This is a genomic window from Exiguobacterium acetylicum (genome assembly GCF_019890935.1).
Lineage (GTDB): Bacteria > Bacillota > Bacilli > Exiguobacteriales > Exiguobacteriaceae > Exiguobacterium_A > Exiguobacterium_A abrahamii.
In genome coordinates, this window is sequence record NZ_CP082333.1 from 1,473,039 (window position 1) to 1,585,800 (window position 112,762).

A 112,762-nucleotide genomic window follows, 5' to 3' on the forward strand; every position below is an offset into this window, starting at 1 on the left:
GAAAAGCATCGCTACCACCGCTCGGATCGACGCTTTTCTCAAGGCTGGATGCTTGAACGCGACGAAGATTGCACTGATCAGCGTGATGAAAAAGAATGCGTAGAATAATACCCACACCCACATGTCATTGGTTGGACCCACTTCGTTAACCTCCTTCTAACTTGTCAGCGAATTTTGCAATCAATAAGCATAACAAGATTAGTTGATAAAACTACTAGCATATTTTTCCACAAGAAACAATGGAGTTCCTTCTTCTGGTGGATGTAGTTTCATAGAGTTTTCATATTATTGACTCATGATTCAAAACGTCAAAAAAGGACAGAAGTTCAGAGAGACCTGATCTTCTATCCTTTATGTCAATATGAATAGTGGATTCAAAGTGTAATATCATTTAGTGACGTAGTGCATGATCGAAATCATCGTAAAGTCGGTCGTAAAGATCAACATATGTTTCCTTGAGCGACTTAATCGAAGTCGCATCGCCAATAACATCCACTACATCCGTCGACACATACAAAAGGAAAACCGAGTCATGGAAGACGATGTAAGCTGATGTGTACCCTCGATAGACATTTGTGCAATAGGAAATGATTTCATTGAGCTCAATATCTTTCACATGAGCATAGATGACACCTTTATGAGCTCCTTCATCTTCCACGATATACTCTTTCCAGTTTCGAATCGTAATCGACGATCCTACTCGTGCCTTTGCTGAATAACGACGAAAACGATGAATGTACGCAGCGACGAATAGAAGATGGATCGGTCTGTCTTTTTGAAAAATCGTCTGAAGAATTTCTTTCAACTGCGAGGCAGTTAGATCTTCCATTAAAAAGCGGATACGACGTTCTGGTGTTGACTGAAAATAGGGTGTTGGCTTCCTGATATCAAGCTCGATCTGGAACTGAGATAAATCAAGCATATAGAAGTCTCCTCATTCTATTAGCGTTTTGGTGACGAATAGGGAATGTGACGGATGAAGGCATCCAGCTGAATGTCGAAGTACGCTTCAAGATCGAATCGCAGTTGCCTTTCTAAATCAGACAAGCACGGCACTAAGATGTCGAGAGGAAAAACAGTGTTCATCCGTTCATCGCCCCAAATCGATTGAATCCTTCCTTGATCAGCAGAAGGGACCATCGATACGATTGCTCCTTCCTCATCATGATCAAACTCCACCGAATAATAATAAAAGACAGGAATACATGAAGGCTTCACCAGTCTTTTCCACCGATACAACGATTTATAAAACTCGAAGATGGCTAACGATGTTTCAAGATATAGTGCATGATTAATGATGATTTTGACATTTGCTTCAATCGACAGAATGGTGGGGATATCCCTTGCTGAAGCATTTGAAATAGCGTTCGGTGAATTTAAAAAATCATATGTACATCTGATTCGAGACATATTTATCACTCCGGTTCATGAATTGACATTAGCTGAATACTTTATTTCGTTGCCGAGACGGACGAATCCCTAGAGCAATCGAAGCCCCGATACAACTAAATAGACACCCGACGATTAAAGGAAGAGACAGCGTCGATTCACCGATCAATACGGAAGCAACACCGCCAATTAGCGGAAATAGTGCCACCATATAGCCGCTCTTCGCACCACCGATCCGTTCGACGAGTTTCAAATAAAACAGCCACGCAAGTAATGATGCGATCACGGTTAAATAGAGTAAGGCAGAAAGATAGGTGACGGTTGTCGGGACCGTAAGTGGTGTTCCTTGGAACCAGACGATGGCGCCCATCAGTAGACTCGCGACAGTGAATCCAATCGCGTTGGCATGAACCGGGTTGATTCGTTGCTTGGCGTTCCGCGCTGAACTGGCGTCACCTACTGACGTCAATAGCGTGCCGACTAGAGCAATCAAGACACCTTTTAAATCGGTCAGTCCATGGATGCTGCTTAGACTCGGAACGATCAGGACACCGACGCCGATGATACCAAAACATCCCCCAATCCAAACGCGCGCATGGAGGGTCTCTTTTAAAAACAAGCGCAGAGCGATCGGTGTCAGAATGACCTTGAGTGAGAAAATCAACGTCACGATGGCGGCAGAGCTTAACATCGTCGCGTAATAGAGGCATAAATAACTCAGAGCGAAGTTACAGATACCGAATACGACGATGAAAGGCATGTCCGACGCGGTAGGTTTGTTCGTTCGTTTAACGAATAACGCGAATAGAATGAAAAGAACAGCGGTCATCGCTAATCGATAGGTCAGTGATACTTCCAAGGCGACAGGTGTTCCTTGGATTTTGACAGCAATGAAGTTCAGTCCCCAGACGATCAAACAAAATAGATACATGAAATAAGTCATGGTTCGACTCCGTTCTAAATATGTCGTAATGTAACTTCCATGATTCAGTGTATCAGAGAAGTGTGGTATTCGGATTGCTGAAGTGACGTTCGTAATAATGAAATGGGACTGATTCAAAAGTCAGTCTCTACAAATATAAGGGTTGCAGAATGATGATCTGCTACCTTATCTCATGACAAAAAAATGACGCGTCACACGCCACCCCTACAGGAAAAACGCATTTATGCGTTGTCAGAGACGAACAAGACCCGCTTTCCTGCTCAAATGAAGCAGGAAAACTGGCTTGTGTCTCGCCTGAGGAAAGGACGTGAAAAGACGCGTCGTTCTTTTTTGAGTCAGCCTCTTGCGTAGAAAACAGGTTTAATTCGTTCGCTTCTGTAGATCGATTTTAACGGTGATTTTTTTACCAACTGCAGCCCCGTCCGCTAACAGTACATAGGTCGCTTTTTTGTCTGGCACGCGATAGACCAAATCTACTTGAGAGCGATACGGAGGATAATACTGAAAAGCATTGACCCATGCTTTTTCATTGTGATTGACGTAATCGATGGGCTCATAAGCATGTCCCTTCGCATCTTGAAGCGTGAAAGTGTTCGGTCTGTAGACCGCATAGCCGATGTCGCTCTCTCCTTTTTCATGTAGGATGACTGGCACCGTCACATAACGTTCATTCTTGAGTGTCGGTAAATCGAGCGACGCGGGTGGTGTCTGAATTAACCGATCCACATGGAAAGTACTCTGTTTATGGAGCGGATCACCTGGATAGGTTTGAACTAAGCCTTGTTTCATCAGCTTGTCGATGGTCGTCGCAGTTGACTTAGACGGTGCTTTTTCAGTTGGCTTTGAATCATTTTTCATATCGCGTAACTTACTTCCTGTCGTTTGGACAATCGGTACTTTTGACGTGACCGGAGTCGTCGATGTATCAGTATCCTCAGACGACGCGAAGAAGAAGAGGGTGACGACAGCAGCGAGTAAGACGCCACCCGTCGTTCCAAGGGCGATTTTAAAGCGACGCTCTGTCGCTTTCGAGTTGATGACCACACTCCCAATAGCAGCATTTGGTGTAATTCGTACGGCGCGTTGTGCAGGAAGCAATGCACCGAGGATACCAGTTAACATCGGGATCAATAACATCATACTTAAGAAGCCGAGTTCGCTGACCGGGAACTGATTGTAGACAAAGCCAATCATCCCTAGAGCGACGAGTAGACCGAGTATGCCGGCAAAGAGTCCGGTCATCATCCCTTCAATCAGGACGAGCGAGCGGATGTACCCATCTCGCCAACCGGTGGCTTTTAAGACGGCAAGTTGTGTTTTTCGTTCATTGACGTTCTGCCACATGATTTCTGTCGTTGTTAGAATGGCAATCATGAGTGCGACGCCCATCGCGACATAATGCATCGTTCCAACTTCAAGGGCGACGAATTCACCGAGCCACGTCGCATATAAGACACCTTTTAAGCGGAACGTGACGAACAGGAAGAAGATGAACAGGCTTGTAGGTAAGGCAATCGCGATGATCGACAGGAGCGTCCGTTGCCAATAGGTCGCGAGCTGGTTGATGCTCATGCCGACGATACCCCGAGCACGGACAATCCGGTGTCCTTTTGAAACTTCCCCCGACTTCATGCTCTCATAAGGACGAATTTTCCGAATGAGTGCCATCGGAACAAGTGTGCCGCCCCAGTAGATGAGAAGACCCACGAGACCAATCAGGATGATACGTCCGACTGAAGTCGCATGGTTCGTCGTCAACCAGAATGAGCCGAGAATCGCCCAAGAAATCAAGGTGACGAAACTTCCTAAAAGGGTTGCTTCAAAAAATAATAACTTCGAGAGTTGACGCGGGCGCCAACCGAGCGACAGTAAAATCGCGAATTCCTTTTTCCGAGCAAACAATAAAATGATGTTCGAACTAAAGACATACACTAAAGCAACCGCGATGACGCTTAAGATGACCCCGCTCATTCCGACCTTGGCTTCTTGGAAAATGGCCATCGAGGAGCCGAGCTTGATCCACGGCTGTTGCACCCAGCCGAGTGCCGATTCTCCTTTTAGACCAGGTAAGTAGGTTAAAGCGAGTTGCGGCGAGGAACCGAGCGTCACGTCTGTGATTAGTCCTGTCTTATCTTCGATTTCTTGCGCGACCGCGTGGAGTTTCTTTTCGCTCTCTGCATTCATCGTCTCGACACCTTTGACATTGACGCGAATGACAGAGATTGCTTTTTTGCCTCGTAACTTGAAGGCGGCATCCAGTGTTGTCAGCATCGAAGGCGGTTTTGTCAGGAAGTCATAGGCATCGTTCGTCGGTTTGACATCACGTGGTGGATTAACTGGACGATCCTTCTTATCCATGACCCACTGAGCCTTCGCTGGGAAGTAGGTCTCCATTGGTAGTTCCGTTAACGGATCTTTTGAAATGTCTAGCTTTTTCGGATCAAAGACGCCAATGTAATTAAAACGCATTTTAGGCATGTTATTAATGTCTGTTCCAAATAGACGTGCTTCACGGTACATCGTCCGTTTGGCGAGTAGGCTATCGTTTGTGACTTCATGTGGTTTGACCTGGTAACTGAACGGCCACCGGGACGGATAGGGACTAGCGACGCTTTGATAGGAAATCGGTGATGGTTTGAGTGCTAGCCAATTAAAGCTTCCGGGTGGCTCTTCTGGAACCGTATTTTTTAGAATGTCATTCACTAATGTCTTCTGCGTATCCGAAGTCGTGACTTTATATGTTTTTTTATCCGATAAAGGTAACGTGTTCAGGTACTTGTAGCCACCTTTTTGAATAACTTGCTCCATCGTCGTATTGATCGAATCGTTCTGTAAGGGGAGATCAACTTTTTCATATTTATATGTCCGGAAGGCATCAACGTACTCGCGCTGATTTAATAAGATCGGGATTTGATAGACGTCACTCCCCATGTCAACGGGACTGTCATCCGTTTTAAAATAGCGGCTGTATGTAGCGGATTTAGTCGATTGATCCAGTCCGACCATTTTCGCCTCGGCTTCCGGATCAATTCCAGCGAGCATCGTCGCACTACCATAAGCGAATAATGGTTGTTCTCCGAGTTCTAATAAAGACACGCCTTTCACACGTGTCCCGCTTGGAGGCTCCCAACCGGCAGCGAGGAAGGAAGTCGTCGTATCTTTTTCCATCTTCAGACCGGTATTTTGGGAGTCGGTGATCGTCAGTTTATAGATGCCGGGATCGGTGATCGTGTGGGTACCGACGTTCGCATCGATATAACTATTTCCGATCATCGCAATCGGGGCAGCGACTTCGACGTCCGTAATTTTTTTGATTGTCTCATATTGTTTACGCGTGATGCCGCCGTCAAGACCACTTGTATAGTTTGGTTCAAGCAACTTCAAATCTTCCGTCACACTTCGGCTGTCTTTCGGACGAACGACAATATCGTAGGACGATCCCCAACGTTTTTGAAGTTCGTCGACGACTGTTCCATTATTGGCTTGTGTCGTCCCAATCAGATAACTCAGTCCGGTACTGACGATCAGGACACCGACGAGAAGGAGAATGAATCGTTCTTTGTTCCGCCACCAAGAGTTCCAGATGAATCTAAGCATTGATGATGACCTCCTTTTTTAAGTCGAGTTGGTATGTAAGACGATCGTGCGGTTTACTCTTCATGAATTCATACTTTAGGTGTAAGAAAGATCAGATTGTTTATCAGAATCTGCTCTTAAGTGAAATCTGACCAAACAACCATATATTTCATTATAAATCCAATACTTTACTATTGAAACCTTTAATAAATCCTTGGAGTTCAAATAATTAAGTATGAGTCATTTGTATATCCTGTAGTTGTAAAGCAAAAAATAAGCCCATCATCTAGCTTGATGATGGACCGAGATAGCAAAAGGTCATAATTTGATTTTAACGGTGTAGAGAAAACCGGTGAAGCCTGTTTTTACGTTCATGACGAAGGTGTTTTCTGTCTTTGGTACCACATAGATGACATCAATTTTAGAGTGTAAGGGAGCGTAGTAACCTAAGCTTTCTGAATAGGCTTTTTTGTTTAGGTTAATCGTCTCTTCTGGCGTGTAGCTTTTCTTGTGACGATCAATCAATGGGAAAGAAGATGGTTTATAGTCAATATAAGAGTCAGCCGAATCTTCACCCTTTACCTGCATCTCAAGTCTGACGGATACGGCTTGTTTATCTTTCGGAAGATCCTTAAGTGAAACACGTTTCGCCGAACTGACCATGAATCCACGTTCTTTCATTAACTTTTTATCGCCAGTATAAGTCTGAAGACGACCTTTATTCATCAGTTCTTCGATGGCGTCTGTATTTGTTTTCTTCGACTGTTTCTTTTGAATCGGTTCACTTGCTTGATCTTGTAACTTTTGTCCGGTTGTCACGACAGTTGGTTCAGCTTTCGGTTGAACGGTCGTCGTAGTCGTCTCTTCTGCCGCAAAGAAGAACAAACTCGCTACACCTGCGACTAATACGGTACCGATTGAACCGAGGGCGATCTTAAATTGACGCTCAGTCGCTTTTTGGTTCGAGACGACACTACCGATTGCAGCGTTCGGGGTGATTCGAACAGCCCGTTGAGCCGGTAAGAGGGCACCGAGAACACCCGTCACCATCGGAATCAGTAACATGATGCTTAAAAAACCAAGTTCACCTGTTGGGAACTGATTGTAGACAAAACCAATCATCGCAAGGGCAATCAGTAAGCCGATGATTCCGGCGAACAGTCCCGTCATCAATCCTTCACTTAAGACGAGCGTCCGGATTTGACCATTGCGCCACCCGGTTGCTTTTAAGACAGCGAGCTGACTTTTTCGTTCGTTGACATTTTGCCACATGATCTCCGTCGTCGTTAGGATAGCGATGAGTAAAGCAACGCCCATCGCAACGTAATGCATCGTGCCGACTTCAAGGGCAACGTATTCACCGAGCCACGTCGCATACAAGACGCCTTTCAAGCGGAAGGTGATGAACAAGAAAAAGATGAACAAACTCGTCGGTAAGGCAATCGCGATCGTCGAAAGGATCGTCCGTTGCCAGTAGGTTGCGAGCTGATTGATGCTCATCCCAAGGACACTTTGTGCCCGGACGAACCGCCGTCCTTTGGAGACTTCACCAGAGCGCATGCTCTCAAACGGTTGAATCCGTCGGATGAGTGTCATCGGAACGAGCGTACCGCCCCAATAAATCAACAGACCAGCGAGTCCAATCAAGATGATTCGTGATAAGGCAATCGGGTGATCCGCCGTCAGCCAGAACGAACCGAGGATTGTCCAAGAAATCAAGGCAACGAGGGTGCCGAGTAGTGTCGCTTCAAGGAACAGTAATTTTGAGAGCTGACGTGGTCGCCAACCGAGCGAGAGTAAAATCGCAAATTCCTTCTTGCGGGCATAGAGTAAGATGATGTTTGAACTAAAAACATAGACGAGCGCAACAGCAATGACACTTGCGATGATACCGCTCATCCCGACTTTTGCTTCTTGGAAGATCGCCATCGACGAACCGAGTTTGATCCAAGGTTGTTGGACCCATCCGAGTGCCGATTCGCCCTTTAATCCAGGCAAGTAGGTTAAGGCGAGCTGCGGCGAGGAGCCGAGTGTGACATCCGTGATCAGACCGGTCTTATCCTCGATCTCTTGAGCGACAGCTTTCAACTTTTTCTCACTTGTCGCGTTCATCGTTTCGACACCTTTGACGTTGACACGGATAGCGGAGATGGCTTTGTCACCACGTAACTTAAAGGCGGCATCAAGCGTCGTCAGAATCGATGGTGGTTTCGTCAAGAAGTCATACGGGTCGTTCGTCGGTTTGACGTCGCGAACCGGATTGACTGGCTTTTCATTCTTATCCATGACCCATTGGGCTTTTGCTGGGAAATAGGTCTCCATCGGCAGTTCCGTCAACGGATCCTTCGAGATGTTTAATTTTTTCGGATCGAAGACACCGATGAAGTTCAAACGCATCTTGGGAACGGCATCCATGTTGATGGAGGTATCACCAAAGGATCGTACTTTTCGATACATCGATCGTTTTGAGATCAGGACGTTCTCCGAGATCTCTTGAGGTGTTACTTGATAAGTAAATGGCCAGCGTTTCGCGAAAGGACTAGCAATCGTTTGATACTCGACAGATGATGGCTTTAGAGATAACCATTCAAAGCTTCCCGGGGGTCTCTCCGGAAATTTATCTTGCAAAATATTCTCCACGAGTTGCTTATTAGCTTGTTGAGTCGACACTCGATATTCCTTCGAATCATCTACTGGTAGTGTCTTGAGATAGGATTCACCACCTTTTTTCATGATTCCTCGTACCGTATCGACCATCGAGTCATTGATGATTGGGAGATCAACTTTCTCGTAGCGATAGGTCCGCGTCGCATTGACATACTCCTTACTGTTCAAAATCAATGGGATACCCCATACGTCATCTCCATAATCGTCCACGACATCATCCTTCGTGAAATAGCGGCTATGCGTTTCCTTTAGTGTCGCCTTATCAAGTCCGACAAGCTTTGCTTCTGCTTCCGGATCGATTCCGGCAAGCATCGTCGAACTGCCGTAACCGATGATAGGATGTTCTCCTAACGCTTGTGGACTGATATCACGGTTCAATCCATCACTTTCTGGAGGGAACCAGCCTGCACCGACAAAAGAAGTTGTTGTCTCTTTTTCTTTCTTTAAACCGGTATCTTGCGTGTCTTGAATCGTAATCTTATAGATGCCTTGATCTTTGAAATTGTACGTCTCTGATTCAGCATAGGTATTATAATTGCCAATCATCGCGATAGGGGCGGCGACTTCGACGTCAGCAATCTGCTTGATTGTCTCGTATTGTTTGCGGGTGATCCCACCGTCGAGTCCACTCATGTAGTTCGGCTCGAGTAGGTTCAAGTTTTCCGTCACACTCCGACTGCCTTGCGGTCGAACGACGATATCGTACGATGAGCCCCAGCGTTTTTGCAGTTCATCGACGACCGTTCCATTATTGGCCTGTGTCGTCCCGATCAAATAACTGAGTCCGGTACTGACGATCAGGACGCCGACGAGGAGCAGGATAAAGCGTTCCTTGTTGCGCCACCAGGAATTCCAGATGAAAGAGAGCATATGTACCTCCTTTGTTGATTTCTTATGATGAAGTAAAAGTCATTAAAGTGGAAAACAACCGGCAATAGGACTTTAACGCCGGTTGTTTTATGACATTGCTAAGCTGTTCGATCGATTATTAATTCTTAGCATCGACTTCGATTTTGACGGTCGTCGGTTTGGCGATTGCTTCGCTTGTCGCGAAGAGGACGTACGTGTTTTTATCACGCGGTACACGGAATACAAGGTCGACACGAGAAACGGAAGGAGCAAAGTAGCGATAGCCATCCTTCCAAACATCTGGATTCCGGTTCTCATAATCGACAGCTTCGTATACTTTCCCGTTCGAATCTTCTAGGGTAAATGTGTTCGGTCTATAGACAGCAGGTCCACCTTCTACGTTACTATCCCTGTAGTTTTCTAAAATAACCGGTACAGTGACATATTGTTCGTCATCGAGAGTTGGCAATTTCAACTCTTTTGGTGGTGATAGGAGAAGTTTATCAACGCGGAAAATATTTCTCTTCGCTTTCGGGTCTCCTGGATAGGTTTGAACGACTCCACGCTCCATTAGTTGATCGAGCTTGCTCGAATTGACTTTCTTCGGAGAGGAAGACTTCTTTTTTGTCTCCTTTATATCTGCGAGTTTCGTACCTGTCGTCTTGATTGTCGGTACGGCAGTCTGTGCTGATTTTGTTGGTGTCGGTCCTTCCTCTGTCGTAGCAAAGAAGAACAGGGAAGCGACACCAACGACAAGGGCACCACCAACTGCGGACAATGCGAGTCGGAAGCGTCGTTCCGTCGCTTTCGTATTCGTTGCGACACTTCCAATCGCAGCATTCGGCGTAATACTGACAGCGCGTTGTGCCGGTAAAAGGGCACCAAGAACACCTGTCACCATCGGAATCAACAGCATGACACTCAAGAAACCAAGCTCACCTGTTGGGAACTGGTTATAGACGAAGCCGATCATCGCAAGGGCAATGAGCAAACCGATGATTCCGGCGAAGAGTCCCGTCATCAATCCTTCACTTAAGACGAGCGTCCGGATTTGACCATTCCGCCAGCCGGTTGCTTTTAAGACAGCGAGCTGACTCTTCCGCTCGTTGACGTTTTGCCACATGATCTCCGTCGTCGTCAAGATGGCGATGAGTAAAGCGACACCCATCGCAACATAATGCATCGTACCGACTTCAAGGGCAACGTATTCACCGAGCCATGTCGCATACAGGACACCTTTCAAGCGGAACGTAATGAACAGGAAGAAGATGAACAGACTCGTCGGTAAGGCAATCGCGATCGTCGAGAGGAGCGTCCGTTGCCAATACGTTGCAAGTTGGTTGATGCTCATCCCAAGGACACTTTGTGCCCGGACGAAGCGACGACCTTTTGAGACTTCACCAGAACGCATACTTTCGAATGGTTGTATCCGGCGGATGAGCGTCATCGGGACGAGCGTACCGCCCCAGTAAATCAACAGTCCGGCGAGTCCGATCAAAAGGATGCGCGTAAGCGCGATCGGGTGATCCGTCGTTAGCCAGAACGAACCAAGGATCGTCCAAGAAATCAAGGCGACGAGTGTACCGAGTAGTGTCGCTTCTAGAAACAGTAATTTCGAGAGCTGACGCGGACGCCAACCGAGCGAGAGTAAGATCGCGAATTCTTTCTTGCGGGCATAGAGTAAGATGATATTTGAACTAAAGACATAAACGAGTGCAACGGCAATGACGCTTAAAATAATACCGCTCATGCCGACCTTTGCTTCCTGGAAAATTGCCATTGATGAACCGAGTTTGATCCAAGGTTGCTGGATCCAGCCGAGTGCTGATTCTCCTTTTAATCCAGGGAGGTATGTCAGCGCAAGTTGTGGCGAGGAACCAAGCGTGACGTCGGTGATGAGGCCGGTCTTATCCTCGATCTCTTGAGCGACAGTTTTCAACTTTTTCTCGCTTTTCGCGTTCATCGTTTCAACACCTTTGACGTTGACACGGATGACAGAAATCGCTTTATCACCACGTAACTTAAAGGCGGCGTCAAGCGTCGTCAGCATCGACGGTGGTTTCGTCAGGAAGTCATACGGATCATTTGCCGGTTTAACTTCCTGCGCTGGATTCACGGGGCGATCGTTCTTATCCATTACCCATTGAGCTTTCGCTGGAAAATAAGTTTCCATCGGTAGTTCCGTCAACGGATCCTTCGAGATGTTCAATTTTTTCGGATCAAAGACACCGATATAGTTTAAGCGCATCTTTGGTCTATCCTTCATTTCTGCTCCGAATTCTCGAGCCTTTCGATACATGGAACGTGTACCGAGTAGGGATTCCTCCGCTACTTTTTGGGGTTCCACCTGATAACTGAACGGCCAACGAGTCGGATAAGGACTGGCAAGTGTCTTATAAGAGACAGCTGACGGCTTCAAGTAGATCCAAGTGAAACTACCAGGAGGACCTGTCGGAACCGTATTGCTCAAAATTTGTTTGACCAGTTTGTCCGTGGCTTGTCCTGTCGTGAAGCGATAGTCTGTAGGATCTGAGACTGGAAGGGTCTTCAGATAAGATTCACCGCCCTTTTTCATGATCTGTTTCACCGTCGCATCCATCGAGTCGTCAACGACAGGGAAATCAACTTTTTCATAACGAAGGGTTTGATAGGCATCAACATATTCGCGGTTGCTGAGGAGAATCGGAATTTCGCTGACATCGTCTCCTAAGTCAACAACCTTATCGTCATTCGTAAAATAGCGACTGTGCTTCGCTTGTTTCGTGGACTGATCGAGACCCACGAGTTTTGCTTCTGCTTCCGGATCGATTCCGGCAAGCATCGTCGCGCTTCCATACTCAGGGAGTGGCTGCTCGCCTAACGGTTGAAGAGAAATGTCACGGTTCATGCCATCGTTTCCTGATGGGTTCCATCCTGCTGCTAAAAACTGTGAATATGAATCCTTTTCAAGTTGCAAACCCATATCTTGAAAGTCTGTGATCGTCAACTTATATACGCCTTGTTCTTTAAAATTATAAGTACCTACTTGAGTGTCTGTATAATGATTCCCAATCATCGCGATAGGTGCTGCGACTTCGACGTCAGCAATCTGCTTGATCGTCTCGTACTGCTTACGGGTGATCCCACCGTCGAGCCCACTCATGTAGTTCGGCTCAAGCAGATTCAAGTCTTCCGTCACGCTCCGACTGCCTTGCGGACGGACGACGATATCGTACGACGATCCCCAGCGTTTTTGTAGTTCATCAACGACGGTTCCGTTGTTGGCTTGTGTCGTCCCGATCAAGTAACTGAGTCCGGTACTGACGATCAGGACACCGACGAGCAGCAGGATGAACCGCTCCTTGTTGCGCCACCAGGAATTCCAGATGAAAGAAAGCATTGATGAAGACCTCCTTTGTTAAGCCGAGTAGTTATGTATAAAGATCGTACGATTTTCTCTGTATGAATCTAGGTGTAAGAAAGCTAACATCATTCGTCGGAATCTGAATTAAGAACTATTTATTTCGTTAAAAATGCAATTGTTTTTCTATAAAACTCTCGTGAGTTCTTAAAAACTCAAGTAAGACATGAGTCATTTGATAATTCGGTAGTCGTGAAGTAAGAAATTGACCCATCATCTAGATTGTTGATGGGTCAATTTATCAAAAGGTCATAATGTGATTTTAACGGTGTAGATATAACCGGTAAATCCGCCGTATGCGTTCATCACGAAGGTGCTCTCAGTTTTTGGAACGATGTAGAGGACATCGATTTTTGAGTGCAAAGGAGCGTGGTACCCTAAGTTGTCTGAGTAGGCTTTTTTATTGTGATTGATTGTTTTTTCAGGGGTATAACTTTTCTTCCGACTATCTATCAATGGGAACGTAAATGGTTTGTAGTCGATGTAAGAATCGGCTGTAGCTTCACCTTCTACTTGTAATTCAAGCGTGACAGAAACGGCTTGTTTAGATGATGGTAAATCAGGAAGTTGAACTCGTTTAGCAGAACTAACCTTGAATCCATGGTACTTCATTACATTAGGATCACCTGGATAAGTTTGCTTCCCACCTTCAGCCATCAATTTTTCGATGACATCTGTATTCGTTTTTTTTGATTGCTTCTTTTGTCCGGTCTTTGCGGTAGTTGATGCAGCATTCACAGCATCGACTTCGATTTTGACGGTCGTTGGTTTGGCAATGGCCTCGCTTGTCGCAAAGAGGACATACGTATTTTTGTCACGCGGAACACGGAACACGAGGTCAACCCTTGAAGCTAAAGGTGCAAAGTAGCGATAACCATCCTTCCAAGCGTCTGGGTTACGGTTCTCGTAATCAACCACCTCGTATTTTTTTCCATTCGTATCTTCTAGGGTGAAAAGATTCGGTTTATACGAAGCGTAGCCTACTCCAGATTGGTCCTTGTAGTTCTCTAAAAGGACTGGCACCGTGACATATTGTTCGTCATCGAGAGTTGGTAATTTCAATTCTTTTGGAGGAGTCGGAAGTAGTTTTCCAACCTTGAACACCTGTTTCTTAACATTTGGATCTCCTGGATAGGTTTGAACGACTCCACGGTCCATTAGTTGATTGAGCTTGCTCGAATTGACTTTCTTCGAAGTGGTCGCTTTCTTTTTCGTGTCTTTTACATCTGCCAATTTCGTTCCTGTCGTCTTGACTGTTGGTGTTGCTGTTTGTATAGGTTTCGTAGACGCAGGTCCTTCTTCTGTCGTAGCAAAGAAGAACAGGGAAGCGACACCAACGACAAGGGCACCACCAACTGCGGATAGGGCGAGTCGGAAACGTCGTTCCGTCGCTTTCGTATTCGTTGCGACACTTCCGATCGCAGCATTTGGCGTAATACTGACGGCCCGTTGTGCCGGTAAAAGGGCACCAAGAACACCTGTCACCATCGGAATCAACAACATGACACTCAAGAAACCAAGCTCACCTGTTGGGAACTGGTTATAGACGAAGCCGATCATCGCAAGTGCGATCAGTAAACCGATGATTCCAGCGAACAGTCCCGTCATCAATCCTTCACTTAAGACAAGCGTCCGGATTTGTCCGTTCCGCCAGCCGGTTGCTTTTAAGACAGCGAGCTGACTTTTTCGTTCGTTGACGTTTTGCCACATGATCTCCGTCGTCGTCAGGATGGCGATGAGTAAAGCAACGCCCATCGCAACGTAATGCATCGTACCGACTTCAAGGGCAACGTATTCACCGAGCCATGTCGCGTACAGGACACCTTTCAAGCGGAAGGTGATGAACAGGAAGAAGATGAACAGACTTGTCGGCAAGGCGATTGCGATCGTCGAGAGGATCGTCCGTTGCCAATACGTCGCGAGCTGGTTGATGCTCATCCCAAGGACACTTTGTGCCCGAACGAAGCGACGACCTTTGGAGACTTCGCCGGAACGCATACTTTCGAATGGTTGAATCCGGCGGATAAGCGTCATCGGGACGAGCGTACCGCCCCAGTAAATCAACAGTCCGGCAAGTCCAATCAAGATGATCCGTGATAAGGCAATCGGATGATCCGTCGTTAGCCAGAACGAACCGAGGATCGTCCAAGAGATCAAGGCGACGAGTGTGCCGAGTAGTGTCGCTTCCAGGAACAGAAGCTTCGAGAGCTGACGTGGACGCCAACCGAGCGACAGTAAGATCGCGAATTCCTTCTTGCGGGCATAGAGTAAGATGATGTTTGAACTAAAGACATAGACGAGCGCAACAGCGATGACACTGGCAATGATACCGCTCATTCCGACCTTCGCTTCCTGGAAGATGGCCATCGACGAACCGAGTTTGATCCACGGTTGCTGGATCCAACCGAGTGCCGATTCACCTTTTAATCCAGGGAGGTATGTCAGCGCGAGCTGTGGCGAGGAGCCGAGCGTGACGTCGGTGATTAAACCGGTCTTGTCCTCGATCTCTTGAGCAACAGCTTTTAACTTCTTCTCACTCGTCGCGTTCATCGTCTCGACACCTTTAACATTGACACGAATGGCGGAGATGGCTTTCTCACCACGTAACTTAAAGGCGGCGTCAAGCGTCGTCAGCATCGATGGTGGTTTCGTCAAGAAGTCATATGGATCGTTCGTCGGTTTGACGTCGCGAACTGGATTGACCGGTTTTTCGTTCTTATCCATGACCCATTGGGCTTTCGCCGGGAAGTAGGTCTCCATCGGTAGTTCCGTCAATGGGTCCTTCGAGATGTTCAATTTTTTCGGATCAAAGACACCAATATAGTTCAAATGCATTTTCGGTACTTTGTCTAGGTTACCCGTACCGTCACCGAAAATACGCGCTTTTCGGTACATCGATCGTTTCGAAATCAAAACTTCTTTTGCGACCTCTTGAGGTGTTACTTGATAGGTGAACGGCCAACGTTTGGCAAAGGGACTAGCAATCGTTTGATACTCGACAGATGATGGTTTTAAATACATCCAGTCAAAGCCACCATCTGCATTTTCTGGGACCTTATCTTCGAGAATATTCTTAATAAGTTGTTTTGATGCTTGCTCTGTCGAAATATAGTATTCTTTCGTATCTTTGAGAGGGAGTGTCTTGAGATAAGATTCGCCACCTTTTTTCATGATACTGCGCACCGTTTCAACCATTGAATCTTTGACGAGTGGGATATCGACTTTCTCGTAGCGATAGGTCCGCGAAGCATTGACGTACTCTTGACTGTTCATGATTAATGGGATGTCCCAGACACCGTCACCATAATCGTTGACGATATCTTCTTTCGTAAAATATCGACTATGCGTAGCCTTTTTGGTTGCTTGATCGAGTCCAACGAGTTGTGCTTCTGCTTCCGGATCAATCCCGGCAAGCATCACTGCGCTCCCGTAACCGATGATGGGAAACTCGCCTAGTTCTTGCGGTGAAATATCTCGATTCAATCCGTCACTCTCAGGAGGGGACCATCCTGCTCCGGCAAAGAACGACATAGATTCTGTTTCTTTTTTTAGTCCAGTATCTTGCATATCTTTATATGAAATCTTATAAATGCCTGGTTCCTTGAAGTTGTAGGTATCCTTCACAGCATCCGTATAATAGTTCCCGATCATCGCAATTGGTGCTGCGACTTCGACGTCGGCAATCTGCTTGATCGTCTCATATTGTTTGCGGGTGATCCCGCCGTCGAGCCCACTCATGTAGTTCGGTTCGAGCAGGTTCAAGTCTTCTGTCACGCTCCGGCTGCCTTCCGGACGAACGACGATATCGTACGATGAGCCCCAGCGTTTTTGCAGTTCATCGACGACCGTTCCGTTGTTGGCTTGTGTCGTACCGATCAAGTAACTTAGTCCGGTACTGACGATCAGGACGCCGACGAGGAGCAAGATGAACCGCTCCTTGTTGCGCCACCAGGAATTCCAAATGAATTTAAGCATTGACAAGACCTCGATTCCTTTCAATGATTGGACGATCCATGTCAAGTTCCTCCTAGTGTTTAAATTATTGTTTCGTCAGATCGATTTTGACGGTCGTTGGTTTGGGAAAGGCTGGATCAGAAGCGAACAGAACGAATCGCTTCTGATCGATTGGTACTTGATAAACCAACTCCACTCGTGACTTGTACGGTGCGAAATATTGAAACCCGTTTTTCCAGGCTTTCTCATTGCGATTCACATAATCGACCGGTTCATAATCGGTTCCTTGCAAGTCTGTCAAGGCATACCGACTGGGACGATAAGTGATGAATCCTCCCATATCATCCCCTGTATCTTGCGTGACACCAAGCCTCATCAATGTTTTTAATTGTCGGGGTCGTCTTTTGAGAGGGAAGTAGCGGATGTATTCGCTTTTTTGATATCGGCTAGCGTGATCTTAACGGTCGTCGTTTTTTCAACGGCCTCATCTTTTGCAAGCAAGACGAACACCTTTTGGTCAACCGGTACTTGGTAAACAAGATCGACCCATGATTTTTTCGAATTGATGTATTGGAATGCATTTACCCAAGCCGTTTTATCGTGATTGACATAATCGACGGGAGTGAACTCTTTTCCGTCAAGAGCAATCAAAGAGAAGGTTTGTGGTCGATATGACGAAAACGAATCTGCAGCTAATTCATCCCGGTTATGAAGGAAAACTGGAATCGTCACGAAACGATATCCTGACTTCTCCTTGAGCTTTAACTCTTTTGGTGTTGAAACGAGCTTTTTAACAGAGAAGTCATAATTCTTCGCCGCCGGGTCACCCGGATACGTCTGAATAGCGCCTGCGTTCATCAATTGCTCCAGTGCCGTGTTGTCTGCGGCAGTATGTTTCTTATCGTCAGGATCTTGAGCGAGATTTTTTAATTTTTGTCCGGTCGTTTGTACTTTTGGTGTCGTTATTTCTTTTTGAGCCGTTCTCGTTTCAGGTGCAGCGAGGAGGAATAAACTCGTCGTCCCGATGACGAGCGTAGCAGCCATGCTACCGAGTGCCCATTTGAAGCGACGTTCGGTCAATTGTTGATTATCGTTTACGCCACCGATGGCTGCATTCGGTGTGATCCGCACAGCACGCTGGGCAGGAAGCAAGGCACCAAACACACCAGTCGTTACCGGAATCAGGAGCATAAGACTTAAGAAACCGAGTTCACTGGTTGGGAACTGATTATAGACGAAGCCAATCATTCCTAAGGCAACTAGTAGACCGACGATTCCAGCGAAGAGTCCGGTCATCACACCCTCGCTTAAGACGAGAAGTCGGATTTGACCGTTGCGCCAGCCTGTCGCTTTAAGGACAGCGAGTTGATTCTTTCGTTCATTGACGTTTTGCCACATGATCTCGGTCGTCGTCAGGATGGCGATGAGTAAGGCGACGCCCATTGCGACATAATGCATCGTACCGACTTCGAGCGCGACGTATTCACCGAGCCAGGTTGCATATAAGACGCCTTTCAATCGGAACGTGATGAACAAGAAGAAGATGAACAAGCTTGTCGGTAAGGCAATTGCGATGATGGACAGAAGCGTGCGTTGCCAGTAAGTCGCGAGTTGGTTGATGCTCATTCCAATAACACTTTGTGCCCGGACGAAACGACGTCCTTTTGAGACTTCGCCAGAGCGCATGCTTTCAAATGGTTGAATGCGTCTGATGAGTAACGTCGGAACAATCGTACCGCCCCAGTAGATCAAAAGCCCGGACAATCCGATCAAGATGATGCGTCCGAGGGAAATCGGGTGATCCGCTGTTATCCAAAATGATCCGAGAATCACCCAGGCGATGAGTGCGACCAGCGTTCCAAGAAGTGTCGCTTCTAGGAAGAGGAGTCTCGATAGCTGCCGTGGACGCCATCCGAGCGCGAGTAAAATCGCGAATTCTTTTTTTCGAGCATAGAGCAAGATGATGTTCGAACTGAAGACGTAGACGAGCGCGACAGCGATGACGCTCGCGATGATGCCACTCATTCCGACTTTCGCCTCTTGGAAAATTGCGATCGATGACCCGAGTTTGATCCACGGCTGCTGGACCCAACCGAGTGCCGATTCTCCTTTTAGACCAGGTAAATACGTCAAGGCGAGTTGCGGGGAAGAACCGAGTGTGACGTCCGTGATTAAACCGGTCTTATCCTCGATTTCTTGTGCGACAGCTTGCAATTTTTTCTCACTTGTTGCGTTCATCGTCTCGACCCCTTTGACGTTGACGCGAATCGCAGAAATTGCTTTATCCCCGCGTAACTTAAAGGCAGCATCGAGTGTCGTCAGCATCGATGGTGGTTTCGTCAGGAAGTCATAGGAGTCGTTGGCGGGCTTGACGTCACGGACTGGATTGACCGGACGATCGTTTTGATCCATGACCCACTGCGCTTTTGCCGGGAAGTAGGTCTCCATCGGAAGTTCAGTCAACGGATCCTTTGAAACATCGAGCTTCCGTGGGTTAAAGACACCGATATAGTTGAGATGGACTTGTTTCCATCCTTTAAAGCCACCTTCGAATTCACGTGCTTCGCGATACATGCTTCGTTTGAAGAGCAAGGATTCCTTGGCGACTTCTTTTGGTTGGACTTGGTAGGTAAAGGGCCAACGGGAACCATACGGACTTTTAATCGTTTTGTATTCAACGGGTGAAGGTTTCAAAGTAATGGAAGACAGTGAATCACTATTGTTCGCCTCGCCTGTTGACAAGGTGTTTTTAAGGATACCGTCCACCAACTTTTTTTGGACGTCTTGAGTCGTGATCGAATAAGAGGTAGGCTCTCCTACTGGTAGTTTACTCAGGTATGCTTTCCCACCTTTTTGTTCAATCTTTTGGACCATGTCTGCAACGCCTGTTGCAGTGAACGGAAGCTCTACCTTTTCATATGTATAGGTGCGCATCGCATCGACGTATTCGCGAGAGTTCAATAGAATCGGAATCTGCGTCGCTTGATCACCGTACGAAGCGGGAAGATCCGTTTCGCTGAAGAAACGGCTATACGTTCCGGTAGTGGTCGCTTTTTTCAAACCGACGAGCTGGTCTTCAGCAGCAGGATCGATTCCGGCAATCATGACTTCTGAGCCGTAGTCATAGAGGGGTTGTTCACCAAGTTTTAAAGGGGAGACGCCTGTGCGCGTTGCATCACCCATTGGTTCCCAGCCAGCAGCAAGAAACGTTGTCATGGTATAAGATTCGTTTTTGAGTCCCGTATTTTGAGAATCCTTGATTTTCAAGCGGTAAATTCCTTCTTCTTGAATCGTATGGGTACCGACGCTACTCGATGTCGATGTATAACCAATCATCGCGATTGGTGCTGCGACCTCGACATCAGCAATCTGCTTGATCGTCTCGTACTGCTTGCGGGTGATCCCGCCGTCGAGTCCACTCATATAGTTCGGTTCGAGCAGGTTCAAGTCTTCCGTCACACTCCGGCTGCCTTCCGGACGGACGACGATATCATACGATGAGCCCCAGCGTTTTTGCAGTTCATCAACGACCGTTCCGTTGTTAGCTTGCGTCGTACCGATCAAGTAACTCAGTCCGGTACTGACGATCAGGACGCCGACGAGGAGCAAGATGAACCGCTCCTTGTTACGCCACCAGGAATTCCAGATGAATCTCAGCATGTACTATCCCTCGCTTTCGTTTGATTTGAAGAAAATGGTGTAATGTGACCTCCTTATCACTTATGTACATATCCATATATTTCTTTTTATTTTTCCATTATATACAAATAATAGTGAATTGACTAAAAAATCTGTTAATTAGGTATGTTCGTTTTTAATCGATTAGAAAAAGCACCTCACGAAGGAGGTGCTACATCAGCAGTGATTCTTTTAAGCATAGAATGGGCTACATTTACGCATGATGATTTCGTCGAACGAACGCCCTTCATAGAATACAGCATCAGGAATCGTTTCTACGATGTCAAAGCCAACTTTTTTATACGAAGCGACGGCTCGCTCATTATGCGAAAACACTTCAAGTTCAAGGTGATGAAGTCGAAGTTCCTCGAAACAAAACCGGATGATACACGCGATCGCTTCTGTCCCGTATCCTTGACCGGTCCAGGGGAGGGCACGCATCGAAATACGAAAGCCCGCTTGTTTCAACTCTGCCTCAATGTCTAAAATGGAACACTCACCAATCATTTCACCAGAATTCAAACAGATAGCGAAATCGAAGCGCGATGGATCAGCTTGAATCGATAGAATATGCTGTTCAATCTGTTCGAGCGAAAACGTTGCCGACGTACCAGTCAAATAACGTAATGTCTCATCCTGGGTTTGTTCGAATAAGACGTGTGCATCGGTCACGTCAAGCGGACGGAGGAAAATTCGTTTTGCGGTCAGGTTCATGAATACCTTCCTTTCTCATGACGAAAGCTTGATCGTTTCGTCCGTTTCCGTCGTAAAATGATGACGCTTCGTTCGATCCTGGACGATCCAAACGATCCATCCACCGATGAACAGAAAGCTGACTGCAGCGACGGTATACGTCAAGCGGATTGAGGTCTCAGCATAGAAACCAATTAACGCCGTCAAAAGAATGACACCAGCTGACTGGACGACGTGGATACTACTAAGGAATCGTCCCATCGTCTCGACCGGAATGTGCGTTTGAGCGAACGTCATGAAGCCGGTGTTCGCAAACGCAAGGGCGAACGTCAGCAAGAAAAAGCCGATTGCTGCCGTCAGGAACGATGTCGCTGTGGCAAAGATCACATAACCGATCGGTGTCATCAGTGCTCCGAATTGAATCAAGAAGCGGAGCGACAAGCGATGCGTGAAGATCGCATTGACGGCAGAACCACAGATGGTGCCGATTCCAGCGATACTGACGAGAAATCCATACGTGCTCTCATCCAGTTGCAGAACGATCGTCGCAAACGAGGCTTCGAGCGAATCGAGTCCGCTCATCAGGACGATCATCAGCGCATAGAAGGCGTAGACGAGGGTGACGTAGCGCCGCGTCCTTGCAAACTGAAGCGTCTCTTTCCAGTCCGCAAGAATCACTTGGAGTGAGAAGGACGTCGCTGGAGTCTCTGCCTGACGGACGTCGGGCAAGACGGACAGTAAGGCAGCAGAACACAACAACGCTCCCGCATTCAGGATGATCGCTGTTTCTGGGGAACCAATCAAAAATAAGAATCCAGCAATCGACGGTCCGAGAATAAAGCCGGCTGATTGAATAAAGTTCTTCAACGCATTGAACCGTTGACGACTCGTCTCCGGGACGAGCTTCGTCATGTAGATCAATGACGATGTCTCAAACAGTGTGTTGCCAATGTTCAGGATAAAGACGAGTGCGTAAAGGACAAACAAAGAGTCAATCAGTGTCAGTGAAAAGACGAGCGCGGCACGCCCGACGTCAAGCATGACGAGCAAGCGACGTTGATTGATCCGATCGACGACACTACCGGACCAGAGACTCGTCAACAGCGCGGAGATCGGCAATAAAATATAGAGAACGGAGACGGCGAACGCTGATCCCGTTCGTTCGAGGACAATTAAATTCAAGGCGATGAAGTAGACCCAAGCGCCGATGTTCGAGACACCGACACCAAGTAATAGCAATCCAGGGTATTTCCAATTCGACATCCGACACACTCCTTTTTATTGTTTTTTAAGCCAACAAAAAAATCCCACCTCCAAGACGTTGGTCTTGGGGACGAGACTATGCGTGTCGTGGTGCCACCCCTGTTCGCGAAACCGTCACCGGTACCGCCTTCATCGGTACGACCGTTCAAGAACGGCAAATACCTGAGCTCGATAACGGGAGCACCCGTCACGATATCCCCGATTCGGTTCCACCGTGCTGCTCAGAGGCTTGGTTCGGTCAATGGCTGATGCTCCTTTCCACCAATCGGAGCTCTCTAGGAAAAGCCGAGATGACGTACTGTTCTCTTCGACGCGTTTAGATCATGTAATTTTTACCATCCTATCATGAGTTTCCTGAACCTGTAAATAAGAATATGAAATGAATCAGTTGACAACGGAAAGAAAAGGATTGTAAATTAGGAGCATGAATTTAAATGTTTAAACGTTTAAACGGAGGCGCTATGAGAAAAAACGAACAGGATGTACAAGCTCTAGACGCAGCAGTAGGGTATTTTCAAGATGCAATTCCGATCTTTCAAGTCTTATCGGATGTCAATCGTCAAGCGATCATCATTGAATTGGCACGGTACGATCGTTTGAACGTCAGTCAATTGGATGAAAAAATTTCGTTATCTCGACCAGCGATTTCGCATCACCTGAAAGTATTGCGGGCAGCAGGAATCGTCGCTTCTGAGAAAGTCGGTACGGAGAACTACTATTATCTGACTTTACAAGAAGCGGTCAACGTCTTGAAAACATTGACGGCAGCCATTGAAGAAGATTGTATCCTACGCTGAACGAGGCTCTTTTCTCACACATGAGAAGAGAGTTTGATTTTACACTAAATGTTTAAATGTTTAAACGAAAGAACATAATGAAAGTGAGCGATGAATGATGCAACATCCAACCATGGTTTTACAAGATCAAGCCGTAACCGAAGAAGTTTATAGTGGGAAACGTGCATTCTTTGATGCAGGGAAAACGAAGACGATCGATTTCCGGCTACGTCAGCTCGAACGGCTGGAACAGTTAGTCCGATCGAACGAAGAACGGATTCTCGTAGCATTAGCAAAGGATTTAGGAAAACCGACATTTGAAGCCTACACGTCAGAAATCGGCGTGCTCTATCAAGAGCTGCGTGAAGCGAAAAAACAATTGGCTCGCTGGATGGAGCCGAAGCGAGTCGCAACACCACTCGTCCTGCAGCCGTCAAAGAGCTTCATCCGACACGATCCGCTCGGTGTCGTCTTGATCATCGGACCATGGAATTACCCGTTCCAGCTGTTGCTTGCACCCGTCATCGGCGCAATCGCAGCCGGAAATTGCATCGTCTTGAAACCGTCGGATTTGACACCGCATACGTCGGGCTTGATTGCAGAGCTCATCGCAGCGACTTTCGATCCAGACTATATCAGTGTCGTCCTCGGTGATGGGGCAGTCGTTGGTGACCAATTACTCGACCGATTCCGCTTCGACCATGTCTTCTTTACGGGAAGCCCCGGTGTCGGACGACATATCGCCGTGAAGACGGCTGAGAAATTGGTTCCGACGACACTTGAGCTTGGCGGGAAGAGTCCTGTCATCGTCGATAAGAGTGCCAATCTCCAAGTAACAGCGAAACGGATCGTCTGGTCGAAATTCTTCAATGCCGGTCAAACGTGTGTCTGTCCGGATTATCTGCTCGTTGAAGAGACAGTCAAGGAGGCGTTGATCCAGTTGCTAAAAACAGAAATCAGACGTGCTTTTGGAGCGGATCCACAATTGAGTGAAAGTTATGGACGCATCATCAATGAGCGCCGCGTACACGCTCTGCAACGTCTGATGCAACAAGGCACGATCGTTCACGGAGGACGAATCGATTTAGCGGATCGCTACGTGGAGCCAACGTTGCTTGACGCTGTATCGCTTGAGGACGACATCATGCATGAAGAAATCTTCGGTCCGTTACTTCCGATCGTATCGTTCAGCTCACCGGAACAAGCTGTCTCGATCATTCGTCGCAATCGTTATCCACTCGCCTTATATCTCTATACGGAATCATCGGAGATGGAATCCTACTTCTTGGAGCACGTCGAGTTCGGAGGAGGATGTATCAACAATGGCATGGTGCATCTGATGAACGCTGAACTGCCGTTTGGTGGAGTCGGTGGTAGCGGGATGGGGGCGTATCACGGCAGACACACCTTTGAGACGTTCTCGCATGCGAAGAGCATCGTCAAAACGTCGACGAAACTAGATCCATCGTTACGCTACGCGCCGTACACGTCGAAAAAAATGACCATCGCAAAACGTTATTTTGCACGCTAAGTCAAACTACAAAGGAGAATTCACAATGAAACAAAAGAAAACGATCGTCATCACAGGAGCATCTAGCGGAATCGGTCGGGCAACCGTCGAACGGTTCAGTCAGGAAGGATGGCATGTCGCAGCGACGATGCGAAAGCCGGAGACGTCAAGCGACCTCGCCTCGTTACCAGGCGTTCGCTTGTATGCACTGGATGTCACGGACGAGAGGAGCATTCGTCTAGCCTTTGAAGCCATCACGAACGATTTCGGTACGATCGACGTCCTTTTGAACAATGCAGGGTACGGTGCGGTCGGGATCTTCGAGGAGGCGACAGCGGAGCAAATCAAACGTCAATTCGATACGAACGTCTTCGGCGTCATGAACGTGACGCGTCAGGCATTGCCACTCTTTCGAAAACAACGAAAGGGGAAGATCGTGACTGTGACATCCGTCGGGGGACAAGTCACGTTTCCGATCTATAGCCTGTACCACAGCTCGAAATGGGCTGTCGAAGGATTCATGGAATCGTTGCATTATGAGCTTGCTCCGCTCGGGATCGCCGTCAAACTGATCGAACCAGGACCGATCAAGACCGACTTCTACGGACGGTCGCAAGATCTCGTGCAAACGAATATCGTGGATTATGCCGACTATATGAAAACGGCGCTCAAAAATTCGAACGCAGCAGGAGAAGAAGCTGAAGGACCGGAAGTCGTCGCCGATGCGATTCACCGTGCTGTGATGGATGACTCGAAAAAGATGCGATATCCCGTCGGCAAGAATGCAGCGAACTTAATTCGATTGAAACGATTCTTGCCGCACACGGTCTTTTTCCGAATCGTCCGTCGTGTCATCGAAAAAGCATGATTAGTCGAGACTGACGCAAAAAGAATGCGGTAAGGGTGGCAGATCATCATTCTGCCATCCTTATTTTTATAGAGACTAACTTTTGAATCAGCCTCGTTAACCGATTGATCCGTTGACAAGCGATCGGTCGCTTCATATAGTTTAGTTAACTTAACTATAAGGGAAGGGAGTCTGATTCATGGCAGTGCTGAGGAATCAACGCTTTGTCTTCATGTGGTTGTCCGGTATGACATTAACGCTCGGTTTTGCAATCTTCTTCTTGAGTGTGTCGTGGTTGACGATTGATGTCTTGCGACAGCCTGCCTTGCTTGGTCTGATATTAACAGCCGTGTCGTTGCCCCGGGTCATCATGATGGTGTTTGGTGGCGTGTTCGCCGATCGATTCCAGAAGAGCCGTCTTCTCTTTTGGACGAATCTTGGACAGGCGTTCTTGATGCTTGGTGTCGTGCTCTTACATTACGCTGATGCGTACTCGGTTGGGACACTCTTGTTGATTTCTGTCGTGTTTGGCATTTTGGATGGCATGTCTTATCCTGCTTTATCGTCCTTGTTGCCGTCTCTCGTTCCTGCGTCGCAATTACAGCGGGCGAATTCCTTATTTCAAGGATCACTCGAATTGATGTTCGTCATCGGTCCGTTTCTCGCAGGACTCTTGCTGACGCAAGGGGGATTTGGACTGAGCTTCGGGACAGCGATGATCTTAATCTTTATTGCAGCCGTACTGGTCTTACCGCGGCTGATTCGCGATCCTATTCCGGATACCTCCGTCCTCTCGATTCGTCAGGTCTTACACGACTTACGCGAAGGAATTCGGTATGTCAAAGAGACGCCAGTCTTACGTGCTGGTACGTTGTCGATTGCCATCGTCAATCTATTCGTCATGGGACCGTTGATCATGAGCATCCCGATTCTCGTCGGCGCAGCGAAAGGGTCAGCGGCGGATCTCAGTCTCATCGAAGGTGGCCTTGCTGTCGGGACATTTGTTGCCAGTGTCGTCGTGTTGTTTCTAAGGTCGATTCATCGCGGTCGGTTCGTCTTTCGTACGCTGTTTTTGACGTTAGGTGCTTTCTTGCTGTACACCCAGGTGACATCGATTCCGTTACTTGCTTTCACGGCGGCGATGAGTGGATTTTTGTTGATGCTCGTTTATCTGCCGACCGTGACGATTTTACAGGAGCGGAGTGATCCGGATAAGATCGGACGCGTCATGAGCATCATGGCGCTTGCCGCTTCCGGTCTAGAACCGATTGCGTTCGCGGTCTTATCGCTGTTAGTCGCGATCGAAATTCCAATTCAGTTTCTGCTGATTGCGTTCGCTGTGATTGGTGTCATCTGTGGTCTGTTACTCTATCGCAGAAGTCGAGATTTTCGGAACATTTCATGACAGGAGGAAAACAATGGAAGGATCTAAAAAACAGGACATCTTGACGATGTATCGGCGTATCGATGAACTAGATCTTCAGCTGGCGAAGTTTTTCGCAGCGTTGAATCCGTTTGCTTTGAGTCAACAACAGGAACAGCTACTGCTATTGTTCAAACGAAAAGACTCCTGGACGTCGACGGAAATCGCACGAACGATGGGAATCTCGAAGAGTGCGGTCAGTCAAGTACTGAAGATCTTGGAAGAACGTACATTCGTCAAGCGTCAGAAGAATCCAGCAAACTTAAGGGAAAGTTTCATCCATCTCGATACAAATGGGGTAGCCTACTTGCGAACGATGGATGAGATCGAAGAGCAATTGGCGGAGGAGATGACGACATTGCTCGACGAAGTGGAACTAGATATCATCAATCGTTCCCTTGTGCGCATGATTGATCGATTTCAGGAACTCGATCGATCGTAAGTAAACGGATTTTCATAATCAGAACGAATCAAATGGGAAAATCCTGGAACGACTCGTATGATACGCTAAGTAAATAAGTGATTCAGAAACACCTTTTATATTGATTCACTGAAAGGAGAATGACAGTGAAATTCTTTATACTTAGCGTATTGCCACTACTTGTCGTACTCAGCACGCCACTCTTCTCGATGACGGAGCAAATCTCACAAACGCTTTACTTTTTGGTAGTGTTCTTATTGACATGTCTGTCGGCGATGATGCTCGTTGAGCGACAACGTTTTTTCAAGCGTCTGAATACAGTACGACCGCTATACGGGATCGTGATCGGAATTCTTGGGCTTGCTAGTTTTGTTGGGATACTGATTTGGCTCTCGCCAGTCTTGTTGCAGACTGGTCTTGGAGGTCGTATCCTGACGTTCATATTGATGTATCTTGGAATCTTGATTCTTGGTTTCATCACCGGTTGTTTCTTCGAAGGCATCACGCGCCAGCCGAAGGATCAATTGATTCGCCCAGTCTTTCTGTTCATTGGGACAGGGTATGCTATCTTGACTGTCTTTGGCATTTTGCAACTTTATCACCAAGCAGGATGAAATAACCCCCTTGACGTCATCGTACGTCAAGGGGGTTATTGTTTTACTGCACTTTCAATAAGAATCCGAATTGTCCGTCTCCTTGTTCCCAGCGCGAGTTTAGTTCGTACGCATAGAGGCCAGGTTCTGTCGGGGCGTTGAACTGATCTTTTTTCAAAGCGATAGGGGATTCCTGTTTTTGATCGTCCCACTGTGATAGTTTTACGCTTTTAAGATCACCGGATAATTCGACACGGACGGGAGCTCCAGCAGAGACGGTAACTGGCGTTTTCCCTTTTGCTAGGTCAAGACCGTCACGGTACGTCTTATCGACACATTGACTACGGAGCAAGCTATCCCAGCAATAAGACCCCTGGACGGTCGGAACATCCTTTCCTTTTGCCTCGATTTCGGGATTCGGTGGCGCACCACGGAACGGTTCGAAAACGATGACGCAAACGACGAGGATCAGTAGGACGGCTAATGTTAGACCACGTTTCATGAGACACCCCCGATGGATTTTCTTTATTTTACCAAAATAAATCGAGATAAGCTGAGGTGTCTTTGAAAAAAAGGATATTCATTTCTTGAATTTCGAAATACTTCCGTTCCCCATTAATTTTTAGAAAACAGCTGCAATCGTTTGTTCAACAACTCCGCGACATAAATCGTTCCATCCGAACCGACCGCGATGTCGTGTGCAATCCGGAGTTGTCCCGCTTCTTTGCCCCACGCACCGAATCGTTTCTCAATCTTTCCTTGTTTGTTCAAGATGACGATTTGGCTTTGCGCGTTCTTTTTTTGTCCATTAAGATAGTTTCCACCATCAGCGACGTAGACTTTACCGTTCGCACCGACTTCGATCCCGTACGGTCGACCGAGTTCTTTTGACGACCACGTATCGATGTGTTTGCCATTTCGATTAAAGACTTGAACCCGGGCGTTTTCCCGGTCCGCCACATAGAGATTCATCTCATCGTCACTACTGATCCCATGCGGCAGATTGAACTGTCCGTCTTGTTTGCCGAGTTCATTGACTTCCCATTTGACTGTTCCTTTTGGATCAAACATGACGATGCGACTATTCCGGTAGCCGTCAGATACGGCGAACGAGCCATCCTTGAAAACGGTGACGTCTGTCGGACGAGCGAACGTCTTTTCATCCAGCTGTAGCGGGATGCTTGGCAAGACGTTTCGGATGCGCAGACCGACTTCCGTGAACGGACCATATGCGTTTCCAAACGTTTGCAAGACTTTACCGGACGCATCGAGCTTGAAGACTTGGTTCAAACTGATGTCGGTAATCCAGATATTGTTTTGATCATCGACTTCGAGACCGTGCGGTGACTTGAACAGCCCTGCGCCTAACCGCTTCTTCACCTGCATCGTCTTTCCGTCGAGCACGATCAATGTCGGTTCTGTGATGTAGGTGTCATCGCCGTATGAATTACTACCCCGGTGTAAATAGTAGACGTCACCGTTCGGAGCAACAGCGACGCCGCTCGCTTCCCCGGCAATCGAACGATCGCGCGTTTCTAGTGGCCAAGCAACCTGACCGCGATACGTCGTATCCTTTGGGATGGGTGAATAGTTGTCTTTCACGACGGGATCTGCGCCACCTCTTGACCAGGAAATACCCAGTACCGTGATGGTTGCTAATGTCCCTATAAAGATTAATCGTTTTTTCATACATTGTTCCTCCAGACGTGAATTCGTCTCCATATTATATCTAGATATTAAACGAGGACGAATCGTTCTATAGAAGGAGACAGCGGGTTACGGAAGCAGGATATTAAAATCAGGATGAAGGGGTAAAGAAGAGAGATATCATATGAGGGAAAGAAAGTGAGGCAAAAACATGAAGGCAGTCACCGTAACGGGGCATGGCGGGCTTGAGCAGCTCGCCTATATCGATCAAGAGACACCACAACCGAAACAAGGCGAGGTACTGATTGAAATCAAAGCTTGTGCCTTGAACAATACAGAAATTTGGATGCGGGAAGGCGCCTATGGTGCAGAGAGTGAATCCGGCTGGAAAGCAGAAGGGGTGCAGTTCCCCCGGATTCCCGGTTCAGACATCAGCGGACGAATCGTCGCGGTCGGAGACGGTGTCGCCGAGACGGAAATCGGACGCGACGTCGTCTTGTTCCCGTTCACGGCGAGTGGAGAAATTGCTGACGAACAAAGTGCCGAGGACTTATCATTCATCGGTTCCGAGTATGACGGCGGATACGCGGAGTATGTCTGCTGGCCGCTCGAACTCTGTTACGACATGCCGCTTGCTTCCTATACGGACAGTGCGGTCTTCTCGGTCAGTGGATTGACGGCGTGGCACATGGTCGAACAACTCGACTTACAACAAGGACAGACGGTTCTCGTAACAGGTGCCAGTGGCGGTGTCGGTTCACTCAACGTCCAGATTGCGAAACGTGTCTTCGGTGCCCGTGTCGTCGCACTCGTCGGTGATTTGAAGCTGACGGATCAATTGCAAAAACTCGGGGCGGACTTGGTCGTTTCCTACCGTGAGCCGGACTGGGATCAGCAGGTCATGCAAGAAGTCGGTCCGGTCGATGCGATTCTCGACGTCGTCGGCGATGCGGTGGTCAAACAAGGACTGGATCTGCTGAAGCGCGGCGGAACGTACTGTATTTCCGGATCGTCCGGGGGGCAGGTGACGTCGCTTGATTTTCGGACGCTTTATTTAAAACATATCCGTCTACAAGGATCCGTCCTTGGCAATCGCCATGATTATGAGAAATTACTCGAGGCGGTTCGGACGCAGACGATTCAGCCGGTCATCGACCGGACGTTCCCGCTCGCTGAAGCGCGACAAGCCCAAGCGTACTTCAAACAAGCTGGCAAATTCGGCAAGGTCATCTTGCTACCATAAGTGAAACCGAACAAAACGAGCTATCCTCTTCCTGTGATGGAAAGGGTAGCTCGTTGTCGTATCGTTAACGGTTAGGCAAGATGTAAAAAAAGGTGACGGTCGAGCTGACAGGTGTCTCTTCCGTATAATCAACCAATTCCTCCTGAGATTGATGAATCGTATACCGGTTGCCCGGAAAGAGTTCCGTTACCCAGGTCGGAACGTGTGAAGCGAGAGGGAACGACTGAATCCGCTCAAGTGGGAATGGGGTTCCGTCTGGATTCGTCGTGTGGACATGTAGTGCGTCTTGTGAAGCATCCTCAAGAACAATCGTTATGTAAAGCTGATGTTCAATCTGTTTTTCCGTTAGTTTTTGTTGCATGTCCTGCATAGCGCTCAACGCGATCCGAAGATGTGCTTTACGAATGCGCAGACTCGCGTTGCCATGTCCGGAAAAGTCAGGGTGCTCGTGCCAGTCGTTAAACCAAACGTCTGGATCAATATAGGCTGGAGAAGAAAAACTGTTGAATTCCAGTTCGAGATTTTTAAAATAACGGCGTTTACCGCGGAATTTTTTCATGAGCGATATACCTTTCGTTAAAGGGATTTTTTTATTTTTCATACGGGAAATAAGACGAAGACACTAAAAATGGGTAAATAAAAACCAATGACTTGAATGGCATGACACGTTTTTAAGTGACGAACTGATCGCGCGGACGTTCCCGGTGTCGTAATCGCCACCGCCTTGTTGACACTGGTCTATACGATCGATTACGCCATTATGAATCAGAACATGACCTACGCGCTCGGTGCAGATATCTGTTTCTGATCAACTGTAGTTTTATTTTGATCGCGACGTTGCTCGGTGTCAAATAGCTCCTACGGACGGATTAAAGTTTACAGATCCAGTCATCAATACGAATCGATTATTTCCTGATCTCTGACTTGAATCAACTTGATCCTGACCAACTAGAGAAATTGTTCAATGAACGTGTGCCGTGATGACGGAACTGAGGAGGAGAGAGCATGCTGGCGTTCTTTATCTTGATCCGAAATTTTTTTCATGTCATTCGTATCTTATTCAAGCAAGAAGAACAGAAGGCATTGATGATCATGGTTGGGGCACTTTTCTTGATTGGGACTGTCTTTTATCACAATGTCGAACAGTTCAGTATTCTGGACGCCTTTTATTTCTCCGTCATGACGCTCGCGACGGTCGGATACGGGGATCTCGTCCCACAGACAGCGTTCGGTAAATTGTTTTCGATCGTGTACGTCATGCTTGGCGTCGGTGTTCTCAGTGCCGTCATCGTGAACGTCAATATGGCATTAAAACAATATCACCGGGAGAAGAAAAAGAAAGAAGAGCAGAAATGAAATCAGATTTGACGCTTTTCTTGCAATGATCCGCGGAGCAATCGTCGGGTTCTGTATAGAGGAACTTCTAACGAAACATTTTGGAAATCCTCTCTCATTATCCGATAAATAAATTTATGACTTACTAAATTATTCGTTATTTGTCTTATGGATTGAATGAATCTATACTTTTTAAGAAGACCCAGCAAAAGGAGAAACTATATGATTGATTTTGAATGGTATCGCAGTTTCATTCACGTTTACCAACAGCGTTCCGTCTCGGCAGCGGCAAGAATTCGTTTTTTGACGCAACCGGCGGTCAGCCAGCATATCGCGGCACTAGAAGCAGAACTAGAGACGTCCTTGTTCATCCGTGCGCCACGGCAAATGATTTCGACGGACGCGGGAACAGCCCTCTATACACAAGTCGTCGGATTGATTGATCGGCTCGAGGAGTTATCGCTTGAGATGAAGTACGAAGCAGGGGAACAACCTCGTCCGGTCTTGAAGTTCGGGGGACCGACGGAATTCGTCACGCATGGGATCGTACCGAAGCTACCGCTCGACGTCGCACAGTTCACGGTAGTCTTTGATTTGACGGTTCCCTTGTTGCAACGCTTGCTTGCGAATGAGCTCGACTTCATCATCGCAACGAAGCGGATCGATGAACCGGGTGTCCAGTACGTCCCGATCGCTGACGAACGCTTTCATTTGATCGCCCCGATCAGCTACGAAGTTCCGGAAGCGGATCTAAAGGAATGGATGGACCGTCAGCGTTGGATCAGTTACGGACTCGAGCTGCCGATCATTCGTCGGTACTATCAGACGCAGTTCGGAGAACGACCTGGGATCCGTCCGGAAATGATCTTACCGAACGTCGATGCGATACTAAAAGCGATCGAAGCAGGACACGGGATCAGCGTCTTGCCCGATTATCTCGTCGAGGCAGCGGTCAGTGCTGGACGGGTACAACGGATTGCGCCGGAACGATTCGCGACGAATCAGTTATACGTCGCCTATCGAACGGACTCGCGTCATGATCCGGTTTTGCAACAGGTGATTAAGGCGTTAGGTTGAATTAAGTTAAAAAAGTCCAATCCACAAGCAAATTCTTGAGGATTGGACTTTTTTGTATGAAATATACATTACTTCGATACGTCACTTAAGAACGTCAATGCACGATCAGCGACGAGATGGACACTGTCTGCTCGATAGGCTTGATAGTGCGGTGAGGCGACATGCTGATCGAAGGCGTCTTGGTCACGCCATTGTTCATAAAAGTAGAAGACGTTCGGAGCATCGATAGCGCGATGTGCCTGATACGTCAGACACCCTGCTTCTGCACGCGAAGGGGCGATCACACCTTCGATGATGGAAGCGAGCTGTTCGCCTTGATTCGGATGCGCTTCGATCCGGGCAATCAGTTGAATCATCGATAGAACCTCCTATGAAAAGAGATCCTTCATCCAAAGGATCCCTTGTTTCGATTAGTTAAGTGTATTGATGACGGCTTTTGCGACCGCAATCGTAGATTGTGGATTTTGACCCGTGACAAGGTTTCCGTCGACTTGGACGTTTTCCGTGAAGTTGTCAGCCGTGATGATGTTCGCACCAAGTTCACGAAGACGTGTCTCAAGCAAGAATGGCATGTAGACGTCAAGGCCTGTCGCGCGTTCTTCTTCATCCGTGAACGTTGCGATCGTCTTTCCAGCGACGAGTGGTGTTCCGTCTGAGAGTGTCGCACTGACGAGTCCAGCGGGTCCGTGGCAGACCGCAGCGACCGTCTTGTTCGCTTCAAACAATGTCCGAAGGGCGTTGTTCAAAGCATCACTTTGTGGCAAGTCGAACATCGTACCGTGTCCACCTGGCATGAAGATTGCATCGAATGCCGAGAAATCCTGGATTGCTTTTAAATCAAGTGTCTCTTTCAAGAGTGGAGCTGTCGCTTGAATCTCAGCTGGGACTTCGTCTTCAAGGCTTCGTGCGTCGATTGGTGATTCGCCGCCGTTCGGGCTTGCGACCGTTACCGTATATCCTGCGTTCTTGAATTCGATGTAAGCTTCCGCAAACTCAGACAACCAAAGTCCTGTTGCGTGACCTTCCTTCATTTCTTTCGCGTTCGTGACGACCATTAAGATGTGTTTACTCATGATGTGTTCCTCCTTTTTCGTTTGCCGATTGGCTACGTGATTAGAATACGCCCGCTTGAATCAAAAAACAAATTAATAAAAATGAGCTTATCGATAAATAAATTTATACGTAAAATAACCAGATGATTAGCACCATCTGGTTGATCATGTTTCGGACGAGGGACGTAAAAGTGTCGTCCAATAATAGATCCCCTGAAAGAGAATTAAAAGTAAGGATAGGAGCACCACGAGTAGCAACAAGAAGGGAGAGAAAATGAAGAAACTACCTACGAGTAAAAATGTCAGCAAGAGACGGAGTTGGAGAAAACGTCTCGTCATTCGAACAGACACGGTATCTTTTTGCCCGGTCAATCCGATACCACCGGTCGTCCAAATAAACAGCAGGGTCGCACTGAAAAAGAGCAGAACAGCATCCGGATCAGTTGCGATATAACCTGAAAAAGCGCTACGGACGAGCAATAAAGATATCACGATACCAAGGTTCCACATGCCCCACCAATAGACGTGCCAGGCGGTCGGATGATACAGCCGGTAGATGACTTGATCGTAGTAGATCCAAAAACAGCAGACGAGATAGAGGAAGAGTAAGAACGGGTACAATAAACCTTCTCCTGTTGCCAGCAAGTCGATCACGCCAAGGACACCTTCTCCGAGGACAAGCATCGTGAACAAGCCGAACCGTTCAGGCAAGTGATTGCGTGTCAACTCGGGAAGTTGTTCGTGAGCACGTAACGTCCACAGCGTCTGAAATAACTCAATGAGTAAAGCAAGCAGGACGAGCGGTAAAAATGCAACCCAATAACTGAATGTGACGAGGAGCATCGCGGTGCCATGTCCGAGCAACAAAATACGGAAGGTTCTTCTTTGTGCCTCTTCCGTCATTCGGACAGTACCCCACATGAATAAGAGCCAAAGACGAGAGAGGATAAAGCTTAGGACGAACCAGCCGACATGTCCTTCGACGACATGGTGAACAGAGTAAGCGAACAAGCCAATCGGTATCATCAAGGCGATCAAGAGAAGACGATGGCGGCTTGTATTTTCCTCATAGCGATCGGAATAGAACGTCGTACTCCGCCAGACGATCCAAGGTGCGATGAAAAATACCAAGAAGAGTAGAAGCGTCGACATGATGCCTTCGGATAGATGCGCTTCAACGAAATGAATCGCTTCGACGAGAGAAGCGATGAAAACGAGATCAAAGAACAGTTCAATCCACGACGCCTGTCGGTGCCCAGTCGTCGTATGAATCGTTGGTCGTGACCATTCGTGCATGTTCAGACCTCCTTATGCTTCAAGCAATTCGATGACACGCATTGCGACTTCCTGTCCCGATTCTTGCTGTTGCCCGGTGATGAGATGTCCATCGACGACTGAAAACGATGTCCACGGGGAGGCGGAGACGAACACCGCACCAAGACGCTTCGCTTCCTCCTCGATGCGAAACGGCATGACACGCATGCCTGCTGCTTGATCAGCTAAATCTTCTTCCGCGTTCGTAAAGCCGGTCATGCGTTTGTTTTCGACGAACGGGCGCGCGCCATCATTTAGATAAAGTAATAGACTCGTACCGTGACATAGTGCCGCTGATGGTTTTCCTGCACCATAAAAGGCGAGAAAGGCTTCATGGAGCGAAGTGGCTTGTTCAAACGTAAACATCGGGGCTTGACCACCAGCGACGAGAATGGCATCAAATCCTGTGAGGTCCAGATCATCGATGCGCGGTGTCGCTGACAGGCGTGTCAAAAATTCAAGGTTATCCCGATACGACAGTGAGAGCTGATCATGAGCAGAGTATCCGCTTGGATCAGTAGGATCACTGAGTGCATCCCAATCAACTTTACCGCCATCTGGACTGGCAATCGTCACGTGATACCCGTGTTTTTGAAACATTTCCAGCGGATGGGTCAACTCTGATAACCAAAACCCGACCGGCCATTGTGTTGTCGATGAGACGGTTGGATTCGAAACGACGATTAAGATCGTTTTCATGAAAAAATCCTCCTGTTCGTGGTGTGATGGATGACTTAATGTCATCGTATCAAACACGTTCAGAAGGACAAGTACGCACATTAAGGTGAGTGGGATGCTTTATACTGCATCCCCCATTGTTGTAAGGCACGTAGAATCGGCTCGAGGTCACGTCCCTGATCCGTCAGACCGTATTCGACGTGCGGTGGGTTTTCCTGAAAGTCATGACGGAAGATGAATCGTTCTTCTTCAAGCACTTTTAATGTATCCGATAAAACTTTATGGCTGATGCCGGGAACGAGACGTTTCAATTCACCATACCGACGATTTTTTAAGAACAGTTGCCATAAGACTAACACTTTCCACTTGCCCATCAAGACGTTCATGCTGAGCTGGACCGGACAGTCGAATTCACGCGTCTGATAGAGAAAACGTGCCATAAGTGACCTCACTTTCGTGTTGGAACAAGAAGTGTCCGGTCAATGAGTGATGTGGTTGCCTCTGCTAATGCTTCATCGGATAAGGTGCGGACGCCGGACAAAATGTACGGGGGTAAAAACGTCATCCCCGTCAAATTCGCCATCGCTTGAAACGGTGTCGTCAATTGATCAAACGTGAAGCGATTTAAACCCGACGGCTGGTAAGCTTCCGCTGGACCGCCCGTTGAAAAAGCGAGTAACAGTTCCTTCCCATGCAATCGTGTACCAGCTTGACCATAAGCCCAGCCGTAAGCAAGTACCTCGTCTTGCCATAGTTTCAGTAAAGCGGGGCTGCTATACCAAAAGAACGGAAACTGGAGTACGATCCGGTCGTGTGCCATCAATAACTCCTGTTCCCGTTTTACATCAATCTTAAAATCGGGATAGGCGGCGTACAAATCATGAACCATCACGTTTTCTTGCTGTTGAAACGCGTGCATCCACGTTCGATTGATACGAGAATTTGTTAGATCCGGATGGGCGACGATAACGAGTGTCTTCATTGTTGTTCCTCCTTGTAAATGCGTTCGATAGCTCGCTCTTGACGAAGCTCATGTAAGGCTTGCGCGATATGCTGTGGTGCAAAGTAGGTTCCTTCTTTGACGAAACCGGCGATCGTCAACGTTCCGACATGGATCGATTGTTCCTTCAACTCGTCATGCAAGCTATACGCTAGATTTCGGAGTGCCGCTTTACCGAGCGATAAAGAAGCGACGTCGGCAACAGGTGAGAGCGCAAGTCCACCACCTGTCAGCAGGATCGATGCGTCAGGTGATAAGTACGGGAGTGCTGCATTGACGCTGTTGAGTGCACCGATGACATTGACTTCGAAGTCCGCGCGTAGATTTTCTGCGCGCAACACTGTTGGGCGACCTGGCGTGTTAGCTAGCGCATTATATAGCAGGACATCAATCGAGCCATGAATCCGTTTAATGACTTTAAATTGCGCCGCAAGCGAGACAGTAGTTCGTACATCCGCGACATGAGCGGTCGCATCGTATCCTTGATCTGTCAGGCGAGTGACGAGTGATTGAAGACGTTGTTCATCCCGCGCCATCAGTGCGACGTGATAGCCGTCCTGTGCGAAACGAAGTGCCGTATGATATCCGATTCCGGGACCGGCGCCAATGATTACTATGGTTTGTTGTGTAGTCATGAAAACACTCCTTGATAGTTGTATATACAAACGTTAGGGCAAAAAAACTCAAGCACGCTCAAGTTTTTCATTTGCATCCCGAAGCGATTTGCTCAGTTGTTTACTCTCGTCCTTGCCAAGAATCGCCGCATAATCAGCGAATAACTGCTTCAACGATTGACGAAACGAGCCGTAAACTTCTTCCCCCTCTGTCGTCAAGCGGACGTGAGATTGTTTCCCGCGTGATTCACGATGAATCCAACCGAGTGCTTCCAGTTTATCTAAGAACCGTGTGCTTGTTGAGGGAGCGAGTGATAAGCGCTGACTTAATTCCTTTTGTGTGATGTCCGGATGGAAATGGACGACGAGCATCATGTAGTAATAGGAGGGTGCGAGCTCACCGTCGATAGCTTGATCAGCCAATTTGGCGATATTACGGGCAAAGCGGCTCGACGTGAAATAGAGACAATACGTCAATAAATCCTCCTCTTCCTGAATCAATGACATGAATCATGCTCCTTCCTTAACGTTTGTATATACAACTTAAAACGATAAAAGCAGGATGTCAAGAGAGACATCCTGCTCAGGTAGTCGATTCACTTTAAGACAGGTTGGAACGTCGTACTCCGCGTAGCGACGATCACACTAGCAAGACTTGCGACTGTTCCAAGGACAGCGACAATGATCGTCGAGGATCCGTTCGGAATCAAGAAGCCGACGGGAATCAGTCCGACGAAACTGAAGACGATTAAGGATTGATAGACGACATTGATGATCTTCAGGACAGGATGTTCGAAAAATGATAGGACGAGCGGTGGTAAGAATAAGAAGATGATTAGTCCGATCGCGAGGTAAACCGATAACGGCTCTTCAAACGAAATGGTGTTTCCAGTTGAGTGGCGTGCAGCGACAAGGGTAGCGACGATCGCGACGCATAAGGTCACACAAACGAACGTTAACCGTTTTAACATATGAACCCCTCCTTTTTACTCTAATTCCATAATAAACCATTTTTCAAATGGAAAACAATCTTTTTCCGGACGTCCAGTAGTGACGAATCGCTTCGATGATGACGTCAGGGCGATCCCAGTGTAATAGATGTCCTGTCTCCGGGACGAAATGGACCGTCGCTTGCGTCATCTCATGTAATCGGTTCGTCGCCTGCTGACGGATGGGTGCTTGATCCGTCGGTAACGTTGCGACGTACAACTGAATGTCCGCTGGTGGAACGTCCGGGAGGAAATCAAGAACATCCTCGTGGTGCAGCGCACGTACGATCGCAGCAGCCGTCTCTCCTCGAGCATGCCAGTGGAATCGTCCTTCCTCCATCCGAAGAAGATCGACTCCGGCTTGATCAAGGGAGGGGGAGCGACGGGCGTTTGGGGCATAAACGGCAATGTCCAAAAATTCGTCCCATGTTGAAACGGAATCCTCGAAATCTTGTTCATAAAAGGCGACTTCTTCCTCTACAGAACGACCGTAAAGTCGTTTACTATGATAGCCGCCGTCAATCAGGATCGTGCCGAGCACACGATCCGCATGTTCAATCAAATAATAGAGCGAGAGTACACTGCCCCACGAGTGCGACAAGGCATAGAACCGCTTGATATCAAGGATGTGTAAGACTTCATCGATCCAGTCCGTAAAGGGTTTCATGCGATAGTGTAGAGGGTCTGAGAAAGCTGGTGTTTTGCCGTGACCGGGTAAATCCATCGCAATCAGACGGAATTCGTCCGCGAGCGCTTCAGCGATTTCGATGAAGCTGAGACTCGTACTGCCGAGTCCATGGAAGCAGACGATCGTCGGAAGCTGTTCGTTTCCCCATTCCGTAATATGAACGGATTGTTGCTGACAGGTGATTGTATAACGTTTCATTTGCCGTCTCCTTTTTTTCTTTTACTGTACCATGAGGAGAATGTTGGGAATTGAAAAATAAGGAAACTTTTTGTAAGGAGTAGCGTAGAGTAAGATGACACGTCATTTACATAGAGGAGAATTCATATGGAAACCATCATCACGATGCTCTTAACAGCCGTTACCTTATATGGACTCGGTGTCCTTGTCACGAAAGTAAAAGAACGCTTGCGTTAATCAAAAATATGTCCGAAGGAGTCCGTCATGTTTCCAATCGTAAAACAAGAATTCACGAGCAGCTTCAAAAGCATCAAAGCGATTCTATTGATTCTTTTTCTGACGATCACGTCCGTCTTCACAGCATCGTATTTGACGAGGCATCCGGAACTGCTTGCTGGCGTTAATCAACCGTCTGCCTATACTTCAAGCATTAAGTTCTTCATCCTGTTCTTCGGTTTTCTGTTCGTGGCTGCGTTATCACATGACATCATCAATCGTGAAATCGAGACGCGGACGATTCGTTTACTGGTCACGAAGACGTCGCGTCTGCGAATCGTTTTGGAGAAGTTTCTCGGATCATTGTTATTCTGGTGCGCGACGCTTACGATCAATTTCCTGATTGTCTCGCTCTACGCGCAGCAATGGTTCTGGATCGATTATCTGACGGTTCTGATCGTCATCCTATACATCACCAGTTTCAACATCTTTTTATCTACAATGATTGCGAAGCCTGGTTTGACGATGTTTCTCGGTATATTTCTCGGGATTGTCGTCCCGATCATCGGTCTCTGGTCAGCGTTCTCGGAAAAATGGTATCTGGTACCGTTTCAATACATCTTGCCGTACCACGCTGTCATCATGTCTGGAACATTATTACTGTTACCTGTTTTATGGAGTGGATTGTTTTTGACGATCTCCTATCTCACGTTAAAGCGAAAGGATTTGTAACATGAAAGCGATTGAAGTAAAAGGGTTGAAGAAATCGTTCGGTGCGAAGGAAGTCTTACGAGAGGTGAATTTGACGGTCGAACGAGGAGAAATCTTTGGTTTTTTAGGTCGTAATGGTGCTGGGAAATCGACGTTCATTCAAATTATGACCGGGATCACACAAGCGACAGGCGGAACTGTCGCACTTCTCGGTGAACCCGCTGATCGACTGGATGCCATCAAACAACGGATCGGAGTCATGCCGGATACATCGAATCTGTATCATGATATGACGGCACGTGCGTTTCTTAACTACATGGCAGGATTATCAGGAGTTCGCATCACGAAGCGAGAAATTGGACGATTGCTTGAACAAGTCGGATTAAGCGGAACGGAGCGACAAAAGATCGGGAGCTTCTCGTTCGGGATGAAGAAAAAAATCAGTATCGCACAAGCGCTCACCGGAAATCCGGAATTACTTTTTTTAGATGAACCGACGTCCGGTCTTGATCCAGAATCGGCGATTGAGATCCAGCGATTGTTGCTTGCATTAAAAGTGGACGAAAAAACGATCTTCTTGACCTCGCATAACTTGAATGAGATCGAAAAGATGTGTGATCGTGTCGCCATTATGACGGAGGGAAGAATCGTCCGCTGTGGAACCGTTGCGTCCTTACAAGAAGCAATGAGGCAGGAGATTCAAATCCGTATTCGGACTGTTCCGCGATTAGAGCCATCGCATCTGCCAGCATACGCTCGACTTTTGTCGCAAACCGATGATTGTACACGGCTTGATTTATCAACGGAAGAGGATATTCCAGAGTTACTCGTCATGCTTGCGAAACAAGACGTCAAAGTCTACGAGGTGCAGATCGAACGTCAATCATTAGAAGAGATTTTCTTAGCGGTCTGACCGACTATCCTCTGATTCCGTCTCCGGAACATCTTCGAGTAAAAGACGACCCCCGTCATTCCACTGACCGTACATCTGATTCCGTTTCGTTTTTTCAATCAACGTCTGCAGACGTTTTTCATAGAGAACGGGATCCTTGCGTACACTTTGAATCGTATCGATCCGGATGCGTCGATAGAGCTCCGGGAAGTCATTAAACTGTTCATAGACGACCGGGTCTTCTTGTAGACGTGTCTGGATGGCGTCATCAATGACGAACGCATCAGCGCGCATGTCTGGTAGAACCTGTCGTCCGGACGGTTGCATCAAGCCGAGACGTTCCAAGCGACGGACTCGTTCCTTGTTCAGTTCGGTCCAGTTGCTGTTCTTTCGACGTGGGGTGAACCGTTGCGCCAGTTCACCGTCTTCGGTCTTCTTTGCAATGCCATCAATCCAGCCGAAGCAAAGTGCCTCTTCGACGGCATCGAGATAAAGTAACCCATCTCCGGCTTGTTTTCGACTGAGAATCACCCAGCAGAAGGTCGCGTGATCTGCGTGGTTCGTCAGCCACTGTCGAAAGCCATCGCGATCGGTAAAGCGTAAGACATTCGTGATTTCCACGTTCGTTCCTCCATTTCAGATAGCAGTGCCCCCTTCACGTCACGCGAGGGGGGCACTTTTTTCTTTAACGTAACGGGTCATGATGAAAGACACAATTCCGACCACTCTTCTTCGCTTGATAGAGGGCAGCGTCTGCCTGCTGGATCGTCTGCAGAAAATTATGGGTCTCAGACGGTTGATGCGTTTGGCGGGACACCCCAATCGATAACGTCACTTGCAGCGGTTCCGTCGCTGATAACTCATACGTCCGTTTGGCACTGGCTTCACAGATTTGTTCCGCGAGTCGACGCGTCTCCGGCAACGAATGCTCCGGCAACAGCATCATGAACTCTTCACCGCCGAATCGTCCGAGCACACAAGTTGGGGGACAATATGATGCAAGCAAAGAGCTGATTTGCCGTAAAATATGATCGCCGCGGTCATGACCGTAAGTATCATTGACCTGTTTGAAATGGTCGACATCGATGATCATGATTGAAAAGTCTGTCTGTTGGGATTTGTACCGTTGGACGGTCTCTTCTAGACGACGTCGATTATCAAGCCCTGTCAATGTATCCGTCAAAGCAAGACGCCGATGCATCCGGACTTGATTGAAGTGCCAGCGGACTTGATGCAAGATGCTGTGCAAGAGGAAACCGGCGCAACCATTCCCGATGAGAAAGATCGTCATCGCTGTCACGTCATTCGGTTGAACATGTTGAACGTATGGTAAACAGAGAATGAGTGCAATCGTGAAGATGACCGGAAACGAGATGAATCGATCCGGTGCTTCATTTTGTAAGTACAAGACAACGATGCTGACGATCAGATACGTACCGATCAGCCAATAGGCATGAGCGGAATCAAAAACGAACGTTTGAAGAGAAGCGAAGACGAGGGTCGTGATGAAGCCGCTACTGATGCCTCCATAAATGAAAGCGATGACGATTAAGGTAATCGACAAATCGAAACGGAATCCCTCATAGGTGATGGCGTTATGGATGACCCAGTAGCCGGCACCTGTCGCAAGAATCAGTACTAACAGATTTTTCTTCAGCCAGCTGTCGAGCGTGTTTCGAAACTGAAATCGCTTAAAAAAGAACAGGGAGATGAGCACGAAGAAAAAGGTCAGAGCGACGTTGAGGATAAGATGGTTCAGCGTATTCCACATGTTCGTGTTCCTCTCAAATGAGTTCTGAAAAATAACTACAACAAAATGTTTCATTCAGTGAATATTTATTCTATACAACCAACGATACCCTAAAGATGTATAAAAGTATCATGATTTCCGTATCTTTTAAAAAAGAAGAACTTCTCATCTAGTTCAATAATACTCTGAGATTTTCTCACGTGACGACTCGACTAGGTAGTCAAGCGAGACGAAATTGCGAATGTACGCATACGAGCCGATTTCTTCGAGGGGTAACCCTAATTTTTTTGCATGATGACTGCGTTCATCCTCTTCCGATTGGAGCATCTCAAATCCAGCTGCTTGCATCCGCTCCCCATCGAATTCGAGCGTAACGACATCTCCATCCTGCCAATCATTTTTTAATTGATGAAAGTGCGTTTGATACGCTGCGCTTGGAGGATCGACTTCAAAGGCGATCCATCCTGTTGGTGCATCGATTTGGAATGTCGGTGACAATCCACCGCGTGTCACGATTGATTTCATGTGATGCCGATGTGTCATATGGCGTAATAGCATGGTCAGACCACTCCTTTTTTTCTATTATTACGCGACCGCGTCAGAATATCGAGAAAAATTTTCAAAAGAGATGGAAGAATCTTGGATTTTTCTGGTATACTACGTTTTCAGAAAGCGTTTGCACAAAAAGGGGGAGAATACATGCAACCATATGCCATTGAGGCAACAGGACTGACGAAACATTATCAAATCCTCCAACGGGAACCGGGACTGCGCGGGGCGATCAAAGCACTCTTTCGCAGGACATACCGGATGAAAGAGGCGGTCAAAGCGATTGATTTGACGATTGAAGCTGGAGAACGTGTCGGCTACATCGGTTTCAACGGTGCCGGGAAATCAACGACGATCAAGATGCTCGCTGGAGTCTTACGTCCGGACGCGGGGAACGTCCGGGTATTCGGACTTGATCCACATGCCGACCGCGTCAAGAACGCGTCACAAATCGGAGCCGTCTTCGGTCAGCGGACACAACTGTTCTGGGACATTCCGGTCCAAGAATCGTTTGAGCTGTTGAAGGAAATCTATCAAGTGCCGACGTCCGAGTTTGCCGAGACGCTCGCGTGGTTTCGGGAGAAGCTCGATCTCGCACCGCTCCTAGACGTACCAGTCCGGCAACTGTCGCTCGGACAAAAGATGCGCTGCGAACTAGCCGCAGCCTTCCTGCATCGACCAAAAGTCGTCTATCTCGACGAACCAACGATTGGGCTTGATATCGAGATCAAGGAGACGATCCGTCACTTCATCCGCGAGATGAGTGATCGCTGGGGAACGACCGTCATCTTGACGACGCACGACATGCAGGACATCGAGGAAGTCTGTGACCGGGTGATCGTCCTCGACGACGGCAAAATCATCTATGACGATACGATCGATCAGTTGAAGGCATCGTTCAGTCACGAGCGGACACTTCGAATCACGCTCGAAGAACCGGTGCCGTTCGTTTTACCGACGGCGTTGATCAATCGTGTGATCGTGTTTGAGACGAATGAACAAACGTATGAGCTCGCCTTCGACGACCGAGAACTGTCAAGCGGTCAAGTCATCAAGGAAATCGTTTCGCTGTACGCCGTTCGGGACGTCTCCGTGTCCGTCCCGAAGATGGAGACGTTAATCCGCAAGCTCTACCGAGCGGGGATCAGTGCATGAGAATCCGTAAATATACCGCGTTGATGCGGTCCCAAATCAAGGTTGATCTCGCCTACACGGCCTGGTACTGGGCAAGCATGTTCAGCGTGACGATGCGCTTGTTCATTCTCTATTTCTTCTGGCAAGCCGTGTATGCCAATAAGACCGATGTCTCCGGTATCTCACTGTCGACGATGCTGACGTATGCGGTGCTTGCGACGATGATCGATCAGTTCCGCGGGGGTGCCGGACGCGATCTCGCCCGGATGATCAAACAAGGGGCGATCGCAATCGAGTTGCTCCGTCCGTATCACTTGCTCGATAAGTTACTCGCCCAAGACATCGGCTCAAAAGTCTCGGTCTTGTTCCGCTCGATCCTGCCACTCGTCCTCGTCTCGATCTTGTTCATCGGCGTGGATCGACCACAGTCATGGCTGGCTGGCATTGCCTTCGTCGGTAGTGTCCTTTGTGCCGTGTTGCTTGCGACATTGATTGATCTGCTCGTCGGCATCTTCGCGTTCTATACCGTCAATATTTGGGGACTATCCGTCTTACAAGACGCCGTCATCACGATCATGTCCGGTGCAATCGTCCCGTTGACGCTGTTCCCGGACTGGTTTCAGACGATCAGTCTGTACTTACCGTTCGCTTCACTCGTCTACGTCCCGGTTGCGATCTATACGGGAGAGATTGGCGCAAGCGGCATCTTGCAAGCGTTACTGATTCAAATCGGATGGTTGATCGGATTCTTCGTCATCTTGCGAATCACGTTCGCGCTCGCGATCCGGAAAGTGACGGTGTTCGGCGGATGAAACGATACATAAAACTCTACTGGCTATATGCCAAAAGTCATTTTAAGGTCATGATGGAATACCGAATTGATTTCCTGATCGGTGTCTTGTCGGTCTTCGGTCAACAGTTCGCCTCACTCTTTTTCCTGTCGGTCGTCTTTCAGCATATCGAGATGCTAAACGGTTGGGACTTTTACGAGATTCTATTCATTTACGGGATCGCCTTTTTAGGACGAGCCTTACATCATATCTTCTTTGATAACCTTTGGACGATCGGCTGGCAGTACATCCGGACCGGGAATCTGGATCGGTTGTTGATGCGCCCCGTCAATCCGTTGTTTCAAATCATCGCTGAGCGCGTCCAACAAGACGGATTCTGTCAACTGTTGATTGGTGGTGGGGTGCTCTATGTTGCTTCCAATCACCTCGACATGATCTGGAGCTTCGGTGATGTCTTGATGCTGATCGTACTTGTTCTTTCGAGCGGATTGCTCTATATCGCGATCAATCTGTTTTTTGCGACGTTCTCGTTTTGGATGGTCGACAGTTTACCGATCGTCTCAGCAGTTTTCAGTTTGAGTGATTTTGCTCGTTATCCGATGACGATCTACTCGAAGGTGTTGATGTTCGTCTTGACTTACATCATCCCCTTCGGCTTTACTGCCTTCTACCCGGCGATGTATTTCTTTGACGGAAGAGGCTATAGCGTAATGGCTGTTGCGACACCGCTTGTCGCGATCATCGCCTGTTTGATCGCTTATCGTTTCTGGTTGTTCGGACTGAAGGCATTTGCGAGTACGGGATCATGAAATAAGAAGAACCTTGAAGTGTTGCGACGCTTCAAGGTTCTTTTTGGATGTTTTTATCAGCTCGTTCGTAAAGATTTTGCATAGTTGAAAGATCAGCGATGTCAACTGTGTACAGCAATGGATGATGGTTAAAAATCAGGTTAAGAAAAATAATCCGTTCCCTTGATTCCTGAAAAAGGAAATTTTAAGTATCTCGATTTTGTATAATGAAGAGGGAAGACGGAAGGAATATAAACATTATTCAAAGGAGGAGTGTAGTGAGATGAGAGTCGTAAGAGTAGACCGATTGGTAGTGGCATTGAGCATCTTTAGTGGACTTCTCGTATCCTTGGGTCGCTCGACGCAAGTGTATCCGCAATCAAGCAGCGGCAATGGTAATCTAGGGCTTATACCGCTCCTGCTACTCCTATTGATTTTTCCATTTGGCATCAGTCTCGTGGTGCAATGGATTAGAGCAGCGCGGTTACGTTTTTTATCCCTAATCGGTTTATCGATCTGTACGATGATCTATCTTGTGTGTGGCATCTTCTATCAAGTCGAGCAATTCAGCCAGTATCAAGTTTTCGTTAAACAACAAGTTAGGGCGGAGAATGGAACGATCGATGAAAGTTACTTAACAAGTATTACGTCGGTACCTTCGCCCTATATGAACAGTCAGTTCTTTAACAGCAATACTTTCTTGATTTACTGGGCAAGCATCTTATTAGTGGCAAGCTTGATTGCATGGTGGACTCGAAATAAATCGTTATTGCCGGATTCAGATAAAAGGAATACGTTCCCATTTGAACAATGAAAGAGTCCTTCTCTCTACTGTGCTTTCAGAAGAGAGAAGGACTCTTTTGTTATAACGATTATGCGCATTTAAAAGTGATCGCTTTGCATCTTATGGAGCAATTGGTCGAACGTCTCGTGGTCCTTTGATGTAAAGGCACGGAAATAACGATCATCAATCTCTTCGATTTCGGGAGCTGATGTTTGAATCAGCGCTGCACCATCTTCCGTCAAGAGAATCCGTTTTTCCCGGTTGATTCGTTTTCGGATGACGAGGTGTTCCGCGAGCAACTTCTTGACCGTTTGCGAAATGGCACCGCTTGAGAGTTCGAGCGTGCGTTCAAGTGATTTTTGTGTCGCACTCTCTTGATGATACAGGGTCATCAATAAATCGAATTGGGATTTTGAGAGCCCTTTTGGTTTCAGTACATCGTTGACTTCTTTCGAATAACGAGAATGGATTCGCTGAATGGCGTTCCAGTGTTGCATTGAAGTTTCGAATGTGAAGGTCATGATTTTTCCTCCTCTTCTGTCACGCAGGATTGAGCTTATCGAAGAAACGGATTAATTCTTCCTGTTGTCGAGCCGTCAAAGCAGCGAATTGTTCTTGTTGAAAACGTTCGTAGGCGGGCAACACTTCTTGCAGAATGGCTGCTCCTTTTTCCGTCAATAGCAGATAGTTCGTCTTCCATTTGCGTTTTCGGGTGATGAGTTGCCGATCAAATAAACGTTTGATTCCGTGTGAAATCGTGCCATCGGTCACTTGGATCCGTTCCGCGATTTCCTTCTGGCTCGTGCATGAGGTCGTTTGTAGGCAACGCAATACTTCAAGATTCGTATGGGAGAGATCCCATTGTTTCAAGAAAGCATTGACGCGCTTGATTTGTTGATTATGATACGTCGAAATCGTATGCCAGCATGTCATGGGATATGTCTCTGTCATTGTTGTCATGGGGAACCTCTTAAATGTAGAATGTACTGCTGATGAATTACTTTTACCATACCATATTAAAAATATGTAGTGCTACTAGTTTGAACGCAAACCCATCACTTCCCATCATTGCCTAAGAACTATACAAAAAAAGACCTGAACGTGTCAGGTCGTTTCAGGAAGGAATCCCATTTGAGAGCGTGAGATAGGAATCCGTTAACTGGAATCCATATTTCGTAAAACATTGATCGGAGACGCGTCCTTGTAAGGTGATCTTCGAATAATCGCCACGAATCGCGTAATGGGTATACTTTTTTTCGATGTCATGAATCAACGACTCAAGTAACAGACCACGCTCGCCGAGTCCTTCTTCCCGAACGTTGATTTCAAGTAAACAGAATGTACCGTATTCGGTGAGGGACGTGCGCTCCGTTCGTTCATGAAGCACAGTTAAGAACGAACGTTTTGAGATGAGGGATCGACTATTGGGTGGTTCAAGAATCGTGACGTAATAACTGAGTGCCGGGGGACGCACGTTACGCGTGACTTCAACGACTTGACGTTGATTGTTGTACGCGAGACCAACGAATTGTTCCTGCGGATGATGCGGCAGGGTCAGTCCTTCTTGCTCACAAACGGTTTGCCACTCGGCTTCTGGAATCCAGACAGCCTCTTCGGTTTTCGCTAAAGCTTTAAAGAACTTCACGTTGAACGGATGACCTCCTATAGGTATGTAAAATGACTATCCCCATCATGCATGATGGCTAGACAAAAAACGAGTTACAATCTGACGACAAATGGTCTTCCTTTGCTATAAGTATACCGTGAAATTTCGTTTTGAAACAGACTACAGCTGAATCAATCGACTGTCTATACTGAATGTATCCAGTCAGGAGGCGAGCGTATGAAACCAGTCGAAGGTCCGTTTTTCCATGGCACGAAAGCCACGTTGCGAATCGGTGACGAATTGAAACCAGGGCACGCGTCGAATTTTCGTGAACGACCGCTCCAGCACGTCTATTTCACGGCAACACTTGATGCAGCGAAGTGGGGCGCGGAGCTCGCGCAATCTGACGCTGCGGAGCATATCTACCTCGTCGAACCACTCGGAGCGTATGAGGATGATCCGAACTTGACGAACAAACGGTTCCCAGGTAATCCGACTCGGTCGTATCGTTCGACGGAGCCCGTGAAGATCATCGCTGAACTCGGAACGTGGGAACGGCATACGGATGAAGAGATTGAGACGATGAAAGCATCCCTGCAGCGGTTACGCGCAGAAGGGAAGGATACGATCATCGACTAAACGAACGGGGGAGAAGACTTGCCTGTATATGATTTTAAATCGATCCAACCGACGAACGTGAACGTCATTGATCAATTATTGGTCAATCACTTACATGCCATCCGCCTGAATCAACAGGATGAGCGATGGATCAAAATCCTCGAAGATCCGTTCGTTCCACCCATTGAAACGATCGTTGGCGTCTATTGTATTTACCGAAAATCAATTCTTTATCTGTTGCAAGGTAGGATAGCCTCCATCGAATCGTATGACTTTCAGAATGCATCTGTGAAAGACAAACTCCTGACAGCAGAAAGCGTCGAAGGAGTGCTTGATATGGCGACATTCGTCGTCATCGCATCAGAAGACGACACCTATATGTCTCACTACTTCATCGGTGGTGATGCAGAGAAACTCAATTCGATCTTAAACGTATGCTTCGGTCATCCGAATTTAATTGACGATCGATCGACGGAACGTTTCATCAAACGCTTCGAGCAGGATGTTTTGATCTTTGAAAAGATGGGATTCATGAAATTACTTCGAAATGAATAGAGAAACGAATTGAATTGAATGTAAGATAAGCACTACCACGGATTCTTTTTGACAGAATGTACTGCAAGGTGAAGATAGAATGGTACAATATGTAAAAAGGGGGTCGTTTATATGTCTCGCTTCAAACAAGAAAAGAAACAAGCACTCGATCATCTCCGCGATGGTGTCGATCAAGGTCTCGGTAGTGCCGTGCCACGTGGGCAAAACGACGGGATGCGTGGTCTTGAGATGCTCGCGGTGCTTGTCGTCCTCGGTGGAGGATATCTACTGTATCAATGGTTTTTCTAAAGCAAGAAGCATCGCTCCTCATGAGGACGATGCTTCTTTTTGTTCGATTTCACTGACGATATCATCCAGTGTGACGTGAGCGAGTACCTTCTCAAGCGCAGATTGCGCAAGCTCGAAGATGGGTGTGACCGTCGATTGTATGTTTCGTCCGACCGGACAATCTGGATTCGGTGCAGCATGGACGCCGAACAGTTCCTTATCCGGCACGACAGCAACGGCGTGATAGACGTCAAGCAGCGTAATCTTAGACAACGGGCGGGCGAGTCGCGCACCGGCGACACCCGGACGGACCTCGATCAAATCAGCTTTTTTCAACATGCTCATGATTTTACGGATGACGACCGGATTCGTATTGACGCTGCCAGCAATCAAGTCGGATGTCATCTTCTCGTCGGTTGCGATCAACGAGAGAATATGGATGCCGACGGAAAAACGAGTACTGATGGCCAACGGATGACCCTCCTTCTTAAAAACATTGTTCTCTCATTATACGCTGTATCGTTCATTTGGCAAGAAACGGGGAATAGGAACAACACTGTTGACAAACAAAGATATTGTAACTATATTGGTTACATGTAATCATTTTAGTTACATATAAAAAGGAGGAATCATCATGAACATCGGAATCATTGGCGCAACAGGAAAAGCAGGGCAGTTGATTTTACAAGAAGCAATCAAACGTGGACATGACGTCAAGGCAATCGTCCGTAACGCGGCAAAAGTGACGGCAGACGTCACGATTCTCGAGCGCGATGTACTCGCACTGACAAAAGACGATCTGAACGGATTTGACGCCATCATCAACGCGTTTAATGCAGCACCGGGTGAGGAGACGAAGCATATCGAAGTCGGGCGTCATTTAATCAACGTGTTAGCAGGAAGTAAGACACGACTATTCGTTGTCGGTGGTGCGGGAAGCCTATTCGTTGATGCCGAGCATACAGTACGCGTCATGGAAACACCGGATTTCCCAAAAGCGTATTATCCGACAGCCTCGAACATGGGAAAAAACTTGATCGAACTGCAAGGGCAACACGACGTGACGTGGACGTATCTCAGCCCCGCTGGATTCTTTGATCCAAGCGGTCAACGCACAGGAACGTATACAGTCGGCGGCGAGCAGATGATCCTAAACGCAAAAGGGGAAAGCTACATCAGTTACGCGGATTACGCCATCGCGGTAGTCGATGAGCTAGAAAACGCGCAATATCTCAACGAGCGGTTCTCGGTCGTTGGCGAACAAGGGTGATGGTGTCAGACCGACTTACGTAGTCGGTCTTTTTTAGTGGGCGGAGTGAGAGATACGGCGGAGGACGGATGGCATAATAGCATGGTTTGTTTAATATGAGAATAGAAACGACTAAAGGAGTATAAAATCATGATGCGACGAGTTTTTAGTATCATCAGTCTGTTAGCTGTCTTGATCGTCTGTACGACATCGACGCAACCGTCTCGGTTCGAACGTTCGAAACCGGTCGCGACGATCGAGGATCATTACGAGGGACAAATCAATTGGCCGAGTGAAAGTGATCCGTTGCTGGAGCTTAACGCTAAACCGTAATCTACATATTGCCGACCAAAGCCCGTCTCCTTGAAGAAGACGGGCTTTTTGGTAACGTTAAATGACAGTCATTGCGTTCAAGAAGACGAACAAGAACGTAATGCCGCTCGTCAAAATCAAAAAGGGGAGGACGATCAGTAATTCAAGATGCGGACGAACGCCATGGTAGAACAGAAAGAACAGTGACAAACAGGCGGTCGTGATCGTCAGCGCAAGTGAGGCAATCAATTCATGAAGGGGTTCAACGAACGGAATGAGGGACGATCCCGTGATCGTGTCGAAGGCGAAACCGAAGGACAAAAAAATGAGTAAGTACAAAAGTGATTTTTGACGAAACATGCGGCATGTCTCCTTTTCTGAACGATACATTCAGTATAATGCCTAGCTTGTCATTCTTACCTAACAAAAATGTAAGAATGTGGCTGAATTTAAACAACCTGGTCTTCTTTATATAATAACGTCAAACGTGTCATCATAAAGTAGAGGAAAGCGGCGCTACTCGCGATTGTCTGAAAATAGAGCGGTTGAAACAAAGCATTGAAAACGATTAATAAGATGCCACCAATAAGTAAGGCGATGCCTTGATTCAGGAAGAGATGTGATGCAAAAGAAAGTGGACGCGTTCGGAAGCCGAAGTAACGAATCGCGTCAGTCAGGATGCCGCCGACTGTGATGACAATCATAAACGACAGCAATGTCTCAAAAACACCTGAATAATACCCAGCGTCCGTCTCGAGCATAAGGCGAGGTGACGATGGGAGATGTTGATACAGCATTAAAAAAATCCAGTTAGTCATCAGTAGTCGAAATGACAGACGGATCATGGTGTTCCTCCTTCCCGGTTTTCATGACGATGAATAGGCGGGTGACCATCAAATATAAAAAGGCAGCGACTACGTTTCCGGTGAAAAATACCGCAGGAAGCGAAGTGAACAAAATGAACGCGCCAGCAAACACGAAGACCGTGCCTTGATGAACGAGGAGATGTGTCGTCCACGGTAGCGAACGCTTCGTGAAACGGACAGCTAACAGCATGTCAGCCATCGCGATGCTGCTGAAGAACAGAAGCATGACAGCGTCTAACTGTTCATTGACCAACTGCTCCGCATAAGACAGAAACGGAATCATCATCGTCATCGATCCAAACAAATGGAGAAACAAAAAGAAGCTGAGGACGGTCCGACCGAGCCACCCGAACAGATAGGGGAGGAATGACGGATACTTCCGTGCCGACTCGGAGACGATAAGATACATCAACGCTACACCAGAACAGAATACGATCGGAACGAGCGAAAACGAATGCGGCTGCACAAGTAGATAGAGGACGATGCTTGCGAACAACGCGACGACTTGATTGAGAATGAACCGTTGTGTGAGTGAAATAGTCGAACGGAATAACAGGCGTGGAAGCCCTTCTGTTAAGAGTGCACCAATCAGGATGAGAGGACCGGCAAACAGTAGACCAATCAGGAAGAAGTCGGTGAAGGACGTGCCGTAGATTGCTGGATCCCCCATCTCAAGCCCAGCAATCAGTGCGTACAAGAAAGCAAACAATATCGCAGAAACGAAACTGCTCTTTACGATAGACAACATGAGATAAGTCCTTTCCAGCTGACGTTCAAAATAGTTTGTACCAATAAAGTGTCAGATTGATGTGTGGATTGGCGAATTGTTTTAGGCTATCGACACCGCCAAGCACGAAGCCTTCTCGCGCGTAAAACCGGCAAGCTATCAGATTATCGTCCTGTGCTTCAAGGGACAGACCAACCAACTCACGTTGCTGTGCCCACTTCTTCGCAGCGGCAAGCAGTTGGTGTCCGACGCCTAGTTTACGAAACGTTTGTTTAACGGCGATGTTCTCGATGTAAGCGAAACGGTTCCAATCACGTACGAGACGGATCTGTCCAATACAAGAAGTGCCGGAGAAGGCGAGTAGGACGATACGATCTTTATGATCAATATAAGTAGACCAATCGAGACGGTCGTCCGGGAAATGGGTCTCGGTAGCTGTTTCATAAAGTTCTTCCGTGTAGGACCAAGTGGTACCGGAGAACTGCGGAACAATACGTCCGATGATTGGGAACGGTTCGTTGGCATCATTAACGAATGGAATACTTTCGGTCGAGAGCGGGCAAATCGTCAGCTGTTTTGTCTCTTTCATCGTCATCCTCCTTCTATCCTTAAAAATATACTTCACTCTCTTCATCATCTCCTAAATGCTGAGAACTGTCACGAGGAGAGATAAGAGAACAGGTCAATTTTAGCTAAAAACGGGTTTTAATTTTTCTAAAAAAGGAATTGCATGAACAGGAACGAATACATAGTCAGAAGACGATGAAACAGTACAGAGAGACAGCAGTAGAGGACGTGACAACATGAACATGGATACGGTCAACCAGTATCTCGATGCCTATGGATATGGCGTTATTTTCATCTTTTTATTTTTTGGCATCGTCGGGATTCCGGCACCGGAAGAATCACTACTCGTCCTGATTGGAATCTTAAGTGGTCAGAACGAAGAACGTTTGATTTATTCGATCTTAACGGCATACGCTGGGACGTTCGTCGGTATGTTGACGGCATATGGCGCGGGCCGCTTCTTTGGACCGACTGTCTTACGATACGGTCGGTTCATCGGATTGACGAGGGAGCGCTGGGAGCGGGTGTCGAACGGCTACATGGGACGGATTAATCGGACGATTATCGCCGGTCTTTATATCCCGGGCGTGCGGCAAATCAATCCGTATTTTGCGGGGATGAAGCGGATTCCGTTCGGTCGGTATTTCTGGGTGTCGGCACTTGGTTCTGCGCTATGGGTCGTTCCTTTCGTCTTACTCGGTCACTTTGCCGGAAAGACGTTTCATATCAAGCCGGAAGTCGTACCGTATTTCGGACTTGCCTTACTCGTATTGTTCCTGCTTGGAGTACTCGTCAAATGGCTCAAGCGTAAACGGCTCGAAAAACGCGTCGTTTCAGGGAAAAACCAAGCGGGAAAAGAAGACTAAGCGATACTTCTTTTTAAAGGATTTTTGCGGATAGTTTGAAGGAGTGGACATACGATGCAAAAAATAGTGATCTTTCCTTTTTTAAGGATGCGATCCGGTCATCATCTCGTCGCGGAAGCCATCGCTGAACGATTGCAGGGACCAGATGTTGAAGTCAAGGAAGTAGAGTTACTCAGTACGATCAGCCCGTTCGCAGAATGGGTGACATCGAAATTTTATCTGAACTGGATCCGACATTTCTCAAACGGTTATAGTCGTTTTTACCATCGGCATATTGCCGGGCGTTCGAGTAACGCGCGTTCGACCGGATGGACGTCGCATTATTTCCAACAGCAGATGTTACGAATCATCCGAACGGAACAACCGGATGTCATCATCTGTACGCATGCGTTTCCGTCCTATCTCTTGAATCAATTGAAGGAACGAAACCTTTGTGATGTACCCGTCATCAATGCCTATACCGATCTATTCGTCAGTCGCGTCTGGGGAAAGACGCATATCGAGTACCACTTGTTACCGAATCGTGAGGCGAGGCGGGAATTACACGCGCACCATGCTGTACCAGAAGAGCGGTTGTTCGTGACGGGAATTCCTGTCCATCCAGCCATTTCTGGTGGTTCGATCATTCGTTCGACGCAGTCGCGCAAACAAATTCTGGTTGCTGGCGGAAACGGTGGACTCGGTCAACTCGAGACGTTGCTGACGCAAATCGAACAGTGTGAGGAAGCCGATTTTCATGTCTTGTGCGGGAACAATCAGACGCTTTATAAACGGTTAGCCACTCGACGTCATCCACATATCCATCCACTCGCCTATATCGATTCAAGAGATGAGATGAATCAATTGTACGAACGGATGGATGCGATCGTCACGAAGCCGGGTGGCGTGACGGTTAGCGAAGCGTTCGAAAAACGTGTACCGCTGTTCATTCAACACGTCCTACCGGGGCAAGAAGAGATCAATCGCACATATTTGATGGAGAAAGGGCTTGCGTTCTCCTTTAATCAAACGGATTCACTCGCGGACGTCATCCGTCGGACGCTTGAGAACCCGGACGTCATGCATGCTTGGCAACAAGCGGTCATGCAGTATCAAAATGATCGTGTCATGGCCGATCAGCGATTTTTCGCAGAACGAATTGCGGGTTGCCTGCAAGATCGTCGTCAAAAAGCAAATGGATAATAAGGGAGTTAGTTTACATGCGTTCACGTCTTGTCACAGCGGGAGTTCTCGCGACACTTGCCTATACGGTCGTTCCGTATATGGCGTCACGCGTCTTTGGATGGCGCGTTACGAAATCACTGGACTCACGATTCGTCGCCTTGACGTTCGATGACGGTCCAGATCCTGTCTATACGGCAGAACTACTGGATCTCTTACAACAAGAAGGCATTCACGCGACGTTTTTCGTCGTAGGTCATAAAGCAGAAGCACATCCGGACCTCATTCGCCGGATCCACGAAGAAGGACATCAACTCGGGATTCACAATTATATCCATCGTCCGAACTGGTCGATGCGACCGTCGACAGTCCGTTCAGGCATCGAGCGGACGGCTACAATCATTGAACGGATCACGGGCGAACGTCCGACGGTCTATCGTCCACCGTGGGGCGCACTCAATGCTGGGGATGTCCTCTGTCCTCCTTCTTACAACATGATTCTCTGGTCGAAGATGGCAGAGGACTGGAAGTTAGAGGGCGGAAAGGCGAAAATCAAACGGCTGCTATCAAATGTGTCAGAAGGAGACATCATCTTGCTCCACGATAACGGGGATACGTTCGGTGCAGATCCACAAGCACCCGTGCAGACGATCGCGGCGCTGAAAGAACTCTTGCCGGAGTGGAAAGCACGTGGTTTACAGTTTCGTCGAATCGATCAAGCGTAAAGAAAGAGGACTTACCGGTTTCATGGTAAGTCCTCTTTTGCATGGATGAAGCATTGCGTGATATGTCGTCCTCCGATGATAGGGGATCTGTTTTTGCATCACCCAGCGCAGTCTACTCAATAATCGAATGGGTATGATAAAGATTAAGAACGGACCGGTTCGCGGTCTTGCGTCGTCATCGCTGCCTCAGCATCGACCTCGTACAGAATGACACGGTTCCGCCCTTGTTCCTTAGCGGCATATAACGCTTCGTCGGCAAGAATATTCATCCGCTGAGCAGCGACGTGTTTCCCATGGGCGATGCCAACGGACGCTGTGATCGAGATGGCGGGAAAGCCGTCGAGCTGAAAGCGCGTGTTCGCGATCCGCTCCCGGATTCGGTTGGCGACCTTCGCGACTTTCGACGGCGTCAAATCATAGACGAGGACCATGAATTCCTCTCCCCCGATGCGCGCCGTGATATCATGCGGACGCGTTTCTTCCTGTAAGATCCGTGCGAACTGTTGTAAGACGAGATCCCCGTTCGCATGCCCGTATGTATCGTTGACATGCTTGAAGTGGTCGATGTCGAGTGCGAGCACATTGTAGACCCGTCCTTCTTCTTCGAGCAACGCCGTCCGATCGTCCCAAACACGGCGATTGTACAGTCCCGTCAAGTGATCGAGTTCCGCTGATTGTTTATAGCGCTGTACTTGTTCGTTGAGCAACTGAAAATCAATCGTCAACAGACTCGATAACAGCCCGACCGCCAGTCCGATCGTCCATGTCGAAGCGAGCAAACGAAGAGCGGCGTCACTAAAGCCGAGATTGATCGAGACGGCAATCGAGATCATGAACAACGCCCAGACGTTCATGATGAGATTTTGCAGGAATGGTCGGTGGAGCAACCGTTTATGGATGAAGTACATCCCGGAGCTGATGCCAAGGACTGCAAGAAACGCGACGACCGCTTGTGGTGTCCAGCCGAAATAGAACCGGGAGCAGCCGATGATTAGCGTTGCGATGATCAGGGGCGAGCGGACGCCATAAAAAGCGAGCAGGACGAGCGGTAAATGACGCAAATCCATCCGTAACGACTCGTTGACGGCGATCCCCTTGAACATCAATAGCACCCCGAGCAGCCCGGTCGCGAGACCGACGATGAGGGATTTCAAGCTACTTGACGCAAGACGCTGACTATAGATGATTTTGGCGATCAAATAAAAGCCGGTGAAGGCGATGCAAGCATTCAATAACAACTCGGCAATGAACATCGGTTCCACATCCTTGAGTATGATACTTTCACGATAGCAGTTTGTTAAAGGATGTCAACGAGAGAGTCTCAAAATTTTAAAGATTCAGGTAAAGACTTGCTCAAACAAATTTATTTGGTAAAATTAGAGAGCTTTAGGGAAGGAGTGGGATGAGAATGGAACTGAAGCATGTCACGATAGAAGCGCGAAAATTTGATGGACGTCCGCACTATTCATGGGACGGCTATGTCCTTGAACAGACGGAAAACTATCTGCTCGTCGCGAATACGCCCGGGCGGACTCTTTTACATCATCGTCGCGAAGCGGTTTATACATACGACAATTATAGTCTCGAATTCTATCCGCTTGATGCGGATTTTACGGTCGGTCTCGATTTAGAGCGGACGGGAGAGGTGACGTACTACTGTAACATTTGCTTACCGCCGGTTCTTCAAGGAAATAGCTTATCGTTCATTGATCTGGATCTCGATCTCGTTCATCGTGACGGCGTGTGGACGGTCGTCGACGAGGACGAATTTTTAGAGAACCAACAATTGTACGACTATCCGCCTGATGTGATTGAACGAGCCCGTGCATCGTTACTGAATCTACAAGAACGAATCGCGCAGCAACAGTTTCCGTTTGACGGCTTTTTGGATCCATTCATCCCGACCGTCCTGCAGATGAAGAGAAGGGGGAATGACACATGAAGACGATTCGTTGCCACCGGGCATTTGGTGTCTATGGATTATTGATGAAGGAGGATGCCTTACTCGTCATCGACAAGAATGGTGGACCGTATATCAATCGCTATGACTTACCAGGGGGAAGCCTCGAAGAAGGAGAGACGCTCGCTACGGCGATGCGCCGGGAATTCACGGAAGAGACAGGGCTCGAAGTGGCACTCGAACGACAGATCGGCGTCGCGGACTTCAAGCTTCCGTGGGATTGGCGCGAGTTCGACGAAGTCCATCACATCGCCGTCTTTTATCTCGTCCGACAGACGGGTGGAACGCTGAGTATCCCCGAACAATTCGTCGGACAAGACTCACTCGGTGCGCGCTGGGTCAAGGCGAGTGACGTCTCGATTGATAACGCGTCTCCGCTCGTACTCGAAGCGTTTCGCTGGATCGAGGAACAGCAACTCGATCTCGAGGCACGACACTTTTCGAATTGGGACGTCTTAAAATGAACAGGAGCGCTCTTCGTTAATGGAGAGCGCTTTTTTATGTCTGCAATGTCATAAAGACGAATCGTCAGGAGTGTTGGTCAAACCAAGCAGCATCATCTGATTGGTTCGCATGTATTTTTTTCGAACAATCCTCGACCTCTTCCTGTCATATTTCCTAGAAAGGAGGAATCACCATGCAAGTCCCATATCTCCCGGTTCCCCATACGCTCTTAAGGAGCGGGACGGCATTTGCGTCCGTCCATGAAAAGATGATCTATCTGATCCTTGAAAGCTTCAGTGGTCAGGATGGTCAAGCATTCCCGTCCTATCAGACGATCGCCGACGCTGTTCCGTGCAGTAAATCGACGGTTAAGTCATGTATCCAGTCCTTGATCGCAAGCGGTCGGATCGAGAAAGTCGAACGGTTCACGAAACACGGAGGACAGACCTCGAATGCTTACCGTGTCCTGCCCCGTGTCGACACACCGTCCCCGTCGAGTCAGGAGGCGACTGCTCCCAAGGTTTCTGCTGCCTCCGAAGAAGAAGTCTTGAAGAATACGACTTTAAAAAAGGAGCTGGTGCAGCAGTACGAAACGAATCTCGGCAAGGCGACACCACGAATCGAGCAGGAATTGCTACAGCTGGCAACAGACCATCCGATCGAGCACATTCGGTATGCGATCGAAGAAGCGGCGCGAGCGAACAGTCGTCATTTTGGTTACATCGAGCAAGTCGTCAAGCGTCTTGCGACTGGATTACCAGTTGAACGGCGGAAACGAATAATCAAACGTTCAAGAAGAGACACTTCATTATTTCAATTACCGAATTGGATAGAACAAGAAAAAGCAGCGCAACGAGCGTATGAAGCACACCAGAAGAAGAAACAGAGCATACCTGACGACGCCGAAATTGCTGAACTATTACAAGCACTGACAAGGGAGGGAGCCTGATGCAACTGGAAGAATTACTCCGACGTGCCAATCAAAAACTATCCGTTCCTGGCATGCATCCGTCTGTCGTCGGGATCACGCGTGACGTGATACGAGAGCTTTATCCGCATGGGATCAAGCTCGGTATAGCGCAAAGCTTTCGGAGCATCGCGGAACAGGATGCGTTGTATGCAAAAGGACGGACGACGCCAGGACCCATCGTGACGCAAGCCCGCGGCGGACAATCAAACCATAACTTCGGTGTCGCAATCGACGTCTTTCTCTATCAGGATGGGGCGTTGTTCCTTTCTCCGCCAGATGCGCGACTCCGACGAATCGTTCGCGCGATGAAACGACGCGGAATGGACTGGGGAGGCGATTGGTCTCGTTTTCCAGACTACCCACACTTTGAACTGTACGATCATGTCAGTCTAGCGCGCCATCACGTGCCAAAACAAGGTCACTATCTCCGGGAAAAAATCCAAGCACCGGAACTCGTCCGAGCCCTTGAAAAACGCTTGGGTCTTGTGGTGACAGGAATCTTTGATGCCCGATTGACGCACGCCGTTCGAACGTTCCAACAGACATGTCGTCTAGTCGCTGACGGAATCGTTGGTCCGCAAACATGGCGTCGTCTCTTTCCGGTGTCACCATGATTCGATTTCAGGCGTGGATCCGTCTCTTGATTCCGCTCTATGTTTTTCTTGAGTTACTCTTACCGACGCTCGGTTTTACAGCATTGCCAGTGTCGGCAAGTGACGTCGAGCGATTCGTGACGGGTCTAGTCGGACTAGTTGGTCTACTCGTCGCTTGGTGGAAGAACAATGACGTGACTGAGCGGGCACTGAGACGAAGGCAGGCACAGGAACAGTTGGAAAACACATCCTTGACCGATTAAGAAAGCTGGAAGCGTTTGGAATGTGTCGGCAACGGGCATTATTTCATACAAACGACTAACAGTTTGATTTCAAGACACCGATAGAAGGGATAGACTTTAGTCAATTAGAAAGAGAAAGAAAGGTCGGTCTTTTTGTGAAATGGTCAACGTTGCAGCGCTATTTGTTTTTGGCACTCTGTGCGCTATTGTTTACAAGCGTTTGGAGCTATCAAGCTTTCCTGAAAATCGAACGAGAGAATGCACGCATCTTAAACGAGGCGATTCCGATCTCGACGGAAGCAGCGGAGTTGTTTCCGGCGTTACTAAATCTTGAACTGGTCGTTCGCAGTTACATCCTCTCACCGAACGAGGCGGATCTAGCCCAGTATGATCGGACGATTGATCGGCTTGATCAAACGGTCAAGCGACTCAATCAACTCGATGAGAATCATCCGATCATGCGAAAGCTCGTCCGAACGGAAGCGATTCCCCGGATCGAGACAGCTATCCGATTTTATGATGCCCAACTGGCACTCGTTCGAAACGGGGATCAAGCAGCCGCTGAGGCAAAGCGTTATCAAGGAATGCAATATATCGAGACATTTCGTCCGATCGATGCCCGTCTACGGACGGACGTCAACCGAATCATCGCCGAAGCAACGAATCGTTCCGAGCAAGCATCGAGTGCTGCGAAATGGGTCATCGTCGTTGTCGCAAGCATTGCCGTTCTTGTCTTAATTGCCTTCATCCAGACGTTTCGGATGGAACGCAGTAAACAAGCCTTGATTCATCGTTCGCTTCACGACGCCTTGACCGGCATCCCGAATCGACGGGCGTTCGATGAACGATTGGAGCAACTTCTCGAAGAAGCCAAACAACACCAGACACCACTCTCCCTGATTTTGATCGATGTCGATGCCTTTAAGTCGTATAATGATACGTATGGTCATTTAAAAGGGGATGAATGTTTAAAAGAAGTCGCCCGCGTCTTGAAGCGTCAAGCACGGCATGGACAAGTCGCACGGTACGGTGGAGAGGAATTCACAGTCTTGTTGCCGCGTGGAGCAGAAGAAACCCGGCGCATTGCAGAACGCATCCGACAGGACATTCTCGATTTGAATATCGTACATGAACGCTATGAACCACTTTGCCGGGTCAGTGTCAGTCTTGGCTTGACGTCGCTTGTACCCGGAGCAGAAACGACAGAAAAAGAGGTGATCGACCAAGCCGATCAAGCGTTATATCGGGCGAAAGAGAATGGTCGGAACCAAATCGGTGACATGGCAGGGTAATGCATAATCAGATGGGAATGAAGAATGCTGATACAGGTAGGATTTGTTTTTGAAAAAACGCAAGATATGGAACACGCTGCTCGAACGGTCTTGGATGCATTTCATTCAGACATAAGATGTCTCGGATACAGTTACGCGACGGATATTGATGGATCACACTGGGGCGAGGAAAAGGGTCTTCCGAAAGACTGGCGTCCATTACTGAATCATCATTACGGGAATGCCTCGCTCGTCTTCTTAGCGTATCATGGTTTAATAACAGTACCGGTTCGAATGACGATTGAAAAAGAGCCTGACTGTTTTGGTTTTCGATTCGGTTTTCAAGAAGAGAAGTTAATTCCGTTGACGACCGACCAGCAAGAATTGATGTTCATGGAGGACATGCAAAGGATTGCTGACAGGTCAAGCGCTCTGTATGCCTTTTGTGATTTTGATGCGGAAATCGAGCATGCGATAACAGAACGGGAACACATCAATCGAGAATATGCGATCGTCTACTGGTCCAAGGAGCAAACTTATTTAAAGAATGCATGGAAAATCGATGGTTTTACAGACCGATGAATACAAAAATACCCCGCGTGAGAATTTGCTTCTCATACGGGGTATTTTAAAATTCATTGTAAGATGACGCAATACGAACGATCGGAAATGAGAGGTGCCGATATGATGTAGACCGTTTTGACGGGAACACCCCCGACACGTGCATCAAGTTGTTTAAGCTGGGACCGAATCTTGCGGCTTAAGCCATAGCGTGTTTCAGTACTGAGTTCATCGACATCTTCTTGGACGTGCAAGAGAAGTTGGAACGGTTCAAGTGAAAAGATTGAAAAATCACAGGAAATCCGCGGATCCTCGAATTTTTCATTCAATTCCTTCTTGATGTAATAGGCTTCTTGTGCACTGATCATCTTCTCTCACCTCACTCTCCTGGTTGAACGACTTTTTCTCTACTATAGTCTATATTACCCAGTTTTCTGGCAACTAATCGTCTGATTTTGAAAAATAGTCAATCCAAATCTTAAAAACACTTGAAACCTTCTTTCAAGACGTTATCCTTACTGATTTCAATAAAAAAACCGCCAAGCTTCATTGAGCAGGGCGGAAGAATTCAAGAGATCGATGACTGGACTTGGCATTTTCGAAGGTACTGCTCCATCGCTTGAACGAAGAAGGTCAATTGATGCGTCGAGATGACAGGCACCTTCCCGTATCGCACTTCGAAGTAGAGCGGATCAACAGGAGAAGGGAACGCAATTCGGTCGAACCATTCCGTTACCGTCTCGTGGGTCCGGCGTTGTAAGGACAGCGGCAATTGTGCATTAAAGTGAGCGAGTTGTTTTCGAATCGAGTCAGCAGGCAGGTCTTTTGTCTCATAAATAAAAATCGGGAAGCGTGGCGGAAGCACATACCCTGATGGATCGATACGAGGTCGACGCAACCACTGGAGATAATGCCAGAAAAACCAGCTACAAAACAGGAGAATGAGACATAGTATGAGAAGATAAGGAGGTGTCGTCACCGAAGAATCGAACCCTGTCCGGAACCATGGAGCTGGTGGATCGGCTTCGCTCATCGTGACCGTGCTCTCGCCATAAGACGTTCCTTCTTCGATCGTATCGAAGATCGATTCCTTTGGACCGCAACGGTCGACGCAATAGGTATTCGTTGCTGGATCGATTTGTCCAAGCAGTGACGTATAGAGCGACGGGACAAATTGTTGCACGGTAAGTAGTAGTAGACAGACAAGTGGAATAAGAAGCAATAAGCGAGTGCGAAGCGTTTGCACGATAGGGACACCTCCTTTGACGAGTACGTTTAACAGACTTTCGCTACACAGTATAGCAAAAGTGGAGAGGGAATATTTTGATTTTTTCAAAAAATAGTCATTGATTTAGAAGGGAATGAACGATATGGATTTACGATCGAGTTACCAAGAAACGACGAAACGTTTAGATGGACATGGGAATCGGACGGTCGGCGTGTTACAAGAAGCGCTCCAAACTGTATCGGCTGATCAACCAAGTGATATTTATGGTAACGGCGAGTTAATCAAGACGTTCGAGCGCAAGATGATAGACTTACTCGGGCACGACGATGCAGTCTTTTTCCCGAGTGGCACGATGGCGCAACAGATTGCGTTACGTATCTGGTCGGATGAACAGAACAATCGTAAGGTCGCTTATCACCCGCTCTGTCATCTCGAAATCCACGAACAGGACGGTTTAAAAAAATTGCACGAGATCGAACCAGTACTAGTCGGAGAAGCCGATCGATTGATGACGATAGACGACGTCAAAGCTTTACCGGACGTCAGTTGTTTGTTACTCGAACTACCACAACGCGAACTCGGCGGATTGCTTCCGTCGCGTGAAGAACTCGAAATGATCTGTGCGTATGCCCGTGATCGAGGAATCCGTCTTCACTTGGACGGTGCCCGTTTACTTGAGGTCTTACCGTATTATGAGGCAGAAGCAAAGGACATCGCGCAACTGTTTGACAGTGTCTATATCTCTTTTTATAAGGGACTCGGCGGCGTCGCAGGAGCAATCTTAGCTGGACCAGAACCGTTTTGCCAAGAGGCACGAATCTGGAAACGTCGCTACGGCGGTGACTTGATCAGTCTATATCCGTATATTCTGTCTGCCGATTTTTATTATGAACAACGAAAAGACCGCATGGCAGAATACCATGCAGCCGCGAAGGAGCTTGCGAGCAGATTGAATGCGATCTCAGGCATCTCGACTCGTCCCAAAGAGCCAGTCTCGAACATGTTTCATCTCTACTTCAAGGCAGAAAAAGCAGTCGTCGAAGAAAAATTGATTGAAATCCAGTCGCACGGAAAAGTTGGTATCGCTGGTTATCTCGTTGAGAAAGATAGTGGCTGCGCGATGGAAGTCAACATCGGCGATAGTTTTCTTACGTTGACGCCTGACGAACGTGAAACGGTCTACCGTCAATTGACGGAGGCGTTCTTAGAGGATTGAACAACATCAGGAGCGGGAATCGTAGGATGAAGGCGACGATAAGTGTCGACTTTTTCTGCGATCATTCGCTCCGTTTCTTGTAATGCTGCTAGTTGTGCTAAGACGTTCGCATGGTGGGCTTCAAGCAATGCGAGCCGTTCTTGCGTCGTATCCTGCTCGCCGTGAGCAAGAAACAGCGTCACGTAAGAACGGATTTGCTCGATCGGCATATGCGTTTCGCGCAAGCGAAGAACGAACCGAAGCCACGTCACATCTTGGTCGTCGTATCGACGTTGACCGTTCTGACGCTTCGGAAACAGTAGCCCTTCTTTCTCGTAATAGCGAATCGTATGGGCACTCGTATCGGTCAATCGACTGATTTCAGAAATCGTATACATACATCTCACCTTTCTGCTTGACTTAGAGTTCACTCTAAGGATTAGACTCTCACTATACCAAATCGAAAAGGGGATATGCTACATGAAGTACACGGTCATTACAGGAGCAAGTTCAGGAATTGGATATGAGACGGCAAAACTACTCGCAGGAAAAGGGAAATCACTCGTTCTCGTCGCGCGACGGACGTCAGAACTCGAAAAACTTCGGGATGAAGTCAAACAAATCTCATCAGATAGTGATGTCATCCTCAAGTCGGTCGATCTCGCAGATAACCAAAATGTCCATGATTTATATGAGGGACTAAAGGAACTCGACATCGAGACGTGGATCAACAATGCCGGATTCGGCGATTTTGATCTCGTCCAGGACATTGAGCTCGGGAAAATCGAGAAAATGCTTCGCTTGAACATCGAGGCGCTGACGATTCTATCGAGTCTGTTCGTCCGCGATCATCATGACGTTGAAGGAACGACACTCGTCAATATCTCGTCAGCAGGTGGCTACCGGATCGTTCCGAACGCGGTCACGTATTGCGCGACGAAGTTCTATGTCAGTGCCTATACGGAAGGGCTAGCGCAAGAACTGCAAAAAGGCGGGGCAAAACTCCGGGCGAAAGTGCTCGCACCAGCTGCGACTGAGACAGAGTTTGCGGATCGTTCGCGCGGCGAAGCAGGATTCGACTACAGCAAGAACGTTAAAAAATACCATACGGCAGCTGAGATGGCAGGCTTCCTGCATCAGTTGATCGAAAGTGACGCGATCGTCGGCATCGTCGACGGTGAGACGTATAAGTTTGAATTGCGTGGTCCGTTGTTCAACTACGCAGGATAAAATAGAACAAGGTCCCTTTTTCGAATGAGAAAGGGACCTTGCTTATGTAATCATGATCGATACGAATTTCAAGAATGAATCAAAAAAGGACATCCATCATTTATTTTTTAAAGAGTTTTTTTGCTAATTTCCATACGACATAGACGACTGCGCCAATGATCAGAAGATTCATCAAGGCACCAAAAATCATGAATTGTCCCACGAGTTAACCACCTTTACATACTTATTTTGGAGCGATGAGCATCCTATTTACGTTTTCGTTTGAAGAACCTCAAACTGATAAAAAATAACGCCATCAGCACGATAGCGATGTTCACGGCTAACGTTAATCGCTCATTTTCAATCACTCGACCATTCAAGAGATTCAAGATGATAACAAGCAACATAAATGACAATAAAAAGTATTTTATGGATTTTTTTATCATGAATGACTTCCTTTTTTTGTGTTATTGTATTAGTTTAAACATATCTAGTTTTTAAAACAAGGGGAATGGAATCTGGAAATACGATATTTTTCTTACTTCTACTCGGGAGTGATGATATGAAACGAATTTATGTATGGATTACGATAGTGATGATTCTAGGAGTGGGCATCATCGGTGCTTCAGCCTTTAAGGTGTTTTATTATGATGAAAAACAAGAGGTCACTCAGGAAATCGATCATTATTTGAAGCAACAGAAGTATATGACATATGTGAAGAACAAGGAAATTCGATACGATACGAGCACGGGTGAATTCATTGCACGGGTCGTGTTCCAAGATGAACCGGAAAATGAATATGAGATTTATCGATCGGGATCTCATCGCTTTAAAGTCACGGGATTCAAACACGGCGAACAAATTACGAACAAACAAGAAGGACGGTATATTTCAGAGTATTGACAAAAAGTAGTCAAGAATGGAAGTGAGGTGACAAAATGAAAAACATGATCTTTTTAGGAAGCGTCGTTGCGCTACTCATGGTACTCTTTTCACTTCATTACGGATTTCACGTAATCAGTGATACAACGCTTAAAATATCTTTATTGGCTTCTCTGATCGTTGTATTGATCGCGCGGAACAAATGGAAGATTTCGTTTTAATGGGAGATTGAATCGGATGACAAAAGATTGTTTGGAGGAAAAGATAAGTGAACGTCAGTGAATTTTTTGACTGGAAAATCAACTTAGATGATGAACTGTATGCTGTCATTGATGAGAAGGCGAGAAAAATGGTAGTGATGGGGGACTTCATCGAACTGACTGCGGTCTTGTGGTTGGATCGAAATGATGTCCTTCAGTTAAAGCCGACATGGGATTGTGTCATATCCATCGATGATGCTACAAAACAAATTACGATTCGCTCGGCAGAATCACTGAACATGAAAGAAGAATGTTAAGAGGTACATAAATCGAGTCCATTCGTGCGATCGCTGAATGGGCTCGATTGTTATTTAAAGTACGATGTCTACTTCAATTCATGTTGAACGGAGCCAGTCACTTCAACATGATGCTGGTCGTATACAGTCGTCAGTACATGATCTTCGACGATTTCATAGTTGTATGTATAGTCTGGTTCATTCGTGTATTTGATTTCCAGCACGTATCTTCCGGTCTTCGACTCAAAGACCGTTTCCTTCTTTGAAATATCTTGGTCGTATCCTGATTCAACTAACATTCGTTCAATCTTGATTTCGGTCATCGTTTTAGAAACGAAGAGGTAAGTCGGATAGGCAGCTATCAAGATGACGAGAACGATAAGTGTATAGATGAGTGGACGTACTTCTTTTTTCATACAATCACATCCGTTCCGATGAAATGAATAGAGAAGCTAGGTATTCTATATTGAAGATGAGGAGAGATATGTAATGGGAAAAAACAAAGACGAGATACCGTACTATATGAGGAACGTTCCGTTCTTCTTCCTAACGGCACTCCTCGCACCCGTCGCGGTACTACTTGTACTGCTCAATTGGGATAAGCTCTCTACACAAATGAGAAATAACCATCTAACGTTTTCAATCCTAATGACCCTGTTATACATCTCAAAAATACTGCCTGACGGCCTATTTAAAATCATATTCGCAGTGTTTACGTGGACGTTGATTCTTTTCGTGACATACATCTACTTCGGTGGCGGTAGAAAAGGAGGGAAATCATGAGTAAGTATCATTTATCGAGCATTCGGTTAGTTCTCATTGTCGTCATCACATCGTCAATCTTGTATTTTGGATTCGATTGGGAACTCGGGTATGGCATCATTTTCTTAATAGTAACAGTAGGGTATACCATATATCTCAACTTCAAATCAGCCCAAAGCGAAAAGGCTGAAGCAGAGACGAAGAACGATTGATTTCATTTGAAGTCCATCGTTCTGTTTAAATATGACCCCACCGAACTAAATCTTCAAGGTAATCACAATACGATTCCGATTATTATCTTTTTCACCGCCACACTGGAATTCACCTGCTTTTACACAAATAGACCGTTGGACGAGTGACGAGTCCAATGGTCTATTTGTGTTATTTGTCGTCCTGTAGAACACATTTCATCGCCTTAGAACATTTTATATCCCATTCGTCTCGCCTCGATGAAAGCAGCAGCAAGAAAGGCGAAGACCCCCCAAAGAATCCATGCTGCACCACGTCCGACGAATAAAGGATCTGTTCCATACAGCGATGTGCCCCACGTTAGAACGATTCCGTCTAAGAACGTCGCCACTAACAGTCCGAGACTGACACCCGGCACTATCTGTTCAGCACTTAAACGAGCAACTTTTTTTATGATGATGACGGAAATCCACGAGACTGGTAAACCGATCAGGAAGGCAATCACGTTTCCAGCGTTTTCGAACATACCGATTCCAGATCCAAATCTGACTGACAGGGCACCGACGAACCAGAATGCTACACCGAGTACGACCAAGATGATAACTTGTCCTTTCGAAAATAGAGGGGGCTTATCATGTGTCATTTATATTTCCTCCTTAAATATGTAGTGTTTACTACATAAATAAATGTAGCATCTACTACGCTTTTTGACAATGTCATGATGTAACGTTTTTAACTGTCACAAAATTTTTATAGAAGTGATTTCGTTTTCGCGAAAATCAACTTGGATAATCGCCATTTCAGCTATAAAAAAGGTCAATCGATGACGATAGATAGGTACAGATTGTTCTTGTATAAAACTGTCATAGAACATGAATGATACATAGAAGGAGTTAATGACAATATGAATGAAACCTTACCGAGACCATTACGCTCTCCAGCAATTTTGTCGAGCCTGGAAGCAAACGTCGCGATGATCTATTTTGATCGCCAACGACGTGTCGTCGACGTCAATGACTTGTTTGCGAAAACGATGAAGTATAAACGGGACGAGATGATTGGCTTACAGCACCATACGTTTTGTACACCAGAATTCGCGAACAGCCGTGAGTATCAAGACTTTTGGACACGCCTGTTTTCGGGCTTCAGTACAGCGGATAAAATCAAACGAGTCGATGCCCGGGGCGACATCTTGTGGCTTGAAGCAACCTACATGCCGATCTTTGAGGGAGAAGAAGTCGTCGGCGTCGTCAAGATCGCGAGTAACATCACGGACCGGATTGACCGGGTACAAGGATATGCAAAAAGCTTCCAGACGCTTGCTGAGGGATTGAATTTGCAATCGGTTCATGGATCGAAAGAGGGCAACCAGCTTCAAGAGACGATGACTACGATCGCGAGTGAAACGGCAGAAAACCAACAGACGTTCGAAACGCTGTATGACCAAGCCATCGAGATCACAAAGATTGCTGATACGATCAAGGAGATTGCTGCCCGGACGAACCTGTTGTCACTGAACGCGGCAATCGAAGCGGCACGGGCTGGAGAACACGGTAAAGGCTTCACCGTCGTTGCCAGTGAAGTCAAAAACTTATCGGATTTAGTCGGCAGTGCAGTTGTCGAAGTACGCACGAATACGGAAACGATGAACCGTCAAATCATGGCGATGATGAAAAAGATTGAAGCGTCCCATCTCGAAGTTGCGTCGAGCCTTGCGACGGTAAAAGAAACGATGCAACGCTTTACCGCAATCGAAGAGGTCGCACGACAACTCGAGCAGCAAACCGAGGATTTTCGGTCGTTTATTTAAAAAAAGATATGGAAAAAGCGATGGCAGTGGGTCATCGTTTTTTTTGTTTAGTCAGATGAGTCGTTTTGGAAGAGTAAAGGCGTGGGATATAACAGATGAGCCCGTTGACCACAGAACGGAGGCACGTTATAATTCAAATAGACGTTTGAATGTAAGGTAAAAGGAGGCAACGTCATGGCACATGATCATCATCACCACCATCATCATACCGACAATAAAAAGGTACTAGGCCTGTCGTTCCTAATCATCACCGCGTTCATGATCGTCGAGGTCATCGGCGGAATTTGGACGAACAGTCTCGCGTTGTTATCGGACGCTGGGCACATGTTAAGTGATTCGATTTCACTTGCGATCGCCCTGTTAGCCTTTCAGTTCTCGAGTCAAGCACCGGATGCGAATAAGACGTTCGGTTCAAAACGCTTTGAAATCTTAGCCGCCATCATAAATGGTGTGACGCTGATCGTCATCGCTCTCTATATTTTCATTGAAGCCATCCAGCGCTTCATCAATCCACCCGCTGTCGCAACGACCGGGATGCTGATCATCAGTGTCCTCGGGTTGCTCGTCAACATTCTCGTTGCTTGGATCATGACACGCGGCGGAGGGCATGAGCACAACCTCAACATGCGTGGTGCCTATCTGCACGTCTTAAGCGATATGCTTGGATCGGTCGGTGCGATTGCAGCTGCTCTTCTCATCATGTTCTTCGGTTGGGGATGGGCGGATCCCTTGGCGAGTATCATCGTCGCGATCCTCGTCTTACGGAGCGGCTATTACGTGACGAAGGCATCCGTTCACGTCCTGATGGAAGGAACGCCGAGTGACGTCGACATCGATGAGATCGTTTCTACCATTCAGACAAACGAAGCCGTCCTCGGGCTGCATGATCTACACATCTGGTCGATCACGAGTGGGTATAACGCATTATCGTGTCACGTCGTCGTCAAGGACGACATGACTGTCCGGGAGTCAGAGTCGATTCGCGAACAAATTGATCACGATTTGAAACACGTCGGGATTAACCATGCAACGATCCAGGTCGAGACGGATCAGCATGCTCACGGAAATACGTTGTATTGTGACGGCAAACACGAATCGCATACGCATTAAAAAAAACGAGCACGCGTCCCAGTCGGACGGGTGCTCGTTTGCTTATGCTCAAATGATCGGCACCGTTGGTAGAAACAGCGTCGCGAACAGACTGATACTCAAGAACATCGAGTATCCGAAAAAGGTCGTTTTGGCATTTCCAGCCGCTCGGTTACCTAAGTACATGAATAAGACGATGGATAAGAACGTCAAACCCGTCAATACGGACGAGTGGTGTTGATCCGGCGAAGGAGCAAGCGACTGGACAAGATGCGCGAGACCAAGCGGCAGGACGATCAAAAGAAAGTAGTAGCCTAGACGTGCCTCGGATGGGACGTCGACCTGTTCCTGTTCGGTTTCATAGTCATAACGCGTTTGCGTTTTCATGGATCTTCACCTCCCTATGCGTTTTAGTATAGCGAATGAACATGTCGGCTCTGTTACAGACGGGTAAGAATGCCTTAACAGACGATGACGATGTGATGACGAAAAAAGAATGGGCAGCAATTGAGAAAAATTGTAAGATGAACAAGAAGTCGTTTTAGGAAAGGGATAAAACATCATGTCACGTGCGTTTCGTTTTATGTATGTCTCGGATTTGTTATCGACCATCGGGACGAGTTTCGTCTATATCGCGATCTACTGGGTAAGTGCGGAACAGATCAGTGCTTCCGGTGTCGCCTTGCTTGCGACCGGTGTCTTTTTGATTCGTTTTCTCGTCTCAACGTTCGTCGGACCGTGGATCGACCGGTTCGTCAGTGCATCGTTGTATCAAACATCATTACTCATTCGCTTGCTGGCGCTTGGGATCACGTTAGCGGGAATCGGACTGACGGACATCGTCTTGCCATGGTTACTCGGCTTACTCGTCGTGCAGACGATTCTGCAAATCATTGGTGGCAATGCCGTCTTCACATGGGTCGTTGATTTAGTCGAAGATGACCAATTGCCGCAAGCGAATGCGTATCTTGCTACGATTGAGCGGATCGGTACGCTGAGCGGATTTTTACTCGGTGGGATGATGATCGCCCATTTCTCGATCGCGAGCATCTTATGGCTTGATCTTGGTCTACATCTCGTCTCCTGGTTACTCGTTCGACATATGTCAGGGCAAGTTGCAGAAGGTGTACGTCAAGGGTCGTACCGCGAAGCGTTGCTCGAAGGGATTGGTCACGTCGTGCGTGACGGTCGCTTAAAATGGATCCTTGGTTGTGCAATCCTTGCAAACTGGATGATCACACCGATGAATACCTTACTTGCGCCATATGCCAAGGATGTCTTGTTGGGAAATGCCCAGACATTTTCTGCACTCGAGCTGGCGACGGTGATCGGGGGAATCGCGATGTCGCTCCTTTACGGAAAATGGGTCGCCTCCGTACGACAGGATAAGCTGTTTCGTTTTGCCGTCGTCTTGCAAGGTCTCGCGATTGCGATCGTCGCCTATGTCTCATCCGTCCCAGTGGCTGTTGGTGGTTTCGTCTTGCTCGGGATGGCGCTGACGTTATTCGGGATTCCATTTGCGACTTTGTTGCAGCGCTCGACGCCTGCGCATTTGCTCGGCCGGGTCCGGACGGCGATGGTCGCAGCATCAACGGCGTGTTCCGCGCTCTGTTACGGTCTGTCGTCGTACTTGACGTCGTTCTTCAGTATCTCATTCGTTTTCCTGTTCTTTGCCTTAAGTGGACTTGTGATGACCAGTATCTGGTTGCTCCTTCATCGTACCGTTTCCTTTGCTGAAGAACGACAGGACAAGGTCGGATGAAATATCCGCCTTGAGGTGGAGGTAAGCGGTTTCGCACTCTTATACACTAGAGATAGAAATGAACGATGAGGAGTGGAGTCGATGGAGAGTTTATGGGTCACAGCGTTATTGTTTTTGATTCCGATCAGTGGGATGACGGTCTTTTTGAATGTACTATGGCGTCGAATGGCAACGGAAGGCGTTTCGGAGTAAGGATGAACAAATAGAACGCGTCTGCTCACCGATGTTAGATCGGACAGCGGACGTTTTTTATTGAGGCATAAATGGTCGTAGAAGAATGACCTCAGATTCGTTAAATCAATACTTCCTGTGTAAACTGAAGTAGCAAGCGGTTTTATGATGTTGAGATTGAATATAAGGGGGAAGCATCAACATGAAAGCAATCATTACAGGTATGAACGGTACGGTAGCACCCGTCGTTGCGGATGTCTTAGCAAAGCACGACATCGAGACAGTTGCCTGGGACCGAACGAAAGTCTCGACGACTGACGAATCGGCGATGCGCACGTTTTTAGAAACGGAACGACCAGATTATTTCTTACATATCGGGATGGGGTCCGTCAGTTGGACGGAAGCGCTCGTCCGCTTGTGCCAAGAATATGCGATTCCGTTCTTCTTCACGAGTACGGTGTCTGTCTTCTCAGACGACGTGCCGGCACCAATCGACAAGGACGCTGTTCCAGACGCAACCGACGAGTATGGTGCCTATAAGATTGCTTGCGAACAAGCGATTCAAGCACTCGATCCACAAGCGAAGATCGTCCGGATCGGCTGGCAAATCGGGACGGAAGCTGGTTCGAACAACATGGTCGATTTCTTTACGAACGAGATGAAACAGCACGGCGTCATTCGAGCGAGTCAAAACTGGTATCCGTCGAGTTCGGTGCTTGAAGATACGGCAGAAGCGCTCGTTACGATTTTACTTGAACAGGAAGCAGGTCTCTATCAGTTGAACGGCAACGAGCGTTATTCGATGTACGACTTAGCGCGTGCCTTGAATACGCTTCACGCAAAAAACTGGACGATCGAACCGGTCGATGAACCACGCCGCGATAACCGAATGGCGACGGACATCGTCTTGGTCCGTCCATTGTCGGAACGATTGCCCCTCTAATCAAACATCCCGCTCTCCTTGACACGTGTCAAAGAGAGCGGGATGTTTTTTATTGTGCAACTGGAGTTTCTGCTGCAAAAGCAAGCGTTGGTCCAAAGATTTCGTAATGCAGTTTGTCGGGTGACGCAGTGAAGTGTTCGATCACATATTGAATCATTGCTTCCGGACCACAGACGTATGTCGAATCCGTGATACCTGCGATAACGTCTTTCGGCAGGCGACCCGCTTGATCCATTGCCTGGTGTTCTGCGTAACGAATGACGCGTGCGCCACGTTGCTCAAGCAAGGCAAGTTGCTCGTTAAATGGACGATGGCGTTCGTCTTGGACAGCGTGATGTAACGTGACCTGTCGACCAGCAGCTAACGCTTTGTCAGCCATCGCAAGCATCGGTGTGATCCCGATCCCACCGGCAATCAGCACGACGGGTTCGTCTGACGCATCGAGTGTAAAAGCACCCGCCGGCGCACTAATGAACACCGTGTCACCGACTTGCGCTGCATGTAAATAGTCCGAGACGATGCCTTCTCGTTTGACACCAATCGTATATGTTTCCATGTTCGATGCCGTCGTCAGACTGTATTGACGATTGTGCCATAAGCCATCTTTGTCTTGAATCCGCACCGTGATGTATTGCCCGGCTCGATAAGCGGGGAGTGGACCGTCCGTGCGGAAGGTCAAGGCGCGAATCCCATCTGCTTGTTCCTCGACATCCGAAATCTCGACTGTCTGATATCCGGAAAAACCTTTCGCTTGTTCATCCTGTGCGTAAAGTTCGGCTTCAAGCGTGATGAACAGATTGGCAATCTCTCCGTATGCTTCTCCCCACGCGTGCAAGATGTCTGGCGTTGCGGCTTCTCCTAAGACATCTTGCATCGCTCCAAGCAATTCGTGCCCGACGATGGGATACATCTCCGGTTTAATTTGTAGACTGCGGTGCTTATGGAGCACGGGTAATAAGACCGGTTTTAACGTCTCGAGTCGATCGATGTGAGCAGCAGCGGCATACACGGCGGTTGCGAGTGCTTGCGATTGGCGGTCGCTCCGTTGATTCGATTGATTGAAGACGTGTTTCAGTTCCGGATGAGCTTGAAACAAGCGCTGATAAAAAACTTTCGTGATCGCGGCACCGTGCGACGCAAGGACGGGAACAGTCGATTGAACGATTTGAATGGTAGAGGTTGATAACATAAGACCACTTCCTTTTCACTAAGTAATAAAGACAGTCTTAGTATTTCGCAGCCTCACTTTTAATACAACATTTAAAATACTAGATTAAAGAATATCGTGCGTTTTGTCACAAGCAGGTCAAGATTTCGTCAACGATTCGTCACGATTGGTTGGAAATCCAGAGCTTCGAGAAATCAAAGTAACCGAAAGAGTCGATCGTGATGTTTTGCAATTCGATCGGATACGGAATCAGTCGTGTATCGTGATAGAACGGGATGAAATACGATTCGTCGATCAAGTAACGCTCGATCGATTGGTGGATCGGAAGCCAGTCTTCGAACGGTGTCGCATCATATTGTTCGATCAATTTCAACATCTCTGGCATCTGCTGAAACAGTCGGATCGGTGGTGAGAACGTGTTCGTCATGAACTGATAAAAGGCGTACTGGATATTTCGCTCGAACACTTCGGCATGGATGGCGAGATCAATCGTATCGTAAGCGTGAAAATCCGTGATGCTCTCTTCAAAGCCGACCTCGACGAACTCGTACGGAATCCCGTCTTGATCAAATCGCTGACAGAGCCAGCGTGTCACCTTGTCCGTAAAATCAGTCAGCTTGATTCGGATCGGTTGCGTGAACAAAACGGCAGGACCATCCGGGACAGTATACGGTTGACTATAGGACTCAAGAAAACCACAGTCGTTCGGTTGTGCCCGTTCATGGAAGTCGTGAATGCCACCACGAACTTCCGCGACGAGCCGGTGGATATAATGTCGCGCGGCTTTTGATTCAAACGGACCACCGGCGCGTGGATGGAGCAAAACGAGACCAAACCCGGATTGCGTTGCGATCGTATCAATCGGACTGGAGTCAGATGCCGATGTCCGGTAGACCGGGTCATATTGCTCCGGCATCTGGATGAACTCAATCCGGTCGAGCAGGGCACGGATGCCAAAGTAATTCGGGAACGCTGTCAGAACGGTTTTCTTGTCGTCATGTTGCGTCAGTTGGAACGGTCCTGTCCCAATGCCATCCTTGATGATGCTCGTATGTATCGAGGCAAGTTGCGGCAAAATTGAACTCCGGCGCTGATCGAGTGTGAGATCGACCCGGTACGGACCGTTCGAGACGATTTGTTTCACGTGCCGGTAGGAATAGGCGTAAGCCGGATATTTGATCAAAGCACGCAGACTCTTCGTCACTTCCTTACTCGTCAGGAGCGAGCCGTCATGAAAGCGGACGTCCTTCCGTAAGAAGAGGCTGAGCGTCGTTCCGTTCCAAATATAATGATGGGCGAGTTCACCTTGGATGTTGCCGTCGACATCGATCGTAAACAGCCGGTTGAAGACGTTCTGGACGAGGTGGGCACTATGGATATCCGCTGCTTCTAACGGGTGGGTCGTTAAGAAATTCCGTTTTCGCGGAATCAATAACGCATCAGACGTTGTCTGTGTATAGCCGAATTTTCGTTCGAGTTGCCGCATGAAGCGTCCTGCTTGCGCTGGCGACCAGTCCCATGTCAGTTCCTCCGTCACCGATTCGATCGAGTCACGGTCGATCCGCTCGAGCATACGTTTCGCATATTCCCGTTCAACGTGACGCAACCAGACGAGTTCACTTAAGTTGCCTCGTCCGCGACCACTCGTGTAACCAATCCAACCGTCTTCCTGCCATTTATTGAGATATCGTTTCGTTTGTTTAGGACTGAGATGGATGGCGTCGGCAAGCGTCGCAATCGAGTAGTGTCCATTTCGGCAAGTCTTCCATAACATAAAAAGATAAGCATCCATCGTCCTTCTCCTCCTTAAAAGGGGACATCTTTTTTTAATGACGTCCATTTTTCCTCTGTCTTGTCTTGTTTATGATACAGGTAGAGAATGGAAGGTGACAATATGAAATGGAAAGAAATACCGAAACCAATTAAAGTACGTCTCATCACATCGTTTTTCAACCGGGCTGTCTCGTTCTCCATCATGCCGTTCATGGCCCTCTTGTTTGTCCGGGCATTCAACGAAGTCATCGCCGGTGCATTTTTGATCGCGATGGTCTTCGTCAGCTTCATCACGAATCTACTCGGCGGATATCTTGCCGACCGCTTTTCCCGCAAACGTCTGCTCGTCACGACTTCTGCGCTCACAGCGCTGACGTTCATCACGATGACGATCTCATTGACACTCGACTGGATGTTGTTGTTCATGGTCATCTACGCTGTCTTCTCGGTGACGAGTAATCTTGGTCGGCCGGCAATGAGCGCAATCATCATCGATGCAACGACGAAAGAGAACCGCCAAGCGGTTTATGCGCTCGACTACTGGTTGATCAATCTCTCGATCGCCATCGGTACGGCGCTCGGGGGCTGGCTCTATGTCAGTAACCAATTGCTGTTGTTCTGGATCTTGAGCTTCACGTCGTCCGTTTTACCAATTGCATACTTCCTGTTTCTTGACGACACACCACGGACATGGCAACGTCAAAAACTTCGTGGTGTCCTCACGGATATTTTCACGAGCTATCAACTCGCTTGGCGGGACCGTCCGTTCGTTAAGGTTGTCTTCGGTTCGATGTGTATCTTAGCGGCTGAGTTTTCGATGGGCAGTTATGTCGCCGTCCGACTCGCCGATTCGTTTGAACCGTTATCATTTGCCGGGTGGTCGATCAACGGGGTTCGAATGATGAGTATCATCAACATCGAAAATACGTTACTCGTCGTCACGTTGACGTTCATCGTCCAGCGACTAGCGAAGCGCTTGTCTCCGCGCCGGACGCTCGCTGCGGGTCTCATGCTGTACACGATCGGTTATGTTGTCGTGACGAGTGCCAACAGCATGACGGCACTGATGGTCTTCATCTTCATCGCAACGATTGGCGAGTTGCTCTACTCCCCGGTCTTGAACACACAAAAAGCGAATATGATGCCAGCCGATCAACGTGGGGCGTACTCAGCATTCGCCGGGACGTCGTTTGCTGGAGCGGACTTACTTTCCCGGTCGACGATTCTCGTCGGGACCTTCTTGATTCCGTCGATGATGAGTGTATACCTTGGATTGATCCTCTTGACGGGCTTTGGATTAGTCTATACGAGTCTGTTCGTGAAGGAATCGGTCGAACGAGAGCGAAACGTATCTTAATAAGGGGGAATACAGATGAACTTACCAGATACTATCGAAACGCCACGGCACCTGTTACGCCGTTGGCAAGAAAACGATGCAGCCGCATTGTATGCTTACGCCAAGGATCCAACTGTCGGACCAAAAGCAGGCTGGGCGCCGCACGCGTCACTTGACGAAAGCCAAGAAGTGATCGGCATTTTCCAAGCGTCACCTGGCGAGTATGCCGTTACCGATAAGGAGACGGGAGCAGTCATCGGGAGCTTCGGATTTCACTTCAATCGTCGGCCGGACGATTCGATCACCCATGACCGTCAAGTCGAGATCGGCTATGTCCTCGCACCTGATTACTGGGGAGAAGGGCGGATGCCGGAAATCGTTGAAGCAATACTTAATTTCATCTTCCGGGAACTACCAATCGATATCGTTTGGTGTGGTCACTTTGATTTCAATGACCAATCACGCCGTGTCGTTGAAAAACTTGGGTTTACGCCTGTTCTTGACCGACCATTCGTCTTAGAACGAATCGACGGACGGACCGTGACGAGCCATGTCTACAACTGGACGCGTGAGCGGTATGAGGCAGAGAAGGGAATACAGAATAAATAATATACAAAAACGACCTCAGCGATGGGGTCGTTTGAGCGAGAAAAAGATTCTTCACAAAAGAAGAGTCTTTTTTTGTGCATGACGCGTGTGAGATCTTAGCGAAACAATAGCTATTTCTTTTTACGAATCATCGACCTTAACCTATACTGATATAGCCTAGAAAAATTTATGTGCTTTAAAATTGGAGGATGAGAGTAGAGATGGAAAACTTCCCGACGATTCGAATGAGAAGAAATCGAAAGGACGACTGGAACCGTCGTTTAGTCGCGCAACATGAGGTGACTGTGAATGATCTAATTTGGCCAATCTTCGTTAAGGAGGAGAGTGGTGTTGAGGAAATCGATGCGATGCCAGGTCAATTCCGAGTCGGTTTAGATAGCGTCGTACAACATGTGAAGGAAGCAGTAGAACTCGGAATTCCGGCAATAGCATTATTCCCAGTCGTTCCAGAGCATAAGAAGGACGCAATGGGTACGGAAGCATTGAATCCCCATAATGTCATTTGCCAGGCAACGAAGCTTCTCAAGGAAGCATATCCGAATGTCGGTTTAATCGGGGATGTCGCTTTAGATCCATACACGACTCATGGTCATGATGGGATAGTCATTGATGGATACGTCGATAATGACGAGAGTGTACGAGTGCTCGTACAACAAGCATTAATTTTAGCGAAGGCTGGAATTGATGTCATTGCACCTTCTGATATGATGGATGGTCGTATACATGCGATTCGAACTGCGTTAGATAACGAAAACCTCTACAATACTAGAATCATGTCATATGCGGCAAAATATGCTTCAGGATACTACGGTCCATTTCGTGATGCCTTAAATTCAAGTAAGCATCTCAAAGGGGATAAAAAAACATATCAAATGGATCCAGCCAACTCTGATGAAGCCTTGCGAGAAGTCGAATTAGATATCAAAGAAGGGGCAGATATGATCATGGTGAAACCAGGTCTCCCTTATTTAGATATCGTTCAACGTGTCAAATCGACATTTTCTGTTCCGACATTTGCTTATCAGGTGAGTGGGGAGTATTCAATGATGATGGCATCATTTGAAAAAGGATGGCTCGACCCCGATGTAGTGATTCTCGAAACACTCCTAGCTTTCAAACGCGGCGGATGTGACGGTATTCTCACTTATTTTGCATTGGATGCTGCTCGGAAGTTACAAGCTCGAAATAAATAAATCAATAGGATTCGAAACAAACGGTCTACCTTATCTAAAAGGTAGACCGTTTGTTTCGAATGGAAGGTATCGTAGGGCTGTCCATTGCTTTAAGTAATCCCTTGTAGAAGTAATCAATTTGTCTGAGTCTGTTTGGATTCACGGATGAAAACAATGGTGATCGTAATGGCAGCAACAGCATATCCGACGAGTCCGGATGTCAATTCAGACCAATTAAATACAGAACGGAGAATGATTTGGGGAGCGAAATAGACGAACACTGCAATCGGTAAAATCCATGTCTTCGTCTTCCATGCCGTGATTAGAATCCAGGCAATTAGAAGGGCGCCAATTAACCACCCGACGCTTGGAGATAAAGTGATTTTGGGCGAATCAATGAGTCCGTTGACGATCAATAGTCCAATGATCAGGAGAATATGAACACTTCCATGAATACCATAACGCATGATGCGAGGGCGAGCGCCAGCACGTAATGCGTCTTGACGGAATAAAAACGCCAGGGTCGTCAAATAAACAGCGCTTATCAGTAGGAAGCCACCAACTAGCAAGATACTGAATGTTGTTGTTCCATTCAGCAGGTTTTGGAGATAGAGAAAACTCGATGCACCGAGAAAGACTTGCATGACGATCCAAAATGCTTCTATCGGATCGAACGCCATCTCTTTCGAAATCGACTGGATGTAGTCAGCCGGACTGTCACCCGTGATCGCGCGAACCGATTTGCCATCCGCTTCCGCTTCAATCAGATGGTCTTCGAGTTCCAGGACGATCTCGTTCGTCGCTTGTTCATTTTTTCCCGAAGCAAGCAGGTAGACCTTCAAGTCTTCCAAAAATCGGGTTGATTCCGTTGATAGGGTCATCTCAATCATCCTCCTTTAAAATACTTTCAACACTTGTCGAAAGGTGTTGCCATCTTTCCTTGAATGCGGTGAGTTCTTCTGCACCGCTCGTCGTGATCGAATAATACTTCCGTTTTGGACCGGACGGAGAGACGCGTGAAGTCGCTTCGATCCAGCCCAGTTTTTGCATCCGGATCAATAAGGGATAGATTGTTCCTTCGCTGATGTCAGCGAAACCGTATGCTTTCAGTTTCGTCGCCAGTTCGTAGCCATAAATCTCTTCTTCCGCGATCAGTGCAAGTAAACAACCGTCGAGAATCCCCTTTAACATTTGCGTCGATGACATCCGCATCATCCTTTCGCTACTTGGTATTACAAGGTAATGATATACTAAGCTATTTTGTATTGCAAGGTAGCAGGAGGAAAAAGATTCATTTCCCTGAAAAAAAGGTAAACAAATCATAAAGTAGATACGTCGCTTGTTTAGAAAAGGGAGGTATTGATCGTGGATAAGCGGAATACTGTCGTCTCGGCGACCGTCGTCTTCATCATCATGGGTATCGTCATGGCTGTCTCTGCGTTTGGTTTCGGCATTCGTTACGGTGATCCGGAGTTGTTACGTATCGCGATCTTCGGTGAAGTCGCAACAGCGATTTTTCTCGTCTGGTACATTCGTCGTCATGCCACGTTTGCTGCTGTTGGGTTTTCGAAATTGCAGTCGCGGGGTCTAATCTGGTACATTCCGTTACTGCTGATCGTTCTCGTTCAAGTCGGATTGATCGTCAATGCGTTGTTCACGTCCTCGATATCATCATCGGCACTCCAACTTGTCGGAATCGTCTTCCTGACGACCTTATTCGTCGGTTTCAATGAGGAAGTCTTGTTTCGCGGCATCATCTTACGCTATCTCAAACCGAACGAACATCCGTATCGTGCCGTCCTCATCAGTGCGCTTCTGTTCTCATCTTTCCACTTGCTTAATTTAATCGCCTTGATTCCACCGGCAGCGATGTTATTCCAACTTGCGAACACATTCGTCTTTGGTGTGTTCTTAGCGATCATCGCACTGAAGCTGAATAACCTCTGGCCATTAATCATTTTTCATGCGTTGTGGGATTTCGCGAGCATCGCTGCGGATGTCGTGAATGTTAATTTAGGAATTACGGTTCTTTTGGCGCAAGTCTATCTTCTCGTTGCGATCGTCATTCAATTAATCTTGTTGAAACGACATGATCTCAGCCATCTGAATGGACCGATGAATCCACGTAACGTTTGAATAGTTGACTCTCCGTTTTTTGACGGGGAGTTTTTATATGGAATAAAGGTAGTATCAATGATTAATATGTAATATATTACTTATATGAAACCTACAGATGATCTAGCCATTACACGACTTCCTCTTAGTGAGGAAGTGTATCGACGTTTACAGCATCACATCATCACCTTACGCCTCGCCCCAGGTGAGAAGGTGAACGATCAAGCGCTCGCGGAAATGTTCGGAGTCAGCCGAACACCGGTCCGAGAAGCCTTGAAACGACTCGAAGAGGAAGGATTGATTTTTGCGAAACGGGGCTCGCGGACGATCGTGACGGAGCTTGATGCTGAACAAGCACAGCAAACCTATCCGATCATCGCGACGCTGCACGGACTAGCAGCGCGTCTAGCGGGACCACTCTTGACAGAAGACGACTTAACGGAGCTTCAGACGATTCACCAACAGTTCACGATGGCAATCGATCAACAGGAGACGGAGACGGCGCTGACGCTAGACGATGCCTTTCACGATGTCTTCGTGTTGCGCAGTCAGAACGCTCAGCTACGGGAAACGATTCGCCGATTGACGCCGCTGATCCGCCGGCTCGAATACGCCCAGTTCGATCGACTCGGTCGTCAATCGATTGCCGATCATGCGGCGATTTTGATTGCATGTCAACAACGGGATGTCGAGCAGCTCGTCCAGGCGACGGAACATAACTGGAACGGGCTCGGACGTTTACTCGTCTCGACACTAAAGGAGGAGCGCTGATGCGACCAATCATTTATGGGATCTTGGCGGCGATGTTCTTTGCCGTCACCTTCATCTTGAATCAATCGATGCAAGGAGCAGGGGGGCACTGGATCTACAGTGCGTCGCTTCGATTCTTCTTGATGTTGCCGTTCTTCGTCGTCATCGTCTTGATGCGTCGGGGAATTGGTCGCGTCTTACAGGCACTGCGAGCAGATATCGGATTTTGGTTACTGTACGGAACGATCGGTTTCGGACTGTTTTACGGTAGTATTTGTCTTGCTGCCGATCATGCGCCAGGCTGGCTGATTGCCGGAACGTGGCAATTGACGATCCTAGCCGGACCGCTGCTTGCGCCCTTGTTCAAGCAACGGATTCCGTGGTCGGCTCTCAAGTATTCCGTCTTGATCGTCCTTGGCGTCGTCGTCATGCAGTTATCCGTCGCAGTAAGTCTATCGCTACAATCCTTACTGTTCGGTGCCTTGCCGGTGCTCGTCGCTGCGATTGCCTATCCGCTTGGTAACCGGAAGATGATGGAACGGTATGGGAATGAGCTCGATGTCTTTGAGCGGATCCTTGGAATGACGATCGCGAGTCTACCGTTTTGGATTGTGCTCTCCGTAATTGCTTACATACAAGTCGGATTACCAAGTGTCAGTCAAGTGACCCAGTCCGGCTTCGTCGCCTTATTCTCAGGCGTCATCGCGACATCGCTCTTCTTCTACGCGACGTCACTCGTCCGGACGGAACCGGTCCGGTTAGCCGCGATCGAGGCGACTCAGTCGTTTGAGATCGTCTTCACCGTTATCGGGGAGATTTTGTTTCTCCATGCAGCACTACCGACTGGACTCGCGACATTCGGGATCATCCTCGTCATGCTCGGGATGACGTTGCATAGCCTGAATCAGGCGGAGCGGACGGTCGTCCGTCCTGCGAAACGAAAAATCAATTGAGAAAGTAGGCTGTCAGATGGTTTTAACAGGTACACTCGTCAATACCGTCCTGATCATCATTGGGACGTTGCTCGGATTGATGTTCCACCGGATTCCGGAACGGATGAAGGAGACGGTCTTGCAAGCGATTGGTCTAGCCGTCGTCGTGCTCGGGATCCAGATGGGGATGAAAAGCACGAACTTCTTGATCGTCATCGGTAGTCTCGTTCTCGGAGGTGCGATCGGAGAATGGTTCCGCCTCGATGAGAAGCTCGATCGGATGGGGGCATGGCTCGAACGTAAAATCAGTCGCGGTCGACCATCGAATATCGCCGAAGGCTTCGTTACCGCGACGTTGATTTTCGTCATTGGAGCGATGGGTGTCCTCGGTGCGCTCGACGGTGGACTGCGTCAGGATCACGACGTCCTCTATACGAAGGGATTGATTGACGGCTTCACGGCGCTTGTCCTCAGTTCAACGCTCGGAATCGGCGTCATGTTCTCGGCGATTCCTGTCTTCCTCTATCAGGGGGCGATTGCACTGAGTGCCGTTGCGATCACGAAGTTCATTCCCGACGCCGCGCTGCAAGAATTCATCTTGGAGATGACGGCGACCGGTGGAGTGATGATTGCAGCGATCGGTCTCAATCTCGCCGGAATCACGAAAATCCGTGTCGCGAACTTGTTACCGGGCATCGTCATCGTCGCTGTCATCGTGACGGGCTTACATCTATTCTAACGAAACATCCCCGCCTGTCCGAAAGGACGAGCGGGGATGTTGTATTATGTCTCAATCAATTCATGTGTCTCGTATGCCGTGATTGTATGGCCATCATAATGAAAGTCATGCAGTAAAGGGTGCTCGGTCGACAGAGCAATCGGTAGGTAGTGCCGGAGGTTGCTGATGACACCCATGTTATCGTCGCCTAAAATCCAGTCGAGTGATTTCCAATCGAGGATTCCTTCAACTGTCATGACCGGTGTTGGAAACGGACGATCTTCTAAATCAGCCAGGTAGAGGTACATGCCAGAAGTCTCTTTCCCATGTAAGCGGACGATGCCTTTCGATGTCACTGAGGTGAGCGGGATGCCTGTCTCTTCAAACGTCTCGCGGATGACGGCGGCTTCCGGTGTCTCGCCCGGTTCGATCTTACCACCGACACCATTCCACATGCCCATCGCCGGACGTTTTTGCCGATTGACGAGTAAAAAGTGGTCTGCGTGGCGGATTAAACAAAGTGTATAACGATCCATGATTTACGACTCCCGTCCTAAAAAGTGTGTGTTGTACAGCATCTCTAATTGGGCGGGACCTGCGACCGGTAACTCGGTCGTCGTCGTTTCTTCAATCCGTAACGTCCGCTCAGTCAACGTCTTTTGTCCGGTTGGCGTCCGCATCGCGACGAGGCGACCTTTATTGAACGGCGAAGCGTCGCTCTGCTGGATGATCTGTTCCATCTTCGATAAGTCATCTGTTGTAATGGACGTCTCGCGGTCGAACCGGTATCCAGTCACAAACTCTGCTTGTCCCGTTCGCTTCATCTCAAGTATGTCATTATTGATGATCCGGTAACTGCCGCTCGCGGAATGAACGGTCTCCCCATTCAACGGAACAGGGACGAGCGGTAAATTAACGCCGAAGCCGGTATCGAGCAAGTGTGTTTCATTCCAAATGATCGCGACATGGGTCGGTCCGGTCGCTGACCAGGCGTCCGACTTCGTATCGTAAACAGTCGCTTGAACGAGCCGAACGGGACAATTCAGTTCCTGCAGGACCCGGTGCAGCAGTCCATTCAAGTCATAACAGACACCACCGCGTCGCTCTGTCAGAAACGTTTCGATGAAGCGCTCGTCGCTAAACGGACGGATGCGCTTCTCAAGGACGGTCGTATTCTCGAACGGTAACTGGTAGGCGAAGGCTTCGAGTAAGTCAGGTAATTGATCAAACGTGATTGCATCGAGCTGAAACTCAATTCGCTGTTCTAAGTCTTTCATCCAATCCATCTCTGGTCCCTCCTTTGTTCACTACCTGATTATCCCATATTCCTTCAGAAAATGTGGATTTCAGTCTATATTATCTGAAAATAAGGATTTCCCTTTTGTTCAATGGAAATCTTTGATATGCTGAGACAGGATTAATTAAGAATGATTCTCAATGTCGAATCACGAATTAAAGGAGGTCTCACCATGAGACGGAAAACTTGGATGACAGCGTTGACGCTCCTCGTGTTGAGCAGTTTGATGCTTGCAGCTTGTTCAGGTCAAGCAGAGCAATCGAACGAAAAGACGCGGACGATCACGCACGAAGCAGGAAAAACGAAAGTACCGGAAAAGCCGAAGAAAGTCGTCGCGCTCGAATTCTCGTTCGTCGATGCATTAGATGAACTCGGCATCACACCGGTCGGGATCGCACAAGAAAACAAGACGGATGTTTCTGGATTACTCGGAAAAGACATCTCGTTCACGGAAGTCGGTACACGCCAACAACCAAACCTTGAAGTGATCAGTTCCTTGCAACCGGATTTGATCATCGGCGACTTCAACCGTCATAAAGGAATTTACAAGCAATTGCAAGAAATCGCACCGACGATCATCTTGAAGAGTCGCAATGCGACGTATGAAGAGAACATCGATTCGTTCAAGACGATTGCGGAAGCGGTCGGCAAAACGAAACAGATGGACGATCGCCTTGCCCTGCATGAAGAGCGCTTGCAGGCAGCGAAGAAGAAGGTTGATCCAAAAGATGACCGGAAAGTCATGGTCGGTGTCTTCCGCGCCGATTCACTGACAGCACACGGTGAGACGTCGTTTGACGGTGAGTTGCTCGAGAAGATCGGTATCGAGAATGCCGTTACGAAAACAGCGGAACCGACTGTGACGATCACGTTAGAGCAGATGGTCAAGTGGGATCCGGACGTCATCTTCATGGCGGAAGCTGATCCGAAGTTACTGAAAGAGTGGAAGGATAATCCGCTCTGGAATCAGATCACAGCGGTCAAAAACGGAGAAGTCTATGAAGTCAATCGTGACCTCTGGACACGTTACCGCGGTCTGGACGCTGCTGAACAAATCGTTGACGAAGCAATTCAATTGCTCAAACAGAAATAACGAACGACAAAAGCCGGAGCAATCTGGCTTTTCGTCTTAGAAAGGGGAAAGATCCGGTGCAGCGGAAACGTCTGATTTTCGTACTTATCTTACTCAGTGGCTTGGCCGTTTATAGTAGCTTGTTCTTTGGTATCACACAGATGAATCCGGTCCACTTAGTGCAGGAGTGGATCAGCGGCACGACCTCTAAAGCGGGACTCGTCCTGACGAATCTGCGCTTGCCGCGTCTCTTGCTCGGATTGTTGCTCGGAGCAAACCTTGCCGTCGCTGGAGCGATCATGCAAGCTGTGACGCGGAACCCGCTCGCTTCACCACAAGTCTTTGGGGTCAATGCCGGTGCGTCGTTTCTCGTCGTCTTAAGCCTGCTCATCTTTCCGTCACTCGGGACGGCGAACTTGCTTTACTTCGCTTTTGTTGGTGCCTTACTTGGTGGCGTGCTCGTCTTTTCGTTCGCTTCGATTCGCGGGATGACGGCGTTAAAACTTGCCCTCGTCGGGATGGCAATCCATCTCTTGTTGACGTCGCTAACGAAAGGCTTGATTTTGTTCAACGACCGGATCACGAACGTCTTGTACTGGTTGTCTGGTTCGCTCAGTGATGCAAGCTGGCTCGAGCTCCGGATCGTCTTACCATGGTCGCTTGTCGGTTTGATTCTTGCGGCAAGTCTCGCGAAGTCGCTCGCCGTTTTCCAACTCGGGCAAGACGTCGCGGTCGGACTCGGACAAAAAGTGACGCGGATCCGTCTGCTTGCCGGCATCAGTGTCGTGTTACTCGCAGGCGTGACGGTTGCCGTTGCCGGAGCAATTGGCTTCATCGGTCTGATGGTGCCGCATATCACACGTCGACTCGTTGGCGAGGACTACCGAATCGTCTTACCCGTCTCTGCCGTCATCGGTGGTCTGTTGTTGACGTACGCCGATGTCCTGGCGCGCTTCATTGCCTATCCGTATGAATCACCAGTCGGCATCGTGACGTCATTGCTCGGGGCACCTTTCTTCCTTATCTTGGCACGTCGCCAGATGAAAGGGGGATTACGATGAGAGAGATGCGTCGGATTCTACTTGTCGCAGTAATCGTTTTCGTCACAAGCTTCGCCTTATTGTCGGTCGGTTCGATTCAGTTATCGTTAACGGAACTCTGGCAGTCGTTCTTTGGTGGAAAGGATGCTTTCATCGTCCAAAATTACCGTCTGCCGCGAACGGTCCTCGCCTTTTTAGCAGGAGCGAGTTTCGCTCTTGCCGGGGTCATCTTACAAAGCGTCATCCGTAATCCATTGATCTCACCGGACGTAATTGGGGTGACGAACGGAGCGTCTCTGTTCGCTGTTTTGACGATTGCCCTCGTGCCGGATGGTCCGCTCTTGTTGACACCGATCGCCGCCTTCATCGGAGCAGCACTCGTCATGCTGGCGTTGATGATGCTTGAGCGGGGAGGAAACGTCTCCCGCAGTTCGTTTGCGTTACTTGGTATCGCCGTTAGTGCGATCTGTGCTTCCGGAACAGAATACCTGTTGATTAAATTTCCACTTCAGACGAACGATTCACTCGTCTGGCTTGCTGGCAGTCTGTTCGGGAAAGGCTGGCAGCAGGTGTTGATCTTAGCGCCGGTGCTCGTCGTGATTGGTGCGATCCTCTTCTATCGACACCGTCAACTCGATGTCTTATCACTTAGTGAGGAAGTCAGCATTGGTCTCGGTTTACCGATTCAGCGGACGCGGCACGTCTTCTTGGCGCTCGCTGTTGTCCTAGCCGGTATTGCCGTCGCAACAGTCGGTGCAATCGGCTTCATCGGTTTGATTGCTCCACATATGGCACGCCGTCTTGTCGGACATAAACACCTCGCCGTCTTACCGATGGCGCTGTTACTCGGCGGCGGATTACTCGTCGTCGCTGATGCGCTCGGTCGCGGGATTCATCCGCCGCTTGAAGTGCCAGCCGGATTGATCACGGCGATCATCGGTGTACCGTACTTCCTGTATCTCTTACGGAGAGAGAAGGCGGCTTGAACAAGTTATTTAAAAAAAGACTCTCGGAAACCGAGGACAAGTGTGCAGCATCTGTCTTTCGGTCAGAGAGTCTTTTTTTGTGTTAGTCGAGTTCTTGAAGCGTAATCATTCGATCATGTCGATTCGCGACATCTAGGTCATGCGTAACTGTGATGATTGTCGTCTGGACTGTTTGATTCAAGTCAAAGAGTAGATTCATGATCTTTTCTTTATTCTCGGTATCTAAAGAAGCAGTAGGTTCGTCTGCTAAGATGATATCAGGTTTCATGATTACGGCTCTTGCGAAGACGGCTCGTGAGCGTTGACCACCCGAACATTCATGTGGTTTCTTCTTTAAGATTGAAGCGATCCCAATGCGATGCACGACTTCCTTTACGTACGCAAGCGTCGTTGGGTCTTTCTCTAAATTAGCATATAAGAGAGGTAACTTAATATTATCTTCAATAGTCAACGAAGGGATCAAAGCGGATTCTTGGAGGACGAATCCGATTTTTTGATTTCGCCATGTGGCCAATTGTTTTGTGGTCAAGTCAGCCGTAGATGAATCGAAAAGTGTATAGGTGCCTTCATAGTGCGTATCAAGTAGTCCGAGTATATTCAGTAAAGATGTTTTGCCCACGCCGGACGGACCGACGATCGCCAGTTTTTCACCGGATTGAACCGTCAAGGTGAAGTTTTTCAGTATTGAAAAGTTCGATTTCGGAAACGTCTTCTGTTGAATTTCAAGATGAATGCAATTACTCATTCTAACACTCCTATTGAGATTGGAATCTGCTTTATTTTTTTCATCGTCAGTTCGACGATGATCGTACCGATGACGATATCGATCACAAGAACTGCTGCTAAAGCAACCCAATCGATATCGATCAAACCGAGGAATCCGTACGTGACGAAAGCGGACTCTTTGGTCGTCCAAAATAGATGACGGCTATAAGCGACTGAAGACATTAAGACGACTAGGTTGATGAAAAATAGAATTGCGAAGTAACGATAGAACAATTTTCGGAGAGTGGCGTAACTCAGTCCGACGAGTAGATGAATCGTAATATCCTTGATCATCAGGCGAACACTGACGAAGCTGATCCAAATGCTTAACAGGAGAACAAGGAATAGCAACGCGACAGATAGCAGACTCATGAGCATCAGCGAACTGCTGTAGTATTCCTTAAAAAATGCATAGTTGTCTTGTTGTGTATAGAAATTGAATGTCATACCTGTATTTTGATGAATAAGTGTTCTTAGCTGGTTCATTTTTTTCTCGGATGAATCGAGCAGTACGAGATCCATCAAAGCATTGACGTGGAGGTCAAGACCGGCATTTTGAATAAACGCTGAATCAACGGGAACAAACACTGCAAAGTTATAGTAATGCTTCGAATTCGGAGCATAGAAGCTAGACCGATAGATATTTTTCTTTAATATGCCTTGCACATGTAACAGGACAGGTTTGTTCGTAACGGGATTGATCGTTTGGATCGTAGAACCGAGAGAATACGATTCCGCTAGACCGGGACCAATCAAGACAGGTAAGTGATCTTGTTTCCTTGTCTCCTCAAATTGGAGAGGTTTTCCTTTAGATAATGGAAAATCTCTTAACTGATAAGCGGCTTCGTTTATGTAGTTGAATTGAACTTCCATGTCCTGCTTATTCTTTAATGGAACGACGAACCCATCCGAATGGAGAACGTAGTCGAAATTTTGATCTAAGTATTGATAAATTTTTTGAGTATCTTCGATGTCGATGCTGTCAAAGTCGGGATTACTATCAGGATCTAAGTTCGCTACGAAAGCGTTTCGATCATGTAAGGCGGTCATTTCTTGATATCCCTGATATGTACTGATGATTGAACGAACGGTAGAGAATGTCAGGTAATTCGCTGCAAAAAGCAAAATAACCATACCGAATACGAGAAGCCATCTTTTTAAGAAGATATTCCTGAAGAAATAACGGAAAAGTTTCATTTTTGATTCACCCAACTTGTGAATAGAATGATGTAGAAGACAAAGATAAAAACGAGTAACAGGCTACTTGTGATGTGTACCTGCAAAGACATATGAAGAACGAGTGAAAACATGAAGCAACAGCATAAAATGAGTAAATGGTGGAGCATATAGCGGAAGGCGATTTGTTGTCTAGTGTCTCCAACAAGAATACGACACAAGATTTCAATTTTTCGTTGTCTTACAAATTGATACTGAAAAATCAATACGAGTAATGTCGAGAACACAATCACGATCAGTTTGACATCTAAGATATTTTCAATGAAGGATTTAAATACCGGATAACGTTCCAAGTTTAACGTTTGTGCGATTGACAATGCTGTATTGATAGAAAAACAAATGATGTAGAGGAGACTCAGCTCCACGTAGTCTCTTCGTCGAAATAAAGAATGTTTCATCGAATACTCCTTCATTATGATAATTGGAATTTAATTTTATCATATATTGACAATTATTTAAAAAAAGGTAACGATTTTCACCTGTTCTTCGATGAGTAAGAGGACGCTAAGAAAATGAAACACCCCTTCATTTCGTTGTGAAATGAGGGGGTAATGGATTGAAAAGGTTATTTAGTGAGGGTATCAAGCGGTACGTTTTTCCATACCTAAATTCAAGAAGATCTCTTCCAACGACGCTTCCTCAACTTCGAGTCGATACACGTTAACGTGTTGCGAGACGAGGTAGCTATTGATCGTAGCAATATCGTGTTCACTTTGGACGATGAACGTCGAGTGAGTAGAGGAGACGTTGACGTCTTTCGCAAGTGTCGACAACTTGGTCTGCAGATGTTGTTGTGTATCATTATCGAGCGGTGCATGTTTTACGTGAACGGTGATGTTCTTCTCATGTTGTTCCCGTAACTCCTCCATCGTGCCTTGCGTCTGAATCGTTCCGTCCTGCATGATCGCAATCTCCGTACACAGTTTTTCGACCTCGTCTAAGTTATGAGACGTTAAGAAAATCGTCGTTCCGTCTGCTGCGATCTTGCGAATCAACGTATGAATCCCGAGAATCGAGTTGGCATCAACGCCAGACGTCGGTTCATCTAAAAACAGGATTTCCGGTCGATTAATCAGGGCTTGGGCGATCCCGAGCTTTTTTTTCATCCCGAACGAGTAGTTCTTCGTTTTTACATCGATGGCGTCTTCGAGTTGGACATCACGGAGGAGTTGCTTTAACTCGTCCGTCGTCGTCTTCAGACCGAGGACTTTGCTGAAATACTTCAAGTGATCGAGCGCCGTGAAGTTTTCGTAAAAGGTCGAGTAATCCGGCAGGACGCCGATTCGAGTTCGGACGTCCTTCAAGGAATCGTTCGGTGCTCCGAGTAACTCGAACGTTCCGGATGTCGGACGGACAAGACCTGTGATCATGTTGATGAATGTTGATTTACCGGCGCCATTTTGACCAAGGAAGCCGAAGATGGCCCCTTGTTTGATTTCGAGATTCAACTGGTTGACGACGGTCTTATTGCCGTACTGTTTCGTTAGATTGGTTGCGCGAAGGGCTAGCATCATAAATCTCTCCTTTTAAAGATCATCAAGCTCGCGATGACGAAGACGGCGATATGGATCAAGACAAGATACGTGTATGCAGTGTTTTCTTGCGTATAGTAATAATAGGGCGTCAAGTAAGACAACGTATCAACGATGACATTCTTCGAAATAAGACTCCACATCCCAATGACCGGAAGCGCGATCGAGATGAAGATACCGACGAACATCGTCATTGCAGAGCTGTTGACGACTGTCGAAAGAAACAGCGACAGACCGATGAAGTAAGAGACGAAGATGATGCTTTGGATCAAATCGACGATCGAGAACGATTTTGAAAACGGAACGATCAACAAGAGGGCAACTGTCAGACAGAGGACCCAGAACGAAACGTTGCCTAAAAACTTTCCGAAAATGATGTTCTCACGAGATGTTTTCGTCGCAAGAAAACGAATCGTCTTCGATTCAATCTCTTTGTTGACGCTACTATGAGAAATACTCGTCACGAATAAAGGAGATGCTAAGAACAGAAGCAGCATCAAACCGATGATATAGGCATTGTCACCTAGACCGAGATCACTGAGTTGTCCTTTGAACTGGCTGACGAGTTTAGCAGAACCAATCGTCACACCGAACAAGACGGCGATGATCAGGATGGCTCGAATACTTTGGAAAAGCGATTTAAATTCTCGAAGTGTAATCGCGAACATACCGACACACCTTTCTGTTTGAGTTTAGTATTGTCGTGCTATCTTTTTATTCTTCGTGACGTTAGTGATACCGGCAATCAAATAAGCGATTGAACCAAAGACACCGGCGAGTAATGTGAAGATCCCACCGAGAATTGCAGTAATGATCAACATCTTTCCTGCTGAACCGTTTTTGCGAATCCGGACGATCGAGACGATTCCACCTATCGTACATAAGAGAGAGACGGCACCAAGGTACAAGAAGAATTGTTGGAAGGATGTGAGGATTTGGGTAGACGTGACATCCGTAATGTTCTCATCCTGGATGAATTGATCGACCAACTCCTTCATGCCAGCGTGATCCGCAATCGATCCAGACAATAGAAACCCACCTAAACATAATGATCCAAACAAGACGATACCGATGACAGCAAATATGTATTCCGTTGTTCTTTTCAAGTAAAACACTCCTTTTCCTTATTTTTCCGATTTGACAATCCTAAACTACCATGACTCGAATCACTATGACAAGCGAAATAATGAATATATTTTAATTATTTATTGGTTAAATGTTTAATTAATATCAAAAATACTTTAACTTTATTTAAGTGAATGCTATTATGGTGACATGGGAGGGAAATGGTAAATGAAAAAAGATGATGTTCCAGATTGGGTTTTATCTCTAGAATTGGAAGAGATGGAATTCGTTAAAAAATTCATCGTAAGCTCGGGTTCTTTGAAAGAACTGGCGAAACATTATGATGTCTCCTATCCCACAGTCCGGATTCGCGTCGATCGGATCATTCAGAAAATCGAAGTGAATGAGAAAATCGAGAATGAACCGTTCATCGCATACATTAAACAAATGGCTATCGAAGACCGGATCACGATTGAAGATGCCAAAAAAATCATCGAAAAATATCGACTTGAGAGGGGTAACAATCAATGAACTTTTTCATTTCTGCTCTAATTATCAGTATCTGTTTAGGAATACAGTATTTCTTATCAAGCCGTCACAATCCGTATCTCGGTATCATCATGCCAATCATTTTAGTGATTTTCCTGACATGGCGTTACTTTGATGGTAGATACAATAGTTTTTTAGCCTATGTATTGATTTTAGGAGTCGGCATGATTTCACTGTGGGAACAATGGTCGCGTGGTCGAAAGAAGCTTAAAGAGAATCAAGAAAAAGAACTAGAACGGATGCGCGTCCACGATACATTGTGAGTTACAACCATACATAGCGTTTTTTAGAGAAAAATGAGAGTCGCCTCGGTTTCGATGATGAAACCGAGGCGACTCTCATTTATGTGATCCGGGCTAGATTCATATTACGTCATTTTAATCGAGTTCAATCTTCACTGTCGTATCCTTTGGAAACGCATCATCCGCAGCAAAGAGAACGAATACCTTCTGGTCATCAGGAACTTGATAGACTAAATCAACGGTTGACTTATATGGTGAGAGATACTGATAACTGTTTCTGAATGCTTTCTTATTATGATTGACGTAATCAACGGTTTCATATTCTTTTCCGTCGAGCGACGTCAATGTAAAGGTGCCGGGTCGGTAAATAGCATAAGCGCCTTTTACTCTATTGTCGGGATCGTACATGACAACAGGAACCGTAACGAACCGATAACCGCTCTTTTCCTTTAGATCGAGTTCTTTCGGTGTTGGAATGAGTGATTTAGCATAGAACAGTTCAGAGGTGGCTTCCGGATCGCCCGGATACGTTTGGATGACTCCTTTTTTCATCAGTTTTTTTAGTGCTGTTTGATCACCTGTTTTCTTGTCAGCAGATGTTTTTGGATCAGTGGTCAAATCCTTTAATTTTTGTCCGCTCGTCTGTTGCTGAGGAGCACTCTGTGTTGTAGTCGTCGAGGATTCCGTTGAGGCGAACAAGAATAGGCTTGCCACTCCGATACACAAGGAAGCGGCGATGGATCCAAGTGCCCATTTGAAACGCCGTTCTGTCGCTTGCGTATTTTCGACGATACTGCCGAGTGCAGCATTTGGTGTAATCCGGACGGCACGCTCGGCAGGGAGCAAGGCACCTAACAGACCCGTGATCACTGGAATCAAGAGCATGATGCTGAGGAAAGCAAGCTCTTGGACCGGGAATTGCCCGTAAACGAAGCCGATCATCCCAAGTGCTGTCAGAAGACCAATCACGCCAGCACATAGTCCTGTCATCATGCCTTCACTTAGCACGAGTAAACGAACTTGACCGTCTTGCCAGCCCGTTGCTTTAAGGACAGCAAGCTGATTCTTGCGTTCATTGACGTTTTGCCACATGATTTCTGTCGTCGTCAGGATGGCAATCAGTAAAGCGACACCCATCGCGACGTAATGCATCGTCCCGACTTCAAGCGCGACATATTCGCCGAGCCACGTTGCGTACAAGACGCCTTTCAGTCGGAACGTGATGAAGAGGAAGAAGATGAACAGACTCGTCGGTAAGGCGATCGCAATGACCGAAAGCAATGTCCGTTGCCAGTAGGTGACGAGCTGATTGATGCTCATCCCGAGGGCGCTACGCGCACGAACGAAACGGCGACCTTTTGAGACTTCACCGGAACGCATGCTTTCGTACGGTTTGATCCGACGGATGAGCGTCATCGGCACGAGCGTTCCACCCCAGTAAATAAGTAAACCAGCAAGACCAATCAATAAAATTCGACCGATCGCAATCGGGTTGTCCGTCGTGACCCAGAAAGAACCGAGAATCGTCCAGGCAATCAAGACGACGAGTGTCCCGAGCAATGTGGCCTCGAGGAACAATAGTTTCGACAGCTGACGCGGGCGCCAACCAAGTGATAGTAAAATCGCGAATTCTTTCTTTCGTGCATACAGCAGGATGATGTTCGAGCTGAAGACATAGACGAGCGCGACAGCGATGACACTGGCGATGATGCCGCTCATCCCGATTTTTGCTTCCTGGAAGATCGCAATCGACGAGCCGAGCTTGATCCACGGTTGTTGAACCCAGCCGAGCGCTGATTCGTCTTTTAGACCCGGTAAATAGGTCAAGGCGAGCTGCGGTGACGAGCCGAGGGTCACGTCCGTGATTAGACCTGTCTTCTGTTCGATTTCTGTCGCCACCTGTTGGAGCTTTTTCTCGCTAGCAGCATTCATCGTCTCGACACCTTTGACGTTGACGCGGATGGCAGAAATCGCTTTGGCACCACGAATTTTAAACGCAGCATCGAGCGTCGTCAGCATCGACGGTGGTTTCGTCAGGAAATCATATGGATCGTTTGTTGGTTTAACGTCTCGAACCGGATTGACGGGACGTTCATTTTTATCCATGACCCACTGGGCTTTTGACGGGAAGTACGTCTCCATCGGCAGTTCTGTCAGCGGGTCTTTCGAGATATTCAATTTCTTCGGATCGAAGACCCCGATATAGTTCAAGTTGACTTTGGGCCAATCCACGCTATCTTTTCCGAACATGCGCGCTTCCCGGTACATGCTGCGTTTAGCGAGCAAGGAATCTTGGTCGACTTGTTTCGGTTGGACTTGATAGGTGAACGGCCAACGTGATGCGTACGGACTTTTGATTGAGCGGTAGTCGATCGGAGACGGTTTTAAGACAATCCATGTAAAGGAATTGCTGTTCGTCTCTTCAGCAGTCGGTAACGTATGTTTTAAAATATCATTGACGAGCTTTTTCTGGACATCTTGTGTCGTGATCGTATAACGTTTCGCACCACTTGTCGGTAAGGAGTCTAAGTATTTTTTTCCGCCTTTTTGTTCGACTTGTTGTACTAGATCGTTAATGGATGTCTCTTTCGACGGCAGCTCGACTTTTTCGTACGTGTAGATGCGCGACGCATCGACGTATTCACGATTGTTCAACAGGATCGGAATTTGGACACCATCTTCCCCGAACGAGGTGACCTGATCATCTTTTGAAAAATAGTTACTATAGGTTCCTTTGGTCGTCGCTTTGTCCAAGCCGACGAGTGCGGCTTCCGCTTCGGGATCAACTCCCGCAATCATGACTTGGCTCCCATACTCAAACAGAGGCTGCTTTCCAAGTGGGAGGGGCGACACACCTGATTTTTTGGCATCCCCTGTAGGTTCCCATCCTGCTGCTAAGTAGGTGACGCCACTCGAGGATTCGTTTTGTAATCCGGTATCTTGCATGTCTTTGATCGTCAGTTTATAAATCCCTTCTTGATCGATCGTATGCGTACCGATACTCGAAAGTGTTTGATTATACCCAATCATCGCGATGGGGGCAGCGACCTCGACGTCAGTCATTTTTTTGATTGTCTCGTATTGTTTGCGCGTGATGCCGCCATCGAGACCACTCATGTAGTTTGGCTCGAGTAACTTCAAGTCTTCCGTCACGCTCCGGCTGCCTTCTGGTCGGACGACGATGTCGTAAGAGGAGCCCCAACGCTTTTGCAGTTCATCGACGACGGTTCCGTTATTGGCTTGCGTCGTTCCAATCAAATAGCTCAGTCCAGTACTGACGATCAGAACACCGACAAGTAGCAGGATGAAACGCTCTTTGTTGCGCCACCAGGAATTCCAAATGAACTTAAGCATCGGCAACCCCCTCCTGGAGTAAGATGTACTGTCTTATGATGGACCTTGCATTAACCATTAATTGAGGTGACGTGTAGCTATGGATGTGTACCGATTCAGTCATGGATGAATCCTCCTTTGAAAGAACGTTTTTTATTCCATATGTAAGTTAAAAAATCCAATCATTACCTAATTATAATTGAAGATTAAGAAAGTGAGCTACAAAAAAACAGAAAAATCAGAAAAATAGGTTGATCATTCAACTAAATATCATGAAACCTGAAGGAATGTAAAAGCGTTAATGAATTGACACACGTTATACATTAAAACGAGAGAAAGGAGCGGATGGTCGTGAGCGAATCCATTGTTTATTTTGTAATTCTTATCCCTCTGCTAGTGTTTGCTATCGTTCTATCGAAAGGAAAAGGTGCATCATTGCTTGCAGGATATAATACGTTGTCTGAAAGTAAGAAACAAGACTATGACGAAGTCGCCCTATGTCAATTTATGGGTAAAATCATGTACGGCGTTTGTTTTAGCATCCTGTTGATCGCTGGGAGCGAGCTGTTTGGATATCAATCTTTGTTTAGTTTAGGCGTCATGCTACTATTCTTTCTTATTGTATTCGCAGTCGTCTATTCGAATACGAATGACCGATTCAAGAAAAAGAGATAATTTTGTTCACGTCAGCAAGACCATTATCATTTAAACCATAATGAGAAATCCTTTAAGACGATTAACATCAAATGACTTTCGTCGTTTATATGAAGATATCAATCCTCATCAATCGTGTATGAAAAAATGTGTATGGGTAACTCCGTCGTCTCGATCGTCTCGACCAATGTCCATCCTAATTTTTTATAATATGCTGAAGCGTTTTCTGTTTTTAAATAGATTGTTGTGATCTGTCGTGATTTGGTGTAGACGATTAATTGATTGATGAGTTGCTGCGCGATCCCTTGATTCCGATAGACTTTTTCAACGAATAAAGAAGCGAGCCAAGGCGTATAGGCTGGTCGTTCGTTCAAGTCATTTTCAAAGAGGGAAACGGTTCCGATACACGTGGCATCATCTAAGGCAACGAACGTTACAGGATACGGTACACTTGGCTTTTTGTCTAAAAAGGATTTTATTGGTTCATAGGGTACCGACCCTTTTTTCTTTTGAACGAATTCGGTATGAATCATTGTGGCAACCACTTCTAATTGTTCAGGATGATTCGATAATGTATCAATGATCATCTTCTCATCCTCCTTTCTACAATTGTTGTATCAATCATTAAATTAATCTGTCCTCATCAGAATAAAGGAGCTTTGAAATGAACTTCGAACAATACTGGCAACAACATTTTGGGAAGGTGAACTTATTTGATCGTTCCTTTGTCGAGAAGGATTTAGTATTCCACGTAGACTTAGTGAAGGACCTGTATCAGTTAAAGAAAAATTCAGATGAAATCAACGAGGAATACTTCAAACAGGCATACCAAAAATCAAACGAATTGTTTGAGGATCTATTCCGAGAAGAGGAGTCTCTTTATTTCGTCGTGCATGTGAGAAGGGGGCGCGGTAAGTATCAACAGTCAGCGTCGAAAGTGTTCCGTCACTTAAAAAGAAGAGAAGATCAATACAACATAAAGTTCGTAGAGAAAGTGATGGATGAAGACGAGCAGGTATCCGAATATGCCGTGTTATTACCGAACAAAAACGCATTAGATTATAAACGTTTAATCAAAGCGATCTGCCATCAGGATTTCCCACCGCTGCAACCAAGATTTCGTCAAACATATACATACTATCCGGAGGTGTTTTTCGTGAACGTAGATCGAAAGATCGTCATGAATATTTATGATGATCGCGGTTGTTTCCTTCTATTCGGTGATTCAGTAACGTATGACGTGTTCAATAAGAACTATCGTCATGATATCAGCTAATCAATTTTAATCGCATTTAGAAATACTCAAGCTAGTGCCAAGAAACCGATCACTGAAAAAATAAAAAGTACCAATAGAGAAGTGAGCAATGTTAACGCGAGGATTTTCCCCGTATTTTTTAGACTTATGATGGCGCACACTAGCGCAAGCAATAGTCCAGCTAACATATAGTTCGTACCCCAAAAACCATTGAACGGTAAGAGCTTAACAGTAAGGAAAGTGAAAACGACGATGCCGATTGAGATCCATCCCAGGTGCTTTCGCATAAACTGCCTCCTCTTAAAATGAATACGTATAGTCATAATTTGGTTCTTTTTTAGCATATCATTACAAATGTTTACAGCGAAAGAGTTTTGTAATTGTCTCTTAAAGATAACCTGAATGAAATACGTGTCAGACAACTGCTCGTCACGGGACGTACCAACAAGCAGAAAACATTTGAACAGTCATCGACCGACAAACAATCCCTCACTCTAATCAGAATGAGGGATTGTTTCGTTTCATCATTAGATTGTCAACTCAATCACATTACCTTCCGGGTCAGCGATCGTACTTTCATAATACCCGTCACCCGTCGTCCGAGGACCATCAAGATGTTGTACACCGGCATCCTGTAACCGAGCTGTCCAGTCATCGACTGCTTGTTTACTGCCTAGCGAAAAGGCGAAGTGGGCATACCCGAGTGCATTCATCGTCCGTTCCGTGATATCCGTCCGTTGCATCAACTCAAGACGCGCACCACTCGAGAACGTCAGGAAATACGACGTGAACCCTTTCGTCGGATTATGATACCGCTCGCCTGCCGTAGCATCAAAATGTGTTTCGTAGAATTGACGCATTCCTTCCAAGTCTGCCACCCAGAGGGCGATATGTTCAATCTTCATCTCCATTCCTCCTTTTTCAAGACGCTTTTGCCAATCGCTGTCTGAACAACATCCGGTTCAACCCTTCCGTAGCGACCAGCATCAAGAAGATGAGACTGATCGTAAACCAATGGAACAACGATAAGGAGTAGGACGTCGCCAGCCATCCGAACAATGGCGGCATGAAGGTACTACCGGTATAAGCGAATGCCATTTGTACCCCCATCAGCCGTTGCGCCGCAGCCTCCCCGAAGCGAACCGGTGTCTCATGGAGCATTGCCGGGTAAATCGGTGCGAGACCAAGACCGACAAGTACGAAACCAAGCGGCATCCAGGCAGCGGGTGCGAGGATGAAACAGGCTGCTCCGATGAATGCCGTCCATTGACCGACACGAATCAAACGACGATTCGACCAGCGTAGCGATAGAAAACCACTGATGAAGCGCCCCGCAGTGATGCTTCCATAGTAGACGGAAATCCACGTCGCTGCTGACGTTACGGAAAAGGACCGGACTTGGACAAGATAACTACTGCCCCACAGCCCGACGACCGCCTCAACCCCGCAATAAAAGCAAAACGCTGCGAGAGCGGCGACCAATCCGCGTGGTTTTCCGGATGATGTGTTCACGGTCTGAACCTGTTCAGACACCTGTTTCGGAGCCCGCTTCCAGAGGGGTAAGCTGACGATTAAGACAATCATCAAGACGAGTTGCAATGCGCCGACGACGAGGTAACCTAAACGCCAGCCGGAATCGAGCAATACACCAGCCATGATGAGCGGACCAGCCGTCGCACCGATGCCCCAGAAGCAATGGAGCCAGTTCATATGATGTGCTTGATAATGGGTGGCAACGAAGTGGTTTAACGCCGCGTCGACGACTCCAGCACCGAGTCCAAGCGGGATTGCAAGGACGAAGAGCCAAATCAAGGACGGAGCAACGAAAAAACCGATCAATGCCAGTGCCGTCAAACCAGCAGAAGCTGCCGTGATCGGACCCGTTGAATAACGTTCAATCAAGCGACCGCTAAACAGACTCGAAACGATCGTTCCGGCAGCGATCGTCATGAAGAGCCAACCTGCCATGTCGAGCGGTGCGTCGAGATCGAGCCGCATCACAGGCCACGCTGTACCGAGTAATGCATCCGGCAGACCAAGACTGATGAAAGCGAGATAAATCAAAGGTAACAGTAAACGGGTCATCGGGCGAGACCTCCTAACGGAATTTGTTCAATGAATGACTGAATACTCAGTTGCATCAGACCATCTAAATAATCAGTTTCCCAGTCGCCTTGCCTCAATTGAGGTAATTTGTCGAGCGGAAAGCGCTTGGCGCATCGTTCCGTCAACCGTGCTAATCCGTCATCCGAGACATCGGACGCTGTAAACAAGATGACATCTGGATTCAAAGTGACGCTAAACGAGAGAATGATTCGACATAACGCTTCATACCAGTCGTCAGAGTGCGGTGCAGTCGTCGCGAGGACTTGACCGACATTTCGCTTCTCGTCAAACGGGATGAACGAGATCTCTCCAGCGAAATGATGCGCTCCGCGGATGACATGACCGGAAACGGCGACGCCGGCGCCCGGTCCGTTCGTCCCGAGATACACATAGACAGTCGTCTCGTTATCAGAAGCTTGTGCACGGACCGCCGCGTTCATATCATTTTCGACGATGACGGGTCGCCCGAACCGTTCCGTCAGTTCTTGTTGCAAGGGGCGACCGTCTAGCGTCGGATAATCTGGGGCGAATAGGATCGTGCCGGTGGTATCAACGGCACCAGCAACACCAATCGCAAGCGTTTGAATAGATGGATGATCGTCGAGTAATGTTGTCAGCGTTTTCAATAAAATAGATCCATGATCCGACGAATCGAACGTCAACCGATCTGTTGCGATCAGATGTCCACCGACGTCGTGGATGCGATACTGCAGATACGTGCGTTCGAGATAAAGAGCAAGTCCGTGGAAGTGATCCGCGCGATAGCGATACCGTTTTGCCGGACGCCCTCCGCGAACCAATTCAAGTGGTGTCTCTTCAATTTCCCGAGCAGCGATCATCTGATCGATCTGTTTGCTCGCAGTCGGAAAACTAACATCCAAAACGTGACGAATCGCAGGGATCGTATCGAGATGCTCGACTAAAAAAGCGTGACGTGTACGTGAAATCAGTTCAGTCAAACAAAGACCTCCCATCTAAATTACTTATTAAATTAATTTAATAAGTATCGATTTGAGTATAGCAGGTTGGGAACAAAAGACAAGTTTAAAAAAGAGGTGTAGGATATGAATATTTAGAGAAAACGCGTTTCATTCCATCGCTGTCTGGCTATATGTAAAGAAGATAAAAAATTTTAGTCATATATCTTTAATTCATACTATTCCGATTTGTAATATCTTGGATAGCCTGTAACAGGAGGTAGATGGCGAGAGGAGCTTGTAATCATGACCACCCAACTTTCAACCGACCTAGGATCCCAAGATATTTTAGCCTCCTTGCGAGATAATGTCGCAATGATTCGATTCGATCGGCAACGTCGTGTCGTCGACGTTAATGGTTTATTCGCAAAGACGATGAAGTATAAACGAGAAGAGATGATCGGAATGCAGCATCATCTCTTCTGCACGACGGAGTTTGCAATGAGTGACAGTTACCAAGCATTTTGGCAGAAGCTGTTTAGTGGCTTCAGTACGGCAGATAAAATTGAACGCATCGATGCGCATGGTCAATCGATTTGGCTAGAAGCAACCTATATGCCGATTTACGATGGAACGGAAGTGACAGGTGTCTTGAAGATTGCCTCCGATATTACGGATCGTCAGCAGACGATTCAAAAGTTCGCGACTTCGTTTGACACGATTGCTAGTGATTTGAATACGCGATCGACGCATGGCGAGCAGGAAAGCGAAGCGTTACGGCGAACGATCGAACAGATGGCCGAGACGACTCGTGATAATCATCAGACGATTGAACGGTTGCAACGCCAGGCACAGGACATCACTCAAGTGACGGAGACGATCAAAACCATTGCGTCACAGACGAATCTCTTGTCACTCAATGCATCGATTGAGGCAGCGCGAGCTGGAGAACACGGCAAAGGATTCAATGTCGTCGCGACGGAAGTCCGAAATCTCTCAAAGCTCGTCGAACAAGCCGTCGTCGATGTCCGGCAAACGACACAACGAATGAATGATGAACTGCAGCGGATTGCCCGTGCGATGACGCAAGCAACGACCGATGCGCAAGCAAGCGTCACGGTCGTCGCGGAAACGGTCGATCGTTTCCATGACGTGCAGAGTGCAGCATCGTCGTTAACGGAGACAGCGCGAGATTTTACAAAAGCGATTTAAGTGAGAGACGGCATTCCGATAACCGGAGTGCCGTTTTGTATAAAAAGTACCCCTACACTTTGGAATAATATGTTAATATACTACCAAACGAAAAGGGAGCGAACTTCTGATGAACATTCGTACTGCCCGTCCTGACGATTTTCAGGCATTGATTCCATTGTTCCAGCAAATCCACGATCAACACGTCGCCTTACGACCTGATCATTACCGTCCGCACGAGATGCCGGTTCCGGAAGACTTATTTCTGTCGCAACTCGAGAATCCGGATTATGCATTACTCGTTGCGGAACAAGATGGGCTTGCCGGTGTGATCGTCCTAAAGGAAGACATCTTCGAAGGAAGTGGTTTCGTCTTCGATACGCATTACTTACGCGTCATCAGTCTCGTCGTTGCGGATACGCATCAAAAACAAGGAGTTGGGAGACGATTGATGCAAGCCGCTTACGCGCACGCGGAAACGATTGGCTGTGACAAAATCGAACTCGGCGTCGATGACGCCAATCAGGAAGCGATTGCCTTTTACGAGACACTTGGAATGGCTGTCCGCTCGAGACGAATGGAATGGAACGTGACGTCAAGCAGGGAAACGACGACGTAACGTCAAACAACAGATACTAGAAAGGGGAGAGGTCATGTTCAGGTTACAAGTATCCGATCACGTATCGCTTCAATTAATCGAACGGTACCATGCGGAAGAATTATTCGCCCTCGTCGATGCCAATCGTGCCCATCTTCGCGAATGGCTCGGTTGGGTCGATGGTGCAACAGAGGCAAGTACATATCAGGAGATCGTCATTCCAGCATGGCTACAACAGTTCGCCGATGGCAACGGCTTTACGTGTGGCATCTATCTTCAGGACGAGCTCGTCGGAACGATCAGTTTACATGAAATTAATCGGCATCTTGGGCAAACGTCGATCGGCTATTATCTAGGAGAAAAGGGACTACGAAAAGGCGTCATGACAGACGTCGTCCGGTTCGTCACGCACTATTGTTTCGAGACGCTCGGATTGAACCGGGTCGTCATCGAGTGTGCGACCGGAAACGTCCGAAGCAGACGAATTCCGGAACGACTCGGGTTCACGGAAGAGGGCGTCTTACGGGACGCTGAGAAATTGTACGGGACGTATCACGACATCCAGATCTATGCGATGTTACGACGGGACTGGACGAAAACGCAGGAGGTGGCAGCATGCGCATCGAGCAAATGAGTCAAGCGACGTATGAGACTTATTTACCGGTCGCAATCGATGAGTATGCGGCAGAGAAGTGTCGTGCTGGTACGTGGTCAGAAAACGAATCGCTCGAGAAGGCGACAGAAGAGTTCGCAACATTGTTGCCAGAAGGTCTGAAGACGAAGGATCACTACTTATTTACGTTTCGTGACGAGACAGGGAACGATCTTGGAATGGTCTGGGTCCATGTGACAGAAGAATCACGCGGACGTTGCGCTTTCATCTTCGACGTCAAGATTACGTCTGAAAAGCAAAACCAAGGATACGGCAAGGAAGCGCTCCGCTTACTGGAAGTGATGTTGAAGCGGATGAACGTCAAGAAGATTTCCTTACACGTCTTTGCGCATAACGAACGGGCGATTCATGTGTATGAATCGCTTGGGTACGAGAAGACGGATTATTATATGTCGAAGTCCTTATTGGATAAATAATGACAAAACCCGCCTGAAGTGAGGGCGGGTTTTGTCATAGAATGGGTGACAAGAGCCTAGAAATACTCTCCTTGAAACGAATCATCCGCGAGCGAGCAGCATATTTTTCAATGGTCAGCTTTTCGCTATCTGCGACGTCAGACAAAAAGAGTAATTCCAATTCTTCTGCTACGGCTTGGTGATAGAGAATCGCATTCATTTCAAAATTCAAGCGAAAACTTCGCGCATCGATGTTCGTCGTTCCGACCGAAGCGATCTTTCCATCGACGACGATCGTCTTCGCATGCATGAATCCAAGTTCATACGTATATACGTCAGCGCCATGTTGAATCAATTCACCGACAGAGGCATAGGTTGCCCAGTAAACGAACGGATGATCCGGTTGATTCGGGATCATGATTTTTAGTGTCACGCCTGAGGCAAGAGCGATTTTGCAGGCATCCATGAAACTCGTATCGGGGATGAAGTAAGGAGACTGGATATAGATGGACTTTTCTGCTGTAAGAATCATTTGAATTAACATGTTCTTTAAATATTCCAATTCAGATGTTGGTCCCGATGTGACGATTTGAACCGGTACAGGATCGTTCGTTCGGTCATGTGCTGGAATCGGGGTCGTCGACCAATCCGTTCGTTCTTTACTTGCCGCATCCCAATCTTGTTCAAAATGATATTCAAGCTCTTCAACGACAGGACCGAGGACGCGTAGGTGCGTATCTCGCCAATAGCCGAAATGTTCATCTTCCCCGAGATACTCGGAACCGACGTTAAATCCTCCAATGTAGCCGATGCGTCGGTCGATCGTACACAATTTTCGGTGATTGCGGTTATTGATTCGTAGGTTCAAGATTCCAAGCGGTGATGAAAAGAACGACCGAACCTCACCACCATCGTTTTTGAACGCATCAAAGTCCTTCGCTTTTAATTTCCAAGATCCGACGGCATCATACAGAATCCGAACTTTGACACCGCGCTTGGCTTGTTCGAACAAGGCAGTAAGAAGTCGATCGCCGAGCGGATCGCGTTTCAGGATGAAATATTGGATGTTGATTTCGAGTTGTGCCTTTTGAATATCTGCCAGTAAGGTATCGAATTTCTGATGACCATCGAATAGTGTCCGGACATCTGTCGCTTCTGTTAAGAGGGCACCTGACGCCCGATTGGCTTGAATCAATTTACGATAAGGAAAAAGAGAGGTGTTGGGTGCGATTTCGGTTTTGTCTTGTGCAACGAATTGTTGTTCACGTACTCGGAGGCGTTCTTCAGGCACATGGTAAAAGGAGTCCTGTTTTAATGAGCGACCGAGTACTAAGTAAACTAAGAAACCAATGATCGGTAGGAAAAAAAGAATCATCAACCAAGCCCAGGTCGCGCTGATGTCGCGTCGCTCGAAGAATAGGATGGCGATGGCTGCGGCGACGTTGGCGAAGAAGATGGCGTAGAACAAAATCGATAGAATAAGGGTATAGTCCATCAATACGAACACCTCGTTTTCAAAAGAATGAAGTTGACAGGAGGAAGGGACGATGGTCTTGGAGTGGGTACGCTTCATCTCACGCATCATTTTCATTCCGATTTCGGATGATTTATTGGTCATCCGTCAAATTTCGAATTGGCTACAGCAAGGTCAAGTGCCGTTCGCCATTTTTTTGTTGGTCTGGTCAGCATGTTTCGTTTGTTTTATTCTCTTTTACGGTATTCCGCGTTTGTTCCGAGAACTCCCTTTTTTCCAAAAGCTTTTGACGAATAAACATCTGGCAAAAGCAGAGGCGATTCTAAAAGAGAAGGGAACGATTGCCATCGCTACATCGTTTTTTCTTCCTGGTGTTCGTCGTCCGATCCATTACATGGCAGGGTTGCTCGCCTATCCATTTCGACAGTACGTACTCGTGACATTAGCCGGAACCGGTGTCTATGCGTTGAGTTGGACGTTTTTGGTCCATCGTTTAGGAGCTTACGGATTGTTGAACCGATTCTCGGCTTGGTGGGCGGCGCATAGTCATGTCCTCTTGGTTCCTGGAATCGTAGTGGCGTGTGGTATCTTAGGTTGGATTTTCCGGGATATGATCCGGAACTGGTTCGTCCGATCGTAATGCGGTATGTCGAAGCCTAGCAAGTTTGATGACATTAAGGATGGTGACTTTAGCAACGGCGTAAAACGGAACCGCGAGTAACATTCCGAGGATGCCTGCTAGTTGCCCAGCAACGAGTAAGACGACCGTGATCGTGATCGGATGGACTCTTAATGATTTTCCTTGAACGAGTGGGGAAATGACGTTAGCATCAAGCTGTTGCACGATCGTAATGCCAATGATGGCGTACAGTCCTTTGATCGGCTCATCGAGAAAGGCGATCACGACTGCGGGAGCTGCTCCAAGGAAAGGACCGAGATAAGGAATGATGTTCGTCGCGAAGATAAACAGGCCGAGTGGCAAGAAGTAGGGGATATCAAGCCACCAAAGGACAAGTGTCGCGAGGCTCCCGACGAAAGTACAGACGATCAATTGGGCACGGACGTATGACCGAATCGTTCCATTCATGTCTTTTATTATGAATAGGGCTTCTTTTCGATAACTCGCAGGAATGAACTGGACCAAAGCGTTCGGTAATTTTTTTCCGTCCACTAACATGAAAACATATAAAAAGAGGGCAATGAACAATGTGAAGACGGTTGAAGCAATGAATCGAATCAACCAAACGACGGACCCTGCGATGGATGAAAAAACATGACCAAGAAAAGTCGTCGCACTTTTCATCGAGTTTTCGAACGATGCGAAGTTATCTTCAATGGATGGGATGGAGGTGCCGTATTTTGCATACAACGACAAGGATTGTGCATACAATCGTTCAGCAAATCCAGGAACGGCAGCTACGAAAGCAACCAATTGTTTCGTGATCAAAGGAAATAACGTCAAAAAGAAAAGAAGAACAAGACTGAATAAGCCGATCAAGACGATGACGATAGCTAGTTTACGTGAGCGGAGTCGGCGTTCAAGTGAATCGACGAAGCCGACCGACAGATAGAATAATATACCAGCGATGATGAAAGGTGTGAAAATCGTCGTGAAAAGAACGAACAACGGGTAAAAGAGAAAGTCGACGAGCCGTGCCATGTAGATGATTCCAAGCACGAGCAAGATGAACAATCCGATGCGAAAGGAACGATTGGAAATCAAGCGAGACAAAACGATCACCCTCTCTAAATATCATGGACATGTTGTATCCTTTCCCGAAAACGCCTAAAATAATTTGAATATTTTGAACAATATATTCTTTTTTACATATAATTGTTATTTTCTAAACAGAATGGGTAATCATAAGTTAACTTGATCGCATCGTTCTTATAAGTGAAAAGCCTCATTGATCTACTTCGCACACTCCCTTCATTCCTTTTCGTATGAGGCTGCTAAAACATCGCATTGACAAGCACAGTACGCCTTCCTGATTATTCTCATCATCTCTCTTTGATTCTCCCAACGGATTCATTCACTCGACTAAACCGAATAAACAGTTGTCGAACATGCTCAAATCATTTCATGATCCATTTCATCAAGCACTTAGGGGGAGGAGGAATCAAGATGTCAACGTCGCGACTCTTACAAGAATTCATGGAGTTGGTTCAAATCGATTCTGTATCTTACGCAGAAGGGGAGTTTCAGCATGCTTTAATTCAGCGTTTTCAAGCACTTGGTTTGACGATTTTAGAGGATGATACAAAAGGGCAGACAGGACTAGGTGCCAATAACTTCGTTGCCCGTCTTAAGGGTGTTGAAGGAATTGAACCGATCTTCTTCTCCTCACACATGGATACCGTTTCCCCCGGTCAAGGCATTCGTCCGCGAGAAAAAGACGATCGGATCGAGTCGGATCAGACGACGATACTTGCTGCGGATGATAAGGCAGGGATCGCAATCATGCTCGAATTGATTAAACGGATTCAAGAACAACGAATTCAGCACGGTCCGATCGAATTCATCCTGACGGCAGGGGAAGAGGTTGGTTTGCTAGGGGCGATGGCCGTCGACATGGCGATGTTAGAAGCGACCTATGGATATGTCCTTGATAATGGAGGTCCCGTCGGTGGGATCATCACGACGAGCCCCTCGATGTATCGGTTGGATGTAAGCGTGACCGGTCGCGCCGCTCACGCCGGTCTCGAACCTGAAAAAGGGATATCGGCAATTGAAGTCGTTGCTCAGGCAATCAGTCGGATGAAGCTAGGACGGATTGACCATGAAACGACAGCGAATATCGGTCAGATAAATGGTGGAACGGCGATGAACGTCGTCATGGAACGGTTAGAATTCGTCGCAGAAGTTCGTTCGTTCAATCATCACAAGTGTTTAGAACACGTCAAGATGATGGAGACGTTATTAAACGAAGAGGTCACGAAGTATGGAGCAAAACTGGACTTTCAGGCGACGCCCCTGATCACCGGATATCATTTTGAAGAGACGCATCCACTAGTGGTCCATGCCAAAACGTGTCTTGAGGTAGTCGGGCGTCATGCTCGTTTTGAGCGGTGTGGTGGAGGAACCGATGCTAACGTTTTTAATGAAAAAGGGAAGCATGTCGTCAACGTATCGATCGGTTACGAAGAAATTCATACTGTGAATGAATATATTCTAATCGAAGAATTCGAACATGCCGTCAACTTCGCTCTTGAACTCGTTCGACAGATGCCTTCTTTCCCATCGTCAAAGTAAGGTGTTCTTGGTCATGGATAAGCTGCCGCCTGGTCGTCTAAAAGGGAGGAAACCGCATGCAACCCATCATCGCCTTTACGATCATCATGCTCATCTGGACTGTCAGCGATTATGTTTCGAAAAAAACGAAGGCCTTATTATCTTCCTTATTCGTTGCCTCCATTATTTTCTTAATTGGATTCAAGACGAATCTTTTTCCAGAAGATTTGTTACCGACGTCCTCATTACTGCCACTTGGTCAAACGGTCGTCGGTATGATCATCGTCCACCTCGGAACTTTGATCAGTCTTGATGAATTCAAGCGACAGTGGAAAACGTTCTTGATCGGGGTATCAGCAGTGTTAGGCATTAGTGTCCTATTGTTTACGATCGGACGATTACTGCTTGATACCAATTACGTCTTAAGTGCGATTGCTGCCATCAGTGGTGGAACGATTTCCGTCATCATCGTGCAGGAGGAAGCATTAAATGCTGGACTAATCTCTGTCGCTGTTTTTCCAGTCTTGATTGCAGCCTTACAAGGATTGATCGGTTTTCCGCTGACATCGATCATTCTTCGGAAAGAAGCGCTCCGGATTCGGGACGGTGTTCGGGATGGTAGTATTACGAAACGTACGGAGCTTAATCCAGAACAAACCACTGAAAAGCAAACGATTCTTCCGGAACCGTTTCAAACGACGGCAGGTACATTGTTCGTCGTCGGAGTCGTCGTAATCATCTCGACGTTTCTCAGCGGTTTGACGAATGGCTGGCTCAATACGTTCGTCATTGCCTTGTTGCTCGGTATCGCCTTACGGGCAACTGGCGTCCTAAAACCAAACGTCTTGAACGGAATCGATGCCTATGGTCTGATGATGCTGGCGATTTTATTAATCATCTTTGGACCGCTTGCGACGACTTCATTTGCGGACCTCGTCGAACTACTCGTACCACTCTTGATTGCCTTTTCTCTTGGTGTACTAGGTATCGTATTGTTCGCGATGCTTGCCGGGAAACTGCTCGGATATTCCTATTCGATGGCGATCGCGATTGGTTTGACGTCCTTATATGGCTTTCCAGGTACATTGATTCTCAGTCAAGAAGCTGCTAAAAATATCGGGGAGACGGAAGATGAGGTCCAAATCATTGAAAACGAAATTTTACCGAAGATGGTCGTCGCCGGTTTTTCGACGGTGACGATTACATCCGTCTTCATCACCGGTATTTTAGCGTCGTTCATCTATTGAATGGAGGTTTGGAAAATGGGATTACAAGAGGATATTAGTCGTCTGAAAAATTATTCAGGCAAGCCAGTCTTATCGGTCTATCTGAGCACTGCACCAGACAAACGGAATCAATGGCAAACGATCTTACGTAATGAGCGAAAACGTATCCTGTCTGAACACGAAGATCAATCAGCGATTGAAGGGTGTTTTGATGCTGTTGAGCGGGCGATTCAAGAACATCGGACGCAACTATTACGTAGTGTCGTTGCTTTCTTTACGGACGATGGTCAATTGAAGGAACTCCATCTGCTTCAAGTAGACGTGACCGATGAGGTCAGCTATGGTCCAAAAGCGAACGTCAATCAATTGGAGGTGCTTGATCATCAGTTTCCGAAAACGGGTATCGTCTTGACGCATCTCGACTCGGCATCGATTCTTGATGTTCGAGTCGGAGAAGTCGAATCAAGACGGAACTATGAACTTGATTTGGATACGGGACAATGGCGGCGTTATCAAGGACGAAGTGCACGGCAAGGGGCGTCAAGCAGTAGTCAGTCAGACGATTTCCAAGCACGTGTCAATCAGCAAGCGGAACGCTTCTATCGTGAACTAGCGTCTGAAATCGATACATTACGACGGACAC

122 protein-coding genes (2 of these 122 only partly in view) are annotated in these 112,762 nt (G+C 47.4%); 61 read left to right on the forward strand and 61 right to left on the reverse strand.

Annotated elements, in window-relative coordinates; genetic code table 11:
* The 12 genes from K7G97_RS07620 to K7G97_RS07675 form a co-directional block, all read right to left on the reverse strand.
* Window positions 1-141, reverse strand: the start of a protein-coding gene (locus K7G97_RS07620) for a hypothetical protein (RefSeq protein ID WP_223041847.1). It extends 234 nt beyond the left edge of the window; 141 of the gene's 375 nt are visible here — the first part of the coding sequence; it begins with the start codon at window positions 139-141; its stop codon lies beyond the left edge, outside the window.
* A gap of 250 nt (window positions 142-391) precedes the next feature.
* Window positions 392-922: a hypothetical protein gene (locus tag K7G97_RS07625; RefSeq protein ID WP_223041848.1), complete on the reverse strand. Its 531-nt coding sequence runs from the start codon at window positions 920-922 to the stop codon at window positions 392-394.
* 20 nt (window positions 923-942) lie between these two features.
* Window positions 943-1,410 carry a DUF7878 domain-containing protein gene (locus K7G97_RS17620; protein ID WP_441316687.1) on the reverse strand — a complete coding sequence of 156 codons (468 nt, stop codon included), beginning with the start codon at window positions 1,408-1,410 and terminating at the stop codon, window positions 943-945.
* Between the two features lie 28 nt (window positions 1,411-1,438).
* On the reverse strand, window positions 1,439-2,332 hold the full coding sequence (locus K7G97_RS07635; protein ID WP_223041850.1) for a DMT family transporter: 894 nt from the start codon (window positions 2,330-2,332) through the stop codon (window positions 1,439-1,441).
* Between the two features lie 360 nt (window positions 2,333-2,692).
* A complete protein-coding gene (locus K7G97_RS07640; RefSeq protein WP_223041851.1) occupies window positions 2,693-5,929 on the reverse strand; it encodes an ABC transporter permease in 3,237 nt (1,078 codons plus the stop codon).
* A gap of 297 nt (window positions 5,930-6,226) precedes the next feature.
* Entirely contained in the window at window positions 6,227-9,445 is a 3,219-nt protein-coding gene (locus K7G97_RS07645) for an ABC transporter permease (protein WP_223041852.1), read from the reverse strand.
* A gap of 118 nt (window positions 9,446-9,563) precedes the next feature.
* A complete protein-coding gene (locus K7G97_RS07650) occupies window positions 9,564-12,803 on the reverse strand; it encodes an ABC transporter permease (RefSeq protein WP_223041853.1) in 3,240 nt (1,079 codons plus the stop codon).
* Between the two features lie 270 nt (window positions 12,804-13,073).
* Window positions 13,074-16,799, reverse strand: a complete 3,726-nt coding sequence (locus K7G97_RS07655) for an ABC transporter permease (protein WP_223041854.1) — start codon at window positions 16,797-16,799, stop codon at window positions 13,074-13,076.
* Between the two features lie 64 nt (window positions 16,800-16,863).
* Entirely contained in the window at window positions 16,864-17,154 is a 291-nt protein-coding gene (locus tag K7G97_RS07660; RefSeq protein ID WP_223041855.1) for a hypothetical protein, read from the reverse strand.
* Window positions 17,155-17,162: 8 nt separating this feature from the next.
* Entirely contained in the window at window positions 17,163-20,438 is a 3,276-nt protein-coding gene (locus tag K7G97_RS07665) for an ABC transporter permease (protein WP_223041856.1), read from the reverse strand.
* A gap of 210 nt (window positions 20,439-20,648) precedes the next feature.
* Window positions 20,649-21,170, reverse strand: a complete 522-nt coding sequence (locus K7G97_RS07670) for a GNAT family N-acetyltransferase (RefSeq protein WP_223041857.1) — start codon at window positions 21,168-21,170, stop codon at window positions 20,649-20,651.
* A gap of 15 nt (window positions 21,171-21,185) precedes the next feature.
* Window positions 21,186-22,412 (reverse strand): MFS transporter, encoded by a 1,227-nt coding sequence (locus K7G97_RS07675; RefSeq protein ID WP_223041858.1) that lies wholly within the window; start codon window positions 22,410-22,412, stop codon window positions 21,186-21,188.
* Window positions 22,413-22,846: 434 nt separating this feature from the next.
* On the opposite strand from K7G97_RS07675, the gene K7G97_RS07680 reads away from it, so the two are divergent.
* The 6 genes from K7G97_RS07680 (at window position 22,847) to K7G97_RS07705 (ending at window position 28,003) form a co-directional block, all read left to right on the forward strand.
* The gene (locus tag K7G97_RS07680) at window positions 22,847-23,209 is read left to right on the forward strand and encodes an ArsR/SmtB family transcription factor (protein ID WP_023468128.1); all 363 of its coding nucleotides are present in this window, start codon (window positions 22,847-22,849) and stop codon (window positions 23,207-23,209) included.
* Window positions 23,210-23,321: 112 nt separating this feature from the next.
* Window positions 23,322-24,719 carry an aldehyde dehydrogenase family protein gene (locus tag K7G97_RS07685; protein ID WP_223041859.1) on the forward strand — a complete coding sequence of 466 codons (1,398 nt, stop codon included), beginning with the start codon at window positions 23,322-23,324 and terminating at the stop codon, window positions 24,717-24,719.
* A 25-nt stretch (window positions 24,720-24,744) separates the two neighbouring features.
* Window positions 24,745-25,566, forward strand: coding sequence for an SDR family oxidoreductase (locus K7G97_RS07690; protein ID WP_223041860.1), 822 nt, complete (start codon window positions 24,745-24,747; stop codon window positions 25,564-25,566).
* A gap of 178 nt (window positions 25,567-25,744) precedes the next feature.
* A complete protein-coding gene (locus K7G97_RS07695; protein WP_223041861.1) occupies window positions 25,745-26,950 on the forward strand; it encodes an MFS transporter in 1,206 nt (401 codons plus the stop codon).
* A 13-nt stretch (window positions 26,951-26,963) separates the two neighbouring features.
* Window positions 26,964-27,410 (forward strand): MarR family winged helix-turn-helix transcriptional regulator, encoded by a 447-nt coding sequence (locus K7G97_RS07700; RefSeq protein WP_223041862.1) that lies wholly within the window; start codon window positions 26,964-26,966, stop codon window positions 27,408-27,410.
* A gap of 125 nt (window positions 27,411-27,535) precedes the next feature.
* Window positions 27,536-28,003: a hypothetical protein gene (locus K7G97_RS07705; RefSeq protein WP_223041863.1), complete on the forward strand. Its 468-nt coding sequence runs from the start codon at window positions 27,536-27,538 to the stop codon at window positions 28,001-28,003.
* Between the two features lie 43 nt (window positions 28,004-28,046).
* On the opposite strand, the gene K7G97_RS07710 is transcribed toward K7G97_RS07705, so the two are convergent.
* Window positions 28,047-28,484, reverse strand: coding sequence for a hypothetical protein (locus tag K7G97_RS07710; RefSeq protein WP_223041864.1), 438 nt, complete (start codon window positions 28,482-28,484; stop codon window positions 28,047-28,049).
* A gap of 113 nt (window positions 28,485-28,597) precedes the next feature.
* A complete protein-coding gene (locus tag K7G97_RS07715; RefSeq protein WP_223041865.1) occupies window positions 28,598-29,671 on the reverse strand; it encodes a peptidyl-alpha-hydroxyglycine alpha-amidating lyase family protein in 1,074 nt (357 codons plus the stop codon).
* Window positions 29,672-29,840: 169 nt separating this feature from the next.
* Between K7G97_RS07715 and K7G97_RS07720 the strand changes: the two genes are divergently transcribed.
* Window positions 29,841-30,872 (forward strand): zinc-binding dehydrogenase, encoded by a 1,032-nt coding sequence (locus K7G97_RS07720; RefSeq protein WP_223041866.1) that lies wholly within the window; start codon window positions 29,841-29,843, stop codon window positions 30,870-30,872.
* 64 nt (window positions 30,873-30,936) lie between these two features.
* On the opposite strand, the gene K7G97_RS07725 is transcribed toward K7G97_RS07720, so the two are convergent.
* Window positions 30,937-31,431: a hypothetical protein gene (locus tag K7G97_RS07725; protein ID WP_223041867.1), complete on the reverse strand. Its 495-nt coding sequence runs from the start codon at window positions 31,429-31,431 to the stop codon at window positions 30,937-30,939.
* Window positions 31,432-31,877: 446 nt separating this feature from the next.
* On the opposite strand from K7G97_RS07725, the gene K7G97_RS07730 reads away from it, so the two are divergent.
* Both K7G97_RS07730 and K7G97_RS07735 read left to right on the forward strand, forming a co-directional pair.
* Entirely contained in the window at window positions 31,878-32,228 is a 351-nt protein-coding gene (locus tag K7G97_RS07730; RefSeq protein ID WP_023468138.1) for a potassium channel family protein, read from the forward strand.
* A gap of 201 nt (window positions 32,229-32,429) precedes the next feature.
* Complete coding sequence (locus K7G97_RS07735; protein WP_223041868.1) at window positions 32,430-33,284, forward strand: LysR family transcriptional regulator; 855 nt, start codon at window positions 32,430-32,432, stop codon at window positions 33,282-33,284.
* Between the two features lie 68 nt (window positions 33,285-33,352).
* On the opposite strand, the gene K7G97_RS07740 is transcribed toward K7G97_RS07735, so the two are convergent.
* From K7G97_RS07740 to K7G97_RS07785, 10 genes are all read right to left on the reverse strand, one after another.
* Window positions 33,353-33,640: a putative quinol monooxygenase gene (locus K7G97_RS07740; protein ID WP_223041869.1), complete on the reverse strand. Its 288-nt coding sequence runs from the start codon at window positions 33,638-33,640 to the stop codon at window positions 33,353-33,355.
* Between the two features lie 54 nt (window positions 33,641-33,694).
* Window positions 33,695-34,357: a type 1 glutamine amidotransferase domain-containing protein gene (locus tag K7G97_RS07745; RefSeq protein WP_023468141.1), complete on the reverse strand. Its 663-nt coding sequence runs from the start codon at window positions 34,355-34,357 to the stop codon at window positions 33,695-33,697.
* 144 nt (window positions 34,358-34,501) lie between these two features.
* Window positions 34,502-35,632, reverse strand: coding sequence for a low temperature requirement protein A (locus tag K7G97_RS07750; protein WP_223041870.1), 1,131 nt, complete (start codon window positions 35,630-35,632; stop codon window positions 34,502-34,504).
* A 12-nt stretch (window positions 35,633-35,644) separates the two neighbouring features.
* Window positions 35,645-36,349, reverse strand: coding sequence for a type 1 glutamine amidotransferase domain-containing protein (locus K7G97_RS07755; protein ID WP_223041871.1), 705 nt, complete (start codon window positions 36,347-36,349; stop codon window positions 35,645-35,647).
* A gap of 80 nt (window positions 36,350-36,429) precedes the next feature.
* Window positions 36,430-36,768: a winged helix-turn-helix transcriptional regulator gene (locus K7G97_RS07760; RefSeq protein WP_223041872.1), complete on the reverse strand. Its 339-nt coding sequence runs from the start codon at window positions 36,766-36,768 to the stop codon at window positions 36,430-36,432.
* An 8-nt stretch (window positions 36,769-36,776) separates the two neighbouring features.
* Window positions 36,777-37,310, reverse strand: a complete 534-nt coding sequence (locus K7G97_RS07765) for an NAD(P)H-dependent oxidoreductase (protein WP_223041873.1) — start codon at window positions 37,308-37,310, stop codon at window positions 36,777-36,779.
* Window positions 37,307-37,963 (reverse strand): SDR family NAD(P)-dependent oxidoreductase, encoded by a 657-nt coding sequence (locus tag K7G97_RS07770; protein ID WP_223041874.1) that lies wholly within the window; start codon window positions 37,961-37,963, stop codon window positions 37,307-37,309. The genes K7G97_RS07765 and K7G97_RS07770 overlap by 4 nt, the downstream gene beginning before the upstream one ends.
* A gap of 48 nt (window positions 37,964-38,011) precedes the next feature.
* A complete protein-coding gene (locus K7G97_RS07775; RefSeq protein WP_223041875.1) occupies window positions 38,012-38,449 on the reverse strand; it encodes a MarR family winged helix-turn-helix transcriptional regulator in 438 nt (145 codons plus the stop codon).
* Window positions 38,450-38,538: 89 nt separating this feature from the next.
* Complete coding sequence (locus K7G97_RS07780; protein WP_223041876.1) at window positions 38,539-38,913, reverse strand: hypothetical protein; 375 nt, start codon at window positions 38,911-38,913, stop codon at window positions 38,539-38,541.
* A gap of 43 nt (window positions 38,914-38,956) precedes the next feature.
* Window positions 38,957-39,817 carry an alpha/beta fold hydrolase gene (locus tag K7G97_RS07785; RefSeq protein WP_223041877.1) on the reverse strand — a complete coding sequence of 287 codons (861 nt, stop codon included), beginning with the start codon at window positions 39,815-39,817 and terminating at the stop codon, window positions 38,957-38,959.
* Between the two features lie 243 nt (window positions 39,818-40,060).
* Here K7G97_RS07785 and K7G97_RS07790 point away from each other — a divergent pair, with 243 nt between their 5' ends.
* Both K7G97_RS07790 and K7G97_RS07795 read left to right on the forward strand, forming a co-directional pair.
* Window positions 40,061-40,744, forward strand: a complete 684-nt coding sequence (locus tag K7G97_RS07790) for an ABC transporter permease (protein ID WP_223041878.1) — start codon at window positions 40,061-40,063, stop codon at window positions 40,742-40,744.
* Between the two features lies 1 nt (window position 40,745).
* Window positions 40,746-41,636, forward strand: coding sequence for an ABC transporter ATP-binding protein (locus K7G97_RS07795; RefSeq protein WP_223041879.1), 891 nt, complete (start codon window positions 40,746-40,748; stop codon window positions 41,634-41,636).
* Here the strand turns inward: K7G97_RS07795 and K7G97_RS07800 are convergent.
* The 3 genes from K7G97_RS07800 to K7G97_RS07810 form a co-directional block, all read right to left on the reverse strand.
* A complete protein-coding gene (locus tag K7G97_RS07800; protein ID WP_223041880.1) occupies window positions 41,625-42,236 on the reverse strand; it encodes a YdeI/OmpD-associated family protein in 612 nt (203 codons plus the stop codon). The two genes, K7G97_RS07795 and K7G97_RS07800, sit on opposite strands and share 12 nt — an antisense overlap.
* 64 nt (window positions 42,237-42,300) lie before the next feature.
* The gene (locus K7G97_RS07805; protein ID WP_223041881.1) at window positions 42,301-43,386 is read right to left on the reverse strand and encodes a diguanylate cyclase; all 1,086 of its coding nucleotides are present in this window, start codon (window positions 43,384-43,386) and stop codon (window positions 42,301-42,303) included.
* A 153-nt stretch (window positions 43,387-43,539) separates the two neighbouring features.
* Complete coding sequence (locus K7G97_RS07810) at window positions 43,540-43,923, reverse strand: hypothetical protein (protein ID WP_223041882.1); 384 nt, start codon at window positions 43,921-43,923, stop codon at window positions 43,540-43,542.
* A 141-nt stretch (window positions 43,924-44,064) separates the two neighbouring features.
* Between K7G97_RS07810 and K7G97_RS07815 the strand changes: the two genes are divergently transcribed.
* From K7G97_RS07815 to K7G97_RS07830, 4 genes are all read left to right on the forward strand, one after another.
* Entirely contained in the window at window positions 44,065-45,069 is a 1,005-nt protein-coding gene (locus tag K7G97_RS07815; protein ID WP_223041883.1) for an ABC transporter ATP-binding protein, read from the forward strand.
* The gene (locus tag K7G97_RS07820) at window positions 45,066-45,860 is read left to right on the forward strand and encodes an ABC transporter permease (protein ID WP_223041884.1); all 795 of its coding nucleotides are present in this window, start codon (window positions 45,066-45,068) and stop codon (window positions 45,858-45,860) included. The genes K7G97_RS07815 and K7G97_RS07820 overlap by 4 nt, the downstream gene beginning before the upstream one ends.
* Entirely contained in the window at window positions 45,857-46,648 is a 792-nt protein-coding gene (locus tag K7G97_RS07825; protein ID WP_223042006.1) for an ABC transporter permease, read from the forward strand. Before K7G97_RS07820 ends, K7G97_RS07825 begins: the two co-directional genes overlap by 4 nt.
* Before the next feature lie 262 nt (window positions 46,649-46,910).
* Complete coding sequence (locus K7G97_RS07830) at window positions 46,911-47,441, forward strand: hypothetical protein (protein WP_223041885.1); 531 nt, start codon at window positions 46,911-46,913, stop codon at window positions 47,439-47,441.
* A gap of 68 nt (window positions 47,442-47,509) precedes the next feature.
* Here K7G97_RS07830 and K7G97_RS07835 read toward each other — a convergent pair whose 3' ends face one another.
* The 3 genes from K7G97_RS07835 to K7G97_RS07845 all read right to left on the reverse strand — a co-directional run bounded on the left by K7G97_RS07835 (window position 47,510) and on the right by K7G97_RS07845 (window position 49,056).
* Window positions 47,510-47,932, reverse strand: a complete 423-nt coding sequence (locus K7G97_RS07835; protein WP_223041886.1) for a MarR family winged helix-turn-helix transcriptional regulator — start codon at window positions 47,930-47,932, stop codon at window positions 47,510-47,512.
* A gap of 19 nt (window positions 47,933-47,951) precedes the next feature.
* Window positions 47,952-48,371, reverse strand: coding sequence for a MarR family winged helix-turn-helix transcriptional regulator (locus K7G97_RS07840; protein WP_133208694.1), 420 nt, complete (start codon window positions 48,369-48,371; stop codon window positions 47,952-47,954).
* Between the two features lie 154 nt (window positions 48,372-48,525).
* Window positions 48,526-49,056, reverse strand: a complete 531-nt coding sequence (locus tag K7G97_RS07845; protein WP_215147732.1) for a hypothetical protein — start codon at window positions 49,054-49,056, stop codon at window positions 48,526-48,528.
* A gap of 198 nt (window positions 49,057-49,254) precedes the next feature.
* Here K7G97_RS07845 and arr point away from each other — a divergent pair, with 198 nt between their 5' ends.
* From arr to K7G97_RS07860, 3 genes are all read left to right on the forward strand, one after another.
* Entirely contained in the window at window positions 49,255-49,656 is a 402-nt protein-coding gene (gene arr / locus K7G97_RS07850) for an NAD(+)--rifampin ADP-ribosyltransferase (protein WP_223041887.1), read from the forward strand.
* Window positions 49,657-49,674: 18 nt separating this feature from the next.
* On the forward strand, window positions 49,675-50,190 hold the full coding sequence (locus K7G97_RS07855; RefSeq protein WP_223041888.1) for a hypothetical protein: 516 nt from the start codon (window positions 49,675-49,677) through the stop codon (window positions 50,188-50,190).
* A 111-nt stretch (window positions 50,191-50,301) separates the two neighbouring features.
* Window positions 50,302-50,478 (forward strand): hypothetical protein, encoded by a 177-nt coding sequence (locus K7G97_RS07860; RefSeq protein ID WP_223041889.1) that lies wholly within the window; start codon window positions 50,302-50,304, stop codon window positions 50,476-50,478.
* An 18-nt stretch (window positions 50,479-50,496) separates the two neighbouring features.
* On the opposite strand, the gene K7G97_RS07865 is transcribed toward K7G97_RS07860, so the two are convergent.
* Complete coding sequence (locus K7G97_RS07865; RefSeq protein ID WP_058265849.1) at window positions 50,497-50,928, reverse strand: Rrf2 family transcriptional regulator; 432 nt, start codon at window positions 50,926-50,928, stop codon at window positions 50,497-50,499.
* A 163-nt stretch (window positions 50,929-51,091) separates the two neighbouring features.
* On the opposite strand from K7G97_RS07865, the gene K7G97_RS07870 reads away from it, so the two are divergent.
* Both K7G97_RS07870 and K7G97_RS07875 read left to right on the forward strand, forming a co-directional pair.
* Window positions 51,092-51,727 carry an NAD(P)-dependent oxidoreductase gene (locus K7G97_RS07870; protein WP_223041890.1) on the forward strand — a complete coding sequence of 212 codons (636 nt, stop codon included), beginning with the start codon at window positions 51,092-51,094 and terminating at the stop codon, window positions 51,725-51,727.
* Window positions 51,728-51,856: 129 nt separating this feature from the next.
* Window positions 51,857-52,039, forward strand: coding sequence for a hypothetical protein (locus K7G97_RS07875; RefSeq protein WP_023468170.1), 183 nt, complete (start codon window positions 51,857-51,859; stop codon window positions 52,037-52,039).
* Between the two features lie 57 nt (window positions 52,040-52,096).
* On the opposite strand, the gene K7G97_RS07880 is transcribed toward K7G97_RS07875, so the two are convergent.
* The 4 genes from K7G97_RS07880 to K7G97_RS07895 all read right to left on the reverse strand — a co-directional run bounded on the left by K7G97_RS07880 (window position 52,097) and on the right by K7G97_RS07895 (window position 54,200).
* Window positions 52,097-52,378, reverse strand: coding sequence for a hypothetical protein (locus K7G97_RS07880; protein ID WP_195865144.1), 282 nt, complete (start codon window positions 52,376-52,378; stop codon window positions 52,097-52,099).
* Window positions 52,379-52,467: 89 nt separating this feature from the next.
* Window positions 52,468-52,836, reverse strand: coding sequence for a hypothetical protein (locus K7G97_RS07885; protein WP_223041891.1), 369 nt, complete (start codon window positions 52,834-52,836; stop codon window positions 52,468-52,470).
* Window positions 52,829-53,632 (reverse strand): hypothetical protein, encoded by an 804-nt coding sequence (locus K7G97_RS07890; protein WP_223041892.1) that lies wholly within the window; start codon window positions 53,630-53,632, stop codon window positions 52,829-52,831. Before K7G97_RS07890 ends, K7G97_RS07885 begins: the two co-directional genes overlap by 8 nt.
* 25 nt (window positions 53,633-53,657) lie before the next feature.
* A complete protein-coding gene (locus K7G97_RS07895; protein WP_223041893.1) occupies window positions 53,658-54,200 on the reverse strand; it encodes a GNAT family N-acetyltransferase in 543 nt (180 codons plus the stop codon).
* A 214-nt stretch (window positions 54,201-54,414) separates the two neighbouring features.
* On the opposite strand from K7G97_RS07895, the gene K7G97_RS07900 reads away from it, so the two are divergent.
* From K7G97_RS07900 to K7G97_RS07910, 3 genes are read left to right on the forward strand one after another with little or no spacing between them, the layout of a single operon-like run.
* On the forward strand, window positions 54,415-55,044 hold the full coding sequence (locus K7G97_RS07900) for a DedA family protein (protein WP_223041894.1): 630 nt from the start codon (window positions 54,415-54,417) through the stop codon (window positions 55,042-55,044).
* Between the two features lie 54 nt (window positions 55,045-55,098).
* On the forward strand, window positions 55,099-56,226 hold the full coding sequence (locus K7G97_RS07905) for an MGDG synthase family glycosyltransferase (RefSeq protein WP_223041895.1): 1,128 nt from the start codon (window positions 55,099-55,101) through the stop codon (window positions 56,224-56,226).
* Between the two features lie 17 nt (window positions 56,227-56,243).
* Window positions 56,244-56,930 (forward strand): polysaccharide deacetylase family protein, encoded by a 687-nt coding sequence (locus K7G97_RS07910; protein ID WP_223041896.1) that lies wholly within the window; start codon window positions 56,244-56,246, stop codon window positions 56,928-56,930.
* 143 nt (window positions 56,931-57,073) lie between these two features.
* Here the strand turns inward: K7G97_RS07910 and K7G97_RS07915 are convergent, their stop codons facing one another.
* The gene (locus tag K7G97_RS07915) at window positions 57,074-58,183 is read right to left on the reverse strand and encodes a GGDEF domain-containing protein (RefSeq protein WP_223041897.1); all 1,110 of its coding nucleotides are present in this window, start codon (window positions 58,181-58,183) and stop codon (window positions 57,074-57,076) included.
* Between the two features lie 155 nt (window positions 58,184-58,338).
* Here K7G97_RS07915 and K7G97_RS07920 point away from each other — a divergent pair, with 155 nt between their 5' ends.
* From K7G97_RS07920 to K7G97_RS07950, 7 genes are all read left to right on the forward strand, one after another.
* Window positions 58,339-58,872 carry a DUF402 domain-containing protein gene (locus tag K7G97_RS07920; RefSeq protein ID WP_223041898.1) on the forward strand — a complete coding sequence of 178 codons (534 nt, stop codon included), beginning with the start codon at window positions 58,339-58,341 and terminating at the stop codon, window positions 58,870-58,872.
* Window positions 58,869-59,354 (forward strand): NUDIX hydrolase, encoded by a 486-nt coding sequence (locus K7G97_RS07925; protein ID WP_195865135.1) that lies wholly within the window; start codon window positions 58,869-58,871, stop codon window positions 59,352-59,354. The genes K7G97_RS07920 and K7G97_RS07925 overlap by 4 nt, the downstream gene beginning before the upstream one ends.
* Before the next feature lie 173 nt (window positions 59,355-59,527).
* Window positions 59,528-60,283 (forward strand): helix-turn-helix domain-containing protein, encoded by a 756-nt coding sequence (locus K7G97_RS07930; RefSeq protein WP_223041899.1) that lies wholly within the window; start codon window positions 59,528-59,530, stop codon window positions 60,281-60,283.
* Window positions 60,283-60,918 (forward strand): M15 family metallopeptidase, encoded by a 636-nt coding sequence (locus K7G97_RS07935; protein WP_223041900.1) that lies wholly within the window; start codon window positions 60,283-60,285, stop codon window positions 60,916-60,918. The genes K7G97_RS07930 and K7G97_RS07935 overlap by 1 nt, the downstream gene beginning before the upstream one ends.
* A complete protein-coding gene (locus tag K7G97_RS07940) occupies window positions 60,915-61,160 on the forward strand; it encodes a phage holin (protein ID WP_223041901.1) in 246 nt (81 codons plus the stop codon). The genes K7G97_RS07935 and K7G97_RS07940 overlap by 4 nt, the downstream gene beginning before the upstream one ends.
* Before the next feature lie 134 nt (window positions 61,161-61,294).
* Window positions 61,295-62,431, forward strand: a complete 1,137-nt coding sequence (locus tag K7G97_RS07945; RefSeq protein WP_223041902.1) for a GGDEF domain-containing protein — start codon at window positions 61,295-61,297, stop codon at window positions 62,429-62,431.
* Between the two features lie 66 nt (window positions 62,432-62,497).
* The gene (locus tag K7G97_RS07950; RefSeq protein WP_223041903.1) at window positions 62,498-62,992 is read left to right on the forward strand and encodes an Imm64 family immunity protein; all 495 of its coding nucleotides are present in this window, start codon (window positions 62,498-62,500) and stop codon (window positions 62,990-62,992) included.
* Between the two features lie 53 nt (window positions 62,993-63,045).
* Here the strand turns inward: K7G97_RS07950 and K7G97_RS07955 are convergent, their stop codons facing one another.
* Window positions 63,046-63,339: a hypothetical protein gene (locus tag K7G97_RS07955; RefSeq protein ID WP_223041904.1), complete on the reverse strand. Its 294-nt coding sequence runs from the start codon at window positions 63,337-63,339 to the stop codon at window positions 63,046-63,048.
* A 200-nt stretch (window positions 63,340-63,539) separates the two neighbouring features.
* On the reverse strand, window positions 63,540-64,217 hold the full coding sequence (locus tag K7G97_RS07960; protein WP_223041905.1) for a hypothetical protein: 678 nt from the start codon (window positions 64,215-64,217) through the stop codon (window positions 63,540-63,542).
* 124 nt (window positions 64,218-64,341) lie between these two features.
* Here K7G97_RS07960 and K7G97_RS07965 point away from each other — a divergent pair, with 124 nt between their 5' ends.
* On the forward strand, window positions 64,342-65,415 hold the full coding sequence (locus K7G97_RS07965) for a threonine aldolase family protein (protein WP_262415817.1): 1,074 nt from the start codon (window positions 64,342-64,344) through the stop codon (window positions 65,413-65,415).
* Here K7G97_RS07965 and K7G97_RS07970 read toward each other — a convergent pair.
* Window positions 65,385-65,792, reverse strand: a complete 408-nt coding sequence (locus tag K7G97_RS07970) for a MerR family transcriptional regulator (RefSeq protein ID WP_223041907.1) — start codon at window positions 65,790-65,792, stop codon at window positions 65,385-65,387. The genes K7G97_RS07965 and K7G97_RS07970 overlap by 31 nt on opposite strands.
* 82 nt (window positions 65,793-65,874) lie before the next feature.
* Between K7G97_RS07970 and K7G97_RS07975 the strand changes: the two genes are divergently transcribed.
* The 3 genes from K7G97_RS07975 (at window position 65,875) to K7G97_RS07985 (ending at window position 68,003) form a co-directional block, all read left to right on the forward strand.
* A complete protein-coding gene (locus K7G97_RS07975) occupies window positions 65,875-66,624 on the forward strand; it encodes an SDR family NAD(P)-dependent oxidoreductase (protein WP_223041908.1) in 750 nt (249 codons plus the stop codon).
* Between the two features lie 541 nt (window positions 66,625-67,165).
* A complete protein-coding gene (locus tag K7G97_RS07980; RefSeq protein ID WP_223041909.1) occupies window positions 67,166-67,507 on the forward strand; it encodes a DUF3139 domain-containing protein in 342 nt (113 codons plus the stop codon).
* Between the two features lie 247 nt (window positions 67,508-67,754).
* Window positions 67,755-68,003 carry a hypothetical protein gene (locus K7G97_RS07985; protein WP_023468196.1) on the forward strand — a complete coding sequence of 83 codons (249 nt, stop codon included), beginning with the start codon at window positions 67,755-67,757 and terminating at the stop codon, window positions 68,001-68,003.
* Window positions 68,004-68,071: 68 nt separating this feature from the next.
* Here the strand turns inward: K7G97_RS07985 and K7G97_RS07990 are convergent, their stop codons facing one another.
* Window positions 68,072-68,398 (reverse strand): DUF3139 domain-containing protein, encoded by a 327-nt coding sequence (locus K7G97_RS07990; protein WP_149427301.1) that lies wholly within the window; start codon window positions 68,396-68,398, stop codon window positions 68,072-68,074.
* A 363-nt stretch (window positions 68,399-68,761) separates the two neighbouring features.
* Here K7G97_RS07990 and K7G97_RS07995 point away from each other — a divergent pair, with 363 nt between their 5' ends.
* Complete coding sequence (locus tag K7G97_RS07995) at window positions 68,762-68,956, forward strand: hypothetical protein (protein ID WP_223041910.1); 195 nt, start codon at window positions 68,762-68,764, stop codon at window positions 68,954-68,956.
* A gap of 203 nt (window positions 68,957-69,159) precedes the next feature.
* Here the strand turns inward: K7G97_RS07995 and K7G97_RS08000 are convergent, their stop codons facing one another.
* Window positions 69,160-69,576: a hypothetical protein gene (locus tag K7G97_RS08000; RefSeq protein WP_223041911.1), complete on the reverse strand. Its 417-nt coding sequence runs from the start codon at window positions 69,574-69,576 to the stop codon at window positions 69,160-69,162.
* A 261-nt stretch (window positions 69,577-69,837) separates the two neighbouring features.
* On the opposite strand from K7G97_RS08000, the gene K7G97_RS17575 reads away from it, so the two are divergent.
* On the forward strand, window positions 69,838-70,743 hold the full coding sequence (locus K7G97_RS17575; RefSeq protein ID WP_223041912.1) for a methyl-accepting chemotaxis protein: 906 nt from the start codon (window positions 69,838-69,840) through the stop codon (window positions 70,741-70,743).
* A 174-nt stretch (window positions 70,744-70,917) separates the two neighbouring features.
* Window positions 70,918-71,853, forward strand: a complete 936-nt coding sequence (locus K7G97_RS08010) for a cation diffusion facilitator family transporter (RefSeq protein ID WP_223041913.1) — start codon at window positions 70,918-70,920, stop codon at window positions 71,851-71,853.
* A 48-nt stretch (window positions 71,854-71,901) separates the two neighbouring features.
* Here the strand turns inward: K7G97_RS08010 and K7G97_RS08015 are convergent, their stop codons facing one another.
* The gene (locus K7G97_RS08015; protein ID WP_064300912.1) at window positions 71,902-72,219 is read right to left on the reverse strand and encodes a hypothetical protein; all 318 of its coding nucleotides are present in this window, start codon (window positions 72,217-72,219) and stop codon (window positions 71,902-71,904) included.
* 175 nt (window positions 72,220-72,394) lie between these two features.
* On the opposite strand from K7G97_RS08015, the gene K7G97_RS08020 reads away from it, so the two are divergent.
* Window positions 72,395-73,594 (forward strand): MFS transporter, encoded by a 1,200-nt coding sequence (locus K7G97_RS08020; RefSeq protein ID WP_223041914.1) that lies wholly within the window; start codon window positions 72,395-72,397, stop codon window positions 73,592-73,594.
* A gap of 373 nt (window positions 73,595-73,967) precedes the next feature.
* The gene (locus K7G97_RS08025; RefSeq protein WP_223041915.1) at window positions 73,968-74,708 is read left to right on the forward strand and encodes a sugar nucleotide-binding protein; all 741 of its coding nucleotides are present in this window, start codon (window positions 73,968-73,970) and stop codon (window positions 74,706-74,708) included.
* A 49-nt stretch (window positions 74,709-74,757) separates the two neighbouring features.
* Here the strand turns inward: K7G97_RS08025 and K7G97_RS08030 are convergent, their stop codons facing one another.
* Together K7G97_RS08030 and K7G97_RS08035 are read right to left on the reverse strand one after the other, a co-directional pair.
* On the reverse strand, window positions 74,758-75,897 hold the full coding sequence (locus tag K7G97_RS08030; protein WP_223041916.1) for a globin domain-containing protein: 1,140 nt from the start codon (window positions 75,895-75,897) through the stop codon (window positions 74,758-74,760).
* 139 nt (window positions 75,898-76,036) lie between these two features.
* On the reverse strand, window positions 76,037-77,650 hold the full coding sequence (locus K7G97_RS08035; RefSeq protein ID WP_262415818.1) for an ABC transporter substrate-binding protein: 1,614 nt from the start codon (window positions 77,648-77,650) through the stop codon (window positions 76,037-76,039).
* A gap of 120 nt (window positions 77,651-77,770) precedes the next feature.
* Between K7G97_RS08035 and K7G97_RS08040 the strand changes: the two genes are divergently transcribed.
* The 3 genes from K7G97_RS08040 (at window position 77,771) to hemB (ending at window position 80,787) form a co-directional block, all read left to right on the forward strand.
* Entirely contained in the window at window positions 77,771-79,006 is a 1,236-nt protein-coding gene (locus tag K7G97_RS08040; protein WP_223041918.1) for an MDR family MFS transporter, read from the forward strand.
* A gap of 15 nt (window positions 79,007-79,021) precedes the next feature.
* Window positions 79,022-79,594 (forward strand): GNAT family N-acetyltransferase, encoded by a 573-nt coding sequence (locus K7G97_RS08045; protein WP_223041919.1) that lies wholly within the window; start codon window positions 79,022-79,024, stop codon window positions 79,592-79,594.
* A gap of 200 nt (window positions 79,595-79,794) precedes the next feature.
* Window positions 79,795-80,787, forward strand: a complete 993-nt coding sequence (hemB, locus tag K7G97_RS08050) for a porphobilinogen synthase (protein WP_223041920.1) — start codon at window positions 79,795-79,797, stop codon at window positions 80,785-80,787.
* Between the two features lie 113 nt (window positions 80,788-80,900).
* Here the strand turns inward: hemB and K7G97_RS08055 are convergent, their stop codons facing one another.
* A complete protein-coding gene (locus K7G97_RS08055; protein WP_223041921.1) occupies window positions 80,901-81,647 on the reverse strand; it encodes a hypothetical protein in 747 nt (248 codons plus the stop codon).
* A gap of 1 nt (window position 81,648) precedes the next feature.
* Entirely contained in the window at window positions 81,649-81,972 is a 324-nt protein-coding gene (locus tag K7G97_RS08060; protein ID WP_035397512.1) for a PadR family transcriptional regulator, read from the reverse strand.
* 159 nt (window positions 81,973-82,131) lie between these two features.
* On the opposite strand from K7G97_RS08060, the gene K7G97_RS08065 reads away from it, so the two are divergent.
* The 4 genes from K7G97_RS08065 (at window position 82,132) to K7G97_RS08080 (ending at window position 85,302) form a co-directional block, all read left to right on the forward strand.
* Window positions 82,132-82,902 carry a CPBP family intramembrane glutamic endopeptidase gene (locus tag K7G97_RS08065; protein ID WP_223041922.1) on the forward strand — a complete coding sequence of 257 codons (771 nt, stop codon included), beginning with the start codon at window positions 82,132-82,134 and terminating at the stop codon, window positions 82,900-82,902.
* Window positions 82,903-82,986: 84 nt separating this feature from the next.
* Window positions 82,987-83,652: a GntR family transcriptional regulator gene (locus tag K7G97_RS08070; RefSeq protein ID WP_223041923.1), complete on the forward strand. Its 666-nt coding sequence runs from the start codon at window positions 82,987-82,989 to the stop codon at window positions 83,650-83,652.
* A complete protein-coding gene (locus K7G97_RS08075) occupies window positions 83,652-84,584 on the forward strand; it encodes a DMT family transporter (protein ID WP_223041924.1) in 933 nt (310 codons plus the stop codon). Before K7G97_RS08070 ends, K7G97_RS08075 begins: the two co-directional genes overlap by 1 nt.
* A 16-nt stretch (window positions 84,585-84,600) precedes the next feature.
* Entirely contained in the window at window positions 84,601-85,302 is a 702-nt protein-coding gene (locus tag K7G97_RS08080) for a DUF554 domain-containing protein (RefSeq protein ID WP_047395308.1), read from the forward strand.
* Between the two features lie 44 nt (window positions 85,303-85,346).
* Here the strand turns inward: K7G97_RS08080 and K7G97_RS08085 are convergent, their stop codons facing one another.
* Window positions 85,347-85,817: an NUDIX hydrolase gene (locus K7G97_RS08085; protein WP_223041925.1), complete on the reverse strand. Its 471-nt coding sequence runs from the start codon at window positions 85,815-85,817 to the stop codon at window positions 85,347-85,349.
* A gap of 3 nt (window positions 85,818-85,820) precedes the next feature.
* Entirely contained in the window at window positions 85,821-86,567 is a 747-nt protein-coding gene (locus K7G97_RS08090) for an arylamine N-acetyltransferase family protein (protein ID WP_223041926.1), read from the reverse strand.
* A gap of 183 nt (window positions 86,568-86,750) precedes the next feature.
* On the opposite strand from K7G97_RS08090, the gene K7G97_RS08095 reads away from it, so the two are divergent.
* The 3 genes from K7G97_RS08095 to K7G97_RS08105 are packed head-to-tail and all read left to right on the forward strand — an operon-like array spanning window position 86,751 to window position 89,676.
* Complete coding sequence (locus tag K7G97_RS08095; RefSeq protein WP_195865109.1) at window positions 86,751-87,671, forward strand: ABC transporter substrate-binding protein; 921 nt, start codon at window positions 86,751-86,753, stop codon at window positions 87,669-87,671.
* Window positions 87,672-87,727: 56 nt separating this feature from the next.
* The gene (locus K7G97_RS08100) at window positions 87,728-88,711 is read left to right on the forward strand and encodes a FecCD family ABC transporter permease (RefSeq protein ID WP_262415819.1); all 984 of its coding nucleotides are present in this window, start codon (window positions 87,728-87,730) and stop codon (window positions 88,709-88,711) included.
* The gene (locus K7G97_RS08105; protein ID WP_316499915.1) at window positions 88,708-89,676 is read left to right on the forward strand and encodes a FecCD family ABC transporter permease; all 969 of its coding nucleotides are present in this window, start codon (window positions 88,708-88,710) and stop codon (window positions 89,674-89,676) included. Before K7G97_RS08100 ends, K7G97_RS08105 begins: the two co-directional genes overlap by 4 nt.
* An 82-nt stretch (window positions 89,677-89,758) precedes the next feature.
* On the opposite strand, the gene K7G97_RS08110 is transcribed toward K7G97_RS08105, so the two are convergent.
* From K7G97_RS08110 to K7G97_RS08130, 5 genes are all read right to left on the reverse strand, one after another.
* On the reverse strand, window positions 89,759-90,421 hold the full coding sequence (locus K7G97_RS08110; RefSeq protein ID WP_223041927.1) for an ABC transporter ATP-binding protein: 663 nt from the start codon (window positions 90,419-90,421) through the stop codon (window positions 89,759-89,761).
* Window positions 90,418-91,575, reverse strand: coding sequence for an ABC transporter permease (locus K7G97_RS08115; RefSeq protein WP_262415820.1), 1,158 nt, complete (start codon window positions 91,573-91,575; stop codon window positions 90,418-90,420). Before K7G97_RS08115 ends, K7G97_RS08110 begins: the two co-directional genes overlap by 4 nt.
* A gap of 683 nt (window positions 91,576-92,258) precedes the next feature.
* On the reverse strand, window positions 92,259-93,191 hold the full coding sequence (locus K7G97_RS08120) for an ABC transporter ATP-binding protein (protein WP_316499917.1): 933 nt from the start codon (window positions 93,189-93,191) through the stop codon (window positions 92,259-92,261).
* Complete coding sequence (locus K7G97_RS08125) at window positions 93,188-93,877, reverse strand: ABC transporter permease (protein ID WP_223041929.1); 690 nt, start codon at window positions 93,875-93,877, stop codon at window positions 93,188-93,190. The genes K7G97_RS08120 and K7G97_RS08125 overlap by 4 nt, the downstream gene beginning before the upstream one ends.
* Window positions 93,878-93,901: 24 nt before the next feature.
* Entirely contained in the window at window positions 93,902-94,315 is a 414-nt protein-coding gene (locus tag K7G97_RS08130; RefSeq protein ID WP_058265893.1) for a DUF4064 domain-containing protein, read from the reverse strand.
* A gap of 187 nt (window positions 94,316-94,502) precedes the next feature.
* On the opposite strand from K7G97_RS08130, the gene K7G97_RS08135 reads away from it, so the two are divergent.
* Both K7G97_RS08135 and K7G97_RS08140 read left to right on the forward strand, forming a co-directional pair.
* Window positions 94,503-94,805, forward strand: a complete 303-nt coding sequence (locus K7G97_RS08135; protein ID WP_058705042.1) for a DUF2089 family protein — start codon at window positions 94,503-94,505, stop codon at window positions 94,803-94,805.
* Window positions 94,802-95,086 carry a hypothetical protein gene (locus K7G97_RS08140; protein ID WP_195865105.1) on the forward strand — a complete coding sequence of 95 codons (285 nt, stop codon included), beginning with the start codon at window positions 94,802-94,804 and terminating at the stop codon, window positions 95,084-95,086. The genes K7G97_RS08135 and K7G97_RS08140 overlap by 4 nt, the downstream gene beginning before the upstream one ends.
* Before the next feature lie 114 nt (window positions 95,087-95,200).
* On the opposite strand, the gene K7G97_RS08145 is transcribed toward K7G97_RS08140, so the two are convergent.
* Window positions 95,201-98,419: an ABC transporter permease gene (locus K7G97_RS08145; RefSeq protein WP_223041930.1), complete on the reverse strand. Its 3,219-nt coding sequence runs from the start codon at window positions 98,417-98,419 to the stop codon at window positions 95,201-95,203.
* Between the two features lie 324 nt (window positions 98,420-98,743).
* Between K7G97_RS08145 and K7G97_RS08150 the strand changes: the two genes are divergently transcribed.
* Window positions 98,744-99,073, forward strand: a complete 330-nt coding sequence (locus K7G97_RS08150) for a DUF3784 domain-containing protein (RefSeq protein ID WP_223041931.1) — start codon at window positions 98,744-98,746, stop codon at window positions 99,071-99,073.
* A 98-nt stretch (window positions 99,074-99,171) separates the two neighbouring features.
* Here K7G97_RS08150 and K7G97_RS08155 read toward each other — a convergent pair whose 3' ends face one another.
* Window positions 99,172-99,639 carry a GNAT family N-acetyltransferase gene (locus K7G97_RS08155; RefSeq protein ID WP_223041932.1) on the reverse strand — a complete coding sequence of 156 codons (468 nt, stop codon included), beginning with the start codon at window positions 99,637-99,639 and terminating at the stop codon, window positions 99,172-99,174.
* A 77-nt stretch (window positions 99,640-99,716) separates the two neighbouring features.
* Here K7G97_RS08155 and K7G97_RS08160 point away from each other — a divergent pair, with 77 nt between their 5' ends.
* Window positions 99,717-100,328 (forward strand): DUF3885 domain-containing protein, encoded by a 612-nt coding sequence (locus K7G97_RS08160; protein ID WP_223041933.1) that lies wholly within the window; start codon window positions 99,717-99,719, stop codon window positions 100,326-100,328.
* A 506-nt stretch (window positions 100,329-100,834) separates the two neighbouring features.
* Here K7G97_RS08160 and K7G97_RS08165 read toward each other — a convergent pair.
* Genes K7G97_RS08165 through K7G97_RS08175 form a run of 3 tightly spaced genes read right to left on the reverse strand, consistent with a single transcriptional unit; the run spans window position 100,835 to window position 103,372 of the window.
* Window positions 100,835-101,212: a VOC family protein gene (locus K7G97_RS08165; RefSeq protein WP_223041934.1), complete on the reverse strand. Its 378-nt coding sequence runs from the start codon at window positions 101,210-101,212 to the stop codon at window positions 100,835-100,837.
* Between the two features lie 16 nt (window positions 101,213-101,228).
* Complete coding sequence (locus K7G97_RS08170) at window positions 101,229-102,392, reverse strand: MFS transporter (RefSeq protein ID WP_223041935.1); 1,164 nt, start codon at window positions 102,390-102,392, stop codon at window positions 101,229-101,231.
* Window positions 102,389-103,372 carry an ROK family protein gene (locus tag K7G97_RS08175; protein ID WP_223041936.1) on the reverse strand — a complete coding sequence of 328 codons (984 nt, stop codon included), beginning with the start codon at window positions 103,370-103,372 and terminating at the stop codon, window positions 102,389-102,391. Before K7G97_RS08175 ends, K7G97_RS08170 begins: the two co-directional genes overlap by 4 nt.
* 264 nt (window positions 103,373-103,636) lie before the next feature.
* On the opposite strand from K7G97_RS08175, the gene K7G97_RS17580 reads away from it, so the two are divergent.
* The 4 genes from K7G97_RS17580 to K7G97_RS08195 all read left to right on the forward strand — a co-directional run bounded on the left by K7G97_RS17580 (window position 103,637) and on the right by K7G97_RS08195 (window position 106,208).
* On the forward strand, window positions 103,637-104,542 hold the full coding sequence (locus tag K7G97_RS17580) for a methyl-accepting chemotaxis protein (RefSeq protein WP_223041937.1): 906 nt from the start codon (window positions 103,637-103,639) through the stop codon (window positions 104,540-104,542).
* 109 nt (window positions 104,543-104,651) lie between these two features.
* Window positions 104,652-105,140: a GNAT family N-acetyltransferase gene (locus K7G97_RS08185; RefSeq protein ID WP_223041938.1), complete on the forward strand. Its 489-nt coding sequence runs from the start codon at window positions 104,652-104,654 to the stop codon at window positions 105,138-105,140.
* A gap of 34 nt (window positions 105,141-105,174) precedes the next feature.
* Entirely contained in the window at window positions 105,175-105,753 is a 579-nt protein-coding gene (locus K7G97_RS08190) for a GNAT family N-acetyltransferase (protein WP_223041939.1), read from the forward strand.
* Window positions 105,735-106,208, forward strand: coding sequence for a GNAT family N-acetyltransferase (locus K7G97_RS08195; protein WP_223041940.1), 474 nt, complete (start codon window positions 105,735-105,737; stop codon window positions 106,206-106,208). The genes K7G97_RS08190 and K7G97_RS08195 overlap by 19 nt, the downstream gene beginning before the upstream one ends.
* Before the next feature lie 34 nt (window positions 106,209-106,242).
* Here the strand turns inward: K7G97_RS08195 and cls are convergent, their stop codons facing one another.
* Window positions 106,243-107,682 (reverse strand): cardiolipin synthase, encoded by a 1,440-nt coding sequence (gene cls, locus K7G97_RS08200; RefSeq protein ID WP_223041941.1) that lies wholly within the window; start codon window positions 107,680-107,682, stop codon window positions 106,243-106,245.
* 52 nt (window positions 107,683-107,734) lie between these two features.
* Here cls and K7G97_RS08205 point away from each other — a divergent pair, with 52 nt between their 5' ends.
* Complete coding sequence (locus tag K7G97_RS08205) at window positions 107,735-108,301, forward strand: DedA family protein (RefSeq protein WP_223041942.1); 567 nt, start codon at window positions 107,735-107,737, stop codon at window positions 108,299-108,301.
* On the opposite strand, the gene K7G97_RS08210 is transcribed toward K7G97_RS08205, so the two are convergent.
* Complete coding sequence (locus tag K7G97_RS08210; RefSeq protein ID WP_262415822.1) at window positions 108,251-109,402, reverse strand: AI-2E family transporter; 1,152 nt, start codon at window positions 109,400-109,402, stop codon at window positions 108,251-108,253. The genes K7G97_RS08205 and K7G97_RS08210 overlap by 51 nt on opposite strands.
* Before the next feature lie 384 nt (window positions 109,403-109,786).
* Between K7G97_RS08210 and K7G97_RS08215 the strand changes: the two genes are divergently transcribed.
* The 3 genes in view from K7G97_RS08215 to K7G97_RS08225 are tightly spaced (at most 56 nt apart) and all read left to right on the forward strand, a layout consistent with a single transcriptional unit that may run on beyond the window.
* Window positions 109,787-110,914, forward strand: a complete 1,128-nt coding sequence (locus K7G97_RS08215) for a M20/M25/M40 family metallo-hydrolase (RefSeq protein ID WP_223041943.1) — start codon at window positions 109,787-109,789, stop codon at window positions 110,912-110,914.
* Between the two features lie 56 nt (window positions 110,915-110,970).
* Complete coding sequence (locus K7G97_RS08220) at window positions 110,971-112,140, forward strand: hypothetical protein (RefSeq protein ID WP_223041944.1); 1,170 nt, start codon at window positions 110,971-110,973, stop codon at window positions 112,138-112,140.
* 15 nt (window positions 112,141-112,155) lie between these two features.
* On the forward strand, window positions 112,156-112,762 hold the 5' portion of the coding sequence (locus K7G97_RS08225) for a VLRF1 family aeRF1-type release factor (protein WP_223041945.1). Its footprint extends 143 nt past the window's final position; 607 of the gene's 750 nt are visible here — the first part of the coding sequence; its start codon is at window positions 112,156-112,158; its stop codon lies off the right edge, out of view.

What these genes read in the sequence shown, in the direction of transcription:
- K7G97_RS08135 (WP_058705042.1), top strand. Translation starts at nt 94,503, where the DNA reads ATGAAAAAAGATGATGTTCCAGATTGGGTTTTATCTCTAGAATTGGAA.
- cls (WP_223041941.1), bottom strand. Translation starts at nt 107,682, where the DNA reads ATGGACTATACCCTTATTCTATCGATTTTGTTCTACGCCATCTTCTTC.
- K7G97_RS08015 (WP_064300912.1), bottom strand. Translation starts at nt 72,219, where the DNA reads ATGAAAACGCAAACGCGTTATGACTATGAAACCGAACAGGAACAGGTC.
- K7G97_RS07910 (WP_223041896.1), top strand. Translation starts at nt 56,244, where the DNA reads ATGCGTTCACGTCTTGTCACAGCGGGAGTTCTCGCGACACTTGCCTAT.
- K7G97_RS08140 (WP_195865105.1), top strand. Translation starts at nt 94,802, where the DNA reads ATGAACTTTTTCATTTCTGCTCTAATTATCAGTATCTGTTTAGGAATA.
- K7G97_RS08080 (WP_047395308.1), top strand. Translation starts at nt 84,601, where the DNA reads ATGGTTTTAACAGGTACACTCGTCAATACCGTCCTGATCATCATTGGG.
- K7G97_RS07670 (WP_223041857.1), bottom strand. Translation starts at nt 21,170, where the DNA reads ATGAACCTGACCGCAAAACGAATTTTCCTCCGTCCGCTTGACGTGACC.
- K7G97_RS07725 (WP_223041867.1), bottom strand. Translation starts at nt 31,431, where the DNA reads ATGAAAAAATTCCGCGGTAAACGCCGTTATTTTAAAAATCTCGAACTG.
- K7G97_RS08205 (WP_223041942.1), top strand. Translation starts at nt 107,735, where the DNA reads ATGGTCTTGGAGTGGGTACGCTTCATCTCACGCATCATTTTCATTCCG.
- K7G97_RS07675 (WP_223041858.1), bottom strand. Translation starts at nt 22,412, where the DNA reads ATGTCGAATTGGAAATACCCTGGATTGCTATTACTTGGTGTCGGTGTC.
- K7G97_RS07880 (WP_195865144.1), bottom strand. Translation starts at nt 52,378, where the DNA reads ATGTTTCGTCAAAAATCACTTTTGTACTTACTCATTTTTTTGTCCTTC.
- K7G97_RS07775 (WP_223041875.1), bottom strand. Translation starts at nt 38,449, where the DNA reads ATGTCATTGATTCAGGAAGAGGAGGATTTATTGACGTATTGTCTCTAT.
- K7G97_RS07785 (WP_223041877.1), bottom strand. Translation starts at nt 39,817, where the DNA reads ATGAAACGTTATACAATCACCTGTCAGCAACAATCCGTTCATATTACG.
- K7G97_RS07760 (WP_223041872.1), bottom strand. Translation starts at nt 36,768, where the DNA reads ATGGCACGTTTTCTCTATCAGACGCGTGAATTCGACTGTCCGGTCCAG.
- K7G97_RS08170 (WP_223041935.1), bottom strand. Translation starts at nt 102,392, where the DNA reads ATGACCCGTTTACTGTTACCTTTGATTTATCTCGCTTTCATCAGTCTT.
- K7G97_RS07930 (WP_223041899.1), top strand. Translation starts at nt 59,528, where the DNA reads ATGCAAGTCCCATATCTCCCGGTTCCCCATACGCTCTTAAGGAGCGGG.
- K7G97_RS07980 (WP_223041909.1), top strand. Translation starts at nt 67,166, where the DNA reads ATGAAACGAATTTATGTATGGATTACGATAGTGATGATTCTAGGAGTG.
- K7G97_RS17575 (WP_223041912.1), top strand. Translation starts at nt 69,838, where the DNA reads ATGAATGAAACCTTACCGAGACCATTACGCTCTCCAGCAATTTTGTCG.
- K7G97_RS07780 (WP_223041876.1), bottom strand. Translation starts at nt 38,913, where the DNA reads ATGTTAAAACGGTTAACGTTCGTTTGTGTGACCTTATGCGTCGCGATC.
- K7G97_RS07625 (WP_223041848.1), bottom strand. Translation starts at nt 922, where the DNA reads ATGCTTGATTTATCTCAGTTCCAGATCGAGCTTGATATCAGGAAGCCA.
- K7G97_RS07905 (WP_223041895.1), top strand. Translation starts at nt 55,099, where the DNA reads ATGCAAAAAATAGTGATCTTTCCTTTTTTAAGGATGCGATCCGGTCAT.
- K7G97_RS07970 (WP_223041907.1), bottom strand. Translation starts at nt 65,792, where the DNA reads ATGTATACGATTTCTGAAATCAGTCGATTGACCGATACGAGTGCCCAT.
- K7G97_RS07955 (WP_223041904.1), bottom strand. Translation starts at nt 63,339, where the DNA reads ATGATCAGTGCACAAGAAGCCTATTACATCAAGAAGGAATTGAATGAA.
- K7G97_RS08215 (WP_223041943.1), top strand. Translation starts at nt 109,787, where the DNA reads ATGTCAACGTCGCGACTCTTACAAGAATTCATGGAGTTGGTTCAAATC.
- K7G97_RS07795 (WP_223041879.1), top strand. Translation starts at nt 40,746, where the DNA reads ATGAAAGCGATTGAAGTAAAAGGGTTGAAGAAATCGTTCGGTGCGAAG.
- K7G97_RS07720 (WP_223041866.1), top strand. Translation starts at nt 29,841, where the DNA reads ATGAAGGCAGTCACCGTAACGGGGCATGGCGGGCTTGAGCAGCTCGCC.
- K7G97_RS07645 (WP_223041852.1), bottom strand. Translation starts at nt 9,445, where the DNA reads ATGCTCTCTTTCATCTGGAATTCCTGGTGGCGCAACAAGGAACGCTTT.
- K7G97_RS07940 (WP_223041901.1), top strand. Translation starts at nt 60,915, where the DNA reads ATGATTCGATTTCAGGCGTGGATCCGTCTCTTGATTCCGCTCTATGTT.
- K7G97_RS07750 (WP_223041870.1), bottom strand. Translation starts at nt 35,632, where the DNA reads ATGCACGAATGGTCACGACCAACGATTCATACGACGACTGGGCACCGA.
- K7G97_RS07805 (WP_223041881.1), bottom strand. Translation starts at nt 43,386, where the DNA reads ATGTGGAATACGCTGAACCATCTTATCCTCAACGTCGCTCTGACCTTT.
- K7G97_RS17580 (WP_223041937.1), top strand. Translation starts at nt 103,637, where the DNA reads ATGACCACCCAACTTTCAACCGACCTAGGATCCCAAGATATTTTAGCC.
- K7G97_RS08055 (WP_223041921.1), bottom strand. Translation starts at nt 81,647, where the DNA reads ATGACCCTATCAACGGAATCAACCCGATTTTTGGAAGACTTGAAGGTC.
- K7G97_RS08010 (WP_223041913.1), top strand. Translation starts at nt 70,918, where the DNA reads ATGGCACATGATCATCATCACCACCATCATCATACCGACAATAAAAAG.
- K7G97_RS07820 (WP_223041884.1), top strand. Translation starts at nt 45,066, where the DNA reads ATGAGAATCCGTAAATATACCGCGTTGATGCGGTCCCAAATCAAGGTT.
- K7G97_RS07650 (WP_223041853.1), bottom strand. Translation starts at nt 12,803, where the DNA reads ATGCTTTCTTTCATCTGGAATTCCTGGTGGCGCAACAAGGAGCGGTTC.
- K7G97_RS07830 (WP_223041885.1), top strand. Translation starts at nt 46,911, where the DNA reads ATGAGAGTCGTAAGAGTAGACCGATTGGTAGTGGCATTGAGCATCTTT.
- K7G97_RS07885 (WP_223041891.1), bottom strand. Translation starts at nt 52,836, where the DNA reads ATGACTAACTGGATTTTTTTAATGCTGTATCAACATCTCCCATCGTCA.
- K7G97_RS08085 (WP_223041925.1), bottom strand. Translation starts at nt 85,817, where the DNA reads ATGGATCGTTATACACTTTGTTTAATCCGCCACGCAGACCACTTTTTA.
- K7G97_RS08030 (WP_223041916.1), bottom strand. Translation starts at nt 75,897, where the DNA reads ATGTTATCAACCTCTACCATTCAAATCGTTCAATCGACTGTTCCCGTC.
- K7G97_RS07875 (WP_023468170.1), top strand. Translation starts at nt 51,857, where the DNA reads ATGATGCGACGAGTTTTTAGTATCATCAGTCTGTTAGCTGTCTTGATC.
- K7G97_RS08195 (WP_223041940.1), top strand. Translation starts at nt 105,735, where the DNA reads ATGCGCATCGAGCAAATGAGTCAAGCGACGTATGAGACTTATTTACCG.
- K7G97_RS07685 (WP_223041859.1), top strand. Translation starts at nt 23,322, where the DNA reads ATGGTTTTACAAGATCAAGCCGTAACCGAAGAAGTTTATAGTGGGAAA.
- K7G97_RS07715 (WP_223041865.1), bottom strand. Translation starts at nt 29,671, where the DNA reads ATGAAAAAACGATTAATCTTTATAGGGACATTAGCAACCATCACGGTA.
- K7G97_RS07665 (WP_223041856.1), bottom strand. Translation starts at nt 20,438, where the DNA reads ATGCTGAGATTCATCTGGAATTCCTGGTGGCGTAACAAGGAGCGGTTC.
- K7G97_RS08165 (WP_223041934.1), bottom strand. Translation starts at nt 101,212, where the DNA reads ATGAAGATTGAACATATCGCCCTCTGGGTGGCAGACTTGGAAGGAATG.
- K7G97_RS07825 (WP_223042006.1), top strand. Translation starts at nt 45,857, where the DNA reads ATGAAACGATACATAAAACTCTACTGGCTATATGCCAAAAGTCATTTT.
- K7G97_RS07840 (WP_133208694.1), bottom strand. Translation starts at nt 48,371, where the DNA reads ATGACAACAATGACAGAGACATATCCCATGACATGCTGGCATACGATT.
- K7G97_RS17620 (WP_441316687.1), bottom strand. Translation starts at nt 1,410, where the DNA reads ATGTCTCGAATCAGATGTACATATGATTTTTTAAATTCACCGAACGCT.
- K7G97_RS08020 (WP_223041914.1), top strand. Translation starts at nt 72,395, where the DNA reads ATGTCACGTGCGTTTCGTTTTATGTATGTCTCGGATTTGTTATCGACC.
- K7G97_RS07740 (WP_223041869.1), bottom strand. Translation starts at nt 33,640, where the DNA reads ATGATTCAACTGATTGCCCGGATCGAAGCGCATCCGAATCAAGGCGAA.
- K7G97_RS07770 (WP_223041874.1), bottom strand. Translation starts at nt 37,963, where the DNA reads ATGACTACACAACAAACCATAGTAATCATTGGCGCCGGTCCCGGAATC.
- K7G97_RS08220 (WP_223041944.1), top strand. Translation starts at nt 110,971, where the DNA reads ATGCAACCCATCATCGCCTTTACGATCATCATGCTCATCTGGACTGTC.
- K7G97_RS07655 (WP_223041854.1), bottom strand. Translation starts at nt 16,799, where the DNA reads ATGCTTAAATTCATTTGGAATTCCTGGTGGCGCAACAAGGAGCGGTTC.
- K7G97_RS07915 (WP_223041897.1), bottom strand. Translation starts at nt 58,183, where the DNA reads ATGTTCATTGCCGAGTTGTTATTGAATGCTTGCATCGCCTTCACCGGC.
- K7G97_RS07925 (WP_195865135.1), top strand. Translation starts at nt 58,869, where the DNA reads ATGAAGACGATTCGTTGCCACCGGGCATTTGGTGTCTATGGATTATTG.
- K7G97_RS07695 (WP_223041861.1), top strand. Translation starts at nt 25,745, where the DNA reads ATGGCAGTGCTGAGGAATCAACGCTTTGTCTTCATGTGGTTGTCCGGT.
- K7G97_RS07895 (WP_223041893.1), bottom strand. Translation starts at nt 54,200, where the DNA reads ATGAAAGAGACAAAACAGCTGACGATTTGCCCGCTCTCGACCGAAAGT.
- K7G97_RS08035 (WP_262415818.1), bottom strand. Translation starts at nt 77,650, where the DNA reads ATGTTATGGAAGACTTGCCGAAATGGACACTACTCGATTGCGACGCTT.
- K7G97_RS08125 (WP_223041929.1), bottom strand. Translation starts at nt 93,877, where the DNA reads ATGTTCGCGATTACACTTCGAGAATTTAAATCGCTTTTCCAAAGTATT.
- K7G97_RS07710 (WP_223041864.1), bottom strand. Translation starts at nt 28,484, where the DNA reads ATGAAACGTGGTCTAACATTAGCCGTCCTACTGATCCTCGTCGTTTGC.
- K7G97_RS08150 (WP_223041931.1), top strand. Translation starts at nt 98,744, where the DNA reads ATGGTCGTGAGCGAATCCATTGTTTATTTTGTAATTCTTATCCCTCTG.
- K7G97_RS08120 (WP_316499917.1), bottom strand. Translation starts at nt 93,191, where the DNA reads ATGATGCTAGCCCTTCGCGCAACCAATCTAACGAAACAGTACGGCAAT.
- K7G97_RS08075 (WP_223041924.1), top strand. Translation starts at nt 83,652, where the DNA reads ATGCGACCAATCATTTATGGGATCTTGGCGGCGATGTTCTTTGCCGTC.
- K7G97_RS07950 (WP_223041903.1), top strand. Translation starts at nt 62,498, where the DNA reads ATGGAACACGCTGCTCGAACGGTCTTGGATGCATTTCATTCAGACATA.
- arr (WP_223041887.1), top strand. Translation starts at nt 49,255, where the DNA reads ATGAAACCAGTCGAAGGTCCGTTTTTCCATGGCACGAAAGCCACGTTG.
- K7G97_RS07735 (WP_223041868.1), top strand. Translation starts at nt 32,430, where the DNA reads ATGATTGATTTTGAATGGTATCGCAGTTTCATTCACGTTTACCAACAG.
- K7G97_RS07815 (WP_223041883.1), top strand. Translation starts at nt 44,065, where the DNA reads ATGCAACCATATGCCATTGAGGCAACAGGACTGACGAAACATTATCAA.
- K7G97_RS07755 (WP_223041871.1), bottom strand. Translation starts at nt 36,349, where the DNA reads ATGAAAACGATCTTAATCGTCGTTTCGAATCCAACCGTCTCATCGACA.
- K7G97_RS07920 (WP_223041898.1), top strand. Translation starts at nt 58,339, where the DNA reads ATGGAACTGAAGCATGTCACGATAGAAGCGCGAAAATTTGATGGACGT.
- K7G97_RS08045 (WP_223041919.1), top strand. Translation starts at nt 79,022, where the DNA reads ATGAACTTACCAGATACTATCGAAACGCCACGGCACCTGTTACGCCGT.
- K7G97_RS08160 (WP_223041933.1), top strand. Translation starts at nt 99,717, where the DNA reads ATGAACTTCGAACAATACTGGCAACAACATTTTGGGAAGGTGAACTTA.
- K7G97_RS08190 (WP_223041939.1), top strand. Translation starts at nt 105,175, where the DNA reads ATGTTCAGGTTACAAGTATCCGATCACGTATCGCTTCAATTAATCGAA.
- K7G97_RS08110 (WP_223041927.1), bottom strand. Translation starts at nt 90,421, where the DNA reads ATGAGTAATTGCATTCATCTTGAAATTCAACAGAAGACGTTTCCGAAA.
- K7G97_RS07680 (WP_023468128.1), top strand. Translation starts at nt 22,847, where the DNA reads ATGTTTAAACGTTTAAACGGAGGCGCTATGAGAAAAAACGAACAGGAT.
- K7G97_RS07975 (WP_223041908.1), top strand. Translation starts at nt 65,875, where the DNA reads ATGAAGTACACGGTCATTACAGGAGCAAGTTCAGGAATTGGATATGAG.
- K7G97_RS07965 (WP_262415817.1), top strand. Translation starts at nt 64,342, where the DNA reads ATGGATTTACGATCGAGTTACCAAGAAACGACGAAACGTTTAGATGGA.
- K7G97_RS07870 (WP_223041890.1), top strand. Translation starts at nt 51,092, where the DNA reads ATGAACATCGGAATCATTGGCGCAACAGGAAAAGCAGGGCAGTTGATT.
- K7G97_RS07810 (WP_223041882.1), bottom strand. Translation starts at nt 43,923, where the DNA reads ATGCTATTACGCCATATGACACATCGGCATCACATGAAATCAATCGTG.
- K7G97_RS08060 (WP_035397512.1), bottom strand. Translation starts at nt 81,972, where the DNA reads ATGTCATCGACGCAAATGTTAAAGGGGATTCTCGACGGTTGTTTACTT.
- K7G97_RS08155 (WP_223041932.1), bottom strand. Translation starts at nt 99,639, where the DNA reads ATGATCATTGATACATTATCGAATCATCCTGAACAATTAGAAGTGGTT.
- K7G97_RS08070 (WP_223041923.1), top strand. Translation starts at nt 82,987, where the DNA reads ATGAAACCTACAGATGATCTAGCCATTACACGACTTCCTCTTAGTGAG.
- K7G97_RS08025 (WP_223041915.1), top strand. Translation starts at nt 73,968, where the DNA reads ATGAAAGCAATCATTACAGGTATGAACGGTACGGTAGCACCCGTCGTT.
- K7G97_RS07860 (WP_223041889.1), top strand. Translation starts at nt 50,302, where the DNA reads ATGTCTCGCTTCAAACAAGAAAAGAAACAAGCACTCGATCATCTCCGC.
- K7G97_RS08105 (WP_316499915.1), top strand. Translation starts at nt 88,708, where the DNA reads ATGAGAGAGATGCGTCGGATTCTACTTGTCGCAGTAATCGTTTTCGTC.
- K7G97_RS07635 (WP_223041850.1), bottom strand. Translation starts at nt 2,332, where the DNA reads ATGACTTATTTCATGTATCTATTTTGTTTGATCGTCTGGGGACTGAAC.
- K7G97_RS07690 (WP_223041860.1), top strand. Translation starts at nt 24,745, where the DNA reads ATGAAACAAAAGAAAACGATCGTCATCACAGGAGCATCTAGCGGAATC.
- K7G97_RS07890 (WP_223041892.1), bottom strand. Translation starts at nt 53,632, where the DNA reads ATGTTGTCTATCGTAAAGAGCAGTTTCGTTTCTGCGATATTGTTTGCT.
- K7G97_RS08145 (WP_223041930.1), bottom strand. Translation starts at nt 98,419, where the DNA reads ATGCTTAAGTTCATTTGGAATTCCTGGTGGCGCAACAAAGAGCGTTTC.
- K7G97_RS08115 (WP_262415820.1), bottom strand. Translation starts at nt 91,575, where the DNA reads ATGGTTATTTTGCTTTTTGCAGCGAATTACCTGACATTCTCTACCGTT.
- K7G97_RS07935 (WP_223041900.1), top strand. Translation starts at nt 60,283, where the DNA reads ATGCAACTGGAAGAATTACTCCGACGTGCCAATCAAAAACTATCCGTT.
- K7G97_RS08090 (WP_223041926.1), bottom strand. Translation starts at nt 86,567, where the DNA reads ATGGATTGGATGAAAGACTTAGAACAGCGAATTGAGTTTCAGCTCGAT.
- K7G97_RS08185 (WP_223041938.1), top strand. Translation starts at nt 104,652, where the DNA reads ATGAACATTCGTACTGCCCGTCCTGACGATTTTCAGGCATTGATTCCA.
- K7G97_RS07660 (WP_223041855.1), bottom strand. Translation starts at nt 17,154, where the DNA reads ATGAGGCTTGGTGTCACGCAAGATACAGGGGATGATATGGGAGGATTC.
- K7G97_RS08040 (WP_223041918.1), top strand. Translation starts at nt 77,771, where the DNA reads ATGAAATGGAAAGAAATACCGAAACCAATTAAAGTACGTCTCATCACA.
- K7G97_RS07745 (WP_023468141.1), bottom strand. Translation starts at nt 34,357, where the DNA reads ATGAGTAAACACATCTTAATGGTCGTCACGAACGCGAAAGAAATGAAG.
- K7G97_RS07790 (WP_223041878.1), top strand. Translation starts at nt 40,061, where the DNA reads ATGTTTCCAATCGTAAAACAAGAATTCACGAGCAGCTTCAAAAGCATC.
- K7G97_RS07835 (WP_223041886.1), bottom strand. Translation starts at nt 47,932, where the DNA reads ATGACCTTCACATTCGAAACTTCAATGCAACACTGGAACGCCATTCAG.
- hemB (WP_223041920.1), top strand. Translation starts at nt 79,795, where the DNA reads ATGGAAAACTTCCCGACGATTCGAATGAGAAGAAATCGAAAGGACGAC.
- K7G97_RS08095 (WP_195865109.1), top strand. Translation starts at nt 86,751, where the DNA reads ATGAGACGGAAAACTTGGATGACAGCGTTGACGCTCCTCGTGTTGAGC.
- K7G97_RS07765 (WP_223041873.1), bottom strand. Translation starts at nt 37,310, where the DNA reads ATGAAGACACTCGTTATCGTCGCCCATCCGGATCTAACAAATTCTCGT.
- K7G97_RS07700 (WP_223041862.1), top strand. Translation starts at nt 26,964, where the DNA reads ATGGAAGGATCTAAAAAACAGGACATCTTGACGATGTATCGGCGTATC.
- K7G97_RS07730 (WP_023468138.1), top strand. Translation starts at nt 31,878, where the DNA reads ATGCTGGCGTTCTTTATCTTGATCCGAAATTTTTTTCATGTCATTCGT.
- K7G97_RS07900 (WP_223041894.1), top strand. Translation starts at nt 54,415, where the DNA reads ATGAACATGGATACGGTCAACCAGTATCTCGATGCCTATGGATATGGC.
- K7G97_RS07990 (WP_149427301.1), bottom strand. Translation starts at nt 68,398, where the DNA reads ATGAAAAAAGAAGTACGTCCACTCATCTATACACTTATCGTTCTCGTC.
- K7G97_RS07640 (WP_223041851.1), bottom strand. Translation starts at nt 5,929, where the DNA reads ATGCTTAGATTCATCTGGAACTCTTGGTGGCGGAACAAAGAACGATTC.
- K7G97_RS07995 (WP_223041910.1), top strand. Translation starts at nt 68,762, where the DNA reads ATGAGTAAGTATCATTTATCGAGCATTCGGTTAGTTCTCATTGTCGTC.
- K7G97_RS08000 (WP_223041911.1), bottom strand. Translation starts at nt 69,576, where the DNA reads ATGACACATGATAAGCCCCCTCTATTTTCGAAAGGACAAGTTATCATC.